The sequence below is a fragment of the Aeromonas sp. 1805 genome, assembly GCF_013085525.1.
GTDB lineage: Bacteria > Pseudomonadota > Gammaproteobacteria > Enterobacterales > Aeromonadaceae > Aeromonas > Aeromonas hydrophila.
Genome location: NZ_CP038515.1, coordinates 1,847,501 through 1,962,843, shown reverse-complemented (window position 1 = coordinate 1,962,843; position 115,343 = coordinate 1,847,501). Strand labels below are relative to the sequence as shown.

General features: G+C 63.0%; 101 protein-coding genes, 1 tRNA gene, 2 rRNA genes and 4 pseudogenes (2 of these 108 running past the window's edge). 39 read left to right on the top strand and 69 right to left on the bottom strand.

Translation table 11 applies throughout. From position 1 onward, the window contains the following. Positions 1-408: the final stretch of an aryl-sulfate sulfotransferase gene (locus tag E5E96_RS09355; RefSeq protein ID WP_171281999.1), read on the top strand. Its footprint begins 1,122 nt before the window's first position; 408 of the gene's 1,530 nt are visible here — the last part of the coding sequence; the start codon falls outside the window, past its left edge; it ends in the stop codon at positions 406-408. A 32-nt stretch (positions 409-440) separates the two neighbouring features. Here E5E96_RS09355 and E5E96_RS09350 read toward each other — a convergent pair whose 3' ends face one another. After that, on the bottom strand, positions 441-914 hold the full coding sequence (locus E5E96_RS09350) for a hypothetical protein (RefSeq protein ID WP_171281998.1): 474 nt from the start codon (positions 912-914) through the stop codon (positions 441-443). A gap of 85 nt (positions 915-999) precedes the next feature. Continuing rightward, positions 1,000-1,416 (bottom strand): hypothetical protein, encoded by a 417-nt coding sequence (locus E5E96_RS09345; protein ID WP_171281997.1) that lies wholly within the window; start codon positions 1,414-1,416, stop codon positions 1,000-1,002. A gap of 90 nt (positions 1,417-1,506) precedes the next feature. On the opposite strand from E5E96_RS09345, the gene E5E96_RS09340 reads away from it, so the two are divergent. Both E5E96_RS09340 and E5E96_RS09335 read left to right on the top strand, forming a co-directional pair. After that, positions 1,507-2,175 (top strand): response regulator transcription factor, encoded by a 669-nt coding sequence (locus tag E5E96_RS09340; protein WP_171281996.1) that lies wholly within the window; start codon positions 1,507-1,509, stop codon positions 2,173-2,175. 43 nt (positions 2,176-2,218) lie between these two features. Further along, positions 2,219-3,430: a HAMP domain-containing sensor histidine kinase gene (locus E5E96_RS09335; RefSeq protein ID WP_171281995.1), complete on the top strand. Its 1,212-nt coding sequence runs from the start codon at positions 2,219-2,221 to the stop codon at positions 3,428-3,430. Positions 3,431-3,504: 74 nt separating this feature from the next. On the opposite strand, the pseudogene brnQ reads toward E5E96_RS09335, so the two are convergent. The 3 genes and pseudogenes from brnQ to metH all read right to left on the bottom strand — a co-directional run bounded on the left by brnQ (position 3,505) and on the right by metH (position 10,046). Further along, positions 3,505-4,790 (bottom strand): annotated as a pseudogene (brnQ, locus tag E5E96_RS09330) (branched-chain amino acid transport system II carrier protein). Between the two features lie 436 nt (positions 4,791-5,226). Then, a complete protein-coding gene (gene rimK, locus E5E96_RS09325; RefSeq protein ID WP_016349212.1) occupies positions 5,227-6,123 on the bottom strand; it encodes a 30S ribosomal protein S6--L-glutamate ligase in 897 nt (298 codons plus the stop codon). Between the two features lie 239 nt (positions 6,124-6,362). After that, on the bottom strand, positions 6,363-10,046 hold the full coding sequence (gene metH, locus E5E96_RS09320; RefSeq protein WP_171281994.1) for a methionine synthase: 3,684 nt from the start codon (positions 10,044-10,046) through the stop codon (positions 6,363-6,365). Between the two features lie 203 nt (positions 10,047-10,249). Here metH and E5E96_RS09315 point away from each other — a divergent pair, with 203 nt between their 5' ends. Both E5E96_RS09315 and E5E96_RS09310 read left to right on the top strand, forming a co-directional pair. Further along, a complete protein-coding gene (locus tag E5E96_RS09315) occupies positions 10,250-11,527 on the top strand; it encodes a sodium:proton antiporter (RefSeq protein WP_024945658.1) in 1,278 nt (425 codons plus the stop codon). Positions 11,528-11,997: 470 nt separating this feature from the next. Further along, positions 11,998-12,174 (top strand): hypothetical protein, encoded by a 177-nt coding sequence (locus E5E96_RS09310; protein ID WP_017408838.1) that lies wholly within the window; start codon positions 11,998-12,000, stop codon positions 12,172-12,174. Between the two features lie 127 nt (positions 12,175-12,301). Here E5E96_RS09310 and E5E96_RS09305 read toward each other — a convergent pair whose 3' ends face one another. Together E5E96_RS09305 and E5E96_RS09300 are read right to left on the bottom strand one after the other, a co-directional pair. Further along, positions 12,302-12,823 (bottom strand): GNAT family N-acetyltransferase, encoded by a 522-nt coding sequence (locus E5E96_RS09305; RefSeq protein WP_171281993.1) that lies wholly within the window; start codon positions 12,821-12,823, stop codon positions 12,302-12,304. A 117-nt stretch (positions 12,824-12,940) separates the two neighbouring features. Continuing rightward, positions 12,941-13,762, bottom strand: coding sequence for an HDOD domain-containing protein (locus E5E96_RS09300; RefSeq protein ID WP_024945656.1), 822 nt, complete (start codon positions 13,760-13,762; stop codon positions 12,941-12,943). 173 nt (positions 13,763-13,935) lie between these two features. On the opposite strand from E5E96_RS09300, the gene E5E96_RS09295 reads away from it, so the two are divergent. Together E5E96_RS09295 and E5E96_RS09290 are read left to right on the top strand one after the other, a co-directional pair. Further along, positions 13,936-14,199: a hypothetical protein gene (locus E5E96_RS09295; RefSeq protein ID WP_005308154.1), complete on the top strand. Its 264-nt coding sequence runs from the start codon at positions 13,936-13,938 to the stop codon at positions 14,197-14,199. A 107-nt stretch (positions 14,200-14,306) separates the two neighbouring features. Further along, on the top strand, positions 14,307-15,152 hold the full coding sequence (locus E5E96_RS09290; RefSeq protein WP_029301797.1) for a neutral zinc metallopeptidase: 846 nt from the start codon (positions 14,307-14,309) through the stop codon (positions 15,150-15,152). Between the two features lie 72 nt (positions 15,153-15,224). Here the strand turns inward: E5E96_RS09290 and aphA are convergent, their stop codons facing one another. Beyond that, on the bottom strand, positions 15,225-15,935 hold the full coding sequence (aphA, locus tag E5E96_RS09285; protein ID WP_043168835.1) for an acid phosphatase AphA: 711 nt from the start codon (positions 15,933-15,935) through the stop codon (positions 15,225-15,227). Positions 15,936-16,150: 215 nt separating this feature from the next. Between aphA and E5E96_RS09280 the strand changes: the two genes are divergently transcribed. Continuing rightward, positions 16,151-16,570, top strand: a complete 420-nt coding sequence (locus E5E96_RS09280) for a nuclear transport factor 2 family protein (protein WP_171281992.1) — start codon at positions 16,151-16,153, stop codon at positions 16,568-16,570. On the opposite strand, the gene E5E96_RS09275 is transcribed toward E5E96_RS09280, so the two are convergent. Next, complete coding sequence (locus E5E96_RS09275) at positions 16,536-17,228, bottom strand: AraC family transcriptional regulator (RefSeq protein ID WP_029301794.1); 693 nt, start codon at positions 17,226-17,228, stop codon at positions 16,536-16,538. The two genes, E5E96_RS09280 and E5E96_RS09275, sit on opposite strands and share 35 nt — an antisense overlap. 141 nt (positions 17,229-17,369) lie before the next feature. On the opposite strand from E5E96_RS09275, the gene E5E96_RS09270 reads away from it, so the two are divergent. Genes E5E96_RS09270 through E5E96_RS09250 form a run of 5 tightly spaced genes read left to right on the top strand, consistent with a single transcriptional unit; the run spans position 17,370 to position 23,859 of the window. After that, a complete protein-coding gene (locus E5E96_RS09270; protein ID WP_171281991.1) occupies positions 17,370-18,590 on the top strand; it encodes a PAS domain-containing protein in 1,221 nt (406 codons plus the stop codon). 9 nt (positions 18,591-18,599) lie between these two features. Continuing rightward, positions 18,600-18,974, top strand: a complete 375-nt coding sequence (locus E5E96_RS09265) for an anti-anti-sigma factor (RefSeq protein ID WP_171281990.1) — start codon at positions 18,600-18,602, stop codon at positions 18,972-18,974. A gap of 6 nt (positions 18,975-18,980) precedes the next feature. Further along, entirely contained in the window at positions 18,981-20,051 is a 1,071-nt protein-coding gene (locus E5E96_RS09260; RefSeq protein ID WP_171281989.1) for an ATP-binding SpoIIE family protein phosphatase, read from the top strand. Beyond that, complete coding sequence (locus E5E96_RS09255; protein ID WP_171281988.1) at positions 20,052-22,718, top strand: response regulator; 2,667 nt, start codon at positions 20,052-20,054, stop codon at positions 22,716-22,718. It begins immediately after the preceding gene. Further along, positions 22,657-23,859 carry an HD-GYP domain-containing protein gene (locus tag E5E96_RS09250; protein WP_080602659.1) on the top strand — a complete coding sequence of 401 codons (1,203 nt, stop codon included), beginning with the start codon at positions 22,657-22,659 and terminating at the stop codon, positions 23,857-23,859. Before E5E96_RS09255 ends, E5E96_RS09250 begins: the two co-directional genes overlap by 62 nt. On the opposite strand, the gene E5E96_RS09245 is transcribed toward E5E96_RS09250, so the two are convergent. Beyond that, positions 23,856-24,527 (bottom strand): adenine nucleotide alpha hydrolase, encoded by a 672-nt coding sequence (locus E5E96_RS09245; protein WP_171281987.1) that lies wholly within the window; start codon positions 24,525-24,527, stop codon positions 23,856-23,858. The genes E5E96_RS09250 and E5E96_RS09245 overlap by 4 nt on opposite strands. A gap of 247 nt (positions 24,528-24,774) precedes the next feature. Here E5E96_RS09245 and E5E96_RS09240 point away from each other — a divergent pair, with 247 nt between their 5' ends. From E5E96_RS09240 to E5E96_RS09210, 7 genes are all read left to right on the top strand, one after another. Further along, positions 24,775-26,091 carry an MFS transporter gene (locus E5E96_RS09240; RefSeq protein WP_045790820.1) on the top strand — a complete coding sequence of 439 codons (1,317 nt, stop codon included), beginning with the start codon at positions 24,775-24,777 and terminating at the stop codon, positions 26,089-26,091. Positions 26,092-26,226: 135 nt separating this feature from the next. After that, positions 26,227-26,943: a MarC family NAAT transporter gene (locus E5E96_RS09235; RefSeq protein ID WP_016349179.1), complete on the top strand. Its 717-nt coding sequence runs from the start codon at positions 26,227-26,229 to the stop codon at positions 26,941-26,943. A gap of 160 nt (positions 26,944-27,103) precedes the next feature. After that, positions 27,104-27,307 carry a hypothetical protein gene (locus E5E96_RS09230; RefSeq protein ID WP_005308127.1) on the top strand — a complete coding sequence of 68 codons (204 nt, stop codon included), beginning with the start codon at positions 27,104-27,106 and terminating at the stop codon, positions 27,305-27,307. Between the two features lie 265 nt (positions 27,308-27,572). Beyond that, positions 27,573-28,469 (top strand): N-acetylmuramic acid 6-phosphate etherase, encoded by an 897-nt coding sequence (gene murQ, locus E5E96_RS09225; protein WP_011704387.1) that lies wholly within the window; start codon positions 27,573-27,575, stop codon positions 28,467-28,469. 99 nt (positions 28,470-28,568) lie between these two features. Beyond that, positions 28,569-30,023 (top strand): PTS N-acetylmuramic acid transporter subunit IIBC, encoded by a 1,455-nt coding sequence (gene murP / locus E5E96_RS09220; RefSeq protein WP_171281986.1) that lies wholly within the window; start codon positions 28,569-28,571, stop codon positions 30,021-30,023. A gap of 101 nt (positions 30,024-30,124) precedes the next feature. Next, complete coding sequence (locus tag E5E96_RS09215; RefSeq protein ID WP_171281985.1) at positions 30,125-31,198, top strand: porin; 1,074 nt, start codon at positions 30,125-30,127, stop codon at positions 31,196-31,198. 49 nt (positions 31,199-31,247) lie between these two features. Further along, the gene (locus E5E96_RS09210; RefSeq protein ID WP_171281984.1) at positions 31,248-31,853 is read left to right on the top strand and encodes a DUF2057 family protein; all 606 of its coding nucleotides are present in this window, start codon (positions 31,248-31,250) and stop codon (positions 31,851-31,853) included. 24 nt (positions 31,854-31,877) lie between these two features. Here E5E96_RS09210 and E5E96_RS09205 read toward each other — a convergent pair whose 3' ends face one another. The 28 genes and pseudogenes from E5E96_RS09205 to mshI all read right to left on the bottom strand — a co-directional run bounded on the left by E5E96_RS09205 (position 31,878) and on the right by mshI (position 62,696). Next, entirely contained in the window at positions 31,878-32,840 is a 963-nt protein-coding gene (locus tag E5E96_RS09205; RefSeq protein WP_118880797.1) for an IS1595 family transposase, read from the bottom strand. 140 nt (positions 32,841-32,980) lie between these two features. Then, positions 32,981-33,841, bottom strand: a complete 861-nt coding sequence (locus E5E96_RS09200; RefSeq protein ID WP_011704383.1) for an SIS domain-containing protein — start codon at positions 33,839-33,841, stop codon at positions 32,981-32,983. Between the two features lie 32 nt (positions 33,842-33,873). After that, complete coding sequence (tldD, locus tag E5E96_RS09195) at positions 33,874-35,322, bottom strand: metalloprotease TldD (RefSeq protein WP_171281983.1); 1,449 nt, start codon at positions 35,320-35,322, stop codon at positions 33,874-33,876. A gap of 150 nt (positions 35,323-35,472) precedes the next feature. Beyond that, positions 35,473-36,279 (bottom strand): carbon-nitrogen hydrolase family protein, encoded by an 807-nt coding sequence (locus E5E96_RS09190; RefSeq protein WP_049047580.1) that lies wholly within the window; start codon positions 36,277-36,279, stop codon positions 35,473-35,475. A gap of 28 nt (positions 36,280-36,307) precedes the next feature. Then, entirely contained in the window at positions 36,308-36,628 is a 321-nt protein-coding gene (locus E5E96_RS09185) for a Dabb family protein (protein WP_043125753.1), read from the bottom strand. A gap of 34 nt (positions 36,629-36,662) precedes the next feature. Beyond that, positions 36,663-40,562, bottom strand: coding sequence for a YhdP family protein (locus tag E5E96_RS09180; protein ID WP_171281982.1), 3,900 nt, complete (start codon positions 40,560-40,562; stop codon positions 36,663-36,665). Then, positions 40,563-42,031, bottom strand: a pseudogene (gene rng, locus E5E96_RS09175) (ribonuclease G). It lies immediately after the preceding gene. Between the two features lie 186 nt (positions 42,032-42,217). Beyond that, positions 42,218-42,805: a nucleoside triphosphate pyrophosphatase gene (locus tag E5E96_RS09170; RefSeq protein ID WP_011704377.1), complete on the bottom strand. Its 588-nt coding sequence runs from the start codon at positions 42,803-42,805 to the stop codon at positions 42,218-42,220. Positions 42,806-42,856: 51 nt separating this feature from the next. Beyond that, a complete protein-coding gene (gene mreD, locus E5E96_RS09165) occupies positions 42,857-43,342 on the bottom strand; it encodes a rod shape-determining protein MreD (protein ID WP_005308115.1) in 486 nt (161 codons plus the stop codon). Further along, on the bottom strand, positions 43,342-44,247 hold the full coding sequence (gene mreC / locus E5E96_RS09160) for a rod shape-determining protein MreC (protein WP_011704376.1): 906 nt from the start codon (positions 44,245-44,247) through the stop codon (positions 43,342-43,344). The genes mreD and mreC overlap by 1 nt, the downstream gene beginning before the upstream one ends. 42 nt (positions 44,248-44,289) lie before the next feature. Next, entirely contained in the window at positions 44,290-45,330 is a 1,041-nt protein-coding gene (locus tag E5E96_RS09155; RefSeq protein ID WP_005308111.1) for a rod shape-determining protein, read from the bottom strand. Between the two features lie 204 nt (positions 45,331-45,534). Further along, positions 45,535-49,245, bottom strand: a complete 3,711-nt coding sequence (locus E5E96_RS09150) for a DUF6701 domain-containing protein (RefSeq protein WP_171281981.1) — start codon at positions 49,243-49,245, stop codon at positions 45,535-45,537. A gap of 2 nt (positions 49,246-49,247) precedes the next feature. Then, entirely contained in the window at positions 49,248-49,670 is a 423-nt protein-coding gene (locus E5E96_RS09145; protein WP_171281980.1) for an MSHA biogenesis protein MshP, read from the bottom strand. Positions 49,671-49,706: 36 nt separating this feature from the next. Next, positions 49,707-50,528 (bottom strand): MSHA fimbrial biogenesis protein MshO, encoded by an 822-nt coding sequence (mshO, locus tag E5E96_RS09140; RefSeq protein WP_171281979.1) that lies wholly within the window; start codon positions 50,526-50,528, stop codon positions 49,707-49,709. Further along, positions 50,528-51,088, bottom strand: coding sequence for an MSHA fimbrial minor subunit MshD (gene mshD / locus E5E96_RS09135; protein ID WP_171281978.1), 561 nt, complete (start codon positions 51,086-51,088; stop codon positions 50,528-50,530). The genes mshO and mshD overlap by 1 nt, the downstream gene beginning before the upstream one ends. After that, the gene (mshC, locus tag E5E96_RS09130; RefSeq protein WP_171281977.1) at positions 51,075-51,566 is read right to left on the bottom strand and encodes an MSHA fimbrial minor subunit MshC; all 492 of its coding nucleotides are present in this window, start codon (positions 51,564-51,566) and stop codon (positions 51,075-51,077) included. Before mshC ends, mshD begins: the two co-directional genes overlap by 14 nt. Before the next feature lie 66 nt (positions 51,567-51,632). After that, positions 51,633-52,064, bottom strand: coding sequence for a prepilin-type N-terminal cleavage/methylation domain-containing protein (locus E5E96_RS22750; protein WP_017408813.1), 432 nt, complete (start codon positions 52,062-52,064; stop codon positions 51,633-51,635). A gap of 14 nt (positions 52,065-52,078) precedes the next feature. After that, positions 52,079-52,750, bottom strand: a complete 672-nt coding sequence (gene mshB, locus E5E96_RS09120; RefSeq protein ID WP_011704371.1) for an MSHA fimbrial major subunit MshB — start codon at positions 52,748-52,750, stop codon at positions 52,079-52,081. A gap of 77 nt (positions 52,751-52,827) precedes the next feature. Further along, complete coding sequence (locus E5E96_RS09115) at positions 52,828-53,289, bottom strand: hypothetical protein (RefSeq protein ID WP_171281976.1); 462 nt, start codon at positions 53,287-53,289, stop codon at positions 52,828-52,830. A gap of 168 nt (positions 53,290-53,457) precedes the next feature. Next, complete coding sequence (gene mshG / locus E5E96_RS09110) at positions 53,458-54,678, bottom strand: MSHA fimbrial biogenesis protein MshG (RefSeq protein ID WP_171281975.1); 1,221 nt, start codon at positions 54,676-54,678, stop codon at positions 53,458-53,460. Between the two features lie 53 nt (positions 54,679-54,731). After that, positions 54,732-56,441, bottom strand: coding sequence for an MSHA fimbrial ATPase MshE (mshE, locus tag E5E96_RS09105; RefSeq protein WP_171281974.1), 1,710 nt, complete (start codon positions 56,439-56,441; stop codon positions 54,732-54,734). A 32-nt stretch (positions 56,442-56,473) separates the two neighbouring features. Next, the gene (gene mshN / locus E5E96_RS09100) at positions 56,474-57,565 is read right to left on the bottom strand and encodes an MSHA fimbrial biogenesis protein MshN (RefSeq protein ID WP_171281973.1); all 1,092 of its coding nucleotides are present in this window, start codon (positions 57,563-57,565) and stop codon (positions 56,474-56,476) included. Beyond that, positions 57,562-58,452 carry an MSHA fimbrial biogenesis protein MshM gene (gene mshM / locus E5E96_RS09095; RefSeq protein WP_171281972.1) on the bottom strand — a complete coding sequence of 297 codons (891 nt, stop codon included), beginning with the start codon at positions 58,450-58,452 and terminating at the stop codon, positions 57,562-57,564. Before mshM ends, mshN begins: the two co-directional genes overlap by 4 nt. A gap of 77 nt (positions 58,453-58,529) precedes the next feature. Continuing rightward, positions 58,530-60,203 (bottom strand): pilus (MSHA type) biogenesis protein MshL, encoded by a 1,674-nt coding sequence (mshL, locus tag E5E96_RS09090; RefSeq protein ID WP_139391387.1) that lies wholly within the window; start codon positions 60,201-60,203, stop codon positions 58,530-58,532. A 70-nt stretch (positions 60,204-60,273) separates the two neighbouring features. Further along, positions 60,274-60,600 carry an MSHA fimbrial biogenesis protein MshK gene (gene mshK, locus E5E96_RS09085; RefSeq protein WP_016349155.1) on the bottom strand — a complete coding sequence of 109 codons (327 nt, stop codon included), beginning with the start codon at positions 60,598-60,600 and terminating at the stop codon, positions 60,274-60,276. Further along, positions 60,593-61,240, bottom strand: a complete 648-nt coding sequence (gene mshJ / locus E5E96_RS09080) for an MSHA fimbrial biogenesis protein MshJ (RefSeq protein ID WP_171281971.1) — start codon at positions 61,238-61,240, stop codon at positions 60,593-60,595. The genes mshK and mshJ overlap by 8 nt, the downstream gene beginning before the upstream one ends. Continuing rightward, a complete protein-coding gene (gene mshI1 / locus E5E96_RS09075; RefSeq protein ID WP_060390565.1) occupies positions 61,240-61,833 on the bottom strand; it encodes an MSHA fimbrial biogenesis protein MshI1 in 594 nt (197 codons plus the stop codon). Before mshI1 ends, mshJ begins: the two co-directional genes overlap by 1 nt. Continuing rightward, on the bottom strand, positions 61,833-62,696 hold the full coding sequence (gene mshI / locus E5E96_RS09070; RefSeq protein WP_171281970.1) for an MSHA fimbrial biogenesis protein MshI: 864 nt from the start codon (positions 62,694-62,696) through the stop codon (positions 61,833-61,835). Before mshI ends, mshI1 begins: the two co-directional genes overlap by 1 nt. A 105-nt stretch (positions 62,697-62,801) precedes the next feature. Between mshI and E5E96_RS09065 the strand changes: the two are divergent. After that, positions 62,802-63,712, top strand: a pseudogene (locus tag E5E96_RS09065) (1-aminocyclopropane-1-carboxylate deaminase/D-cysteine desulfhydrase). Between the two features lie 82 nt (positions 63,713-63,794). On the opposite strand, the gene E5E96_RS09060 reads toward E5E96_RS09065, so the two are convergent. Beyond that, entirely contained in the window at positions 63,795-65,723 is a 1,929-nt protein-coding gene (locus tag E5E96_RS09060; RefSeq protein ID WP_171281969.1) for an RNase E specificity factor CsrD, read from the bottom strand. Between the two features lie 536 nt (positions 65,724-66,259). On the opposite strand from E5E96_RS09060, the gene E5E96_RS09055 reads away from it, so the two are divergent. Then, positions 66,260-67,795 carry an EAL domain-containing protein gene (locus E5E96_RS09055; RefSeq protein WP_171281968.1) on the top strand — a complete coding sequence of 512 codons (1,536 nt, stop codon included), beginning with the start codon at positions 66,260-66,262 and terminating at the stop codon, positions 67,793-67,795. Positions 67,796-67,968: 173 nt separating this feature from the next. Further along, positions 67,969-69,066 (top strand): calcium:proton antiporter, encoded by a 1,098-nt coding sequence (locus tag E5E96_RS09050; protein WP_017408799.1) that lies wholly within the window; start codon positions 67,969-67,971, stop codon positions 69,064-69,066. 145 nt (positions 69,067-69,211) lie between these two features. On the opposite strand, the gene hutH is transcribed toward E5E96_RS09050, so the two are convergent. From hutH to ftsY, 10 genes are all read right to left on the bottom strand, one after another. After that, positions 69,212-70,744 carry a histidine ammonia-lyase gene (gene hutH, locus E5E96_RS09045; protein WP_011704356.1) on the bottom strand — a complete coding sequence of 511 codons (1,533 nt, stop codon included), beginning with the start codon at positions 70,742-70,744 and terminating at the stop codon, positions 69,212-69,214. A 4-nt stretch (positions 70,745-70,748) separates the two neighbouring features. Next, a complete protein-coding gene (gene hutU / locus E5E96_RS09040) occupies positions 70,749-72,458 on the bottom strand; it encodes a urocanate hydratase (protein WP_171281967.1) in 1,710 nt (569 codons plus the stop codon). A gap of 54 nt (positions 72,459-72,512) precedes the next feature. Further along, complete coding sequence (gene hutG, locus E5E96_RS09035; RefSeq protein WP_171281966.1) at positions 72,513-73,457, bottom strand: formimidoylglutamase; 945 nt, start codon at positions 73,455-73,457, stop codon at positions 72,513-72,515. Beyond that, complete coding sequence (hutI, locus tag E5E96_RS09030; RefSeq protein ID WP_171281965.1) at positions 73,450-74,685, bottom strand: imidazolonepropionase; 1,236 nt, start codon at positions 74,683-74,685, stop codon at positions 73,450-73,452. Before hutI ends, hutG begins: the two co-directional genes overlap by 8 nt. 155 nt (positions 74,686-74,840) lie before the next feature. Continuing rightward, complete coding sequence (hutC, locus tag E5E96_RS09025) at positions 74,841-75,545, bottom strand: histidine utilization repressor (protein ID WP_011704352.1); 705 nt, start codon at positions 75,543-75,545, stop codon at positions 74,841-74,843. A gap of 11 nt (positions 75,546-75,556) precedes the next feature. Further along, complete coding sequence (can, locus tag E5E96_RS09020) at positions 75,557-76,216, bottom strand: carbonate dehydratase (protein ID WP_005308055.1); 660 nt, start codon at positions 76,214-76,216, stop codon at positions 75,557-75,559. A gap of 126 nt (positions 76,217-76,342) precedes the next feature. Beyond that, a complete protein-coding gene (gene rpoH / locus E5E96_RS09015; RefSeq protein ID WP_016349143.1) occupies positions 76,343-77,197 on the bottom strand; it encodes an RNA polymerase sigma factor RpoH in 855 nt (284 codons plus the stop codon). A 452-nt stretch (positions 77,198-77,649) separates the two neighbouring features. Then, positions 77,650-78,603 carry a permease-like cell division protein FtsX gene (ftsX, locus tag E5E96_RS09010; protein WP_011704350.1) on the bottom strand — a complete coding sequence of 318 codons (954 nt, stop codon included), beginning with the start codon at positions 78,601-78,603 and terminating at the stop codon, positions 77,650-77,652. Next, positions 78,603-79,271: a cell division ATP-binding protein FtsE gene (ftsE, locus tag E5E96_RS09005; protein ID WP_011704349.1), complete on the bottom strand. Its 669-nt coding sequence runs from the start codon at positions 79,269-79,271 to the stop codon at positions 78,603-78,605. Before ftsE ends, ftsX begins: the two co-directional genes overlap by 1 nt. A gap of 90 nt (positions 79,272-79,361) precedes the next feature. Then, positions 79,362-81,299, bottom strand: a complete 1,938-nt coding sequence (gene ftsY / locus E5E96_RS09000) for a signal recognition particle-docking protein FtsY (protein WP_171281964.1) — start codon at positions 81,297-81,299, stop codon at positions 79,362-79,364. A gap of 110 nt (positions 81,300-81,409) precedes the next feature. Here ftsY and rsmD point away from each other — a divergent pair, with 110 nt between their 5' ends. Then, the gene (gene rsmD, locus E5E96_RS08995; protein WP_171281963.1) at positions 81,410-82,039 is read left to right on the top strand and encodes a 16S rRNA (guanine(966)-N(2))-methyltransferase RsmD; all 630 of its coding nucleotides are present in this window, start codon (positions 81,410-81,412) and stop codon (positions 82,037-82,039) included. Then, the gene (locus tag E5E96_RS08990) at positions 82,023-82,334 is read left to right on the top strand and encodes a DUF1145 domain-containing protein (RefSeq protein ID WP_171281962.1); all 312 of its coding nucleotides are present in this window, start codon (positions 82,023-82,025) and stop codon (positions 82,332-82,334) included. The genes rsmD and E5E96_RS08990 overlap by 17 nt, the downstream gene beginning before the upstream one ends. 38 nt (positions 82,335-82,372) lie before the next feature. On the opposite strand, the gene E5E96_RS08985 is transcribed toward E5E96_RS08990, so the two are convergent. Both E5E96_RS08985 and fabR read right to left on the bottom strand, forming a co-directional pair. Beyond that, a complete protein-coding gene (locus E5E96_RS08985) occupies positions 82,373-82,738 on the bottom strand; it encodes a YijD family membrane protein (RefSeq protein WP_171281961.1) in 366 nt (121 codons plus the stop codon). Between the two features lie 20 nt (positions 82,739-82,758). Further along, positions 82,759-83,379 (bottom strand): HTH-type transcriptional repressor FabR, encoded by a 621-nt coding sequence (fabR, locus tag E5E96_RS08980; protein WP_171281960.1) that lies wholly within the window; start codon positions 83,377-83,379, stop codon positions 82,759-82,761. 149 nt (positions 83,380-83,528) lie between these two features. On the opposite strand from fabR, the gene E5E96_RS08975 reads away from it, so the two are divergent. Further along, on the top strand, positions 83,529-84,647 hold the full coding sequence (locus tag E5E96_RS08975; protein WP_171281959.1) for a fatty acid desaturase: 1,119 nt from the start codon (positions 83,529-83,531) through the stop codon (positions 84,645-84,647). A 479-nt stretch (positions 84,648-85,126) separates the two neighbouring features. Here the strand turns inward: E5E96_RS08975 and E5E96_RS08970 are convergent, their stop codons facing one another. Beyond that, a complete protein-coding gene (locus E5E96_RS08970) occupies positions 85,127-86,380 on the bottom strand; it encodes a phospholipase D family protein (protein WP_171281958.1) in 1,254 nt (417 codons plus the stop codon). Positions 86,381-86,457: 77 nt separating this feature from the next. On the opposite strand from E5E96_RS08970, the gene E5E96_RS08965 reads away from it, so the two are divergent. Further along, entirely contained in the window at positions 86,458-86,604 is a 147-nt protein-coding gene (locus E5E96_RS08965) for a hypothetical protein (protein WP_168755950.1), read from the top strand. Between the two features lie 7 nt (positions 86,605-86,611). On the opposite strand, the gene E5E96_RS08960 is transcribed toward E5E96_RS08965, so the two are convergent. The 3 genes from E5E96_RS08960 to tatA form a co-directional block, all read right to left on the bottom strand. Further along, positions 86,612-88,036, bottom strand: coding sequence for a lytic transglycosylase F (locus tag E5E96_RS08960; protein WP_171281957.1), 1,425 nt, complete (start codon positions 88,034-88,036; stop codon positions 86,612-86,614). 225 nt (positions 88,037-88,261) lie between these two features. Further along, the gene (locus E5E96_RS08955) at positions 88,262-88,564 is read right to left on the bottom strand and encodes a YfcZ/YiiS family protein (protein WP_016349132.1); all 303 of its coding nucleotides are present in this window, start codon (positions 88,562-88,564) and stop codon (positions 88,262-88,264) included. Positions 88,565-88,578: 14 nt separating this feature from the next. After that, positions 88,579-88,740, bottom strand: a complete 162-nt coding sequence (gene tatA, locus E5E96_RS08950) for a twin-arginine translocase TatA/TatE family subunit (protein WP_073348682.1) — start codon at positions 88,738-88,740, stop codon at positions 88,579-88,581. A 273-nt stretch (positions 88,741-89,013) separates the two neighbouring features. On the opposite strand from tatA, the gene E5E96_RS08945 reads away from it, so the two are divergent. Further along, a complete protein-coding gene (locus E5E96_RS08945) occupies positions 89,014-89,982 on the top strand; it encodes a LysR substrate-binding domain-containing protein (protein ID WP_065480118.1) in 969 nt (322 codons plus the stop codon). A 105-nt stretch (positions 89,983-90,087) separates the two neighbouring features. Here the strand turns inward: E5E96_RS08945 and E5E96_RS08940 are convergent, their stop codons facing one another. Next, positions 90,088-90,687: a YhgN family NAAT transporter gene (locus E5E96_RS08940; protein WP_010635400.1), complete on the bottom strand. Its 600-nt coding sequence runs from the start codon at positions 90,685-90,687 to the stop codon at positions 90,088-90,090. A gap of 103 nt (positions 90,688-90,790) precedes the next feature. Beyond that, positions 90,791-91,036, bottom strand: coding sequence for a YecH family metal-binding protein (locus tag E5E96_RS08935; protein WP_171281956.1), 246 nt, complete (start codon positions 91,034-91,036; stop codon positions 90,791-90,793). A 208-nt stretch (positions 91,037-91,244) separates the two neighbouring features. Here E5E96_RS08935 and E5E96_RS08930 point away from each other — a divergent pair, with 208 nt between their 5' ends. After that, a complete protein-coding gene (locus tag E5E96_RS08930) occupies positions 91,245-92,528 on the top strand; it encodes a dicarboxylate/amino acid:cation symporter (RefSeq protein ID WP_026080178.1) in 1,284 nt (427 codons plus the stop codon). 14 nt (positions 92,529-92,542) lie between these two features. Here the strand turns inward: E5E96_RS08930 and E5E96_RS08925 are convergent, their stop codons facing one another. After that, positions 92,543-92,857: a DUF2007 domain-containing protein gene (locus E5E96_RS08925; RefSeq protein WP_011704337.1), complete on the bottom strand. Its 315-nt coding sequence runs from the start codon at positions 92,855-92,857 to the stop codon at positions 92,543-92,545. Positions 92,858-92,913: 56 nt separating this feature from the next. Beyond that, a complete protein-coding gene (locus E5E96_RS08920; RefSeq protein ID WP_171281955.1) occupies positions 92,914-93,816 on the bottom strand; it encodes a LysR family transcriptional regulator in 903 nt (300 codons plus the stop codon). Between the two features lie 96 nt (positions 93,817-93,912). Between E5E96_RS08920 and E5E96_RS08915 the strand changes: the two genes are divergently transcribed. After that, a complete protein-coding gene (locus E5E96_RS08915; protein ID WP_016349127.1) occupies positions 93,913-94,965 on the top strand; it encodes an HlyD family secretion protein in 1,053 nt (350 codons plus the stop codon). Beyond that, complete coding sequence (locus E5E96_RS08910) at positions 94,965-96,518, top strand: DHA2 family efflux MFS transporter permease subunit (protein WP_011704334.1); 1,554 nt, start codon at positions 94,965-94,967, stop codon at positions 96,516-96,518. Before E5E96_RS08915 ends, E5E96_RS08910 begins: the two co-directional genes overlap by 1 nt. Before the next feature lie 90 nt (positions 96,519-96,608). Here E5E96_RS08910 and E5E96_RS08905 read toward each other — a convergent pair whose 3' ends face one another. Beyond that, positions 96,609-97,235, bottom strand: a complete 627-nt coding sequence (locus tag E5E96_RS08905) for a lysoplasmalogenase (protein WP_011704333.1) — start codon at positions 97,233-97,235, stop codon at positions 96,609-96,611. Positions 97,236-97,423: 188 nt separating this feature from the next. Here E5E96_RS08905 and E5E96_RS08900 point away from each other — a divergent pair, with 188 nt between their 5' ends. Beyond that, positions 97,424-97,564 carry a hypothetical protein gene (locus tag E5E96_RS08900; RefSeq protein WP_016349126.1) on the top strand — a complete coding sequence of 47 codons (141 nt, stop codon included), beginning with the start codon at positions 97,424-97,426 and terminating at the stop codon, positions 97,562-97,564. A 9-nt stretch (positions 97,565-97,573) separates the two neighbouring features. Then, entirely contained in the window at positions 97,574-97,696 is a 123-nt protein-coding gene (locus tag E5E96_RS22745; RefSeq protein WP_257497662.1) for a hypothetical protein, read from the top strand. Positions 97,697-97,754: 58 nt separating this feature from the next. Here the strand turns inward: E5E96_RS22745 and E5E96_RS08895 are convergent, their stop codons facing one another. From E5E96_RS08895 to E5E96_RS08870, 6 genes are all read right to left on the bottom strand, one after another. Then, the gene (locus tag E5E96_RS08895; protein ID WP_171281954.1) at positions 97,755-100,307 is read right to left on the bottom strand and encodes a TRAP transporter permease; all 2,553 of its coding nucleotides are present in this window, start codon (positions 100,305-100,307) and stop codon (positions 97,755-97,757) included. A gap of 102 nt (positions 100,308-100,409) precedes the next feature. After that, a complete protein-coding gene (locus E5E96_RS08890) occupies positions 100,410-101,381 on the bottom strand; it encodes a TAXI family TRAP transporter solute-binding subunit (RefSeq protein WP_171281953.1) in 972 nt (323 codons plus the stop codon). A gap of 415 nt (positions 101,382-101,796) precedes the next feature. Next, positions 101,797-103,950 carry a S9 family peptidase gene (locus E5E96_RS08885; protein WP_171281952.1) on the bottom strand — a complete coding sequence of 718 codons (2,154 nt, stop codon included), beginning with the start codon at positions 103,948-103,950 and terminating at the stop codon, positions 101,797-101,799. Between the two features lie 224 nt (positions 103,951-104,174). Beyond that, positions 104,175-104,606 (bottom strand): DUF411 domain-containing protein, encoded by a 432-nt coding sequence (locus E5E96_RS08880; RefSeq protein ID WP_011704327.1) that lies wholly within the window; start codon positions 104,604-104,606, stop codon positions 104,175-104,177. Between the two features lie 49 nt (positions 104,607-104,655). After that, positions 104,656-104,979, bottom strand: coding sequence for a hypothetical protein (locus E5E96_RS08875; protein ID WP_011704326.1), 324 nt, complete (start codon positions 104,977-104,979; stop codon positions 104,656-104,658). A gap of 87 nt (positions 104,980-105,066) precedes the next feature. Beyond that, entirely contained in the window at positions 105,067-105,789 is a 723-nt protein-coding gene (locus tag E5E96_RS08870; protein WP_171281951.1) for an SDR family oxidoreductase, read from the bottom strand. Positions 105,790-105,932: 143 nt separating this feature from the next. On the opposite strand from E5E96_RS08870, the gene E5E96_RS08865 reads away from it, so the two are divergent. From E5E96_RS08865 to E5E96_RS22850, 6 genes and pseudogenes are all read left to right on the top strand, one after another. Next, positions 105,933-106,775, top strand: a complete 843-nt coding sequence (locus E5E96_RS08865; protein WP_171281950.1) for a LysR family transcriptional regulator — start codon at positions 105,933-105,935, stop codon at positions 106,773-106,775. 78 nt (positions 106,776-106,853) lie between these two features. Further along, positions 106,854-107,453 carry an NAD(P)H-dependent oxidoreductase gene (locus E5E96_RS08860; protein WP_016349118.1) on the top strand — a complete coding sequence of 200 codons (600 nt, stop codon included), beginning with the start codon at positions 106,854-106,856 and terminating at the stop codon, positions 107,451-107,453. A 70-nt stretch (positions 107,454-107,523) separates the two neighbouring features. After that, positions 107,524-109,380 carry a monovalent cation:proton antiporter-2 (CPA2) family protein gene (locus E5E96_RS08855; RefSeq protein ID WP_029304384.1) on the top strand — a complete coding sequence of 619 codons (1,857 nt, stop codon included), beginning with the start codon at positions 107,524-107,526 and terminating at the stop codon, positions 109,378-109,380. Further along, positions 109,377-109,763: a SirB2 family protein gene (locus tag E5E96_RS08850; RefSeq protein ID WP_171281949.1), complete on the top strand. Its 387-nt coding sequence runs from the start codon at positions 109,377-109,379 to the stop codon at positions 109,761-109,763. The genes E5E96_RS08855 and E5E96_RS08850 overlap by 4 nt, the downstream gene beginning before the upstream one ends. A gap of 303 nt (positions 109,764-110,066) precedes the next feature. Continuing rightward, complete coding sequence (locus E5E96_RS08845; RefSeq protein ID WP_005308002.1) at positions 110,067-111,053, top strand: YafY family protein; 987 nt, start codon at positions 110,067-110,069, stop codon at positions 111,051-111,053. A gap of 1,115 nt (positions 111,054-112,168) precedes the next feature. Further along, positions 112,169-112,252 (top strand): annotated as a pseudogene (locus E5E96_RS22850) (phosphoribosylaminoimidazole carboxylase); the annotation flags it as partial. A gap of 92 nt (positions 112,253-112,344) precedes the next feature. Here E5E96_RS22850 and E5E96_RS08840 read toward each other — a convergent pair. The 3 genes from E5E96_RS08840 to E5E96_RS08830 form a co-directional block, all read right to left on the bottom strand. Further along, positions 112,345-112,421, bottom strand: a tRNA-Asp gene (locus E5E96_RS08840). 96 nt (positions 112,422-112,517) lie between these two features. Further along, positions 112,518-112,632, bottom strand: a 5S ribosomal RNA gene (gene rrf / locus E5E96_RS08835). Between the two features lie 83 nt (positions 112,633-112,715). Next, positions 112,716-115,343 (bottom strand): 23S ribosomal RNA (locus E5E96_RS08830) (it continues 262 nt past the right edge of the window).

Sequence of the window (115,343 nt, the reverse complement as noted above, 5' to 3'; positions counted from 1 at the left end):
ATAGGGCAGCATGCCGTCTCCATGACCAAAGATGGTAAGCTGATGCTGTTCAACAATGGCCGCAGAAGTTTCAACAACCCTGCCGGGACACCGGCTGGCATAGACCTGGCCACCAGCCAGACGGCTATCTTTGCGATCGACAATCAGAATAAAACGGCTCAGGTAACCTGGAGTTTTGACGATGGCATCTATTCAGATATCTGCTCCAGCATCTACGAAGACAAGCTGGCTGCCGAAGGTGATTTTCTCATCAACTATGCGGCAGCCGACAACCGAACCAGGGTTGTCATTCAGGGGATAAACAAGAACAAACAGAAACTGTTCGAGTTTACCTATCCGAGCCCGACTCCGTGTGCCACCTCCTGGAACGCCATCCAGATCCCTCTCGAAAACATCCACTTTCAATAAACAGCAGAGCAGCGCCCCCGTGGCGCTGCTTTTTATTCATCTTCCGGATTGGCGATCAGGATCTCGGTCAGGCGGCCCTGCTCGTTACGACTGAGCACCAGCTTGCGGCCCGGTTGCAGATCGGCCGGGCTGCCGTTCAACCAGCGGGTGTCGTCATCGAAGGCCAGCACGCCGAGCCCCTGCAGCCGCAGGGCGCGGCCTGTAACCGCCAGCAGCGAGGCTTCGGCCCGGCGCCACTGGCTGGTCGGCAAGAATCCGGCGATGGCGTCGGCCATGCCGATCCGCTCGGCGACTCCGTCACGGCTGAGGATGGCCAGACGCATGCCGGGTCTGAGCTCATCGTTGCCTGCCACCCCGCTCAGCGCGGCGTTGCCGAGTTCGAGTTGGGCGCCCTGAAACTGCAGGCGCAGGCCATCGTTGTGTTCCAGCTCCACCAGCCAGAGCTCACCATCGGCGGCCAGAGCGCAGAGCGGCAGTGTCAGCAGCAGCAGGGAAGTGCGTGTCATAGCAAAAGGCCCATGGTCAAACCGTGCGAGGTTTAACTATGGACCCAGCTGTACCATTTTTCCGCCAGCACCCCGCCGGCCTGGCTCAGTCATCCTCGCGGCAGCGGCTCAGGCGCATGCCGTCAAACTTGCACTCCAGCTCCAGCCAGCGCCCTTCGAACGGGGCCAGGCTGTCGTCCGAGGTGACATAACCCCAGATCCGCCCCTGCTCCACCGGCCCTTCCAGCTCCATCTCGTCATCCTCCTCCAGCTTCTCGACCTCCCGGATCCGCCGCAGCTCGCCCTCGACCACCCCTTCCAGATCGACCCAGGTACCGCCGAGATCGTCCTCTCTCAGCCCGTCCTTGAAGCGGGTCTGCTCATCGAGCACAAAGGGAATGCCGTTGACCATCAGCTGGCCCAGCTGCCAGGTGGTGCGGCCGGTCAATTTGAACTCCGCCGACTGCGCAGCGCCGAATGGCAACAAAATCAGCAGCAGGAGAGTGCTGAGAGACTTCTTCATCGGGGATCCTCGGGGTTACACTGCCACACAGGATGCCTCATCCGGTGTGAGATGACCGTGAAATGCCGGTCAAGACCAGGAGATCAAAGCATGAAAATACTGGTGGTGGAAGACAATCCCCAGGTCGCGGAAACCATCATGGATTATCTGGAGCTGGCGGGCCACCGGCTGGACTGCGCCTACCACGGCCAGGCGGCCCTGCAGCTGCTGGCCGAGCAGCGCTTCGACGTCATCATCATGGATGTCATGATGCCGCGCCTCGACGGCCTCAGCACGGTGGCCCGCCTGCGGGACCAGGGGATCCCGACCCCAGTGCTGTTTCTCACCGCCCGCGACAGCCTGGACGACAAGCTGGCGGGCTTCAAGGCCGGTGGCGACGACTACCTGGTCAAGCCGTTCGCCATGGAGGAGCTGGAAGTGCGGCTGCAGGCGCTGGCCCTGCGCGGCCCGCGCAGCGACATGGGGGCGCTGTGCGTGGGCGAGCTGACCCTGGATCCCGCCAGTGGCCGCGCCACCCGGGCCGGGGTCGAACTCAAGCTAGGCAAGATCCCGTTCCAGATCCTCACCCTGCTGGCCCGCCGGGCCCCCGCCCTGGTCACTCGCCAGGAGGTGCTCGACACCGTCTGGGGCGACGAGGAGCCGGACTCCGACGCCCTGCGCAGCCACATCTATGCCCTGCGCAATGCCCTCGACAAACCCTTCCCTACCCCCATGCTGGAAACCCTGCACGGTCAGGGCTATCGGCTGGTGACCCCATGATGAGCCGCCAGCGCAGCCTGACTCCGCCAACAGGGAGGCCATCATGAGCCTGCCCAGCCTGCGCCGTCGCCTGATCCTCACCCTGAGCGGCGCCGGCCTGCTGCTGCTGGTCATCATCAGCCTGCTGATGGTGGTGGCCGAGGACAAGATGGAGGAGCTCAGCCTGCGCCACTGGCTGGAGGCCGAGGTGATCCGCTACAGCGACGACTGGCTGCGGCTCGGCATGGCGGCCCCCGCCCCCAGCCCGCGTCAGTTTTCCAGCTACTGGACCGAGGCCGGCCGCCTGCCGGTCTGGCTCAAGCCCTACCAGCGCCCGGGCTTCTACGAACACGTGCTGGGGGACGAGGACAAGCACTTCCTGGTGCGGCCCCATCCGTCCGGTGAGGGGCTGCTCTACCTGGTGTTCAACGACGACGCCGACGACTACCTGGATCCTTACGAGGATCAGCTGCACCTGGCGACCCGGCTGATCGGGCTGGCCCTGCTGCTCGGCTGCATCGGCTTTGGCATCTGGCTGGTACGCCACATCACCCGGCCGCTGCAGCGGCTGCAGCAGCGGGTCGCCCACCTCACCCCGGATCAGGCGGACTTCGTGCCCGACGCCCCCTGGCAGGAGCTCAGAGACATCGAGCTGGCGCTGCTGGCCGGCAAGCAGGAGGTGGCCGCCGTGTTTGCCCGCGAGCAGGAGTTCAGCCGCTTTGCCAGCCACGAGCTGCGCACCCCCAACATGGTGATCCAGGGCTCGGCCGCCCTGCTCGGCAAGGTGAGCGATCTGCCCGCGCCCGCCGCCCGCGCCACTACCCGCATTCGCGCCGCCGCCGACGAGATGGCGCTGCTCACCGAGACCTTTCTGCTGCTGGGCCGCAAGGAGCCGGTGGAGCGCCCACCCCAGCAGGTGGCGCCGCTCATTCGCCAGGAGCTGGCCCGCCTCGCCCCGCTGCTGCAGCGGGAGGAGCTGGATATCCGGTTGCAGCTGGACGATGAGAGCGAGGCGCTGGCCCCCCTCTCTCTGCTCGCCATTGCGCTCGGCAACCTGCTGAAGAATGCCCTCAGCTACGCCGAGGGGCACATCGACATCGAGCTGGCCGGCCCCGTGCTCACCATCAGCAACCCCACCGCCGCCGCACCGGATCAGATCCTCGGTTACGGCTGCGGCCTCACCATCATCCAGCGCATCTGCGAGAAGCTGGGCTGGCAGATAGAGACCCGGCTGGAGGGCGGCATCTTCAGCGCCAGACTGGCGATGCGGGAGTAAAAACGACAAGGCGCCCGAGGGCGCCTTGTTCATTGTTTCCGCCACCAAAACCGGCCAGGAGGCCGGTCTTGCATTCAGGCCGCGCTCTTACTGACAGACGCCACCTGTGGACGACCCTGCAGGCGATCCCAGAGGGCCGCCAGCAGCAGGGCACACAGCGAGGGTGGCAGCCAGGCCAGCCCCTGCTCGTTCAGGGGCAGGGCGAGGCTCCAGGCCGGCAGCAGGCCGGCCAGGGCCGAGGCCTTGAGCCCGTCGATCAGGCCGAACAGCAAGCTGATCAGCATGACAGGCCCCACCACCCGGGTGCCGTTGCCCCACCAGCGCAGGGTGAAGCTCAGCACCACCAGCACGATGCAGGGGGGTAGATGGCGGTCAGCACCGGCACCGAGAGCTGGATCAGGTGGCTCAGTCCCAGGTTAGAAACCAGCATGGAGAAGCCGCCCAGCAGCAACACCAGGGTGCGGTAGGAGAGCGGCAGGTACTGGGCGAAGAACTCGGCGCAGGCACAGGTCAGGCCGACGGCCGTCACCAGACAGGCGATGAAGATGAGCAGTGCCAGGAAGCCGCTGCCCATGTTGCCGAAGGTGTGCTGGACATAGGCGTGCAGGATCTCGGCGCCATTCTGGGCGTGGGGCACCAGTTCACCGCTCACCGAGCCCAAGCGGAACAGGCTGAGGTAGACCAGCGTCAAGCCCATCCCGGCGATGAGGCCGGCCAGTACGGTGTAACGGGTCAGCAACTTGGCGCTACTCACCCCGCGCGAGCGGGCCGCATTGACGATGACAATGCCAAACACCATGGCCCCCAGCGTGTCCATGGTGAGGTAGCCATTGACGAAACCGTTGGAGAAAGGCTGATGCTGGTAGCTTTCGACGGCAGGGATGGCAGAACCGGCGGGCCACAGCAGAACGGCGAGACCCAGCGCCGCCAGCGCCAGGATCTTGATCGGTGCCAGCACGTGGCCCACGGTGTCGAGCAGCCGGCCCGGATAGAGGGAGATGCCGATCACCAGGCTGAAGTAGACCAGGCTGTAGATCAGCAAGGCCGAGCCATCGTCACCAAACAGCGGCGCCAGCCCCACCTCGTAGGAGACGGTCGCCGTACGCGGGGTGGCAAACAGCGGTCCCACGGCCAGATAGCAGACGGTGGCCAGCAGCAGCCCGGCCTTGCGGCCGATGGGTGCACTCAGGGCATCCACACCGCCCCCGACCTTGGCCAGCGCCACCACGGTGAGCACCGGCAGGCCGACTGCCGTCAGCAGGAAGCCGGCGGCGGCGCCCCACACCTGCTCGCCGGCCTGCAACCCCACCATGGGCGGGAAGATGATGTTGCCGGCACCGACGAAGAGCGCGAAGGTCATGAAGCCCAACGCGACTATGTCTCTGGATGTTAATTTTTGGTTATTCATGCTGCGTAATCTGCCTATGACAATGTCAAATCATGACGGAAGTCGGCACGAATGGTTTATTCGTGCAAAAAATCCGCAGATAGTTTTATTAAATTTTTATGTTTCGCGACCTGCGAAGGGCGACAAGTAGAGCGTTTGTGCCAACTGGAGGCAAGTGCGGCACGGCAATCCAGTCACTTCATCCAGAAAATAATTAAGCAATGGTGTTTGATATTGGTGTGGTGCAATTTTGCAACAGATGATAACGCCGCAACCAGCGTCATTTGTTACCTGTCTTGTCGTTCGCGGCACCCGCAGGTTCAAGCCACCCGTCCAGCCGAGCGATCAGCCCAAAAACAACAGGGCGCCCGAAGGCGCCCTGTGTGATGGAGTGGCAGCAAGCCCGGCGTCACTCCGCCGGCTTGTGCTTGCGACTCGCCTTGAGCTCGAGAAACTCGATGATCTTGCCGGCCACGTCCTTGCCGGAGGCCGCTTCCACCCCTTGCAGGCCGGGGGAGGAGTTGACCTCCAGCACCAGCGGGCCGCGGGCACTGCGCAGGATATCCACCCCGGCCACGTCCAGCCCCATGATCTTGGCGGCCTGCACCGCGGTGGCCCGCTCTTCCGGGCTTATCTTGATCGCCTCGGCAGTGCCGCCCCGATGCAGGTTGGAGCGAAATTCCCCCGGCTGGGCCTGGCGGCGCATGGCGGCCACCACCTTGCCGTTGACCACCAGACAGCGGATGTCGGCGCCGTTGGCCTCGCGGATGTACTCCTGCACCAGGATGTTGTTGTTGGTCTGGATGAAGGCTTCGATCACGCTCTCGGCAGCCTTCTGGGTCTCGCACAGCACCACGCCGATCCCCTGGGTTCCCTCCAGCAGCTTCACCACCAGCGGCGCGCCGCCCACCATGGTGATGAGGTCAGGCACGTCGTGGGTGCTGTGGGCATAGCCGGTCACCGGCAGGCCGATGCCGTGGCGGGAGAGCAACTGCATGGCCCGCAGCTTGTCGCGGGAGCGGGAGATGGCCACCGAGCTGTTGAGCGCCATGGTGTTCATCATCTCGAACTGGCGCAGCACGGCGGTGCCGTAGAAGGTGATGCTGGCCCCGATGCGCGGGATCACCGCATCATAGCTCTCCAGTTCCCGCCCTTCGTAGTGGATGGAGGGGTTGTGGGAGGCGATGTTCATGTAACAGCGCAGGGTGTCGAGCACCTCGACCTGATGACCGCGCGCCTGCGCCACCTCGACCAGACGGCGGGTGGAGTAGTTGTTGGGCTCACGGGATAAAATGGCGATCTTCATGACAATTCCGCTAGAAGGCAGTGCCTGGGCAGGATGGGGCGGGAGAGTATAAGGTGCCACAGCGCCAAGACAACGCCAATTGTTTCTCCTGACAACAAGACAAACCACACAGAAACCTGCGCTGCCATCCTGCCGTCACCAGATTGTCAAACGGCGGCACCAGACTGGTCTGTCCCCCAGTACAGGATGCCGCCGTTGTTCATCCAGGATCAAGCGGGATTGACCCGGTTGCCACCCCTTTAATGCAGGTTCGGCCCCAGCCAGCGCTCGGCTTCGGCCAGGGTCATCCCCTTGCGCTGGGCATAATCTTCCACCTGATCGGGCTGGATCTGCGCCACCGCGAAGTACTTGCTGTCGGGGTGGGAGAAGTACCAGCCCGACACCGCCGCCCCCGGCCACATGGCGTAGGATTCGGTGAGCTTCATGCCGATGGCCTGCTCCACCCCCAGCAGTTCCCAGATGCAGCCCTTCTCGGTGTGCTCCGGGCAGGCCGGGTAGCCCGGCGCCGGGCGGATGCCGCGATAGTTCTCGCGGATCAGCTCCTCGTTGCTGAGCGCTTCGTTGGGGGCATAACCCCAGTGCACCTTGCGCACCTGTTCGTGCAGGTACTCGGCGAAGGCCTCGGCCAGGCGATCGCACACCGCCTGAATGAGGATGGCGTTGTAGTCGTCGTGCTCTGCCTTGTAGGCCTTGGCGATGGCCTCCTCGCCGATACCGCCGGTCACCGCGAAGGCACCTATCCAGTCGGGCTTGCCGCTCTCTTTCGGGGCCACATAGTCTGCCAGACAGTAGTTGGGGAAGCCCTGCTTCTCGCTCTGCTGACGCAGGTGGTGCAGCACCTTGCGTACCTCGCGGCGCGACTCATCGGTATAAACCTCGATGCTGTCGCCCACGGCGTTGGCGGGGAACAGGCCTATGATGCCGGCGCAGCGCACGCTCCGATCTTGCTCCAGCTGATCCAGCATGGCGTTGGCGTCGGCGTAGAGGCGCGTGGCCTCCTCCCCCACCACCTCATCTTCCAGGATGCGGGGGAACTTGCCCGCCAGCTCCCAGCTCAGGAAGAACGGCGTCCAGTCGATGTAGGGGCGCAGCACCGAGACCGGCACATCCTCGAAGGTCTGCACACCGGGCTCCCGGGGCTTGGGTGGCTCATAGCCGACCCAGTCCAGCTGATGGCGGTTGGCACGGGCGTGGGCCAGACTGACCGGCTTGGAACGCGGCTGCTTGCGGGCGTGCTGCTCGCGGGCAATCTCGTACTCCTTGTCGATGCGGGCCACGAAGGCGGGCTTGAGCTCCGGGCTCAGCAGACTCTGGGCCACCCCCACCGCGCGCGACGCATTGGAGACATAGACCACGGGTTCGGAGTAGTTCTGCTCGATCTTCACCGCGGTGTGGGCCTTGGAGGTGGTGGCGCCGCCGATGAGCAGCGGCAGCTTGAAGCCCTGGCGCTCCATCTCTTTGGCCACGTGCACCATCTCGTCCAGCGACGGGGTGATCAGGCCCGACAAGCCGATGATGTCGGCATTGACCTCCCGCGCCGTCTTGAGGATCGTCTCGCAAGAGACCATGACCCCGAGATCGACAATCTCGTAGTTGTTGCACTGCAGCACCACCCCGACGATGTTCTTGCCGATGTCGTGCACGTCCCCCTTCACGGTGGCCATCACGATTTTGCCGTTGCTGGAACCGCCGGACTTCTCCGCTTCGATATAGGGCTGCAGGTAGGCGACCGCCCGCTTCATCACCCGGGCCGATTTCACCACCTGCGGCAGGAACATTTTGCCGGCGCCGAACAGATCGCCCACCACGTTCATGCCGTCCATCAGCGGCCCCTCGATCACGTGCAGCGGCTTCTCGGCCTGGCTGCGCGCCTCCTCGGTATCCTCCTCGATGAAATCGGTGATCCCCTTGACCAGCGCGTGCTCGAGCCGCTTGCCCACTGGCCAGCTGCGCCACGCCTGATCCCGTGGGTCCTCGGCCTGGGCACCACCACCGCGATAACGCTCGGCGATGGCCAGCAGCGCCTCGGTGGCGTCCGGATTGAGGTTCAGCACCACCGCCTCGACCTTCTCTTTCAGATCGCTCGGGATGTCTTCATAGATGGCCAGCTGACCGGCGTTGACGATGCCCATGTCCATGCCGTTCTGGATGGCGTGATAGAGGAACACCGCGTGGATCGCCTCGCGCACCGGCTCGTTGCCACGAAACGAGAAGGAGACGTTGGAGACGCCGCCGGAGATCATGGCGTGGGGCAGGTTCTGCTTGATGTCCTTCACCGCGTCGATGAAGTCCACCGCGTAGTTGTTGTGCTCGTCGATGCCGGTCGCCACCGCGAAGATGTTGGGGTCGAAGATGATGTCTTCCGGCGGGAAGCCCACCCGGTCCACCAGAATGTGGTAAGCGCGCTGGCAGATCTCGAACTTGCGGGCGCGGGTATCGGCCTGGCCCACCTCGTCGAATGCCATCACAATGACGGCGGCGCCGTAGCGGCGCAGCAGCTTGGCCTGCTGGATGAATTTCTCTTCCCCCTCCTTCATGGAGATGGAGTTGACCACCGGCTTGCCCTGCACGCACTTGAGGCCGGCTTCCAGCACCTCCCACTTGGAGGAGTCGATCATCACCGGCACCCGGGCGATGTCCGGTTCCCCGGCGATGAGGTTCAGGAAGCGCACCATGGCCGCCTCGGCATCCAGCATCCCCTCGTCCATGTTGATATCGATGATCTGGGCGCCGCTCTCCACCTGCTGCTTGGCGACGTCGAGGGCCTCGTCGTAGAGCCCCTCCTTGATCAGCCGCTTGAATTTGGCCGAACCGGTGACATTGGTGCGCTCCCCCACGTTCACGAACATGGATTCGGGGGTGATGATGAGGGGCTCGAGGCCCGACAGGCGGCAGGCTACCGGCAGCTCGGGCAGGGCGCGCGGCTTGATGCCCGCCACGGCGTCGGCCATGGCGCGAATATGGGTCGGGGTGGTGCCACAGCAGCCGCCCACCAGGTTGAGAAAGCCGCTTTGGGCCCACTCGCGGATATGCTCGGCCATCTCAACGGCATCGAGGTCGTACTCGCCAAACGCGTTGGGCAGGCCCGCGTTGGGGTGGGCGCTGACATGGGTCTCGCTGATGCGCGACAGCTCCTCCACGTACTGGCGCAGCTCATCCGGCCCCAGCGCGCAGTTGAGACCGAACGAGACCGGTTTGACGTGGCGCAGCGAATGGTAGAAGGCTTCGGTGGTCTGGCCGGAGAGGGTACGGCCGGAGGCATCCGTGATGGTGCCGGAGATCATCACCGGCAGGCTGTAGCCCAGCGCCTCGAACACCCCTTCCACCGCGAAGGCGGCGGCCTTGGCGTTGAGGGTATCGAAGATGGTCTCGATCAGAATGATGTCGGCGCCGCCCTCGATCAGGGCGTGGGTCGATTCGGTGTAAGCAGCCACCAGCTGGTCATAGGTGACGTTGCGCTTGCCGGGATCGTTCACGTCCGGCGAGATGGAGGCAGTGCGGTTGGTCGGGCCCAGCACCCCGGCCACGAAGCGCGGCTTGGCGGGATCTTTTGCCGTCCATTCGTCGGCCACCGCGCGCGCCAGCCGGGCAGCCTCACGGTTGATCTCGGCCGAGAACTCTTCCATCTCGTAGTCGGCCATGGCGATGCGGGTCGCGTTGAAGGTGTTGGTCTCGAGGATGTCGGCGCCGGCGGCGCAGTACTGCTCGTGGATCTCGCGAATCACGGCGGGACGGGTCAGCACCAGCAGGTCATTGTTGCCCTTGATGTCGGTGTGCCAGTCGGCGAAGCGCGCGCCGCGATAATCGGCCTCACCGAGCTTGTACCCCTGGATCATGGTGCCCATGGCGCCATCGATGATCAGGATCCGCTCCTTGAGACAGGCTTCCAGTTTGTTTGTCACATCCGACTTTTTGTTTGGCACCGCTCGTTCCTCTTACATCCATGCAACTGCGTAAACAGCATCCTAACAGCAAACAAATCAAATGGAAATCTAGCCGTCTATCTGTCTATATCAGCGACCTATATACTCATAAATGGGTAATGAGTAACATGTGACCCAAGAGTACCCTATGCCCGTCCTCAATCCGGACACGTGCTTGCTGTTTACTAAAGAGAAAAATAACTATGAGCGTCTACTACACACTCTGCTTCCTGGCAGCGTTGGCGATCTTTATCGCCTTTGCCAATCAGTATGTTGTGAAGATCCAGACCACCATCGCCATCACCGCGGGCTCCATGCTGATCTCCGCGCTGCTGGTGCTGTTCGGTAAGCTGGGCTGGTTCAATCTGGAACCCCTGGCCGTCAAGACCATGGAGAGCATCGACTTCCAGAATTTCCTGCTGAAGGGGATCCTGGGCTTCCTGCTGTTCGCCGGCGGTCTCGGGATCAATCTGAAAGCCCTGCGCAGCCAGAAGTGGGAGATCACCATTCTCTCCATCGTGGCGACCCTGCTCTCCACCTTCATGGTCGGCTACGGCTTCTGGTTCATCGCCAAGCTGCTGGGCTGGGAGCTGCCGCTGGTCTATTGCATGCTGTTCGGTGCCCTGATCTCCCCCACCGACCCCATCGCCGTACTGGCCATCGTCAAGAAGATGAAGGCGCCGCCCCAGATCGCCATCCAGATAGAAGGGGAGTCGCTGTTCAACGACGGTGTCGGCCTGGTGATCTTCGCCACCGTGTTCGCCGTGGCGTTCGGCGGTGTCGAGCCCACCTTCGGCAGCGTGGCCGGCCTGTTCCTGCATGAGGCCCTCGGCGGCATCCTGTTCGGCGCCGTGCTGGGCCTCATTGCCCACGTGATGATCAGCGCCACCGACGACGGCTCGCTGGAGCTGCTGCTGACCCTCTGCATCCCCACCGCCGGCTTCGCCTTCGCCAACATGATCGGCGTCTCTGGCGCCCTGGCCATGGTGGTGACCGGCATCATGATCGGCAACTGGACCCGTCATTCCGGCTTCTCCGAGCAGAGCAGCCATCACCTGGATCACTTCTGGGAGTTGATGGACCAGTTCCTCAACGCCCTGCTGTTCCTGCTGATCGGTCTGGCGCTGGTGCTGCTGGATCTGGCCTGGCGTGACTGGATCCTGCTGGTCATCGCGGTACCGCTCTGCCTCGCCTCCCGCTTCATCAGCGTGTCGCTGCCCTACATGGCTTTCCGCCGCTATCGCAGCTACAACAAGTTCTCGGTGCGGATCCTCACCTGGGGCGGCCTGCGCGGCGGTCTGGCCATGGCCATGGCGCTGGCGCTCCCCTCCGGCGTCATGATGCTGCCGGAACACGGCGTCGACCTGCGGGAAGTGATCCTGGTGATGACCTACTCGGTGGTGATGTTCTCCATCGTGGTACAAGGCATGACCATCACTCCGATGATCACCGCCGCCAAGAAGGCCAGCGGCCACTATTGAGTCACCGGCTGACGTCACCTAGTGACGAAAAAGGCTCCCTCGGGAGCCCTTTTTGTGGCCGACAGACGACCCTCAAGGAAAAACTGCAAATAATTGTTTGCTTTTTACTCATGTCGAGGAGAGAATACGCGCCGGCTAGTTAATCAGCCCTGATTATGTTTACCCTGAAATGCTTCACCTCACGATGAATCCTGCCAGTACCCGCATAACCTTCTTCTGATTTACTCGCCTTGAGAACCGTTCAGGCTGTCTGCCTGCGTTGCCCGGCTCTCACGGTGCAGACCCGATCTGCCCACTCCCAAGTAGCATCATGCATCCGCGTGGTCCTTGGCGCATTCCTTGAAAGTGCAGACGCCCCTGAACCGGGCTGGGTATTCCTGCGCGCTCGTCCGCAATCGTGCTGACCGCGCCCATTGACCTGACATTTGCCAATACAAGGAGCAAACACCTAATTGATATAGAGAAATACCATGATGAAAGCAGTACAAACACACAAACCCCTGCGTCGCAGCAAACCCATCAACCTGCCCGTGCAAGAGCACGATGACGACGGGTTCCTGATCCAGTTCAGCACCCGCTTCAGCGGCGGTTTTGCCATCTCCTGTGACGGCATCGCTGGCGAGTTCTCCATCGAAGACCTCAACTGATCCTGCCTGCCCAACGGCAGCGCCCGATGCAGACAGGCCGCAACTCACGGCGGCCTCTTTGTCTCACTCCCGCAAATTTTTCCGGCATCGCCTAGTCCGCACTCTTGGCCGGCAACTCTCCATACTCTCAGACCCGGCAGGCCTGCGCACCTTGCTCCTCCAGCAGCAGACACTCATCCGCATCCTCGGCCAGTTTGACCAGCCTGCTCTGCACCAGCCCCAGCTTGGCCAGCAGCGCCACCGAGCGCTCGTTGCCCGGGGTAACGATCGCGACCACCCGCTCGATGCCGAGCCGCTCCCGACCATCCTGCAGCGCCGCCAGCGCCGCTTCGATGCCATAACCCTGGCCGCGATAGGCGGGCAGGAAGGCGTAGCCGATGTCTTCACAAGGCAGGGTATCGCGTTTGATCAACCCGCAGATGCCGAGCTTGGCGCCGTCGCTGCGCCGGGCCACCAGATAGAGGCCGTGACCGTGGCGGGCATAGCTGACCGCCGGCCCCTGCTGGATGTAGTTTTCGGCATCCTGCAGAGTGCGGATGCCCCGATCGCCGATGTAGCGGTGAAAGTCGGGGTCGTTGAGCAGTTCGACAATGAAAGGGGCATCGGCAACGGTCAGTTCGCGCAGTTCCAGGCGCTCGGAGAGGATCATGACAAGGGCTCACATAGAAGAATCAGGCCCCAAGACTGCCCCCGCCACCGGCTATTGGCAAGGCCGTCACCATGAAAAAGGGCCGCAACGCGGCCCCGGTCAATGAAATCAGCCGCGTCAGGCCGCCAACAGCCCGGCGTAGCCATTGCCCTGCTCGCGCAGCGCCACGAACACCGCCGCACAGTCGGACCAGGAGAGACCGAGCCGCTCGGCCACCTGGGCGGGCCACTCGGGCGGTGCCTCGTCCCCCACGTCAGACTGCGCCGCCAGGGCGATGGCTAGATGGATGAGGGCAGCCTCGACAGAGAACTCCTTGGCCAGCAAGGGGTTGTAGTGATACTCCACCGCATGGCAGATGCTCAGGGGGAATTGCCAGCGCCTGGCCATCTCGGCCCCGGTCTGGGCATAGTTGAAGCCGACCACCAGCTCCTCGGCCTTGGCGCGCCCCTTGCTGGGCTCCAGATCCTTGATGTGGTTCACCATGTTCTCCGGCAGCCCTACGTGCATGATAAGCCGCCCCATGTCGTAGAGCAGGGCGCAGGTGAACACCTCCTCCCCCTTCATGCCCTTGAGCTTGGCCAGCCGTCTGGCCAGTTCGGCCACATCGAATACCTTGCCCCAGAAATGTTTGAGATCGATGCCGGGCACCGCATTGATGGAGCCGGTCAGGCCGCAGGCGAGCACCATGTTGCGCACCACATCGACCCCGAGCCGCACCACGGCCTCGTTGACGGTGGCGACCTGGCGACTGCCGCCAAACTTGGCGGAGTTGGCCAGCCGCAGCAGCTTGGCGGAGATCACCGGATCCTTGTTGATCTTCTTGGCAATCAGCAGGATATCCGGCTCTTTCTCGTTGAAGGTCTGCACCAGTTCGCGCATGACTTCCGGCACGTTGGGCAGGTTCTGGGGCTTGGATAACAGCGAGTCTATGGTGGGCATATTGATATCCGTCCATGCGATTTTATGATGGTTGTTGTTTGCCGACAGCAAACCCACATTAATTATGGGTAACAAAAACCGCCCCTACCGAAATGTTTTTATCGAAATATTTCAATATGTTAATAGCTATCTCGCTATACTGGCATCCTTTATGACATGACGAGGCACAGCACATGAGCGAACCCACCGAGTTCTTCGACGAACAAACCCTGCTGGAGATGGTCGACAACCAGCTGAGCGACGGCCACCCGCTGCAGGTCAAGGCGACCCTGATGCGGCTGGTGATGAAGGGCACCCCCCGTGAAGAGGCGCTGCAATACATCGCCTGTGCCCTGGGGGCCGAGCTGATGGCGATGGAAGCGGATCAGGGCCCCTTCAACCTCGAGCGTTACGGCCAGTTTCTGGACTCCCTGCCCGAGATGCCCTGGGCCGAATAAACACCCACTCCCACCGCCGGCGACCCGGTCGCCGGCCTGCCCCCGTTAGGCAAGCCACCCCGCCAGCCATTATCATTACTGCCACCGGACAGCAGGGGAGCAAGCATATGCGCTGGCAAGATCGCCGTGAGAGCAACAATGTGGAAGACAGGCGCCAGCAGGGCGGCGGGGGCGGCATCCCCATCGGCGGCAAGGGGCGTCTGATCCTGCTGGTGGTGGTCATGGTGGCCGGCTACTACGGGGTGGACCTCTCCCCCTTGCTCAGCGAGCCGACCACCCAGAGCCAGCCCCAGCGTCAGGAGATGTCTCAGCCAGCCAAGGATCCCCTCGCCAGGTTCACCTCGGTGATGCTCGCCTCCACCGAGGATGCCTGGGGCGAAATCTTCCAGCAGAGCGGCAGCCGCTATCAGGCCCCCAAACTGGTGCTTTATCGCGGCGCAACCCGTACCGGCTGCGGCCAGGGCCAGTCGGTGATGGGCCCCTTCTACTGCCCGGCGGATCGCACCGTCTACATCGATCTCTCCTTCTATCAGGAGATGCGCGACAAGCTGGGGGCCGACGGCGACTTCGCCCAGGGCTACGTGGTGGCACACGAGGTGGGCCACCACGTGCAGAACCTGCTCGGCATCGAGCGCAAGATGCGTGAACAGCAGCAGGGGTTGAGCCGGGCAGAGCAGAACAAGCTGTCGGTCAAACTCGAGTTGCAGGCTGACTGCTTTGCCGGCGTCTGGGGTCACTACATGCAGCGGGAACAGGTGCTGGAGCATGGCGATCTGGAAGAGGCGCTCAACGCCGCCCAGGCCATCGGCGACGATCGTCTGCAGCAGCAGAGCCAGGGCCGGGTGATCCCGGACAGCTTCACCCACGGTAGCTCGGCCCAGCGCTACGCCTGGTTCAAGCGCGGCTTCGACAGCGGCAAGCCCGCCAGCTGCAATACCTTCGCCGCCCGCTAGACGCCCAAAAGAAGGGCCGGATCCTGACAGGATCCGGCCCTTCTTCCATTCATGGGTGAACGTCAGTACTGGTCAGTACTGGGAGTTGACGATCACCTCCTCCCCCAACGCCCCTGCCAGCGGCAGCGGCCGATAGGTGGAGTTGGCCGAGCGCAGCAACCGGATGCCGCGAATGCCGAGCTCCTGCGCCGCCTTGATGTCGCCATCGGCATCGCCGTAGAAGATCTTCATCTGCTTCTCCTTGAGCCACTGCACCTTGGTGTTCTGGCCCGGCTGATCGCCGGCAAAGATCACCGGGTTGAGCTGGTCGGCCGGAATATTCATGGTCTGCTGCAGGGTCTGGCTGACGGTCTCGGTCTTGGTGGCCGAACGGCCGGTGACGAAATAGATGTGATCGCCGCGCTCAAGGTGCATGGCGATGAGCGCCTTGCCCACCTCTTTCGGCACGCTGAACGCGTCCCAGCCGTTGTTCATCTTCTCCCAGAAGGCCGGGTTCTTCAGGTAGCTCTCGTCGTTGGGGGAGAACTCCTGCTTGCCGCGATAGAACCCCGGGCTGGAGAAGAGCAGGGTGTCGTCTATGTCGAAACCTACCGCCATCGGCGGCAACCCATCCAGGCTCTTGGCAATCTGCGTCACCGACACCCAGTGAATGGGGGCCTGCTGGGCCAGGGTCACCGCAGTGACACCGGCGGGGCTGGCCGGGGCTTCGACCGCCACGGCAGGCAGGGTCAGGCTGGCGGCGACCAGGGAGGCAAGCAGGGCAAAACGGGGGGATAAGGACATGATACGGCTCGTGACATGAAGGAAACAGGGGGCCGATCCTGCCCCATGCCGGCACAGGAAACCGTGAAACCCGCCACAAAACAGGGTCAAGTGGCACGCATCGCCACGGCAAGCCCCCATCTTGGCGCAATCGCCAAACAGCATGGCGTGAGCACCAAGGCCGGAGCCGACGCTGCGCCCCATACTGGCCACTCCCATCCACTCAGGAGCCCATCATGGATTACAAGCAACGGCTGCAAGCCTGCCTCAACCGGGTCATCTGCGACCCCGATTTCACCCCGGCCGAGCTCGATCACTGGTTCTGCCCGGACTATGTCCAGCTGGTGGATGACCAGCGGCTGGATCGCGCCGCCTTCGAGCAACACCTGCTGGTCCTGCGCCAGAGCCTGGCCCGCTGCGAGATCCGCTTTGTCTCGCTGCTGGCCGAGGGAAACCGGGTGCACTCCCTGCATCGGGTGCGGGCCTGGCGTCACGACGGCGCCCAGATCGAGTGCAAGGTGAGCGCCCTGTTCACCTTTCAGGGCGAACGCCTGAGTCACACCGATGAGCTGACCTGCCTGCTGGCGGGGGAGCCAACCGACCGGGATCTCGGCTCCCGCCTCACGGCCCCGCCGGCTCCCGCAAGAAGCGATTGAAGGCGTGAGAAAAGGCGCTGAAATCCCCGTAACCCAGTTCGAGGGCTATCCGCGACAGCGGTTGGCCCTGTTGCTGCAACTGGCGGGCCCGTCCCATCACCACCTGTTGTCGCCATTGCCGAAAGCTGCAGCCCAACTGCTGGCTGAACAGCCGGTTGAGGGTGCGCACCGAGGCACCTGAATCGGCCGCCAGCTCCGCCAACCCGTATTCGATGGAAGGGTGCCGGCAGACCCGCTCCAGCACCCGCAGCAACCGCACGTCCAGCGCGGCGCTCAGCATGAATCCGGCCGCCACCGGCGCCTGTCGCAGCTCGGCCGCCAATACCGTCAGATAGGCATCCCTGAGCCCCGGCTCCGCCATGTCCGCCAGCCGCTCGAACAGGCCGGCCAGCAGCGGGCTCACCTGGCGGGTCGTCAGTTCACGCCCCCCATCCAGGTCATCCAGATAGATCAGACTGAGCCGGGAGTGACGCAGTACCCTGAACTCATGGGCCAGCCCGGCCGGGATCAGGCAGAGCTGGCCCGCCACCAGCAGCACGCCTGCCGCCTCACTGCTGATCACGCCACCACCCCGATGCAGATAGCAAAACTGTGAACCGCCGTGACAGTGGAGGGCGGTGAGGGCGCCTTGCGGGTAGTCGCGATACAAGAGGTTCATGACGAACTCCCCAGGCCCAAGGCCCATCTACCAGCAGGCTCTTTCGACACTTCTTGCCCCCCGCTCTCGCCCCGGTGGGCTATAACTGCTGTACGCCTTCTAATGACATTCAAATCAATTGCACCATTTATTGGAGATGCCATGGACGTGCACACCGCAGCTGCCCATTCGAACACAGTCACTCCCGCTTCACCCCAGGCCAAACTGGAGGCCATCGACCAGCTGATGGCACGGCTCGAGCTCGCGCCAGACGGCTTGATCCTGGATGCCAACCCCCGTTTTCTCGCCATCATGGGATATCAGCTGGCCGAGCTCAAGGGCCAGCACTACAGCATGCTGCTCCCCGCACAGGCGGAAGAATCCGCCGACGAGGCCGCCCGTTGGCAGGCGCTGCGGACGGGGCTGGCACAGGAGGGAGAGTTTCACCGGCTGGATCGGCAGGGGCGGGACATATGGCTGCGAGGCAGCTGCAGCCCCCAGCTGGACGAACAGGGCGCGCTGGTCCAGGTCATCGAATACAGCATGGATCTGACCGAGCAGAAGCAGCTGAACGCCAACTTCGAGGGGCAGCTCAACGCCCTCAGTCGGGTCATGGGAAAGGTGGAGTTTTCACTGGATGGCATCATCCTCGATGCCAATGCCCGCTTCCTGGAGACGGTGGGCTATCAGCTGGAGGAGCTGAAGGGCCAGCACCACCGGCTGCTGGTCGATCCTGACTACGCCCAGTCGGCCGACTATCGCAGCTTCTGGGAAACCCTGCGCCGGGGTGAATTCCTGGCGGGAGAGTTCTGCCGGCTCGGCAAACAGGGGGAAGAGATCTGGATCCAGGGCTCCTACAACCCGGTGCTGGATCTCACCGGCAAGCCCAGCAAGATCGTCAAGTTTGCCACCGACATCACGGCCCAGGTGGCGCAGCATCGCCAGCTCAAGCGCGCCATGGAGGAGGCCGAAGAAGCCGCCAGAGTGCGCGAGGAGCTGCACAAGTCGCTGCAGGAGATGTCGACCCCGGTCACCCCCATCTGGGACGGGATCCTGCTGCTGCCACTGGTGGGGATCATCGATTCCATGCGCACCGCCGACGTGATGAACAAGTCGCTCACCAAGATTGCCGAGACCCGGGCCCGGGTCTTCGTGCTGGACATCGCCGGGGTCGCCACCGTGGATACCGGCGTCGCCAACCAGCTGATCAAGATCACCAAGGCGACCCAGTTCATGGGGTGCGAGGCCATCATCTCCGGCGTCTCGCCGGCCATCGCCCGCACCATGGTGGAGCTGGGGGTCTCTGTTGGCGACATCCGTACCACGGCGACCCTGCGGGATGCCTTCGAGATCGCCCTCAAGCGGGTCGGATCCACCCTCTAGGAGAGATGCATGCTGCTCAACAATGATCTGGGCATCGCCGATGTGGCCGACTGCATCGTGGTCAGCATGCGCCCCGACCTCGGTGACGAGGGCATGCAGCAACTGATGCAGGCCCTCTCCCAGCGGCTGATGATGGGCCGCCAGCACGCGGTATTGCTCGACTTCTCCGGGGTCATGCTGCTCGATCACCACGAATTCAGGCAGGTACGCAAACTGGCCGAGGTGTGCCGCCTGCTCGGTGCCGTCTGCCTGCTGGTGGGACTGAATGCGGGGATCGCCGCCTTTCTGGCGCTGGCCAATGCCGAGCCCGGGCCGCTGCGCTGCTTTCTCGACATGGACGATGCCTTCGCCCATGTTCGCACGACGCTCAAGGATGAGGAGTAGCGCAGCATGCAGTTGGAACAGAGCGTGCAAGAGGCCAGCTACCTGCTGCGCCACGACATCGACCTGCCCCTGACAGTGATGGCGGTACGCCGCCTCCCCTTCATCGCCAACCTGTCCGAGGTGGACCGTGCCATGCTCTCCACCGTGGTCTCCGAGCTTGGCAGCAACATCCTGAAATACGCGCAGCGGGGGGAGATCACCCTCACCCTCCACCATCCCAGAGGGCGCCCCTGCATCGACATCGTCGCCTGCGATCAGGGCCCCGGCATTGGGGACGTGCATCAGGCCATGCAGGATCACTACAGCACCTCGGGCACCCTGGGCCTGGGCCTGCCCGGCGTGCGCCGCATGATGTCCGAACTCACCATCAGCACCCCGCCGGAAGGGGGAACTCTGGTGCAGGCCCGCAAGTGGCTGGGCGCGGCGCCTCTGGTATCCAGGCCAATCGCCCCCCTCGCCTGTGCCGGCCAGCTGCACGCCGGCCTGCAACTGGCATGGGCCAGCGAGAACCGCCCCTGCTATCCGGAACGGGTCTCCGGCGATCTGGCCTTCATTCGGCCGGGGCCGGAGGGGATATCGCTGATCCTGATCGACGTAAGCGGCCACGGCGCCTCGGCCAACAAACTGGTACAGGTGCTGGAGGCGGCGCTGCAGCAGACCCGCGAGCAGGAGCCGGCCCGCCTGTTGCAACTGTTGCACCAGCACTGCATCGGTACCCGGGGCGCCGCCGCCGGCGTGGCCCTGGTCAACGGCGAACGGGGTGAGCTGAGCTATGCCGGCATCGGCAATACCCGCATCTGCCTGCGCGGCCGCGAGCCCTGGCGCGGCATCTCCCGCGATGGTGTGCTGGGAGAGCGCTTCCCCACCCCCTTGCTGCAACGCCAGCCACTCGTCGCGGGGGACGTGGTAATGCTCTATTCGGACGGTATCAGCGAATCCCTCAACCTGCGCGACGGTGCGCTGGATCTGGCCGCCGAGCCCGCCCAGCTGGCACGCCAGGTGATCGCCCACAGTGGCCGCTGCACCGACGATGCCAGCTGCATCGTGCTGCGGGTGCTGGCAGGAGAGGAGGACTAGATGCGGCAACTGATCGGCGAAACCCTGCTGTCAGGCCCGGCGGCGGCACTCACCGCCCGGCGCAAGGTGATCCAGGTACTCACCTGCCTCGACAGAAGTCCCACCTTCGTGGCACCGCTGGCAGGCGCCACCTCCGAGCTGGTACGCCAGCTGGTGGCGAACGCTGAGCCGCTGCAACTGCAGGTGTGGCTGGAGCCGCACGCGCAGGAGTTGTGGCTCTCGCTCTCGGCTGATGCCCCCTTCTCCCCCGAGCCGGATGGCCGCCATTCACGTGGTATCCGGCTGGTAGCGCACGCGGACAACGCCATCGCCCTGGTCTACCGCCTGCCCCGCTGGCCCGATGAACCGCTGCTGCAACAGATGCAGCGGCAGTTCGCCGAACCGACCCGGGACGAGCTGTTTGCGGTGATGCAGGCCAAGAACCAGGAGCTGGAAGTGGCCTATGAACTGGCGGAGAGCGCAACCCGGGCCAAGAGTGATTTTCTCGCCAACATGAGCCACGAGATCCGCACCCCCATGAACGCCATCCTCGGCATGTCCCATCTCGCCCTGCAGACCCGGCTCGATCCGCAGCAGTTCGACTACGTCAGCAAGATCCAGCGTTCGGCCCAGCATCTGCTCGGCATCATCAACGACATCCTCGACTTCTCCAAGATCGAAGCCGGCAAGCTGGATCTGGAGAGGATCGAATTCGATCTCGACCATGTGCTGGAGAATCTGGCCACCCTGGTGGGCGAAAAGGCAGAGGCCAAGGGCATAGAGCTGCTGTTCGAGGTCGACCACCAGCTCGACACCCTGCTCTATGGCGATCCCCTTCGCCTCGGCCAGATCCTGATCAATTACGCCAACAACGCGGTCAAGTTCACCGAGCAGGGGGAGATCCTGGTCAAGGTCAGCTGCCTGGAGAAACAACCCCAGGAAGTGTTGCTGCACTGCTCGGTACAGGACACCGGGATCGGCATGAGTCAGGAGCAGCAGCAGCGGCTGTTCCAGTCATTCCAGCAGGCGGACAGCTCCACCACCCGCAAGTACGGCGGCACCGGCCTCGGCCTCGCCATCTCCCGCAAACTGGCGGAGCTGATGGGCGGCGAGGTGGGGGTACAGAGCGAACCGGGCCAGGGCAGCACCTTCTGGTTTACCGCCCGACTCGGCCGGGGCAGGCGCAGATCCCGCTATCTGCCGAGCCTGGATCTGCGCGGGCGCCGCATGCTGGTGGCCGACGACAGTGCCAGCGCCCGCACCATCATGGCCGCCCTGCTGCGCAGCATGAGCTTTGTGGTGGACACCGCCGAATCGGGCCAGCAGGCACTGCAGATGATCGCCGGCGCCGAGCAGGAGGGGCAGCCCTACGAAGTGGTGTTGCTGGACTGGCACATGCCGGGGCTGGATGGCATCGAGACCGGCCGCCGCCTCATCGCCCGCGGCATGGGCCAGCGTCCCTACCGGGTCATGGTGACCGGCTACGGACGGGAGGAGGTCTTTCGCCAGGCCGACACTGCCGGCTTTGATCGGGTGCTGGTCAAGCCGGTATGCGCCTCCGTGCTGTTCGATACCGTCATCGGCCTGTTCGGCCAGCAAGCAAGCCCCCTCACCTTCAAGCCACCGCAGGCGACCCATCACTACCGCTTCGACGGGCTCAGGATCCTGCTGGCGGAAGACAACGAGCTCAATCAGCAGGTGGCGCTGGAGCTGCTGCGGGCGGTCGGCGCCGATGTCAGCATCGCCGGCAATGGCGCCATCGCGCTGGAGATGGTGGCCCAGACCCACTACGACCTGATCCTGATGGATATGCAGATGCCGGTGATGGATGGCCTGGCCGCCACTCGGCTGTTGCGCGAGCGGGAAGACGTCGGACAACACACCCCGATCCTGGCGATGACGGCCAACGTCATGGCCGGTGACCGCGAACGCTGCCTCGCCGCCGGGATGGACGATCACATCGCCAAGCCCATCGACCCCGACAGGCTGTATGCAGCCCTGCAGCGCTGGGCCACCTCCTTCAGCCGCGAGGTCAGCAGCAGACTCACTGCCTCCCGCGCATCCCCCGCCACCGCCTTGCTGCCACAACTGCGGGCACTCGGCCTCAACGCCGAAACCGCCCTGCAACGCTTGATGCACAACTGGGAGTGGTATCGGGATCTGCTGCAACGTTTCGCCCGCCAGGGGAGTCAGCCGATGGAAAGCCTGCTGGCTGCCCTGCAGGCGAATGACCGGGAAGAAGCGCATCGACAGGCCCATACCCTCAAGGGCATAGCCGCAACACTGGGGGCCGGGTCGTTGCAGGAGGTCTCGGCCCGGCTGGAGAGTGCCCTCGCCCGGGGAGATGACGCCGCCAGCCTGCTGCCGCTGGCCGAACTGGGTCTGCAACAGCAGCTGCAACTGGCCGCCGGTCTGCTGACACTGCTGCCGGCCCCTGCCGCCCCCGGCTTGCCGGAAGCCACCCCCGCCGAGCTGGCGCCCCTGCTGCACCAGCTGACCGGGCTGCTGCTGGAAGACGATGCGGAAGCCTTCATCCTGTTCCAGCGCAATCAGGCCAGGCTCGCCCCCCTGCTGGGCGAGGCGGCACCGGCCATGCACGATGCCATGACCCGTTTTCGCTTCGCCGATGCCCTGGCACATCTGCAACAAGTCCGGGCCCTCAGACCCGATCTGTTCAACCAAGAGTGAGGCCACCATCATGCTCAACTTGCTGGATCCCGATACCAAACCCACCCTGCTGGTGGTCGATGACACACCGGAGAACCTCTCCCTGCTCAGCGCTCTGCTCAGCCCCCACTACCGGGTCAAGGTCGCCATCAGCGGCCAGCGGGCGCTGGAGATCCTCTCGGCCGGCACCCGGGTGGACCTGATCCTGCTCGACGTGGTGATGCCCCAGATGGATGGCTATCAGGTAATGCAGGCGCTGCAGGAGATGCCGCAGGCGCGGGAGATCCCGGTGATCTTCCTGACCGCCAAAGTGGAGGAGAGTGCAGAGGCGCACGGCCTGGCACTGGGGGCCGTCGACTACATCCACAAACCGATCACCCCCGCCATCGTGCTGGCCCGGGTCAGAAACCACCTGGAGCTGAAAGCGGCGCGAGATCTGCTGCACGACCAGAACGCCTTTCTGGAGCAGGAGGTGGAGCGGCGCACCCGGGAGAATGAACTGATCCAGAACATCACCATCCACTCCCTCGCCTCGCTTGCCGAAACCCGCGACAACGAGACCGGCAACCATATCCTGCGCACCCAGCACTATGTGCGGCTGCTGGCGGAAACCCTCTGCGAGCACCCCCGCTTTCGTGCCGAACTGACCCCCAAGACCATCGATCTGCTGTTCAAATCGGCCCCGCTGCACGACATCGGCAAGGTCGGTGTGCCGGACCGGATCCTGCTCAAGCCCGGCAAGCTGGATGCGGACGAGTTTGCCCAGATGAAGCACCACTCCATTCTCGGCAAGGAGGCCATCGTCCATGCCGAGGAGGCGCTGGGGGTGGAGGTGGAGTTTCTGCGGCTGGCCAAGGAGATCGCCTGCTACCACCACGAGAAGTGGGACGGCACCGGCTATCCCTATGGCCTGATCGGTGACGAGATCCCCCTCTCGGCCCGGTTGATGGCGCTGGCCGACGTGTACGACGCCCTCATCAGCAAACGCTGCTACAAGGCCGCCATGTCCCACCAGGAGGTGGTGCCCATCATACTGGCGGGGCGGGGCAATCACTTCGATCCCGACATCACGGACGCCTTTGCCCGCATCCACCAGCAGTTCCACGAGATCGCCCTGCGCTACAACGACGACAAGGGTGAGCGGGAGTCCAACCGCGACTAGGCGGTGGCGGGCAGCAGGTCGGTGAAGACGAAGCCGTCCCGCTCCACCGTCTCCCCCACCCGGATGGCCAGCGGCCGCTGGAACATGGGGCCGTCCCAGGCCAGGGTATGAAACTCGCCGTTTTCGCCGCAGGGGTCCACCCCGGCAGGCAGGGCCGCCAGCAAGGCCGCGTCAAACTCATGCCCGCCGAGGGCGGCGGGCAGTTTGCGCGGATCCAGGGTGCTGATCCTGGCCCTGAGCCCTACCGCCATCATCTCGCCAGCCAGCTCGTCGGTCTTGCTGCCCCACAGCGGAAACAGCGGCGTGATCCCGGTCCCCGCCAGTTGCCGCTCCCGATAGGCACGCACATCCTCGAGGAAGAGATCGCCAAACGCCATGTGGCGGATCCCCTGCGCCACCACGTCCGCGATGAAGTCGGTCATGATGCGGGCGTAATCTTCATTGCTGCAGGGCCAGGGCAGGTCGATGGTGGTCAGCGGCAAGCCCACGCACTCGGCCTGTGCCAGCAGCAACTGCTTGCGCACCCCGTGCATGGCCACCCGTTCGAACGCCTGGTTGAGGGTGGTGAACAGTCCCACCACCTCGATGGCCGGATCCTGCCGCAGTGCGTGCAGCGCCCAGGCGCTGTCCTTGCCGCTGCTCCAGGAGAGCAGCACCTTGGTCTTCATATGATTTCTCCCGCTATCTTGAGGTCGGAGCCGGCAAGGCGCCGGCCATCGTCCCGATTATTCGTCCGGGCGAGGAGCCCGGCGCTTGAGCGTGTCGCTCCGTCTCACTGCACCAAAAAGCTGCAAGACAGTGTTGCGAATTGTGCGATTTACATCACGGGATGCAAAAGCATACCCTCGGTAATGAGCGTGTCCCCTGCAAGGATGGGGGAACAATAACTAAAAAAACGATGGGAAACATAAGGATATGACGACAGTCACACCAGCTTACGACCACAGCCGTCCCCTCAACCGACAGGATTACAAGACCCTGAGCCTGGCCGCCCTCGGCGGAGCCCTCGAGTTTTACGACTTTATCATCTTCGTCTTCTTCGCCGTGGTGATCGGCGAGCTATTCTTCCCGGCCGACATTCCCGAGTGGCTGCGCCAGTTCCAGACCTTCGGCATCTTCGCCGCCGGCTATCTGGCCCGCCCGCTGGGCGGCATCATCATGGCTCACTTCGGCGATCTCATCGGCCGCAAGCGGATGTTCACCCTCAGCATATTGCTGATGGCGCTGCCGACCCTGCTGATCGGCCTGCTGCCCACCTACGCCACCCTCGGCATCGCCGCGCCCCTGCTGTTGCTGCTGTTGCGGATCCTGCAGGGGGCCGCCATCGGCGGTGAAGTACCCGGTGCCTGGGTGTTCGTGGCAGAGCACGTACCCGCCCGCCGGGTCGGTGTCGCCTGCGGCACCCTCACCGCCGGGTTGACCGCCGGCATCCTGCTCGGCTCCCTGGTGGCCACCGCCATCAACCGCGGCATGAGCCCGGGCGAGGTGAGCGACTGGGGTTGGCGACTGGCCTTCGTGCTCGGCGGGGCATTTGGCATCGTCGCCATGTACCTGCGCCGCTGGCTGCACGAGACCCCGGTCTTTGCCGAGATGCAGGCCAACAAGGCGCTGGCGGAAGAGCTGCCGCTCAAGACGGTGCTGCGCAGCCACAAGGGCAGCGTCGTGGTCTCCATGCTGCTCACCTGGCTGCTCTCCGCCGGCATAGTGGTGGTGATCCTGATGACCCCCACCTACCTGCAGAAGGTGCACGGCATCAGCCCGGCCGATGCGCTGACAGCCAACTCGCTGGCCATTCTGGCGCTGACCTTCGGCTGCATCGTCTATGGCCGGCTGATCGACGCCCTCGGCAGCGGCCCTACCTTCATGCTGGGCTCATTGCTGCTGGCCGGCGCCAGCTACGCCTTCTATCACGGGCTGGCGACCGACACCAGCCAGCTGGTGCCGCTCTATGCGCTGGCCGGTTTCTCGGTGGGGATCGTCGGTGCCGTACCCTACGTCATGGTCAATGCCTTCCCGGCGGTAGTGCGCTTCTCCGGACTGTCGTTCTCCTACAACGTGGCCTACGCCATCTTCGGCGGCCTGACGCCCATGCTGGTCACGCTCTGGATGAAGGAGGACGTGCTGGCCCCCTCCCACTACGTGGTCAGCCTGGCTGTGCTCGGCTTCGTACTCGGCCTGCTGCTCTGGCTGCAGCAGCGCAGCCAGCGCCAGAGTGCGCCACAGGCCGCCTGAACCATCCCGAGCCCCGCCCAGTGCGGGGCTTTTTTCATATGGCTGGTGTTCAGCCCGGCCGACATAAGATAGCCTCCCTCTCGGGCCCCTCGACGGCCCGGGACACTCCTCCACCCTAGTCATCCGAGGTTCATGATGTTCTTTCAGGTCGTATTTCTCGCCTTGCTGGCGCTGCTGCCCATGGTCAACCCGCCCACCACGGCCACCCTGTTGCTGGGGCTGAGCAAGGGCATGTCGCGCGAGCACGTGCGCCGCCAGATCAACCTGGCCGCCATCTATCTGTTCTGCACCCTCTGCGTCAGCTTCTTCATCGGCTCCTCCATCCTGGATCTGTTCGGGATCTCCATTCCCGGCCTGCGTCTGGCCGGCGGTCTTATCATCGCCTTCATCGGCTTTCGCATGCTGTTCCCGGCACCGAGCCAAGCGGCCGGGGTCGACATCAACCAGAGCATCGCCTTCGTGCCGCTCACCATGCCCAGCATGTGCGGACCGGGCACCATGGCGCTGGTGATCAGCGGCGCCGCCCAGATCGCCGAGCTGCCGGACGAATACAACCGCTTCACCATCTATGCCGCCATGGTCACCGCCTTCGCCCTGATGAGCCTGCTCAGCTGGGGGGTACTCAAGCTGGCGGATCCGGTCTGCAAGATCCTCGGCGCCACCGGCATCGACGCCATGACCCGGATCATGGGCTTCTTGCTGGTTTGCATGGGTATGCAGTTCTGCATCAATGGCATCAAGGAAGTGGCGCAGGATCCGGTGTTCCACGGTGCGCCGGCGGCACAAACGGCACCCGCGTTGCCACACGTATCCGGCGCCCTTGATCAATTGCCAGACCCGCGCCAGCCCTGACTGAAAACGGTGTCATAAAAGCGCAGGAATCGTCGCTGATCTTGCGCCTGATCATGTTGTTGACACATAAATAAGTTAGTGTGTTTTTCATACAGATTCGATTCAGAGAGTGCTTGGTAGGTTTATGGATGGACACCCACTCACTTCAGGAGATGTGCAAATGGAAAAGATGCTGACCGAGATTGGAAGCTACAGCCTGTTTCATGAATATCTGAACGTGGTCGGTGCCGCCAGCCCCGCTCTGACCCGGATCAAGAGCCGGTGGGAGTACAAGCAGAGCGATCGTCTGGTTGCCCAGATCAGGGTCGATCAACAAGGCAACGCGCGCTTCTTCATCGACGCCCGCGCCATTTCGGTCAACTGACCGAGCCACGTATCTGCAGCCCCGGCCCTTGCCGGGGCTTTTTATTGGCTGACGCTCACCCCCCTCCTCGGCGTAATCAGCACCACCCAGCTCCCCCCATGGATATCACCGTGCAGGAATTTTCATAACTTAAAAACAAAAATAAATGGAATAATTAATTATGCGACATTGATCTCATCATAGAAATCAAAAATCGATAATCATGCCTGTCATCAAGAGGGATGTTTTACGCCGGGAGTGGCGATGACCTTAAGCAGAGGAAACGATGACCATTGACCTATCAAGCATGATTACCGAGACCCGCAACCCGGCCAGCGTCGAGATCGACCAGTTGCCGACCCTGGAGATGCTGCGTGTCATCAATCAGGAGGATCAGCAGGTCGCGCTGGCGGTCAGCCAGTTGCTGCCCGAGATCACCCGGGCGGTCGATGCCATCGCGGCAGCGTTCGGCAAGGGAGGCCGGCTGGTCTACATCGGCGCAGGCACCTCGGGCCGGCTCGGCATTCTGGATGCCAGCGAATGCCCGCCGACCTACGGCGTCTCTGCCGAGCAGGTGGTCGGCCTGATTGCCGGCGGCCACAAGGCCATCTTGCAGGCGGTCGAGAACGCCGAAGATGACGCCGAACTCGGCGCCCAGGATCTGAAAAACATCCAGTTCTGTGCCAACGACGTGCTGGTGGGCATCGCCGCCAGCGGCAGAACCCCCTACGTACTGGGTGCCATGGCCCACGCCAGAGCGGTGGGCGCCACGGTCTGCAGCATCAGCTGCAACCCGGGCAGCCCGCTGGCCCAGGCGGCCGACATCAGCATGGTGGCGGTGGTCGGCCCCGAGATCGTCACCGGATCTTCCCGCATGAAGGCGGGCACCGCGCAGAAGCTGATCCTCAACATGCTGTCCACCGGTGCCATGATCCGCACCGGCAAGGTCTACGGCAACCTGATGGTGGACGTGGAAGCCACCAACGCCAAGCTGGTGGAGCGGCAAAAGCGCATCGTGATGGAGGCCACCGACTGCGAGCGCGCCGTGGCGGAGCGGGCGCTGGCGCAGGCGGACAACCACTGCAAGACCGCCATCGTGATGATCCTGGCCGGACTCACGGCCGACGAAGCCCGCACCCGTCTGCAAAGCAGCAACGGCTTCATCAGCCAGTGCACCCACTGATCGGCCACCCGCACATTGGCCGGGCCAGGGACGGCAATACCACAACAAGAACGGGGTGCCCAGGCACCCTCATGACACAACAGACTGACTGGGTTCTTTATGGCAAAAATAACTGACACCATGGTTGGCCAGCTCATCCAGGCCATCGGTGGCCGCGACAACATCACCCACTGCGGCCACTGCATGACCCGGCTGCGGCTAAGCCTGGCCGACAGCCTGCATGCCGACCGGGATACCATTAAGCGCATCGCCGGCGTGATGGGGGTCATCGAGAGCGACGACCAGTTCCAGATCGTGCTGGGGCCGGGCAAGGCCCAGACCGCCTGCGAGCTGATGAACGGCATGCTGAGCGCGGGGCTCGGCGCACTGGAGACGCCTGCTGCACAATCCGCCGATCTGGGCGAGATCGCCGCCGCCAAGAAACAGGCGCTGAAGCAGAAACAGACCAGTGCGGCCCACCGCTTCCTGGCCAAGTTTGCCACCATCTTCACTCCGCTGATCCCCGGCTTCATCGCCGCCGGCCTGCTGCTCGGCTTCGCCACCCTGATCGAGCAGACCCTGCTGCTGGAAGGCCAGCAGGCGGGCAGCATGCTGGCCGAATTCGTCGGCTACATGAAACTGTTCAGCAAGGGCTTGTTCAGCTTCCTCAGCATCCTCATCGGCTACAACGCCCAGAAGGCGTTCGGCGGCTCCGGGGTCAATGGTGCCATCCTCGCCTCGCTGTTCGTGATGGGCTATGACCCGCAGGCCACCAGCGGCATCTATGCCGGGGTCAGCGACTTCTTCGGCCACCAGATAGATCCGCGCGGCAACATCATCGGGGTGCTGATCGCCTGCATCATCGGCGCCTCGGTGGAGCGTCAGGTACGCCGCTTCATACCCGACAGCCTCGACATGATCCTCACCTCCGGCATCACCTTGCTGATCATGGGGGCCGTCACCTTTGTCCTGATCATGCCCCTCGGCGTGCAGCTCTACAACGGCATGTCCTGGCTCTTCATCCACCTCAACGGCAATCCGTTCGGCACCGCCATTCTGGCCGGCCTGTTCCTCATCTCGGTGATGTTCGGCATCCACCAGGGGTTCGTGCCCGTCTACTTCGCGCTGATGGATGCCCAGGGCTTCAACTCCCTGTTCCCCATCCTAGCGCTGGCAGGGGCCGGCCAGGTCGGCGCCGCCCTGGCACTCTACAGCCGCGCCGGCAAGGACTCCCTGCTGCGCACCCAGGTCAAGGGCACCATCATTCCCGGCATCCTGGGGGTGGGTGAGCCGCTCATCTACGGCGTCACCCTGCCGCGGGTCAAACCCTTCATCACCGCCTGCTGCGGCGGCGCCCTCGGCGGCTTCCTGGTCGGCCTCATCTCCTGGCTGGGCCTGCCGGTCGGTCTCAATACCGTGTTCGGCCCCTCCGGCATCGTCGCGCTGCCGCTGATGACCTCGGCCCAGGGGATCTTCCCCGGCATGCTGGTCTACGCCGCCGGCCTCGCCGTCGCCTACCTAGGCGGCTACCTCATCACCCTGATGTTCGGCTGCAAGAACGTCGATCTGAGTTAATCCCCCCTCCGGATTTATCGCCAAGGTCTGGCCCCGAGCAATCGGGGCCACGGCCAAACTCACCCCGGCTCTGGCACAGAGCCCACACAGGAAAGACAACAATGAAACAGTCCATGCTTGCCCTGGCCATTCCTGCCCTGCTTGCCGTCGGTACGGCGCAGGCCGCCGCCATCTATCAGGCCGATGACGGCTCCAACGTCGATCTCTACGGTCGCCTCGGCTTCAACATCTCGGACAAGAAGAGCGGCAACGATCAGGGCGACTTCGACGGCCGTATCGGCTTCACCGCCCGCCAGACCGTCAACGAGCAGGTGGCCGTGATCGGCATGGCCCAGTACCAAGTCAATGCCGCCGAATACGCCAACAACGTGCAGAAGAACAGCAGCGATCTCACCGCCCGTTACGTCTGGGCCGGGCTCGATGGCGGCCAGTGGGGCAAGCTGACCGGTGGCCGGGTCTCCTCCGGACTCATCATGTTCACCGATATCGGCGACGTGTTTGCCGCCTCCGATGTCTCCATGGCGCGCCAGGCCAGCAAGGTGGACTCCACCGCGGTACAGGTGTTCCGTCAGGACGGCACCCTGCAATACCAGAACACCCTCGGCAATCTGGACTTGTCGCTGGCCTACATCCTCGGCAACGGCACCTCGGATCTCGACTACGGCTACAACGGCGCCCTGCGCTACACCTTCGATCTCGGGGCGGCGGGCAAGCTGGCGCCAGTCATCGCCTACCAGCAGAGCAAGGCGGCCCAGACCGGGGCCAGCAAGGTCGACCCCAATGCCGACGAGTACCGCTTCAGCGGCATCGGCACCCGCTACACCCTGGGCCCGCTGATGCTGGGCGCCCTCTATGCCAGGGATCAGGTGAGCTATCGCAACGGTCAGGCGGACAGCGAAGACAAGGTGTGGGAGCTGACCGCCGTCTACGACATCAACCAGAAGTGGGCCGCCCGCGCCGGCTACCGCCACCTCGACAACGACGGGGGGGACGGCATGAGCCTGCGCGACACCACCCTGGAGCTGCAGTACAAGCTCACTCCGCGCTCCTCCCTCTACAGCGCCTACGTGTTCCGGGGCGGTGAAGACGGGCTGGCCGGCAGCACGGTCACCAGTTTTGGCGGCAGCAGCAACAGCGAGGATTTCTACCACCTCGGCCTGCGCTACGAGTTCTGATCTCCTGCCGGCCAGTCGGCCGGCTTTTTGCCTTCTGCTGGAGCACCCCATGATCCGCCTCCCACTGCTCACCACCCTGCTGCTGTTGCTGGCCCTGCCGACCCAGGCCGCCCGGCTGGAGCTGGCAGACAACCTCACCCTGCTCGCCTCATCCCGGGGCAAGGCCTCTCCCTTCGAGCGCGCCCTCACGCTGCCCGCCGGTGAAACCCGGCTGCTGGTACGCTTCGACAGCCCGCTCGATCCCGGCTCTACCAACGAGAGCCTGGGACGCGTCCGCTCCGCCCCGCTGCTGCTGACCCTGACCCTGCCGGCCAGCGGCACCCTGCGGCTGGTCACCCCGCCACTGCCCACTCCGCAGGCCATTCGCCGCTTTGCGGCCAGCCCGGCACTGCAGCTGGCGATCGCTGATGGTTCCCGCCCCTTGCTGGCCACCGCGCTGCCGCGCAGCCAGGACAGCCTGCTGACCGACTATCAGGCGCTGCTGGCCCGTTACGACGGGTCGGCCAGCGCAGCCACCGCCCTGCCAGCCGTCATGCCCGTGCTGCCCGCAACCACCCCGGGCGCCGTATTCGTCGACCCTGAACTGCAGCGGCGCTACCTCGCTGCCGACGAGGCCCAGCGCAAGGCCTTCCTGCGCTGGGCCCTCGCCCTCTGAGCCGGCACTGGCCCATAAAAAAGGCTATGTCCCAATTACGTGTTGCATGGGGCGCCCCAGCGCCTCATGCAAGCAACGTGAGATATTCACTTCCTGCCCATAGCGTTCCAACATCCTTCGCCAACCCAGATAATTCCTCAGATAGTGGGTCGCGACCCCATGGAACCGTTCCATCCACTCCTTCAATCGCCTGTGGTACCCGTTCACATGTTGGATGTGATATGCACCCACCACCCGCTCTCCCGCTCGATTGCGCACCACTTGGTGTGTTATCCCTTGCCTCTCGCTGAAACTGGCATACACCCCGGCACCATCGCTGCACAGGACGGCATCCGGGGCGATAAGTGGCCGAAGCACTGCCTTCACCGCCCTGACATTCAACTGTTCCAACTGGAAGTCAGCCAGGTGGCCTGCTCTGTCTTGCACCACCATCACCGGGATGTAATCCGGTCCTGTGCCTCGGGTACGGCCTTTACCTCCACGATGGCGGGCCGGGCGGGACAATCCGCGCTGTCCTTTGAACGACTCTAGGAAGAAGGTCTCATCGACCTCGACGATACCCTCTTCCCGTACCGCCTGGTGGCTAGCCATGGCCTTCAGGAAGCGGTGACGCCACAAAAAGGCGGTGTTTTTACCGACCCCACAGCGGAGCGCCGCCTGCCGGACGGTCAGACCGTCGATGAGGGCCTGTGCATAGTCTTCCCAGCATTGTGGCTTGCGAAGTCGAGCGAGAGGCGTGTTGGTGAGAACGGAACTGGTGCGCAAACACTGCTTGCAGCGATAACGGCGCAGCCCTCGAGACCAGCCCCAGGGAGCCAGCAGTGTGGCCGCGGCCTGGCAGTGAGGGCAGCATTGGCATGCAGGCAGTTGAGTGGCCAACGAGGTGATGGGGTGAGGGGTGGTGAGTTCCTGTTGCGCGAGACGACGCTGACGCAAAGTGAGCAATGGGAAGAGGGACAGTAGATGTTGAAAGGCTTGGGTATCCATGATGGTGGCCCTCAAGGTGATGACCTACTTCAAGGTTAGCCTTTCAACACATAACTGGGACTGAGCCATAAAAAAACCACCCGCAAGCGGGTGGTTTTTTCTCTCGGCAGGTCTCGGCCTCTGTTGCAACTGGGCCCGCGTCACTCCTTGTTGAGCCGGTCGATGGCACCGCGAGTGCCGTCGATCAGCGCCCAGGCCTCGTCACGGCGCTGCACCAGGCCGAGGAACAGGATGTCGGTGATGGTGTTCTGGGCGGTACGTGACGAAATGGAGGAGATGCGCAACTCGTTCTCGTCGGCCACCGTGTCCAGCACCATGTCGGCCATCTGCCGCAGAGGGGTGTTGCGAAACGAGGTGACGGCGATCAGGGTGGCGCCGTTGCGCTTGGCCAGCTCGGCCGCCGCCAGCACGTCCCGACTGGCGCCGGAATAGGAGACCACCAGCTGGACATCCCCTGGTCCCAAAGTCTGGGCGATGGAGATCTGCACGTGGCTGTCCTGGGCGAACAGGGTGGTGACCCCGATCTTGAGCAGCTTGTACCAGAGATCCTTGGCGGTCAGCGCCGAGCCGCCGATCCCCACCAGCTGGACCCGGCCAGCCTGGTTGATGACGTCAAGCACCCGCGCCAAAGTGGCGTTGTCGAGGGCCTGGGTGGTCTCCACGATGGAGTTGATCTTCTCCTGGGCCAGCTTCTTGGCCATGGTCTCCAGATCGTCGTCACGGCCGATGCCGTTGTAGAGATCCCCTACGTTGTCGGTCTTGATGGCGTGCTTGCGCCCCAGATCCTCGCTGACCGCCAGCTTGAAGGCGGTGAAGCCCTTGAACCCGATCTTCTGGGTGAACTTCACTATGCTCGACTGGCTGACATCAGCCTGCTGGGCCAGCTCCTGGGAGGAGAAGTGGGTCACCTGCTCCGGGCACGCCAGGATGTAATCGGCGATCTTGAGCTCGCTGGGGGAGAGCTGACTGCGGATATTGGAAATTTTCGACAGGGTAAGCATGGGTTCTCTCTGCTGCTTGTTCTGCGGCGCCCTTACTGGGTGCCGCCCACGGTGAGCTGATCCAGCTTGAGGGTGGGCTGACCGACACCGACCGGCACGCTCTGCCCCTCCTTGCCGCAGACCCCGACCCCGCGATCCAGCGCGAGATCCTTGCCCACCATGGAAACCTGGCTCATCGCCTCGGGGCCGTTGCCGATCAGGGTCGCCCCCTTGATGGGCGCGGTGATCTTGCCATCCTCGATGAGGTAGGCCTCGGAGGCGGAGAAGACGAACTTGCCGGAGGTGATGTCCACCTGACCGCCGCCGAAGTTGGGGGCGTAGATCCCCTTCTTCACCGAGGCGATGATCTCAGCCGGATCATACTGACCCGCCAGCATGTAGGTGTTGGTCATGCGCGGCATCGGCAGGGCGGCGTAGGATTCGCGGCGGCCGTTGCCGGTGAGCGGCACGCCCATCAGACGGGCATTCTGCTTGTCCTGCAGGTAACCCTTGAGGATACCGTTCTCGATCAGCACGTTGTAGCCGCCCGGCGTCCCCTCGTCGTCGATGGAGACGGAGCCGCGCCGACCCAACAGGGTGCCGTCATCGACTATGGTGCAGTGTTTGGAGGCCACCTGCTCGCCGATGCGGCCGGCAAAGGCAGAGGAGCCCTTGCGGTTGAAATCCCCCTCCAGACCGTGGCCCACCGCCTCGTGCAGCAGCACGCCGGGCCAGCCGGCACCAAGCACCACCGGCATGGTGCCGGCCGGCGCATCGATGGCATCGAGGTTGACCAGCGCCTGACGCACCGCCTCGCGCACATAGCCAAACGCCCGGCTCTCCAGTCCGTCCAGCTCCAGAAAATAGTCGTAGCCGAAGCGACCACCGCCACCGGCACTGCCGCGTTCGCGACGATCGCCCTTTTCGGCGATGACGGTCACCGAGAGGCGCACCAGCGGACGCACGTCGGCGGCCAGGGTGCCATCGGTGGCGGCCACCAGCACCTCTTCATAGACGCCGCTGATGGAGGCCATCACCTGATTGATGGCGGGATCCAGGCTTCTGGCGAACTTGTCCATCTGCTCCAGCAGGGCGATCTTCTGCTGCTTGTCGAGGGTCTGCAGCGGATCCAGCGCCGGGTAGAGCAGGTTTGCTTCGGTGCGAGCCCACGCCTTCACCTTGCCCTGCGCACCCGCAGCCGCAATGCCACGGGCGGCGGTCACCGACTGTTGCAGCGCCAGCAGGCTCAGCTCGTCAGAGTAGGCGAAGCCGGTCTTCTCGCCGCTGACGGCGCGCACCCCCACCCCCTGATCGATGTTGTAGCTGCCATCCTTGACGATGCCGTCCTCCAGCATCCAGGACTCGTGCCAGCTGCGCTGGAAATAGAGGTCGCCGAACTCCACCTGATGGCTCATCAGGCTGCCGAGCAGCTGCTGCAGTCGCCCTTCGTCGAGGTCGTGGGGGGCCAACAGGGAGGCACTAACCTGGCTCAATAGACTCAATCTTTCTCTCCACTCTCGATGCGAGATGTCGTAACGGTTAAATCCCAGACCGTGGGTTCGCTTGGCGAAACGTCAGCGGACGTCCAACCCACCATCGGGTTTGCAAGTGTCCGACTCCCCCGCCACAGGGCGAATCGAACCTGCACATGTTCATAGCAGACGGGCATGGCCCAGCACCGGCATGGTGCGTTGCAGTTCGTCGACAAGACCGGGGTCCAGCGGCGCCAGCACGGTACCGCGCCCGCTGTCCAGGCTGGCCAGCACCCGACCCCAGGGGTCGATCACCATGCTGTGGCCCCAGGTCTGGCGCCCCGTTTCGTGGGTGCCGCCCTGGTTGGCGGCTACCAGGTAACACTGGTTCTCGATGGCACGGGCCCGCAGCAGCGGCTCCCAGTGCGCCTCGCCGGTCACGGCGGTGAAAGCGGCAGGCACCAGCAGCACGCGGGCGCCAGCGCGGGCCAGCCGGCGGTACAGCTCGGGAAAGCGCAGATCATAACAGATCGAGAGGCCGAGGGGACCAAACGGGGAGTCCACCAGCACAGGCTCCTCGCCGGGGCTGAAGGTTTCCGACTCCCGGTAGCGGCCGTGATTGTCCGCCACGTCCACGTCGAACAGGTGGATCTTGTGGTAGTGGCCCTTGCGCTCGCCGCTGGGGTCGAACACCAGGGTACTGGTGTGGATATGGTCGGAACCGGCGATGGTGGTCGGCATGGCCCCCGCCACCAGCCAGATGCCGTAATCACGGGCCCATTCGGCCAGTTGCTGCTGGATCGGGCCCTCACCTATGGTCTCGGCACCGTCCAGATACCCCTGCCGCTCGCCAAACAGGGCGAAATTCTCCGGCAGCAGCACCAGCAGTGGCCGCTCACTCGGCAACAGGGCCAGCTCGGCGGCGATCTGCTCCCGGTTATCCTGCCAGCGACGGCCCGATACCAGCTGTATTGCGGCTAACCACATGAGGCGCTCCTTGTCGTTGTTGCCACCGTCAGATGCTGACCGCATCGCCGGCCTGCAGGGTGTAATCCAGCACTATGATACGTTCCAGCACCGGGCGGAAGATGGCCTTGAGGGCATCATGATCCGGGTGGGGCAGATAGCGCTGGCGGGCCGCCTCGTCGGCAAAGGTCATCAGCACGCTGTGGGTGAAGCCCTCGGCCCGCCCCTCCGGGCTGTCATCCCGCCCCCACTCCACCGCCAGCACGCCGCTGACCTGATGGGGGATGGCGAGAAAGGCCGCGCGCACCGCGTCTATCTGTGCGGGCAGAGTGCCCGGCTTGAAGGCGATCAGCAGGATATGTCGGATCATGGCTCACTCCTTGTGATGGTGCCGGGCCGCTCGTTCAGCGCTGGGCGGGCCCCGCGTGTTTGGGGGTCAGCAGGAAGGGGGTCACCTCCTGCGTCGGCAGGTTGGGGGCCACCGCGTCGACCGCCTCCTTCTGCTGCTGATTGAGCTTGATGCGGGCCCGATCCCGTCCCGCCTCGATCAGCTTGGGATCGTCGATCGGGCCGGAGACCCGGAAATCGATGCGGGTGACCACGTCCACCACCGGCTCCAGCAGTTTGGAGAGCGCCAGCACATAGAGTCCGGTGATCGGGGTCAGCGAGAAGGCCGCCACCACCGGCAGGGTGCCACCCAGGTTGGGGGAGAAGCTCAGCTCGTAGTCGAGCCGCCAGCGCACCAGATCGGCGATACCCTCACCGCGCAGGTTGCCGGCCGCCCCCTTCATGTAGAAGTCGCGGTTGTCCACCACCCCCTGCTTGATCTTGGCGGAGGCCGACATGGACTCGAAGTAGAAGCCCTTGTCGAACACGTCGCGAAAATCGAGGCGCAGCTTGCGCAGCAATGAATCCAGGCTGAGCAGGGAGAGCAGTCGCGCCCCCTTGTCGTTCACCTCGCGCAGGGTGCCACCTTCCAGCTGATAGTCGGCGGTGCCGCTCAGGGTCGGCACGTTGGGCCGGTAGGGCACATCGCGCCAGCTCAGATCCAGCGCCATCTTGCCGGGCGCATCGCCGATGGGCGAGGTGTAGCCGAGCCGCTTGAGCAGCAGCTCGCTGTTGTTGCTGCTGATGTGGGCGCGGGCGCGGGTCTGCATGCCGTCCGCTCCGGCCAGCCACTCGGCGCTGCCGTTCAGCTGGCTGCCCGCCAGCCGCATCTCCAGCCCCTTGAGGCTCAGCTTGTCGGCTCCCGGGAGCAGTTCTCCCTTCACCTCGCCCAGCGGCAACTCGCCGAAGCGGCAGTCCACGCAGCTGAAGGTAAGCCAGGGAATGGCATCCATGATGGCTCTGTCCTGTCTGGCATCGGGATCCGGGCTCAGATCCGAACTCTTGCCGGACCAGTGGATGCGGGCAAATTTGGCGTCGATAGGCTGACGCTCGGACACCGGCAGGCGCACCACCCCCATCACGTCCGGGCTGTCGATCATCACCTCGGTGGCCTGATTGACCGGCCCCACGGTGAAGTGCACCGCCTTGAGGTTGGCGCTGCCGATGTCGGCGCGGGCCAGGCGGCCATCCACCCACCACTCCTGCGGCAAGAAAGAGGGGCCCACCACCGCATTGCCGCTGGGCGCCGTGCTGGCCGGCAGCCACTGCTTGAGACGGGCCAGCCAGCCGGCCACGTCGGCCTGCTGCTGGTTGATGGCGAGCAGCATGGGCCGGTCGCGCAGCACCCGGGCGCCGGGCTGCCCCACGTCAACCCGCACCCGGCTGAGGTAGGGTACGCCGTCGCCGTACACCAGCCGGCTCTGCATGTCCACGTCAGCCCCGAGCACGGCGCGGATGTCGGCACTGCCATCGCGGCCACGGGCGGTCACCTTGAGCGGCAGCCGGCTGCCGGCCGCCTTGGCGAGCGGGGCGGGCAGATCCAGCCCCATGCCCTGCAGGTTGGAGTCGAGCGCCAGCTGGAAGCTGAACGGCTGATCGCCCGGCAGGGTCAGCCCCAGGCTGCCGGCCCAGTTGCCGCGCCCCTTGAGGATGTCCAGCGCCGGGATGTCCTGACGCTGGCGGCGGCTGTCCCACTGTCCCTTGAACTTGAGATCGACCTGATAGCGATTGGGCTGCTGGCGGCCCTGATAGTCGAGGGTGAGCGGCTGGTTCCACAGGCTCGCCTTGAGGTTGCTGAAGCGGGTCTGCTCGTTGTCATACTCGAGCCGCCCCTGCACCTGCTCCAGCGGCAGATCCAGGCTGGTGACCCGCACCTTGTTGTTGCTGAACAGGGCGTCGCCGCTGGCCTTGACCTCGCTCTCGCCATCCAGCGGAATATCCAGCTTCACCGAGCCCTTCATGGGGCCGCGGATCTCCACCTCCCGCAGCGCCTGGCCGACCGAGCCGCCGAGCGGCGAGTCCTGCAGGTAGTCGCTGATGGCCTTGCCCTCGCCCTCAACCTTGGCGTCCACATAGAGGTGGGCCCCGGGATAGAGGTCCGGGATCCAGGCGTGCACCGAGTCGGAGCTGGCCTTGCCGAGCTGGGTGGCGCGGCTGTTCATATCGAGGCTGGCGTTCTGGAACAACAGATCGATCTGCAGGTCGGTAAGCGGTTGCCAACCGGGGAAGAATTCGTAGGAGGCCTGCTGCAGCGGCACCGCCACCTGGAAGATGCCCTCGCCCTTGCGGTAGGGGAAGTCGCGGAATTCGCCGTACCAGAGCAGGTCAGCCCCCTTGGCCTTGCCCCCCTTGATGGCACCGCTCAGGTAATCCACCAGGCTCTTGTCCATCACCTGCAGCGGATAGTAACGATCGGCGTTGGCCGCGTTCTTGACGTCGATGCGGCCGGTCAGGGCGAGGAAGGGGTGCTCGAACAGATCGAGCCGAAAGCGGCTGGCTAGGCTCAAGTCCGGGTTGTCCAGTACCAGATCCTGGCCATAGAGCACCCAGCCCTGCGCCACCAGCCACCAGTCGAGCCGCGCCGAGAAGCGATCGATGGGGATCGGCTCCTTGAAGTGGCGGGCCGGGTCTATCGCATCGTTTGCCAGTTGCAGCCGGGCGCTGCCGCCGGTCGGGGTGAGCCAGAACTCGCCGTTGAGGTCGCGTACGCCGGGCACGTCGTGCCAGGCGTTGACCCGGATGTGGGACAGCTGGCCGCTGACGGAGAGCCCCTGCCAGCCGGCATCCGCCTGCAGGATCAGATCCTGGATCTTGCCGGTCGGGCGGGTGCGCTTGAGGGTCTCGGTCAGTTCGGGATAGATCCCCGACACCAGCTGGCTCAGGTTGGCGATCTGGTCCAGATCGATGGCCGGCACATAACCCTGGATGCGATCGCCGACCCGCTCGAGCTGCAACCGGCTGTGCAGCCAGGGCTTGCCGTCGAGCTTGAAGGTGACGTCATGGCTGGCAAACTGCCACTCCTTGCCGTCCCGGCGCAGCTGGATCTTGCCCCCCTGCAGCCCGAGCCGGTGCAGGTCACCCTGTTTTTCATCCTGCCAGATCAGATAGTTGTCGCCGAACGCCAGCAGCGAATCCCCCAGCTGTCCGGCCTTGAACTCGCTCCAGAGCTGGAAGTCGAGCTGGCCGCTCACCTTGGGCTCCCCTGAGTGGGTACGGGCCAGCATGGGGCTGATGTCGAGCTGGCGGGCCCCCAGATAGAGCTGGCCCTTGAGCCGATCGAGCCGCACCTGGGGGGCATCCACGTCGACAATGAGGTCGAGGGTGCTCTCGCCCACCCCGTTGATGAGATAGGCCTTGCCGACCCCCTGATGGCGCTTGCCGCGGTTCTGCCAGCGCAGCTGGGCGATGTCGAGGGCGCGCACCTCCCCCAGCGCCGTGGTGAGGCTGAGGCGGGTGTCATGGATGTCGAAGGTGGAGAGCTGGGTCAGCAGAAAGCGCAGCAGGGCCTGCTGCTGGTCGCTGCCGTTGCCGGTTTCCGGCTCCGCAGGCTGGCCCAGATCCAGCGCGATGTCGCCATCGCTCAAGATCAGCTGGCCAAATACCGGCTTGAGTTCGTTGAGGGAGCGCCAGAAGTCGAGGTGGGCCCACACCTTGCCAAGACGCAGGGCGAAGCGGCCGGAATTTGGCGCGATCACCAGTTGCTGCAGTTCGAGGGCCGGGCCACGCTGGGTCCAGTCCAGCCCGATGCGATCGACGCTGGCCTCCAGCTTGCTATCGGCCAGCAGGGTATTGAGCAGCGCCTGTCGATGCTGATTGAGCAAGGGGCCGCCAAAGCGCACCAGGCTGACCAGGATGGCCAGCAGCACGAAGAAGACCCCGAGGGCCAACCAGCCCCGACTCAGCCAGCGATAGACCAATTACATCATCACCACGTCAAACTGCTCCTGCCCGCAGAGGGGCTCGCTCACCACCCTGACCTGCTTGCCGATGAACACTTCCAGTTCGGCCAGACTGTGAGACTCCTCGCCCCGCAGGTAGTCGGCCACCGCCGGGGCGGCATAGACGGTGAACTGATCCGCGTCGTAGGCCCGGTTGACCCGGATGATCTCCCGCAGGATCTCGAAGCAGACCGACTCCACCGTCTTGACCCGACCGCGCCCCTTGCACTCGGGGCACTCGGAGCAGAGCACGTGCTCCAGGCTCTCGCGGGTTCGCTTGCGGGTCATCTCCACCAGGCCGAGCTGGGAGAAGCCGTTGACGTTGGTCTTGGCACGGTCCTTCGACAGCGCCTGCTCCAGGCTGTGCAGCACCCGCCGGCGGTGATCCTCGGACTGCATGTCGATGAAGTCGATGATGATGATGCCGCCGAGGTTGCGCAGGCGCAGGTGGCGGGCGATGGCCGCCGTCGCCTCGACGTTGGTGTTGAAGATGGTCTCTTCCAGGTTGCGATGGCCGACGAAGGCCCCGGTGTTGATGTCCACCGTGGTCATGGCTTCGGTCTGGTCGATGATGAGGTAGCCGCCGGATTTCAGCTCCACCTTGCGCTCCAACGCCCGCTGGATCTCGTTCTCCACGTCGTAGAGATCGAAGATGGGCGACTCGCCGGAGTAGTACTCCAGCTTGTTGGCCAGCTCGGGCACGTACTCCTCGGTGAAGCGCTTGAGCTGATCGAAGCTCTGGCGCGAATCGACCCGGATCTTGTCGAGCTCAGCCCCGACGAAGTCGCGTACCACCCGAAAGGCCAGGCTGGGATCCTCGTAGAGGATCTTGCAGGGGGGTACTTCTGCTTGCGCTCCAGGATCTTGCGCCACAGGCGCTTCAAGAAAGCGGCATCCTGCTCCAGCTCCTGCTCACCCACCCCTTCGGCGGCGGTACGGATGATGTAGCCACCCAGCTCGTCCACATAGCCGGCCACGGTGCGCTTGAGGCGCTCGCGCTCCGCCTCGGACTCGATGCGCTGGGAGACGCCGACGTGGGCACTACCCGGCATGAACACCAGATAGCGGGAAGGCAGGGTGATATCGGTGGTAAGGCGGGCGCCCTTGGTGCCCAGCGGATCTTTCACCACCTGCACCATGATGTCCTGCCCCTGGCGCACCAGCTCGGCGATGTTGCCAGCCTGGAACTGCTCTTTCTCCTTCACCGCCACGCACTCGGTGTGCGGCACTATGTCGGAGGCGTGCAGGAAGGCCGCCTTGTCCATGCCGATATCGACGAAAGCCGCCTGCATGCCGGGCAGCACCCGGCTGATCTTGCCTTTGTAGATGTTGCCCACGATGCCGCGCTTGGCCTGACGCTCCACGTGCACTTCCTGCAGCAGACCGTTCTCGACCAGGGCAACCCGGGTTTCGGAGGGGGTGACGTTTACCAGCAGTTCTACCGACATAAGTTACCTTGCCTTTCTAGTTTTAAATTCTGGCAGCCAAACCGGCACGTGCCCGGTGAGTAACGCAGTAAGAAACAGCCGGTGCATGTCACCGACCTATGCCTTGCCTGTGATGGCTTCAAATTCTGATCGCCTTGCTGCGAGCGGTTCGCGGAACCGGCACAGCGCAACAAGGCAGCGGTTGGATTACCGGGACTGTTCCAGATGATGCTTGATCAGCAGGTCTGTTTCCAGCAGGGGCAGGCCGACCACGGCGCTGTAGCTACCCTCAATACGGCTGACGAACTTGCCGGCAATGCCTTGAATCGCATAGGCACCTGCCTTGTCACAGGGCTCACCGGTACGCCAGTAAGCCTCGATTTCGGCCTCGTCCAGCTTGCGAAACGCCACATTGGTGGTGACCAGCCGCACGTCGCAACGCTCCGGGGTGGCCAGCGCCACCGCCGTCATCACCTGATGCACCTTGCCGGAGAGCGCCTCCAGCATGTCCTTGGCGTCGAGCAGGTCGGACGGCTTTTCCAGCACCCGGTCACCCAGCACCACTATGGTGTCGGCGCCCAGCACCGGCAGCGCCGTGGGCGCGGCGGCCACGCCGGCCGTTGCCTTGTCGCGGGCCAGCCGGCAGACATAGTCCTGGGGCTTCTCGCCCTCTTCCCGCTGTTCCGGCACATCCAGCTTGAGTACCTCGAAGCGGTAGCCCAGCTGAGTCAGCAGTTCGTGACGGCGGGGCGAGCCCGAGGCGAGATAGAGTTGCAGTTCGTTGTGCTTGTTCATAATCACTTCGCGAGCCAGGGTACGGTTACAATGAGTTGTTTTTACTCATATTCACTTGATATTGAAGCGCCGGCGCACCTTGCGCAAGACCAGGAAAACCCAGGGCCATATTAGCATCGTGCTCAGGGTCGACCAAAAGTAGGCAAAATTGAGGCTGGCGCGGCTGAACAGGTGCTCGGCCCAGAAGATGGTCACCTTGCCCACCAACGAGAGGCAGCCGATGATCAGCGCCTGTTGCCAGAGGGAGAAGTTGCGGATCTTCTGGAACTGGAACGCCGCCAGATAGGTGGTGATGGCCATCGCCATGGCCCGCACGCCGAGGGTGCTGCCGAGCAGCACGTCCAGCAGCAGGCCCGCCACCCAGGCGGTGCCGACGTTGGTCCGGTGTGGCAGCGCCAGCGCCCAGTAGATGAGCACCATGGCGAGCCAGTCCGGCCGGAAGGGTTCGAGTTGGAAAGGAAGCGGCAGGATCGACAGACTAAGGGCCAGCAGGATCGAGATCCAGATCCAGATCCTGCCGCTGGCGGGTTGCAACATCAGCGCGTCGCTCCCGCAGCCGAAGGCGCCGCAGCCGGGGCTGCCGCAGGGGTCGGCGCCTCTTCATCGTCATGCACTTCCGGTTTCTTGTCGGTCCACAGCAGCAGCAGATAGCGCAAGCGGTCCAGCGCCACCAGCGGCTTGGCCTCGACCTGGGCGAAGGGCTTGCCCTCCACGTAGTCGGAGCGGGTCACGGTCGCCACCGGATAACCTTCCGGGAAGCGGCCGCCAAGGCCCGAGGTGACCAGCAGATCGCCGACCTGGACGTCGGTGTTGCGCGGCAAGTTGCGCAGCTCCAGCTTGTCGAGCTCGCCGCTGCCGGAGGCAATGGCGCGCAAGTCGTTGCGCAGCACCCGCACCGGGATGCCGTGGCTGGAGTCGGTGATCAGCAGGACGCGGCTGGTGGTGGAACCCACGTGCAGCACCTGACCTATCACCCCCTGATCGTTGATCACCGGCTGGCCGTTGTAGACACCGTCCAGTGCCCCCTTGTTGATCAGCACCTGATGGCTGAAGGGGTCGGAATCCACCGACAGCAGCTCGGCCACCATCTTGCGGGACTCCTTGTGCACCGGCGAACCCAGCAGCTCGCGCAGGCGCTGGTTCTCGTGCTCCAGATGATCCATCTTGAGCAGGCGTGAGCGCAGGGTGAACAGCTGTTGTTCCTGCTGCTTGGTCTGCTCGATGAGGCCGGCCCGGGTCTGCACCTGGGTCGACATGGTGTCGAGCATGATACCCGGCGCATTGGCCATGTATTGCAGCGGGCTGACGAGCGAACTGAGGTAGACGCGGACGTGGCTGAACACACCGAAGCGGGAGTCCGCTACGATGGCAGCAATGGAGATGATGACGGCGAGAAACAACCGTAACTGAAGCGAAGGGCCTCTACCAAAAATGGGTTTCATGGGTCGTCAAAAAAGAGCCGGCACGCTGGCCGGCTTTGGGTCTTATTCGTAGTGGAACAGATCGCCACCGTGCATATCGATCAGCTCCAGTGCCTTGCCGCCACCACGGGCCACGCAAGTCAGCGGATCTTCGGCAACCACCACCGGGATACCGGTCTCTTCCATCAGCAGACGGTCGATATCTTTCAGCAGGGCACCACCACCGGTCAGCACCATGCCGCGCTCGGAGATGTCGGAGGCCAGCTCGGGCGGAGACTGCTCCAGCGCCACCATGACGGCAGAGACGATACCGGACAGCGGCTCTTGCAGCGCTTCCAGGATCTCGTTGGAGTTGAGGGTGAAGCTGCGCGGCACACCTTCGGCCAGGTTGCGACCACGCACTTCGATCTCGCGCACCTCTTCGCCCGGATAGGCGGAGCCGATCTCGTGCTTGATGCGCTCGGCGGTGGCTTCCCCGATCAGGCTGCCGTAGTTGCGACGCACGTAACTGATGATGGCTTCGTCGAACTTGTCGCCGCCGATACGGACGGACTGGGAGTAAACCACACCGTTCAGGGAGATGATGGCCACTTCGGTGGTACCACCACCGATATCGACCACCATGGAACCGGTCGCTTCGGAGACCGGCAGGCCGGCACCGATGGCGGCAGCCATGGGTTCATCGATCAGGTAGACCTCGCGGGCACCGGCACCCAGAGCGGATTCCTTGATGGCGCGACGTTCCACCTGGGTGGAGCCGCACGGCACGCACACCAGCACGCGCGGGCTGGGGCGGAAATAGTTGTTGTCGTGAACCTGCTTGATGAAGTGCTGCAGCATCTTCTCGGTCACGTAGAAATCGGCGATCACGCCGTCTTTCATCGGGCGAATGGCGGAGATGTTACCAGGGGTACGACCCAGCATCTGCTTGGCGGCATGACCGACGGCAGCGACCGATTTGGCGTTCCCGCGCTCTTGGCGAATGGCGACAACTGAGGGTTCGTTAAGGACGATCCCTTGATCTTTTACATAGATCAGGGTGTTGGCAGTTCCCAAGTCGATCGACAGATCGTTGGAAAAGACGCCTCTGAGCTTTTTGAACATGGCTACGGGAAATCCTAAGAATTTGGAGGTGCAGAAAACCGGCTAACTTTACCAATGCCCACCCCAATCGGCAAGCGCTCAAACTGTCGCCAACCCATCAGGCGCGACAAAAATGCGAGTCATCACTCACCCGCACAAGCCGACAAACGCTAATAAACAAGGGGATAGGGGGGCGAAGGTGACAGATCCGCCCCGACTCCCCGCTCAGTGCATCACTTCGCGCCGATAAATAATTCTGTCATTACCCCGGCTGGAGCCGAAAATGGCCTCACCCAGCAGGCTGTTCGGGTTCCCCGGATCGGCCAGCCAGCGCGGCTGTTGCGGTTGTTTTTCCAGCACGATGTGATATGGCACGCGGACAGCGAACTGAGGAGCGCCAAAGTTGAACAGCAACTCTCCCTTGTCGGCCTTCCCTACGACGGCCCCTGGCGAAGGGGCTCCCAGACCCACCGTGATCCTGGTCGCCGTTCCCAACACCAGATCGCCACTGGCCACATCATAGTGCTGGGTATCATCGGTAAAGAGCACACCGTCATTGGCCAGCGAGAGCGTGCTGCACACATCTGCCTTATTGCTGCTCCAGGCGCCGTTCTGGTAGTGCTGCATCAGCAAGGAGAGCGACAGCGGCTCGCTGGCGGCGCCACGATCCGTACCGGCCAGCACCCTGCCGTAGTAGGCAACCATGGTGTCATCAACCACTGCCGGGATGCTCAGCTGCTTCGCATTGCAGGTCACTCCGACTTGGCAGTCACCCGACACGCCTGTGTTCATGTTCATTCCGGTCAGGGTCGTGATCGACGGGTTTTCACCATCGATGACGCGCAACCCGAACCGGAGCTTGAAAAAGGGCTCTTCCGGCGTGGTGAGCGACGGCGTCCGCTCTGCCAGACGGGCAAACCGGCTGCTGCCATCGAAAATGACCTCGCCAGCCTGCCAGTTGGTCGCCAGGCTGCCGATCCGATCGGTTCGATCGATGCCGTCCTTGTTGTCGGCACCGACCAGATAGATCAGTCCTCTGGCAAAGGCGTCGCGGTAATTGAGGGTCACCCCGCCCTGCTTGTTGCGAGCCTGCAGACGCATCTTCACGCCAAACGGCTGACTCATGTAGCTGAAACCGCCACAGGCGGGGGTCACGGTCCCGCTGAACAGATTAAAGTCCCAAGGTACGAAGCGGCCCACCGGCACGCTGCTGGCGGGAGGGATGGTGTAGCCGAAATAACCCGTAGATACAGTGCTTCCCTCTGGCGGCGTTGCCACCGGTGGCGTCGCCGTCATCCGGAATACCCCGACCTCGCTCACCGTCTGGGTAACGCTGTTGAGGCTGTTGCTCGCGGGAACATGGTTATAGGTAGCCGTTCCCACCGCTGCATTGGTGCCGGGGTTTGGCGCCATCAAGGTGCTGCCCAGGGCAATCTTGGGCAGGACAAAGTTGGGCGTGGTCTGGTTCCCGGCACAAATATCCCCATCGTTGGCCGATTCCCAGGCCATCGCCTTGATGTCTACCTGGAAGCTATCTCCCGCCTTCTTGAACACCGGGCAACTGCTGTCCCCTGCCGCGCAGACGCCTTGCGGGGGCGTAATGCACAAGCCGACCGGACGCGCCACAAACTGGTCGGCGCCGGTCATCACCAGCCCCGCTTCATTGCCCGTGCCGTCGTAGCGGGCATCCAACTGCATCTGGCCGGCATCCGGATACTTGACCGTAATGGTCGACTGGCCTTGCGCGTCGAAAGCGAGCGGCACCAGGGTAGCGCTGCCCAGATCGGTACCGATCACACTGCTGTTGACGCTTATCTTGCTGTTGTAGTTATTGCTGGTCGGCAAAACGTAGCTGCTCCAGAACTTGACGCTCTTGCTCTGATTGGCAAAACCCGGCACGCACTGCTTGGTCACGTCGCTCTTCTTGACCGCCTTGATGGCCACTGTCTGCGGCTGGTTCGAGTAGGTGTCGGGCACGTCAAAGACGAAGCCACTGTCGGCAAAGGTGAGAGTACAGGCGGCGCTGCTGAGCGCCCCGCCGCCCGACCGGCAGAGGGTGGTGCTGAGCGGTTTGGTCGAGGGCGTCGAGCCGCTGACCCCCACGGTAACCGATCCGGCCGTGTTGTTTCTGAGCTGCAGCGTAGTGGTGCCGCCACTGAAGCTGACCACATTGCCCCCGATCCAGCCACCACTGGTACTGCTGGCAGGAAGCAGGCTGGCGCTGACCTGATCGGTGATCAACTGGCTGCAGTCCGGATTGGCGCAGGCCCGGATGGTAAGGGTTTCCGGGTTGCAGGTCAGCGCATTGCCACTGTGGTCAAATTCGAAGTGATCGATCTGGGTACCCACCGGGTTGGAGCGCAGGGCACAGATCCGCACGTTGTCTATCTCGTGGAAGTTGGTCACCGAACCGGTGGAGCCGGTCAGAGAGAGCAGGAAATTGGCCGGCACTGCCGCCTGACCGCTCTGGCTCGTCATGTTGATGGGGCCAACCAGGGTGCTGTACCCCGAGCCGGTATCCCGCTCGACGGTGGCCAGCGAGTTGCCTGCGGAGCGGGAGTCGACCGTGATGCGATAGCGATGGGGGCGATTGCTATTGGTTCCGCTGTCGACGGGCGGATTCAGGTTGCTGACCGTCCCCGTCAGATAGCGATAGCCCGAGGTGCCCGACCCCGAACCACGGATGGAGACCGCCTGCGGCCGCGACCCCAGGTTGGTACTTCCCCCTTCGTTGGCATAGTTGCCGTACTCGTCGAGCCCCACCCCGAGCCAGCCGCCGGCAAAGCCGCTGATCCCTGTCTTGTAGCCATAGCCCAGCGGGCCGCCAAACGCCCCCGGCTGCGGCGTCAGGGTGGCATCTGAGAGCACCACCGCCATGCCGTCCGCCCCGCTCGTGCCGGAAGTCTTGTAGGCGTATTGATCGAATTCGACCGTCACCAGGTTGCCAGCCCCCGGGAAGAGGCGCTGGAAAGTGGCCGAAGTGGCCTGATCGGTAATGTTCTGGGTGAGGCGCAGACGGCCGTTCTGTACCGATGGCAGGGTGCTGTTGTTGCGCTGGGCCACCACCCAGCTGTCCGGGTTGATCTGGGCGCTGTCGAAGCCATCGGCAAAACAGGTCAGCATAGGCGGCAACACCGCCGTATTGATGCTGGATTGAGCATCCATCTTCAGGTAGCCGGCCGTCACCTTGCCATAGACGGTGGCATTGTTGTTCATGTTGAGCAGCCCGTCGGTATAGAGGTAACCATAAAACGTGGTGCTGTTGTCGATCACCATGTTGTTGTAGTTCACCCAGATGAGGCTGCCCTGGTTGTTGGCGTTGATACTGACCGTGTTGACCAGCTTCACGTCCTGGTTGACGAAGATCCGGGTGGTCCCGCTGCCGGAGAGACGGATGGTGCCGTTGTCCAGGTTCAGGCGGTCGATGAAATAATCCCCCTCGCCCAGCACCAGGGTCGCGTTGTTGCGCACCGTCAGCGTTTTGAACTGATAGGTGCTGCGACTGGGGAAAGTCATGGTGCAGCTTTCCACCGTCATGGTGTCATAAGCCGCGCTGGAAGCACTCTGCGAGCCGGACGAGCAGGTCTGGGTCGTATTGGCATTGTTGGAGGGGAAGGCATTGTTGCCGTTCAGCGCAAGCCCGCGAATGTCACTGCCGGTGACGGTACAGACCTTGTAGCCGCCAGCACCATCGTCGCAGCGCCGCGTGTTGTTCTGATCCGGCTGGATGGAGCAGAAGTTGAGTGGCAGCCCGCCGCTACCATTGATCTTGGCGTTGTTGAGCTGGATCAGCTGGTATCCGTTGATCTGGTGGCAGGCATCGTTGTTGTTGCCATGATGGCCCTGCACCACGGCCGGGAAGAGCGAGCCGGTATCGATGGGATCGAACGCCCAGACCTGGCTAGTGAAGAGGGCCAGCGCCCACAACCATTTCATCTTCAGCCTCCGTCATACGCTTCGACCATCAGGGTGCGGCTCACCCTGAAGTCTGGACTGGCACTGGTCAGATCATTGCGCAAACCGCAGGTACCGACACTCTGGAGGCGATAACCGGTGCTCGTCATGCCGTTATAGGTCGCCGAGACACTGCGGCACTGTACTACCGCCTGACAGTCGATCAGCCCCGGATTGCCGGTGAAGCTGATCGTTCTGCTGGACTCACACACCGCAGGTGGCTGAGGTTGGGCCGCCGTCCGGTTGGGGAACAGCCGATAGAGCGCCACTTCCAACCCGCTCTGGGCCGCCAGCAAGGCACGCACGCTGCGCACTTCCACCGTATTTTTCTCGCTGCTGTCGAGCAGAAAGCGCCCCATGGCCGCCGCCAGCATGGCCATCACCACGATCACGAACAGGGCGATCATCAGGGCACTGCCCCCATCTTCTTGCTCTGGCGCCGCTCAGGGAACATTGAATACCCCCAGCTTGTGGTTGAAGGTGACAACTTCTCCTTTGCGCTCGAACACCAGCCGCAGACCAAATTCCCCTTCGGCGTTGAAGGCCGAGACCTCCCGATAGAAGTTGCCGGCACGGAGCGACTCGGCCATCAGCACACCCGCTGCAACAGGGGCACCGATCGCGGCGCTGGATCGCGTCATCGTGCTGCCTTCCACGCAGTAGCGTACCTGCTGATTGGCAAAATAGACCCGGCTGCCGGGCGAGATCCCGGCCAGGGTCTCGCCACTGGTATAGCGAACGGTCTGCGCCCCCGATACCGGCGCCAGCACCTCGGTGACCCTGGCGACACAGCGGCCATATTCACAGCCATTGACCAGTGAGCCGGCCGCTGACGTCGGCATCGGGAAGACCACCATCAGGTCCCCCGCCTTGACCGCATTGGCATCCGGACTGATGGGAGCGACGGCCGAGGCAGGGGTCGCCATCACCAGTTCCAGAGTGGATGTGCTGCCGGACTGGGCCCGGTTGAGCGCAAGATAGCGGCTGGAGGTGCTGATGGGCCAGAAACGCAGGCAGGGACCGCTGTCGTCCCAGCTGCCATCCAGGGTTTCAATCCGCTCGGAGCCCGGCAACGCATCGCGCACCTCGCGGTTGAGCCGCTCCATGGCGAAGCGGGCATCGCTCATCAGCTGTTCGCGGCTGCTGGCATCGCCGTAGATCTGGGTGCCGATGCCGATGAACTGGCTGGCGAAGGTGGCCATGATCCCCAGCAACAGGATCACCATCACCAGTTCGATCAGGGTAAAACCGCTCGCCGTCCGCATCAGTAGTTTCCCCGATAGAAGGAGAAGTCGAGCACGCTCTCGTCAGGCAGGCGCACCTGCAGATCAATGCGCTTGCCCACCGAACAGGGGGCAGTACAGGTCTTGAAGTTGCCATCGCTGAAGTCGACCGGGCTCACCGCAATCTTGACTTGATAGTTGCGATACTCGTCGCTGGCGATGATGCCGCCGCTCTGGGTGTAGAAGCTGGCATCTTTCCAGCTGCCAGCAGTATCGAAATCGTCCACGTCGTTGAACATGTAGGGGGCAGGCTCACCGTCCGGGCCATAGTGGGTCGAGCAGACCTGAATGGTGACGCCGGCCACCACCTCACCACAACGATAACGGCCACCGTTGTGATCCGACTGTTCATCGAATGATGTTTGCTGGATCTCGCCCGCCAGGCGCTGGGCCAGCTGGGCGGCCCGCACCTGCTGCATCGGATCCACCGCCTGGGGAGCCTGGTTGATCAACAGGCCGAGGATGCCGGTCAGTGCCACCGCCAGCAGCACTATGCCCACGATCAACTCGATCAGGGTAAAACCGCGCTCAGGGGCTCTCATGGATATAGCCCTCGGACTCTATCTTGAGGCGGCCGGTTTCGCGGCCATCGCTCACCAGCAGGGTACAACCCGTGGCACAGCTGCCGAGCGGCCTGCCCATCTGATCAAAGCGGATCACGAAACTGCTGGCATTATTGAGGGAGACCGCCATACCGGCGGAAGGGGTCACAAGGCGGCCACGGGTGCGCTGATTGTCGCTCCAGCCGGTCATGAGGCCGGGAGCCGGGCATGCCGCACCGGCAACCGCCAGCGTGATATGGGCAAAACGGGAAGCCTCCACTACCAGCTGGGTACAGCGGTCGGCGGGTTCATGCATGTTGATGGTCTGCACCAGCCGCAGCCGGGTCAGCAGCTCATCACGAAGGGTTTGGGTTTCAAAGCCGCCTTTGCCCAGCAATTTGGGCACGGCAAAGGCGGCCAGAATCCCTAGCAACAGGATCACGATAACCAGTTCAATCAGGGTAAAGCCTCGTTGCATTCTCGTTCCCTGTTCATAAACAATGAGGCGAGGCATAAGCCTCGCCTCATTGACACTAACACTGAATCAGCATCCACCCAGAGTGGTGGTGGCGCCAGCTGTGCTGGTAGCGGGAGCATAGGTCACAGTGCACTTGGAACCGCTGGTTGCGAATACGAAAGTACCGCTAGACACGGCACCAGTCCAAGAGCCATCGATGGTAACGGCGCGCTGGATGCCAGCGCTGGTCGCTGCCGGATAACCATACACAACATCAATGCTGGCTCCATCACTGGTGCTTACCGAACCGCTTACATCACGCTCGACACCCACCAGTGCTGACTTGCTGTAAACCAGCTGAGCTGAGCTGCTGACTGCGGCCTGTACGCCCTGAGCGGCGGACTTCTTGGCATCATCCTGCAGATTCAGGAACTTGGGAGCCGCGGTCACTGCCAGGATACCCAGAATGATGATCACGATGACCAGTTCGATCAGGGTAAAACCCGCCTGTTTTTTCATATTGCTTTCCTCTGTCAATTGATATTGGTGGTCACCTGACCGGAGGCCGGACGGTAACTGAAACTCATGAATGCATCAGTACTGCCTTGCGGATCCTGATACTTGCCATCACTACCCTTACTCAAACTATTGACCAGATAGTAGCGGCAGACCGAGTCCAGGCCGTTATTGGTCACACTGACATAGTATTTCAGGTCATTGCCGCTACCACGCACCTCGCTGAAGCTGGCGGTAGCCTTGGGCGGGTTCTGCAGCAGACCCTCCCAAATCTTGAGACAGCGCGGGGCCGTCAGGTTGGCCGGATCCACGTCGATGCCGCCACCGGCCGAGGTATCCATGGGATAGCCCGGCGACAGTTCGCCGTTGCTGACCTGAGTGTCGGTCGGCGTGGTCAGATAAAAGCGTGAACCGTCATAGAGCACGGTGTTGAGGCTGTCCTGCTTCGCGCGCCCTTCGGCCTCCCATTGAGCCCGCACCAGCGACACGCCGGTGGCAAACCCGCCGGAGACCCCCTCCACACTGGCTTTCTTGGCTTCGTCCGTGACATCGAGAAAGCGGGGCAAGGCGGTGACCGCCAGGATCCCCAGGATGACGATGACGATCACCAGCTCGATCAACGAGAAACCCGCTGCCCGATGGGGACTCACCACACCGGAATATCTTGGTACCAGTCGCGTTGTTGTCATGGACCCTCCGTAATAACCCGCATTATTTCATGCAGATATAAAAAAATCATTTAGCTGAATCGCAAAACAAGCCTCATTCAGGGCTTTTGGCGCACTCTGCCGTCAGAAAATTGATAAATCAGCCAATTATTCTCCCAGCCGAACTCGCACCCTTCGCCATCCAGACTCGCCAAGGCCTGCACAGGCGGCTGGGTCGACGCTGCTTTACCGATGAGTTGCTCCCACAGCCAGCGGCAGTTTTCCGACGGCGTCATCACTGTACCGGCACCCAGTGGCCAGCCACGCTCATCAAACTGCCAGGCCATCCCATCGACATGCAGCACGGCGGGACGCCGCTGATCGAGCCAGAGCCCATGCAACCTTTGTGCGCGCTCGGCAAATTGCTCCCCCAGCAGGGTCAGGCTGACGGCCAGCGCCTCCTCCCGGTGGACAAGATAGCTCCGGGCCAGGGTCGCCACCATGATCAGCAACAGGATCCCCACGGCCAGCCGCCGATAGCTTCCCAGCCAGTGCTCATCCTGTTGTGACTGTCGACTCACCCATCTCGCTCCACACTCTGCCGCTTACCCATACCGCCCGCCTCATTGCCCGGTTACTTGCCACGCACGGCACACATCATGCCCCGCCTCAGTGATGGTAAAGATACCGGCTTACTTGCCACTCACAGCCCCCATCATGTCCCGCCTCAGTGACCGTAGAGATACCGGTTACTTGCCGCGTACGGCCCGCATCATGTCCCACATCGGCGTGAAGATGCCCAGCGCCAGGATCAATACCATGACCGCCACGATCCCGATCAGGATCGGCTCGATCCGGGCGGTGAGACTCTTGAGGTCATAGTCCACCTCCCGCTCGTAATACTCGGCTGCCTCGTGCAGCAGATCATCGACCTGGCCGGTCTCTTCCCCCACCGCGATCATCTGCATCACCAGCGGGGTGAACAGGCCGCTGCTGCCGGCGGTGCGCAGCAGACTCTCACCCCGCTCGATACCGACCCGCATGTCGCGGATCCGGCCCGCCATCCAGGCGTTGTCCACCGCATCGGCCACCAGGCTCAGCGCCGTGTTGAGCGGCACCCCGGCCTTGAGCATCATGGAGAAGCTGCGGGCAAAGCGGGCCAGCAGGGAGCGCTCTATGATGGTGCCGACGATCGGCAACTTGAGCTGCCATCTGTGCCAGGTCAGCTTGCCCTTGACCGTGCTCACCCAGCGCCGCCAGCCAAACACCATGGCCAGCAACACGCCGAGCATCACCCACCAGTAGTGCACGAAGAAGTGGGAGGTGGCGAGCAGGATCCGGGTCGCCAGCGGCAGCTCGACGCCAAATTTGGCGAACATGCCGGCAAAAACCGGGATCACCATGATGTTGAGGATCACCATGGCGATACCGATGGCAATCAGCACGAAGCTGGGGTAGCGCATGGCGGTCTTGATCCGCTTGCGGGTTTCCAGCTCCAGCTCGAAATAGTTGGCAAGCTGCAAGAACGCCTCTTCCAGCTGACCTGTGTTCTCCCCCACGTGGATGATGGCCACGAACAGGCTGCTGAACACCCTGGGGTGGGCCTGCATCGAGCTCGACAGCGGCCGGCCGTTGCCCAGATCCTCTCCCAGCGCGTGCAGCGCCCGCTTGAGCGGCTTGCTGTGGGCGCTCTCCTCCAGCCCGGCGATGGCGCGCAGGATGGGGATGCCGGCCCGGGTCAGGGCATACATCTGGCGGCTGAACACCACCAGCTCGTCCAGCCGCACGCCCCGCTCCAGCAAGAGCGACCAGTCGAGGGCGGCCGCCTTCGCCTTGCCGGGTTTCAGCTCTGTCGGCATCACGCCGCGGCGCATCAGCTGCTCGGCCGCAGCCATCTCATTGGCCGCGTCCACCACCCCGCTGACGGCATTGCCCTGGCTGTCGCGCCCCTTGTAGGTGAAGCTGCTCATGGGGTGCCTCGCGCCAGCCGGCCGCGTTCATTGCCGATGAAGTTGGTCATCACTTACCCCAGGTCCTCCGCCAGCCGCAGCACCTCGTCCACCGAGGTGATCCCCTGGCGAGCGTAATCGAGCGCCGTCAGCGCCAGCGGCCGGTAGTGCGGGTGCTGGCGGGCCGCCTTGGCAAACCCTTCAGCGTCGTTGCGGCGCAGGGAGTCCATCATGGGCTGATCCAGCTCCAGCAGCTCGTACACCCCGATCCGGCCGGCATAGCCGGTGAAGTTGCAGCTCTGGCAGCCGCGTCCCTTGTGATAGACGTGCTGGCCCGGCGCTTCGCCGGAGAGCACGGTCAGCCAGGTGGCCTGGCCTTCATCCGGCGCCTTCTCCTCGACGCAGTGCTCGCACACCCGCCGCACCAGCCGCTGGGCCACCACCGCCCGCAGCGCGCTCGCCACCAGATAACCTGGGGCCCCCATGTCGATGAGGCGCAGGGCGCTGGTGACCGCATCGTTGGTGTGCAGCGTGGTCAGCACCAGGTGACCGGTGATGGCGCCGCGCAGGCCGATCTCCACCGTTTCGTTGTCCCGCATCTCGCCCACCAGCAGGATGTCCGGATCCTGACGCAGGGTGGAGCGCAGCACGTGGGAGAAGGTCAGCCCGATCTTGGGATTGACCTGAACCTGATTGACCCTGGGCAGCCGGTATTCCACCGGATCTTCCACCGTGATGATCTTCTGGCTGGCCTGGTTGAGCTCGGAGAGGGCGCCGTAGAGGGTGGTGGTCTTGCCGCTGCCGGTCGGCCCCGTCACCAGGATCATGCCGTGGGGCCGCTTGAGCTGGCGCCGGAAGCGGGTCAGGATCTCCGGCGGCATGCCGATCTCGGTCAGCGACAGGATGCCGGAGGATTGGTCCAGCAGCCGCATCACCACGGATTCGCCGTACTGCACCGGCATGGTCGACATCCGCACATCCACGTCGCGGCCGCGCACCTTCATGTTGAAGCGGCCATCCTGTGGCAGCCGCTTCTCAGAGATGTCGAGGCCGGCCACCAGCTTGAGGCGCAACACCAGAGCCTGGGCGATACGTACCTCGCTCAGGATGTTCTCGTGCAGGATGCCGTCGATGCGCTGGCGAATGCGCAGCACCTTCTCGTCCGGCTCGATGTGAATATCGGAAGCCCCCACCTGCACCGCATCCTCGAACAGGGAGCGCAGCAGCTTGGCCACCGTCGCCTCCCCCTCGTCACCGGCCCCGAGATTGCTGGAGCCCAGCTCGAAGCCGGCGTCCTGATACTCCTCATGCAGCTGTTCGGCAAAGCTCTCGATCTCACGGGTGCGGCGATAGAGGCGGTCGAAATACTCCAGCAGCTGGCCTTCCCGCGCCACCGCCAACCCCATCTCCCGCGGGCGCAGCAGCGCCGCGATGGCGTCGAGGGCGCTCAAATCGGCCGGATCCGACATGGCCACCGTCACCTTGTTGTCGGTGAGGTTGACCGCCAGCGCGCGATAGCGGCGCGCCTGCACTTCCGGCAGCAGCGGCACCGCCGACGCATCTATGGTGAGGTTGTTGAGATCGAAGAAGGGCACATCCAGCTGGCGAGCGAGGAACTGCAGCAGTTGCACCTCGCTGATGAAGCCGAGATCGATCAGGGTGGTGCCCAGCTTGCGGCCGGTCTGACGCTGCTGCTGCAGGGCGAGCTGCAGCTGATCATCCGAGATGATCTGCTCTTGTACCAGCAGGTCGCCGAGGCGCATTTTCAGTCTGGGTTGTGCCATGCAAACTCCAAAAAAGTGATCCCGGCCGCCCGTCAGGGGGCAAGCTGCGCAATCCGTTGTTCGAGCCAGCTGGTCGACGCCTCGCCCAGGTTGCCGTGCAACTGGGCATTGCGATAGGCATCCAGAGCCCGCTGGCTGTGGCCCTGGCCATCTTCGGCCACGCCGAGCCCGAGCCACCAGCGGCCCTGATCCGGCTGCTGGCGCAACAATTTCACGTAAAGATCCGCCGCCTCGGCATGCTGACCCAGCTCCTGGCTGAGCCCGGCCCAGGTGGCGTAATAATCCAGATTGCTGGCCAGATCCGGTCGATGGCCGGTCAACCAGCCGAGCGCCTTAAGCTGATCGCCACCGCTGATGGCGAGCCGCGCCAGCAGCAGCCGGAAATCGGCCTGTTCGGGATCGAATCTGAGCCCCTCTTCCAGCAACTGGCTCGCCTCGCTCAGCCGACCCTCGCCGTAGAGCAGGCCCGCCAGCTGTTCGCGAGCCCCCTGATTGCGCGGGTCGTGGGCCAGCACCTGATAGTAGTTGTCCTGGGCATCGCGCAGTTGCCCCTTGGCCATGGCGGTGGTGGCCTTGCGCTCGGCCAGGGTGGCCAGTTCGGCCTCAGAGAGGTTGACCGTCTCTATCTTGAGCACGCCGGGCTTGCGCGGCGCGGCCGCGGGGGCCTCCTGCTCCGCCGCGAGCTCGGCATAGAGGTCGGGTTGCAGCTCCTCGTCGCTCGGCCCCTCCTCATCGATGGCGGCCACGTCGGCGTCATCGGCAGCGCGCTCCTGCGCCTGCTGCGGCTCGGCGGCAGGCGGGGCGGCAAGGTGGCGCGGAGTTGGCAGCGCCACCACCTGATCCACCGGCTCTTGTTCTGCACTGGCCGGCACCGCTGCGGGAACCGCACGGGCGATGGCGTCCGGTGTGGGCTCCGCCTGCAGCTGGCGGGCCTCGACGACCCGCTGGCTCTGCTGCCAGTAGATCCAGGTACGCCAGCCCAGAATGCCGAGGGCCAGCCCGCAGATCAGGGTCAACAGCAGCATCCACCAGCCCTGCTGGCGCACGGGTGGCACATAGACGGCCCCCTCGCCCCCCTGCTGGCGCTGTTCCAGATCCTTGAGCATCTGATTGATCACGCTCATTGCCAGACTCCATAGGCGAGGGCGCAGCCCAGCAGCAGCACGAGAGGCCACCAGCGCCGCGCCGCGAAGCGGCGGGCATCGTCGGTGTCGCGCACGGCCAGCCGCACCAGCCGGCTATCGATCTGGCGCGCCCCCTGGCCATAGGCCAGCATCAGGCACTTCTGCGCCAGTATGTTGATGAGTCGCGGAATGCCGCGCGAGGCGCGCCACAGCTGGCGCAGCGCCCGGCCGCCAAACAGCGGGGCCCCGCGATAACCGGAAATCTGCAATCTGTGCTCCAGGTAGGCCCGGGTTTCATCGAAACGCAGCGGCCGCAGGCAGTAGGAGAAGCCGATCCGCTGGCGCAGCTGGCGCAGATGGGGCTTGGCCAGCCTGGCGTCCAGCTCGGGCTGGCCGAACAGCACGATCTGCAGCAGCTTGCTCGATTCGGTCTCCAGGTTGCCGAACAGCCGGATTGCCTCCAGCGTCTCGTCTGGCAGCGCCTGCGCCTCGTCGATCAGCACCACCACCCGGCTCCCCTGCTGGTGCAAGGCGATGAGATGGCGATGGATGCGATCGGTCAGATCCAGCTCGCTCTGATCCCGCACCGCCAGTCCCAGCTCCAGCGCCAGGGCGATGCGCAGCTCGGCCGGGTTGAGGTGGGGGTTGGGCAGCCAGGCCAGACGTACCGGCCGCTCCTCGGAGCCCAGTTCACTCAGCAGCTTGCGGCAGAGCAGGGTCTTGCCGGTGCCGACCTCGCCGGTCACCTTGATGAAGCCCTCCCCCTGCGCCAGCGCCCAGTTGAGCACCTGCAGCGCCTCCTCGTGCGGGGGCAGCCCGTAATAGAAACCGGTGTTGGGGGTGAGGCCGAAGGGAGCCTCCTGCAAACCGAAGTGGTTCAGGTACATGGGCAATCCCCTGCCATCTCTGCCAGGGAGCCCGTGATGGCCCCCGGCACGTGATCAAACCGGTCCAGGATCATGACTCAGCCCTTGGGCGGATACCATTTGTCGAGCAGCTCGGAGGAGCGCTGCAGTTCGTTCTGCCAGGTGTCCTTCTCCACCACGGTCGGCTTGAGCAGGATCACCAGCTCCACCTTCTTGGTGCTTTCCCGGCGGTTGGTGAAAGCCTCGCCGACCCAGGGAATGTCCCCCAGCAGCGGCACCTTGCTGACGATCTCCTGCTTGTCGGTCTTCATCAGGCCGCCGATGACGATGATGTCGCCATTGTTGGCCTGCACCACGGTATCGGACTCGCGGATCGAGCTCTTGGCCAGCGGCAGGATCAAGGGGTCCGCCGTGCCGACATCGATGGTTTTCTTCTGCTCTTCGGTGTCGATGACGGAGGGGTGGATATGCAGCAGCACCTTGCCCTCTTCGTCGATCTGCGGCGTCACGTCCAGCGCGATGCCGGAGAAAAAGGGAGTCAGCTCTACATTGGGCGTGACTATCGGTGCCGATGTGCCTGAGGTTGTGGTCGTGGTAGAGGCGTTGGTGACGAAATACTCGTCGGTCCCTACCTTGATCACCGCCTTTTGGTTGTTGGTCGCCGTCACCCGCGGGCTGGAGAGGGTATTCACGTCCCCCTGGGTCTTGAGCAGATTGACCGCCACGTTGAAGTTGCCGTCGGAAATCTTGAAGCCGGCCCCGCCACCCAGGGCGCTGAAGATCTGGTTCGGGGTGTTGGCAATCGTGCTCGGTGTCAGCGAACCACCACCGGTGATGCCCTTGTTGCCATCCCAGCTGGCGGAAAGACCGCTCCAGTCCACCCCCTGCTCGTAACCCTCGTTGAGGGACACTTCCAGGATCCGCGCCTCCAGCACCACCTGACGCTTCAAGTGGCTCTCTGACTGATTGAGGAACTCGCGCACCGCCTTGAGCTCCTTCGGATAGGCCCGGATGGTCACCAGGCCCGCCTGCGGGCTGGTGATGACGGCGCGGCCGTCGCCGCTGCCGATCAAGGTCTGCAGGGTGTCGCGCAGATCGGTCCAGTAGTCGCTGTTGGTGTCGGTCTCGATGCGGGTGCCGTTGCTGTCGCTGTTCGAGCTGCCGTTGGAGGAGCGGTTGCTGGTACTGTTGTTGGTGCTGTTGTTGGCGTTATCGAAGTTGTTGTTATTGCTGCTGTTGTTGTCGTTAGAGGCCACCCCGCCGGTGCTGACCGAGGTGCGGGAGAGACCGCGCCGGGACATCATCAGGTAGTTGACCGGGATGGTCTCGGTGCGCAGCCCGGCCGGGTAGACGTGGAACACATTGCCCTTGCGCTGCACGTCGAAGCCGTACATGTCACCCACCACTGCCAGCACTTCGGTCAGGGTCACGTCCTTGAGCTCGACCGAGATCTGGCCGGCCACCCCGGGGTGCACCGCCACGCTGTAGCGGGAGCCCTTGAACAGAGAGCCGAAAAACTCCACCGCATCCACGTCGTGGGCGGCAATGCGCAGCCGCGCTTCCGGCATGCTGATGGCCTGGGGTGGACGATTGAGCTGCAGCAGTTCGCTCTGTACCGACTTGGGTACGCTGGTCAGCGCCCCGCCCTTGTTCTGCTCGGTCATGGCATGCCTGAGTGCGTCCTTGGCCTGCACGGGTTCGGGGTGCCGGTAGCTGGTACAGCCTGCCGTCAGCACGGCGGCGGAGATCAGGCAGAGATGATGTTTTTTCATGTAATAAGTGCACCCTGACTTGCAATTAAACTCGACAAACTTGGCTCCGCCCATCCCGGGTGGAGCGCGTTCAGATCCGGACCTTGCTGGCAAACAGGGTCAGCGACTGGCGCTTGCCCCCCTTCTCCAGCACCACGGCATCTGCACCTATGGCCACCACGCGATAACCGTCGACCTGCTGGCCGACCCGATAACTGCTGCCGTTGAGCACCGCCAGTGCCGGGCCGTTGCCCAGCATGATGCTCTGCAGCCTGGGCAGACCGGCCTCGCGCTGGCCGGTTGCACTGGCGCCGCTGGTCGCGCCGCTCAAAGGCGCGGTGGGGTCCTGCAACAGCTCGGGCTGCGCCTGGGCCAGCAGACTGAACAGACACGCCCACAGGGGAAACCATCTAGCCACGAATAAACTCCTTGCTGGTGCTGAGGGTGTAGATCTCCATCTCCACCACCGCCTTGGGATACTCCTGCACCTGGTAGTCAAACTGCTTCCAGTAGAAGTGGCGCGACAGCCCCTCCAGCGCCTTGAGATACTGATACACATCGAAATAGCCGCCCTCCAGCTTGAGCCGGATGCCGTGCTTGAACAGGTTGATGCGCTGCTCGCCCGCCATCAGCGGCTCCGGCGTCAGCGAAGTGAGTGCCACCATGTGCAGATTGGCGGAGCGCGACAGCAGGGCCTCCAGCACGGCCGGCATCTCGTGGGCCTGGATCAGATCCACCGTCTGGGCCTTGAGTTCGGCGTCCAGCTTGCCCAGCTCGCCATCCAGCTGCGCCAGCTGGGTACGCACATGCAGATCCGGATCCCGCGCCAGTTTGGCCTGCTTGCCCTGGTTTTCGAGATCCATGATCTCCAGATCCCGCTGGGCAGTGCTCAGCGCCAGCCGCTCCTGCTCCAGCCGCACCGCGGCCCCATCCAGCCAGCCATAAATGGCAACGGCGCCGACCACGACCACCCCGGTCAGCAGGATCAGGACTCGCTCGCGCTGGCTGAGGGCGGCGATCTTGTCGGCCCAGGCCTGCCACTGCTCTTTCAGGCTCATCAGGGCTTCTCCCGCTCGATGCCGCTGAGCTGGAAGGCCAGCCGGCCCTCCTTGTCACGGCTTAACGTCAGCTCACCAAACTGCTTGCCCGCCAGCGACGGGGTCTGCTTGAAACGGTTGACCCAGGCCGGCACATCCTGGCTGCGCCCGGCGAAGCCGGACAGGTTGACGTAGCCGTCGGCGATCTCGATCCGCTGCAAGGAGAGCTGCGGATCGCGGATGCGGGACAGATCGGCCATCAGCCCGGCATAGCCCTGGGATTTTTGCAGCGCCAGGCTGCCCAGCTGCCGCATCAGGCCCTGCTTGGCGGTCAGCTCCTCCTGCTTGGTGACAAGCTGTTGTTGCAGCAGGCCATCGGCCTGGTGACGGGCCAGCTCGGCATCCAGCCGCTGCGCCTCGCCGCGCTTGATCTCCAGCGCCGCCCGCACCTGCACCAGCTCGCGCCCGACAACGTGCTGCTGCCAGGCGATGACGCCGGCGGCACACAGCAGCAACAGCACGCTGCCGCCCCATACCAGCGCCATCTGGTTGAGGCTGGCCCACTGTCGTCTGGGCCGAAACTCGGCGCCGTAGAGGTTGATCTGGCGTTTCATCAGGCATCCTCCCCCAGAGCAGCTGCATAAGCCGAGAGATATTCCACGCCGGACAGGATCGCCTTGTTGGCCATGGCGGAGACGGCAAAGCCGAAGGTCTGCTCCATATGGCGCACCAGGGTACCGATGAAGGGCGAGGCGATAGCGAGCTGCATCTGGCCGAGTTCCGGCAGTTTGAGCTGGCCCACCAAGTAATCGAGGGAGCGCTGGATCTCCAGCGCCAGCGAATCGAGCTGCATGGCGTCAGGCTCATGCTCGCCGGTGAGGGCGCCGAAACCGCGCAGCTGGCGGGAGAAGCAGAGCCCCCCCTGATGGAACACCAGCAGTTGCAGATCCTGCCCCTTCGGCTGCCACAGCAGCATGCGCACCGTCTGATCCGGCTCGTACAGCGCGGTCATCGCCAGCTCGTCGCTGACGATGGCGTCCAGGCTGGCGATGCCGTTGACCGCATCCGCCAGCTGCTGTACCCGCGCCTTGGGCACGCAGATCACGTTGATACGCGGCCGGCCCGCCGGCGGGGTGGGCAGATCCACATAATCCATGGCGAGCTGCAGCACGGATTCACTGACGTAATCCTTGACCGCCCAGGGCAGGGCACCGGCCATTTCAGCATCGGGGACGGCAGGCTTGTCGATCTGGACCTGTTGATAAAGGCTGGCCGCGAGGGCGACTCGCACCTTAGACTTGGCGAGGCCGTGGCGGCTGAACAGCTCGGCCATGGCCTGGGGCCACTCTTGCGGGCCATTGATGGCGCGGGTGGCGAAGGTGGGCGGGTTGCCGAGCGAAGCCAGCATGATCCGATCGCTGGCCAGCAGGAGTCCTACCTGACGGCTGGGGGTCGAACGTCTGAAAAGTTGTTTCATTGAAACCCGCACCTGGCTGCCAAAAACGGATTAAACCTTAGCATAAACAGAGCATTAGCCTCCAGATAAATGACCGATTACTCATTGTCACCCCAATCGCCCCCGATGGCGCTGCCGCCCCTGCAGCCCGCCCTGTTGCCCTCGCCGCTGCAAGCTGTCTCGCACCCGCTGCTGAGCGCCTATGGAGTCCAGCTCTGGTGCAAACGGGACGATCTGATCCACCCCGCCATCTCGGGCAACAAGTGGCGCAAGCTCAAGTACCACCTGTTGCATGCCCGAGATCAGGGCAAACGCCATCTGCTCTCGTTTGGCGGCGCCTACTCCAATCACATCCATGCCCTGGCGGCAGCGGGGCGCCAATCTGGCCTGCGCACTACCGGCATCATACGCGGGGAGCCGGAAGCCGTCAGCAACTGCACTCTGAGCGCTGCAAAAGGCTGGGGCATGGATCTCGTTTTTGTCGACCGCCAAAGCTACCGGCGGCGGCAGGATCCCGCCTGGCTGGCCCAATTCGAGGATGAAGAGACCCTGATAGTGCCGGAAGGGGGTAGCAGCCCGCTGGCCATTCCCGGGGTGGCCGAGCTGGTCGATGAAGTGCCCTTCTCGCCGGATCTCTGGGTGCTGCCCTGCGCCAGCGGCGGCACCCTGGCCGGGCTCATCGCCGGCAAGCGGGCACCACAGCAGATCCTCGCCATCGCGGTGCTCAAGGGGGGAGCTTCATTGCCGACGAGGTGCACCGACTCCATCCCGCTGCCGCCCACACGCCCGGCTGGCGGATCGCGCTGGATCACCACGACGGCGGTTATGCCAAATTCAGTCCGGCGCTCTGGCAGTGGGTGCAGGCCTTTAGCGCCGAGACGGGCCTGCCGCTGGAGCCCATCTACAGCGGCAAGGCAATGCGGGGGCTGTTTCGCGAGCTGGCGGCAGGCCGCATCCCGCGCGGCAGCAAGATCGTCTTCATCCACACCGGTGGCATGCAGGGGCTGGCGGGGCTGAGAGAGCAGGGGCGCCTGTGACGGCGTGCCGGGCGCAATACCGGCGCTGAACCACAAAAAGAGAGGGTCGCCCAGGCGACCCTCTCTTGTGTTCATCTGTCCATCAGGCGCCGGCCGGCTCCAGCACCAGCCGTTCCGGCTCGGCAAACCAGGGGCCCTGCCCGGCGTGCACCCCGAGGTGGCGCAGCATCTTCCACTCGTCGCCGCTCTCCACCCCCACGGCGATGACCCGGGTGCGGGTGTTGGCGCAGCCCCCCACCAGGCTGCGCACCGCCATCTGGTTGACCTGGCGGGTATGGATCTCGCGCACCAGGCTGGGGTGCAGCTTGAGGAAGTTGATCTCGAACTCCTTGATGTACTGGGTGCTCACCACATCCTGGCCGGCGTGATCGATGGCCAGCTGGCAGCCCAGCATGCGCAGTGCCCGCAGCGGCCGCTTGAGCGCCTCGTAGTGGCGGGTGACCTGAGCCTCGGAGAGTTGCAGGATCAAGCGCTCGTTGGTGCTGCGCGGCAGCTGGAACAGATCGAAGAACAGCCAGCGCTGAAACTCCCGGTGCAGCAGGCTCTGGGCGCAGAGGGTCAGGCTGATGGGGCAGCTCTGTTCGGAGCGCTGGCGCAGCAGGCCGAGGGTCTGCTCCGCCACCAGCCGATCCAGCGGCAGCAGCAGCCCTGCCTTCTCCGCCATCGGCATGAAGACGCCGGCCTGCAGCTCTCGCCCCTGCTCGTCGTGGATCCGGATCAGCAGATCCTGCTGCAACACCACCTGATCCCGCTCCTGCTGCACCGGCTGCACATAAAAATCGATGCCATGCTCCTCGATGCGCCGGCCGATCAGGGTACGCCAGCGTACCGTGCCCTTGCTGCTCTGCTCCTCGTCCAACTGCTTTTCGTAGAGGAACCAGCCGGTGTGGCCTTGCAGCCGCGCGCTCTTGAGCGCCAGCTCCGCCTCCTCCTGCACCTTGAGCAGGGAATCCTCGGCCTGATAACAGACCGCGCCGAGATAGACGGCGGTGTCTGGATTGACCGCCTCGGGCCAGTGCAGTCGCTGCAGGCTCTTGTGCAGCTGGCCGGCGCCATCCACCATCTCGCTTTCCGACATGTTGGGCAACAGCACCGCAAACACCTGGCCGGCATAGCGGGCCTGCAGGGCACCGTTGTGCTTGCGCACGAAGGCGGCGATGGAGGCGCTCACCTCCATCAGCAGATCCTGGCTCTGGCGGCCGTTCAGCTCGGGATCCAGCTCCTCCAGGCCGGCCAGCTCGATCAGCAGCACGCCGCCGCTCATCACGCTCGCCTCCATGATGGCGCTCTCCAGCCGGTTGTCGAAGAACAGCCGGTTGCCGATGCCGGTCATCTTGTCGACGAAGGCGTTGCTGCGGATGAAGTTGTCGAAGCGGCTGCGCTCCTTGCGGGCATCCGCCAGCTCGGCCAGCAGATAGTCGAGGGCCTGACTGGCCGGCTGTGGCCACTCGTCGGCCGGATCATGGGCTAGCTTGGTGAGCTTGTTGTCGAGGATCAGCTGGGCGCGCTCGGCCAGCAGCTCGGCTCCCCGCAACTGCAACCGCAGCCAGCGGATGGAGTACCAGAGGCCGAACACCACGATGAAAACGCCGAGGGAGATGCCGGACATCGCCTTGATGGAGTACTCGAACTCCTTGAACGGCCGCTCCAGCTTGAAGTCGGCCTGCATGCCCGGCTGATGGGGCATGGGCTGGTGATAGGGGATCAGCAGGCTCTCGTCGGTCGGCTGCTGCACGTCGCGAAACCAGTAGATCCGCTGCTTGTCCTGGCGGATCTCCAGTTCCACCACGTGGGCAGAGCGCAGCAGGGTCGGCAGCCAGCGGGTGAGATCCTGATGATCATCGGCCACCTCCAGCTGCTTGTCGATGATCTCGACCAGCGAGTTGACCTTCTTCTGTTGCATCTCCATGCCCAGCTCACGAAAGCTGAACACCCCGCCAAGCAGCACCATGGCCATGGCCGCAATGACACACAGGGTAATAAACGAGACAAGCTGAGTGGTCAGTTTCATGTGCCTTTCCGTATGCCCGACAACATCCATGTGGCTTCATCGTATCAGCCAACCTCGAAGCGCGCCTATGGACGAAGATCCCGCTTCTGGAATTAAGCGGGCGAGCATACCCAAACCGGTACGAGAACACCAAGCCCCGGGCGGGGTGACGGCCAAAAAATGACGGATGACGGGAGGAAACTCAGCGCACTGGCTGAACGGCGGGCAGAAAAATGGTCCCACAAAGGGGACCAAAAGAAACACTCATATCAAAACTAACACTCTGTGCTACTGACAAAAAAACAGATACAGGAGTATTGAACACACGGTGAGTCAAACCGCACGGCTACTCTAGCCACTTCAGATAAGCTGGACAATTGTCATTTATGACAGGTCAGCGATTGAATCTTCAGCAGTCGATTTTATAAAACCATTATTTATCAGCAGATTATAAATCTGCTGCACAAGTGTGATCGCCTCCGCTCAAATCGATGCAGCTAATGCACTATGATGATGCCTCTCATATGCATCCCATTCGTTCATCAGGCAGGTATCCCTTGCGACCCATCTCCCCCCTCTGGCTCACCCTGTTGCTGTTCTGCCTGCCCCTGCTGGCCAGCCTGCCCCTCAGCCAGTTGCTCGGCAGCCCGCTGGCCCACCAGCTGCTGCAGGAGAAGAAGACGGAGATCGAAGCCGCCCTGGCGGAACGCCATCGGGCGCTGGATGAGAGCATCCGCAGCCAGCTGACCCAGTTTCGCTTCGACTGCGGCGAGCAGGACATGGCGCTGCTGCGGGATCCCCGCTTCTACAACAGCCACATCCGCATCCAGGGGATCATGCTCACCGCCGGTGGCGGCTGCTCCAGCCTGGGGGTGGACCTGCCCTTCACCCCGGCCGAACTGCCGCCCTACCCCAATCAGGAGCAGTTCGGGATCGCCGCCACCATGGCCCGCTTTCACACCGAGCAGGAGCTGGTCGCCTACTACCGCACCGGCGGCAACATCGTCTACTGGGTGCTGAGCAACAGCTGGAGCCACGCCCTGCTGCAGTACCCCTGCCGCAACTGCTTCTATCTGGAGTTCAGCCAGCAGCAGCCGGGAGTCGCCAGCCCGACCTTCCCTCGCGGCGACAGCGCCATCAAGCAGGAAACCGGCAGCCAGAGCCTCAGCCTCAGTTTTCTCGATCCCAATGAGCAGATCCGGCAAACCCTGTGGGCGGGCGAGGCGCTCGAGCGCTACGCCCAGCAGCAGGCCCGCCACTACGGGCTCTGGGGTGGTGCGGCGGTCGGGGCCCTGCTGGTCGCCGCCTACTGGGGGCTGCGCAACTACCGGCGCTCGCTCAAGGGGTTGCTGCAGGCCGGGCTGGCACGGCGCGAGTTCGTGCCCTTCTATCAACCCGTGGTCGACAGCCGCAGCCAGCAGGTGGTGGGCTTCGAGGCGCTGCTGCGCTGGCAGCGGGGCGGCGGCCTGATCCCGCCCGGCGCCTTCATCGACTATGCAGAGGAGCAACAGCTGATCCTGCCGATGACCAGCCAGCTGCTGGAAAAGGTGATCGCGGACCTGCCCAGACTCGCCCCCGGCCAGTGGGTCAGCGTCAACATAGTGGCCGCCCACCTCGAGTACCCGCACCTGCGCAACCTGCTGCTGCTGCACGGCTGGCCCTCCCCCGCCCAGCTCACCTTCGAGCTGACCGAGCGCAAGCCCATCACCGACATCGAGACCGCGATCGCCGAGATCGGCGCCCTGCAGCAGCAGGGCTACCACTTCAAGCTGGATGATTTCGGCACCGGTTACGGCGGCTTCGCCTACCTGCAGCGGCTCGGCATCCGCCAGATCAAGATCGACAAGATGTTCGTCGACACCATAGGCACCGACGACCTCAAGCGCAGCGTGCTGGATGCCACCATCGCCTTCGGCCGCGAATCGGGCATGGAGATGATTGCCGAAGGGGTCGAGCGTCAGTCTCAAGTGGATTACCTGGGCCAACGTGGCGTGCACCTGATCCAGGGCTATGTCTATGCACAACCCATGGCGCTGACCAAGCTGAAGATCTGGCTGCTGGCCTGGTATCAGAACCACATGGGCGAGCGGTGAGTCACGCTGCCGAGGCCGGTCGCTCATATCTTGCAACAAAATGAGCAACAAAATGATTTTCCCTTGAGCGGACAACTCCCTTTATCATGAACAGGCGCGCCACCTCGTGTGGCGCCGCCACCCTGTTCCTTACCCGTCGGCTCACGCCGCCCTGATGATGAGAACCATTGCCTATGAAGTCATTTATCCGGCAAGAGATTGCCCTGCCCGTTGGCCTGCTGACCCTGCTCTTTTTCAAGACGCTCGGCAGCGACCTGCTGACAGAGGCCACTCCGCTCGGGATTTATCTTCCTGTCTCGGCGGTGCTGCTTGCCATCGTCACCTGGGCCATCTTCTCGGTGGTGCGCCACTCGGATGCCCTTGCCATCAAGCTTGGCGAGCCTTTTGGCACCCTGATCCTCACCCTGTCGGTCATTTCGCTGGAAGTGGTGATGATCTCCTCGGTCATGCTGACCGGCGAACCCAATCCGGTGATGGCCCGCGACACCATGTTTGCCGTGGTGATGCTGGTGACCAACGGCCTGGTGGGCTTCACCCTGCTGTTCGGCGGCTGGCGCTACCACACCCAGAGCTTCAATCTGGACGGGGTCAAATCCTATCTGGTGGCCATCATTCCGCTGGCGCTGCTCTGCCTGGTGCTGCCCAACTTCACCGAAGGGGGCAACATCGGCAGCATGTCGAGCGCCATGTCCTGGATGCTCATCATCATCTCGGTGCTGCTCTACGGCGTCTTCCTCCTGATCCAGACCCGCAGCCACAGCCACTTCTTCATCGACAGCGATCACGAAGATTACGAAGAGCACCACGGCCCGCTGCAGAGCAACGTCTACCACACCCTGTTGCTGCTCGCCTATCTGGTGGTGGTGATCCTGCTGGCCAAGACCCTCGCCATTCCCATCAACCACGGGGTCAAGGTACTGGCGGCGCCGCCGGCTCTGGGTGGCTTCATCGTCGCCTGTATCGTGCTGGCACCCGAGGCGGTCGGCGCCATCAAGGCGGCCTTCAACAATCAGCTGCAGCGGGCCATGAACCTCTACTTCGGCTCGGTACTGGCCACCATCGCCCTCACCGTGCCTGCGGTGCTGTTCATCGGCGCCATGCTGGGACAAGAAGTTCGCCTGGGCCTCTCCGCCGCCGACATGGTGCTGCTGTTTACCACCCTCATGGTGTGCAAGGTGACCTTCAGCAGCGGCCGCACCAATGTGCTGCACGGGGCCACTCACCTGGTGCTGTTCGTGGTGTACCTGTTCCTGATGTTCGAGCACGAATAACCGCGTTCAAGCAACGTCAGAAACGCAAAGACCGCCCTATTGGGCGGTCTTTTGTTATCTGCTCCGGGATCTCACGGACGCCAGAGAAGCGGCTTCCCCCTCATCCCCTACCCTTCTCCCACCAGGGAAGAAGGGGGAGCAAGGCTTACAGGCTCGGCAGCACGCCGGCCGGGAGCAGGTCGTTGTAGCTGGCGCGGCCCAGCAGGGCGGCGGCCGCCTCGATGTCCGGCGCGAAGTACCTGTCCTTGTCGTAGAAGCTGACCTCTTCCCGCAGCCGGCCCTTGGCCAGCTCGATGAGCTCGGTGCTGCGCAGGGGAGCACGGAAATCCAGCCCTTGCGCCGCCGCCAGCAGTTCCACTGCCAGAATGCCGCGGGTGTTCTCGGCCATGTCTGCCAAACGGCGACCGGCGAAGGTGGCCATGGAGACGTGATCCTCCTGGTTGGCGGAGGTGGGCAGGCTGTCCACCGAGGCCGGATGGGCCAGCGTCTTGTTCTCGGAGGCGAGCGCCGCCGAGGTGACCTGGGCGATCATGAAACCGGAGTTGACGCCGCCGTTGTTGACCAGGAAGGCCGGCAGACCGGACATGCGCGAGTCGATCAGCAGCGCCATGCGCCGCTCGGACAGGGAACCTATCTCGGCGATGGCCAGCGCCAGGTTGTCGGCGGCGAAGGCCACGGGTTCTGCGTGGAAGTTGCCGCCGGAGAGGATGTCTTCATCCTCGGCAAACACCAGCGGGTTGTCGGAGACCGCGTTGGCCTCGCACACCAGCACCTCGGCCGCCTGGCGGATCTGGGTCAGGCAGGCCCCCATCACCTGCGGCTGGCAGCGCAGGGAGTAGGGATCCTGCACCTTCTCGCAGTTGTGATGAGACATGCCGATCTCGCTGCCATCCACCAGCAGGTGGCGGTAGCAGGCGGCCGCGTCAATCTGGCCACGCTGACCGCGCACCGCATGGATGCGGGCATCGAACGGCCGGCGGCTGCCAAGGGCGGCCTCCACACTCATGGCGCCGATGGTGATGGCACCGGCGTAGAGATCCTCGGCGTGGAACAAGCCTTCCAGCGCAAAGGCGGTACTCGCCTGGGTGCCGTTGAGCAGAGCCAGCCCCTCTTTCGGTGCCAGCGCGATGGGCTCCAGCCCGGCAATCTTCAGGGCCGTGGCGGCGTCGATCAGCTCGCCAGCGTGGCGGGCCTTGCCCTCCCCGATCAGCAGGCAACTCATGTGGGCCAGCGGCGCCAGATCGCCAGAGGCACCGACGGAGCCCTTCTTCGGCACCACCGGGTAGACTTCAGCGTTGATCAGCCGCATCAGGGCCTCCAGCACCACCAGCCGGATGCCGGAGAAGCCGCGCGCCAGCGAGTTGAGCTTGAGCACCATCATCAGCCGCACGGTGGCGTCATCCATGTACTCGCCAATCCCTGCTGCGTGGGACAGCACGATGGAGCGCTGCAACTCGTCCAGCTGCTCCACCGGAATGCGGGTGTTGGCCAACAGGCCAAAGCCGGTATTGATGCCGTACACCACCCGGTTTTGCTCGATCACCTTGGTGACCACGGCGGCGGAGGCGTGGATCCCCGCCAGGGCAGCGGGATCCAGTGAAACGTGTACCGGCTCGCGGCTGACGCGGCGCAGGGTGGCAAGATCCAGCTCGCCCGGGGTAATAGTCAATTCAAACATGGTGTTACACCTTTCCTTTGACACCGTTGGCGCCGTCAATCATCGGCAGATCCAGTTTCGCCTCGTGGGCACAGTTGATGGCAATCTCGTAGCCCGCATCCGCATGGCGCATCACCCCGGTAGACGGGTCGTTGCGCAGCACCCGACCGACGCGCTTGGCGGCGTCATCGGAGCCATCACAGACGATCACCACGCCGGAGTGCTGGGAGAAGCCCATGCCGACCCCGCCACCGTGGTGCAGGGAGACCCAGGTCGCGCCGCCGGCCGTGTTGAGCAGGGCGTTGAGCAGCGGCCAGTCGGAGACGGCATCGGAGCCATCCATCATCGACTCGGTCTCGCGGTTCGGGCTCGCCACCGAGCCGGAATCCAGGTGATCGCGGCCGATGACGATGGGGGCTTTCAGCTCGCCATTCTTGACCATCTCGTTGAAGGCCAGGCCGAGACGCACCCGATCCTTGACCCCGACCCAGCAGATCCGCGCCGGCAGGCCCTGGAAGGCGATGCGCTCGCGAGCCATGTCGAGCCAGTTGTGCAGGTGAGGATCATCGGGGATCAGCTCCTTCACCTTCTGGTCGGTCTTGTAGATATCTTCCGGATCGCCGGAGAGCGCCACCCAGCGGAACGGGCCAATGCCCTCGCAGAACAGCGGGCGAATGTAGGCCGGGACGAAGCCGGGGAAGTCGAAGGCGTTTTCCACCCCCTCCTCCAGCGCCATCTGGCGGATGTTGTTGCCGTAATCCAGGGTGGCGGCACCGCGGCTTTGCAGGGTCAGCATGGCTTCTACCTGACGAGCCATGGAGTGGCGAGCGGCGACGTTCACCTCCTGGGGCGCGGATTTTTGCAGCGCGCGCCACTGGGCCACGCTCCAGCCCTGGGGCAGGTAGCCGTGCACCGGGTCGTGGGCAGAGGTCTGGTCCGTCACCACGTCCGGGGTGATGCCACGAGCCACCAGCTCGGCGAACACGTCGGCGGCGTTGCCGAGCAGGCCGACCGAGACGGCGCTGCCGCTCTGCCTGGCCTCTTCGATCATGGCCAGCGCCTCATCCAGGCTGTGGGCCTTCTTGTCGACGTAGCGAGTACGCAGACGAAAATCGATGCGGGTCTCGTCGCACTCAACGGCGATCATCGAGAAGCCGGCCATAGTAGCGGCCAGCGGCTGGGCGCCGCCCATGCCACCCAGACCACCAGTGAGGATCCAGCGCCCCTTGGGCTCGCCGTTGAAGTGCTGGTTGGCCACCGCGAAGAAGGTCTCGTAGGTGCCCTGCACGATCCCCTGGGTACCTATGTAGATCCAGGAGCCGGCGGTCATCTGGCCGTACATCATCAGGCCCTTCTTATCGAGCTCGTTGAAGTGCTCCCAGTTGGCCCAGTGCGGCACCAGGTTGGAGTTGGCGATGAGCACCCGGGGTGCGTCCTTGTGGGTCTGGAACACCCCGACCGGCTTGCCGGATTGCACCAGCAGAGTCTGATCCTCCTCCAGCCGGGTCAGTACCTCGACGATCTTGTCGAAGCAGGCCCAGTTGCGGGCGGCGCGGCCGATGCCGCCATACACCACCAGCGACTGGGGATGCTCGGCCACCTCGGGATCCAGGTTGTTCATCAGCATCCGCAGCGGCGCTTCGGTGAGCCAGCTCTTGGCGGTCAGCTTGGTGCCGCGCGGGGCGCGGATCACGCGATTGGGATCGTGGCGGGGATCCTGGTGTTGCTGGGACATATACACTCCTTGTTTATCGATGCAGCAGGGTGGCGGCCGGCCGGTGGCAGACCGCTACTTGGTTAACTGATGGACCAGCCGCGCAGCCACGCGAGCACTGCGGTTGTCCTGATCCAGACTCGGGTTGTACTCGGCCAGATCGGCGAGCCGCAGCTTGCCGCTGGCCCGGATATGGGCAATCAGGGGTTCGATGACCGCCAGCTCGACGCCGCGGGCGGCGGGGGCGCTCACTCCCGGCATCACGGCCGCCGGCAGCACGTCGAGATCGATGGTCAAATAGAGGTGATCGCAGCGGGCGATGAAGGCATCCAGCCCGCTGAGCAAGGCCGGCTGTTCGGCCGGCGTCATCGCCTCGTCCAGCACGTGCCACACTCCCAGCGCCTCGGCGCGCGCGAACAGCGCCTGGGTATTGGCGGTCTCGGCCACCCCGAGGCAGGCGTAGGTAAAGGGCGTGCCCTGGGCGGCGCACTGCTCGGCAATCTGGAAGAAGGGGGTGCCGGAGCTCGCCTGCTCCAGCTTCATGCGCAGGTCGAAATGGGCGTCGAAGTTGATGATGCCGACCCGGCCACGACCAGCCAAATGACGATTGAGGCCGCTCCAGCTGCCGAAGGCCACCTCGTGGCCACCGCCCAATACCAGCGGGAAGTGCCCCTCGTCCAGCAAGCGGGCCACCCGTTCGGCCAGGCGGCCGTGGGCGGCATCGAGATCGCCATCCTCGCAGTTCACGTCACCGCTGTCATAGACGGGCTGGCCCAGATGCCAGGCAGTGTTGGCCAGCAGCTTGCGCACCGCCAGCGGTGCACCGGCGGCCCCTACCCGCCCCTTGTTGCGGCGCACCCCCTCGTCACAGGCAAAACCCACCAGGGCTACACCCGGGGCGGCGTGGCCTGCTTGTGGCCAGGGTTGTACCTTGTCGTGCCAGCGCAGGGCCAGCTCGCCATCTTCCGGATCCTGACGCCCCTGCCAGACCGACATGTCGACCGGGTTGAACTTATCCATGGAGCGTCTCCTCGCCGTTGACCACCCGGCTCACCAGCTGATCGACGCCGATGAGGTAGCTGAGCTCGGCCGGATGACCGCAGTTCCAGACCAGAAAGTCCGCCAGCATGCCGACCCTGAGCTGCCCCAGCTGCTCCTGCTCGCCAAGTGCCCGGGCGGCGTGGCGGGTCACCCCGGCCATGGCCTCCACTGGGGTGAGGCCGAACAGGGTGCAGGCCATGTTCATGGCCATCCGCAGCGAGACGATGGGGGCCGTGCCGGGGTTGATGTCGGAGGAGACCGCCATCGGCACCCCCGCCTTGCGCAGCGCGGCGACCGGCGGCAGCTTGGTCTCCTTGAGGAAGTAGAAGGCGGTGGGCAGCAGGGTGGCCACCACGCCGCGATGGGCCAGCGCCTGGATCCCCTCCGGATCCAAGTACTCCAGATGATCCACCGAGAGGGCGCCGAAGTTGGCGGCCAGCGTGCTGCCGCCCAGGTTGGAAAGCTGATCCATGTGCCCTTTCACCGCCAGACCATATTGATCTGCCGCCAGATAGACCTGTTCGGTCTGGGCCAGCGAGAAGCCGATGTGTTCACAGAAGACGTCCACCGCATCGGCCAGGCCCGCCTCGGCGGCGGCCGGGATGATCTCCTGACAGATGGTCTCGACCCAGGAGTCGGGATCGTCGCGATACTCCGGCGGCACCGCATGGGCCGCCAGCAGGGTGGTCTTGACCCGGATCGGCAGCGCCTCCCCCAGTCGGCGGGCGACCCGCAGCATCTTGAGCTCATCCGTCAGGGTGAGGCCGTAGCCGGACTTGATCTCCACCGTGGTGACCCCTTCCCGGATCAGGGATTTCACCCTCGGCAGCGCCAGCTCGAACAGCTGCTCCTCGCAGGCCGCGCGGGTGGCGCGCACCGTGCTGATGATGCCGCCGCCCTTGCGGGCGATCTCCGCATAGGGCACCCCTTTCTGGCGCAGTTCGAACTCTTCGGCGCGGCTGCCGGCGAAGATGAGGTGGGTGTGGCAATCGATGAGGCCGGGGGTGACCAGCTTGCCCTTCATATCCTGCCAATGGGCGGGATAGGGGCCCTTGAGATCCTGCATCGGCACCAGGGCGTGGATCCGCCCCTCGTGAACGCCGAGGGCATGGGGTTCCAGCAGACCGTAGTCGGCCAGATCGGAGCGCAGGGTGGCGGGTGTCACGTTGAGCCAGACCCGCTCGCAGTTCAACAGTTCCTTGTTCATACCGACCTCTAAATGTATATACATTAACTTATATCCGATCTCTGACAGGAAAGAAAGGATCAAGTTCACATCTTGATAACAGCGTGTTCATTAGAGTTTAAACACAAAAAAGCCCGCCAGAGGCGGGCTTGGTCAAAAAGAATATGTATATACAATCAACTGAGGCTGGTCTTGGAGCTCAACTTGTAGCGGGAGCCAGGCGACAGCAAACGGGCATAGGAGACCAGATAACCGTCGGACCAGGTACGCCGATGCAACAGCAGGCAGGGGGTGTCGACCCGCACCTGCAACAAGCCCGCCTCGCCGGCGCTCGGCAGCACCGCCTCCACCACGTGCTCCATCTCGGAGAGGGGGCAGACCTCCATCAGATAGCGGTTGGGGGTCTGGCTGGCAAAATCCTGCTCACCGTACTGTGGCAACCGCTCGGCATCGACGAAGCGCTCTTCCAGTTGCAGCGGCTCGCCATCGGCCTGATGGACGATGAGACTGTGGAAGATGGGAGCGCCAACCCGCAGGCCCAGCTGCACCGCCACCTTCTCGTCGGCGGCCTGACGCTGCAGCCGGATCACCCGGCCGCTGTACTCGCTGCCCCGCTCGGCGATCTCGTCGGCGATGTTGCGAATGGCCAGCAGCGGCGATTCAGTGCGCCTGTCCGCCACGAAGCTGCCGGAGCCGGCGGTGCGCACCAGCCAGCCCTCGGCCACCAGCTCGCGCAGTGCCTTGTTGACCGTCATCCGGCTCACGGCGAACTGCTCGCACAGGGCGGCCTCTGTCGGGATCCGATCGCCCGCCTGATAGTGGCGTTCGCGGATCCCGTCCAGGATATGCTGCTTGATCTGCAGATAGAGGGCCGGTGCCAACGAGATGCTCCTCAGCGACGGCGGTGGGGCGGACGCATGTCCGGCCAGGCGCGATAGACGTCCGGGATCTGCTCGGGCCCGCTGATGCAGAGATCGAGATCGTGCAGCAGACCGTCCTTGATGCCGTAGATCCAGCCGTGTACCGCCAGCTCCTGCCCCTTGCGCCAGGCGTTCTGGATGATGGTGGTGTGGCAGACGTTGGCCACCTGCTCGGCCACGTTCAGCTCGCACAGGTAGTCGAAGCGCTCGTGCTCATCCTCGATGGCATCCAGCTGCTCGCGATACTTGAAGTAGACATCCTTGATGTTGCGCAGCCAGTTGTCGATGAGCCCCAGCTCCTGGTTCTGCATCGCCGCCTTGACGCCGCCGCAGCCGTAGTGGCCGCAGACGATGATGTGCTTCACCTTGAGTACCTCGACCGCGTATTGCAGCACCGAGAGGCAGTTGAAGTCGGTGTGTACCACCAGGTTGGCGACGTTGCGGTGGACGAACACGTCTCCCGGCAGCAGCCCCATCAGCTGGTTGGCGGGTACCCGGCTGTCGGAGCAGCCGATCCAGAGATATTCGGGGGCCTGCTGGGCGGAGAGGGTAGCAAAGAATTCGGGATCCTCGGCCTTGATCCGTTCCGCCCACTCGCGGTTGTTGGTAAACAAGTCGTTCAAGAGTTTCACTATCTGCTCTCCCTACTGTGGCAGTGGCGGCAACATACCATACACAAGGGTAACCAAGGCAAGGCCGACCAGATCCCCATCAAACAAAAACAGGGCCATCAGGCCCTGTTTTTATGGGAGGAAGCATCAGGCTTCCATGGCATCTTTCAGCTTCTTGAGGGCGTTTTTCTCAAGCTGACGCACCCGCTCAGCGGAGACGCCGTAGGTATCGGCCAGCTCCTGCAGGGTGGTCTTGCTGTCATCGTCGAGCCAGCGGGCACGGATGATATGCTGGCTGCGCTCGTCCAGCGTAGCCAGAGCCGAGCTCAGGCGACGGGTCGCGTGATCGTCCCAGTTGTCGTTTTCGATGGTAGCGGCCAGATCGGAGGATTTGTCCTCCAGATAGTGAACCGGCGCAAAACCGCCCTCTTCTTCATCATCGCCGACCAGATCGAACGCCTGATCGTAGTTGCTCATGCGCGCTTCCATCTCGGTGACGTCGGCGGCGGAGACGCCGAGGTCGGCGGCCACGGCCTGCACCTCTTCGTGGTTCAGCCAGCCCAGACGTTTCTTGGATTTGCGCAGATTGAAGAACAGCTTGCGCTGGGCCTTGGTGGTTGCCACCTTGACCATGCGCCAGTTGCGCAGAACGTATTCGTGAATTTCGGCCTTGATCCAGTGCACGGCAAAGGAGACCAGGCGCACGCCGACACTCGGGTCGAAGCGCTTGACCGCCTTCATCAGGCCGATGTTGCCTTCCTGCACCAGGTCGGCCTGGGGCAGACCGTAGCCGGCATAACTCTTGGCGACATGAACGACAAAGCGCAGGTGCGACATAACGAGCTGACGGGCAGCCTCGAGATCGCCACCCTGCTGCAAACGCTCAGCCAGTTCACGCTCTTCCTCTGCGCTCAGCACCGGAATCGAGTTTACTGCCTGGATATAGCCTTCCAGACTACCTTGCGGAATCAGAGCCATAGTGCGCTGCAATGAAGTTCCCATGTTCTACCTCTTACTTTTCAATCGAATCAGTCTAACACCCTGAGAGGGCCTGTCTACTGACCGGACGCCATTCTGCGGCCTGCATCAAACATGCTGAACATGTTTGAACCGGGGTTATCTTAGGCCGGCAGGATGAATCATGAATGAACAGTCAAAAAAAGGGGGTCACAATAAAGGACCCCCGAAAAGTAGCATGCTAAGTCCATTGTTGCGGAGCTCGCAACCTTCACATGCTTGCCAAGTCAGACGAGCAAGGCATAGGGGCCACACCCGTATAAATTCTTCAGCATTTGTAGACTGCTTATAAATCAGAAGGTTCACAGGATCCAGAGAAGATCCCGAAGATCGGCAATGTTCAGATTACTCCCAGAACGGCGGCCGTGCCAGAAACGGCCACTCTTTTACTTGATCCAGGTCGCAAAATCCAGCGCTTTAAAACGCTGATAAATTAATCAGGACGGTTCGATGTCGCGAATGTGACGATGGACCGAAAACCAGGAGGCGATCAGCCCCAGCAAGGCGCCCAGCAGGATCAGGTTGATCCCGTCCACCGCCCCCATCCCCACCAGCCGGAAGTTGCTGTTGTAGAGGCCAGCCAGCTCCTTCACCACCCCTTCGCTCCAGATCACCATCACCTCGGTCAACCACCAGGCCAGCATGCCGCCGATGACCCCGAACCAGATGCCGGTATAAAGGAAGGGACGATGAATGAAGGCATCGGTCGCCCCCACCAGCTTCAGCACCTCGATCTCGGAACGCTGGTTGAGAATATTCAACCTGAGCGTGTTGCCGACGATCAGCAGCACGGCAGAGAGCAGCAGCACCGCGATGCCGGTGATGGTGTGGCGCAGCAGGTTCATGATCCCCTGCAGCCGGGTCAGCCACTGCAGATCTAGCTTGCCCTGTTCCACCCCGTCTTCGTTGTTGAGCTTGTTGAGCAGCTCGGCCGCCCCTTCCGGGTTCTGCCAGCGCGGATCCGGGATCACGCTCAGCACCGGTGGCAGCGGATTGCTGTCGAGGTAGTCGAGCGCATCGCCAAACCCGGAGATCTCGCGAAACTCCTTGAGCGCCTCATCCCGGCTCATGTAGGTGACCGACTCCACCTCCGGGTAGAGCAGGATCCGCTGTTTCATGTCGAGGATGTTCTGCTCGGGCAGATCCTTGCGCAGATAGAGGGAGATCTGGGAGCTGGTCTGCCAGCTGCCCTCCACCACCTCGGCGTTTTTCAGCAGTACGTGGAAGCAGGAGGGCAACGCCAGGCTGACCCCCAGCACCGCCAGCGTCATCAGCGAGGCGAGCGGGTTGCGCCACAGCTCCCCCAGGCTGGAAAAAGCCTGCCGGGCGTGGTCGACCCAGTACATCATGAAGCGCCGTAGCGGTGGCTGTTTATGGCGAACGATAGCCATCAGAGCTCCTCCCCTGCCGAATACATGCGACCCGCCTTGAGGGTCAGGGTGCGATAGCGCATGCGGGCGATCAGCCCCAGATCGTGGGTAGCAATCAGCACCGAGACGCCGAAGCGGTTGAACTCCTCGAACAGTCGCATGATGTCCATGGAGAGCTGGGGATCCAGGTTGCCGGTCGGCTCATCCGCCAGCAGCAGCGGCGGCTTGTTGACGATGGCACGGGCGATGCCGACCCGCTGCTGTTCCCCGCCGGAGAGCATGCGCGGCTGGTAGCGTTCCTTGCCGAGCAGCCCCACCTTGTCGAGCGCCGCCGCCACCCGTTTGTTGATGTCCGCATGGCTGTAGCCGTCGATCACCAGCGGCAACGCCACGTTGTCGAACACGGTGCGGTCCATCAGCAGTCGGTGATCCTGGAAGATCATGCCGATCTGGCGGCGCACGTAGGGGATCTCCCCCCGCTTGATATGGCTGACGTCGTCGCCATGAAAGAAAACACGGCCATCAGTCGGCCGTTCCATCACGCTGATGAGCTTGAGGAGGGTACTCTTGCCTGCACCCGAGTGCCCGGTCAGAAAGGCCATCTCCCCCTTGCGCAGGTGAAAACTGACCTTCTGCAGCGCCTGATGGCCGCCGCTGTAGACCTTGCTGACCTTGTCAAAACGGATCATAACGGTTCCCTGACAGTGACCAACCCCGACCGGGGTCGGGGTTGGGGGCGCACGACTCGCGGCGCCCGAGCTTGCTCATCGCGAAGGAGATCACTCCTCGCGACTGAAAAGCGCCTCGATGAAGTCGTTGGCGACGAACGGACGCAGATCGTCGATCCCCTCGCCCACCCCGATGTAGCGGATCGGGATCTGGAACTTGTCGGCCACCGCGAAGATGACGCCGCCCTTGGCCGTGCCGTCCAGCTTGGTGAGGGTGATGCCGGTCAGGCCCACCGCCTCGCTGAACAGCTTGGCCTGGCTCAGGGCGTTCTGGCCGGTGCCTGCATCCAGAGTCAGCATGATCTCGTGGGGCGCCGCATCGTCCAGCTTCTTCATCACCCGCACCACCTTCTTGAGCTCTTCCATCAGGTTGCTCTTGTTCTGCAGGCGGCCGGCGGTGTCGGCGATCAATACGTCGGCGCCGCGGGAGCGGGCAGCCTCGATGGCGTCATAGATGACGGAGGCGGAGTCGGCGCCGGTATGCTGGGCAATCACCGGAATGTTGTTGCGCTGGCCCCACACCTGCAGCTGCTCGACGGCGGCGGCACGGAAGGTATCGCCGGCGGCCAGCATCACGCTCTTGCCCTCGGCCTGGAACTGCTTGGCCAGCTTGCCGATGGTGGTGGTCTTGCCGACGCCGTTCACGCCCACCATCAGGATCACATAAGGCTTCTTGCTGGTGTCGATCACCAGCGGTTGCTCGACCTTGGCCAGCATTTCGCCCATGTCCTGCTTGAGCAGGCCGTAGAGCGCCTCGGCATCCTTGAGCTGCTTGCGATCCGCGTGCTGCACCAACCCTTCGATAATGCGGCTGGTGGTATCGACACCGAGATCGGCGGTCAGCAGCTGGGTCTCCAGCTCCTCGAACAGCTCGTCGTCGATTTTCTTGCCACGGAACAGGCCGAAGAAACCGGAACCGATATTCTCCCGGGTGCGCACCAGACTGCGCTTGAGGCGGGCGAAGAAGCCCTCCCGCTGCGGCTTCTCCTGGGTGTCGTCGTCCACCTTGGCGGCCAGCGGCAGAGCGGCCAGGGCAGCGGCCTCAGCCTCCATCGCGGCGACCAGGCGCAGATCTTCCGCTCGCTGGGCCTCTTTGGCGAGACGGGCTTCCTCGGCAGCCTGCGCTTCGGCGGCAATACGGGCCTCTTCTACGGCACGAACTTCGGCAGCAATACGGGCCTCTTCTGCGGCGCGGACTTCGGCAGCAATACGAGCTTCTTCTGCGGCACGGGCTTCGGCAGCAATACGAGCCTCTTCCACGGCGCGGGCTTCGGCAGCAATGCGAGCCTCTTCCACGGCGCGGGCTTCGGCAGCAATGCGGGCTTCTTCTGCGGCGCGGGCTTCGGCGGCAAGACGAGCCTCTTCCGTGGCACGGGCTTCGGCAGCAATGCGAGCCTCTTCTGCAGCGCGGGCTTCGGCAGCAATGCGGGCTTCTTCTGCGGCGCGGGCCTCAGCGGCAATACGTGCCTCTTCTGCGGCACGGGCCTCAGCGGCAATGCGGGCTTCTTCTGCGGCGCGGGCCTCAGCGGCAATACGTGCCTCTTCTGCGGCGCGGGCCTCAGCGGCAATGCGAGTCTCTTCTGCAGAGCGAGCCTCGGCGGCAATACGAACTTCTTGCGCAGCCTTGAGCTCGGCAGCAACACGGGCAGCCTCTTGCGCCTGCGCTTCGGCAGCGGCACGTTCCTCTTCAGCCAGCAGGGCTTCATTGACGATCACCGGCTCCAGATCGGAGGCACACTCCTCCACCACCAGCGGACCATGGTCGTCCAGCTCGGCAGGCGGGCAGCAATCATCGTGCAAAACGGAATTCTGTGCGCTGGCGGGCACTTCAGCCGCCACGGCTGGCGTAGGATCGGAAACGGGAGCGGGGGCAGCAGCGACCTCGGGCTCAGCGGTAATCGGGGTGGCTTGCGGTGTCTGTGGTTGGACAGCCTCAGCCTCTTCTTTCTTGCGGCCGAAACCCAGCCAGGAAAACAAACCTTTTGCCATCTAAAAATACTCACATCAAAGGCTGACTGCTAAGATAGCCGTCCCTCGGCGGGTCGGCATAAAAATGAACCGCCTTATACTACCACTTTATTTTCTGACGACGAAACGCGATGCCCAGAGTGAAATCCAGCCGTAACGGCCCGAGCAAGAGCCTAGCCCAGCAGGGGAAATCGGGCTTTGTAAGAATCATCAGCGGTCAGTGGCGAGGCCGCAAACTGCCGGTCAGGGATGTGGAAGGACTCAGACCCACCACGGATCGCGTCAAGGAGACCATCTTCAACTGGCTGGCTCCGCATGTCCGTGGCACCCGCTGTCTGGATCTGTTCGCCGGCAGCGGCGGCCTGGGGCTGGAGGCGCTGTCGCGCTATGCCGAGCAGGTCACCCTGATCGAGATGGACAAGGGCGCCGCCGACCAGATCAAGAAGAACCTGACCACCCTCGGCAGCAGCCAGGGTCAGGTGATCCAGTCCGATGCCGTCAGCTGGCTGCAGGGGCCGGCCACGCCGTTCGATCTGGTGTTTCTGGATCCCCCTTTTCGCCGCGAGCTGCTGCCTCAGGTGTGCGAGCTGCTGGAGCAACGCGGCTGGCTGGCGCCGGACGCCCTCATCTATCTGGAGCGGGAGAAGGAGATGGCCGATCTGCCGCTGCCGGCCAGCTGGCAACTACTCAAAGACAAACAGGCAGGCCAAGTCTGCTATCAACTCTATCTGCGGGAGGTAAACGATGAAGCGGGTGTTTAATCTGTTGGCGATGGGCCTCATCCTGTTCTTCTGGTTCGGCGTGCTGGTCAGCCTGATCGCCCCGTTGCCGGGCAAGCTCAACGGCTTTCTGCCGGTGTGCGGCGTGATCGTGGCCCTGATGCACTGGGTGCAGGCCAGCATGGTCAAGGCAGCCTGCAAGCCCTACTTCGCGATGAGCCGGCTCGAGTTCACCCAGGTGCTGGTATTCGGGGTGTTCGGCATGGTGGAGATCCGCGCCAGGCTGCAGGCCATCGTCGATGCCAAACAGCACGGCACAGACAACAAAGCCGGGTGATCCCGGCTCTGTCATGGTGGTTCAGGAAGGAGTGCTGGTCACTCCTTCTCTTTTTTCCCCACGCTGATGCCGAGCTTGATGGAGAGCACGGCCAGCAGCAGCAACATCATGATCAGCGAGAAGAAGTTGCTGCCAAGCTCGGGGTACTGCACCTTGACCAGCGCCGAGTGGCCGAACACGCCGATGAAGAAGCAGAGCAGCATGCAAACGGGTGTGTTGCCATCCAGCGAGACATGACGATAGTGCTGGTAGAGCTGATAGGCAGCCAGCATCAGGGCGATCATCGGGAAGAAGGAGAAGGGCACGGCCGACTCCGACAAGACCGTCAGAGAGGCATCACCACAGATGCCGATGAGCAGGGCCAGCAGCAGGGGTTTCTTCGGGATCGGGTTCTGATCATGCATGGAGCTGTCCATCCTTTGACTTAAGAGAGAGGTGCACGGCGCTTCTGGTTCTGGACCTCGGCGCCCATGGCGATCATGCGCAGCTGACGGATGGTGCGATCGGACAGGGCCCGGCACTCCTCGCTGGTCATGTCGAGGGCATCGGCACCGGCGCTGAAGACGATGGTCACCATGGCTTCGGCCTGGATGTAGGCCTCTTCCCGCGGTGCCCCCATAGTGGCCTCGAGGTAATCGGTCAGCTCGGCGATGAAGTGCTGGATCTCCCGCGCCACCGCCTGCCGAAATGCCGCCGAGGTGCCGGAGCGCTCGCGCAGCAGCAGCCGGAAGATGTTCGGATTGTTCTCGACGAACTCCATGAAGGTCTGCACCGAGGTGCTGATGACGCTGCCGCCCCCGGCGATGCGCTGGCGCGCCTGGCGCATCAGCTGGCGCAAGGTCAGGCCGCCTTCATCCACCAGGGTCAGTCCCAGCTCCTCCATGTCGCGAAAGTGACGATAGAAGGAGGTGGGCGCGATGCCGGCCTCCCGTGCCACTTCCCGCAGGCTGAGGTTGGAAAAACTGCGGTTGGCGCACAGTTGGCTGAACGCCGCCTCGATCAGAGTACGCCGGGTTTTTTCTTTTTGTTGCGCGCGAATACCCACGAAAACAGTCACCTTCAGGTTATCGAGGCCAAATGATAACCCGAAGGCTGCGCCAGGATCAGGTTTGTCTCCTACTTTTTTACCATTGACCCGAATTCTGGCTGCATGGAGAATGGCGCACAGCTGTTCGCTGAAAGGAACCGAGTGAGATGGAACGCCCCCCGATCATCATGACCAACACCCTGCTGTTTGCCCTCTCCGGGCTGACCGCACTGATCGCCGTGCCCTGGTACGGCATGACCCATGGCTATGACCTCTGGCAGTGGGGCAGCTTCCTGCTGCTGTTCTGCTATTGCGGCATCTCCATTACCGCAGGCTACCACCGGCTCTGGTCCCACAAGGCCTACAAGGCCCACCCTATCCTGCAGTGGATCTTCGCCATCGGCGGTGCCCTCGCCCTGCAAAACTCGGCCCTGCATTGGTCTTCCGACCATCGCCGCCACCATCGCCACGTGGATGACAACCAGCAGGATCCCTACAGTGCAGGACGCGGTTTCTGGTACTCCCACATCGGCTGGATGTTGCGCGAATACCAGGGCGACACCTATCACGACTACAGCAATGTGCGGGATCTGCAGAGCAACCCCATCGTCGTTTTCCAGCACAAGCACTATCTGGCGCTGACCCTGGCCACCAACATCGGCATCCCGCTGCTGCTGGGGCTCGTCCACGGCGATCTGCTCGGTATGTTGCTGCTGGCCGGGGTGCTGCGCATGGTGATGACTCATCACACCACCTTCTTCATCAACTCGCTGGCCCACATCTGGGGCAGCCAGCCCTTCACCGACCGCAACAGCGCACGGGACAACGGCATCCTGGCCTTCTTCACCTTCGGCGAGGGTTACCACAACTTTCACCACCTGTTCGAGAACGATTATCGCAACGGCATCCACTGGTGGCAGTTCGATCCCACCAAGTGGCTGATCCGCAGTGCCTCCTGGTGCGGGCTGACCCGGGATCTGCGCGCCTGTCCGGAAGAGCGGATCGAGCAGGCCAGGCTGGAGATGCAGCTGAAACGGGCCCAGGCCAAGCTGCGCAAGCAGGATGACAGGGAGCTGTGGCAGGCCCTGCTGCAGGAGGAGTACGACAAGCTGAACCAGCAGTTGCAGCACTACTACGCCAGCCGCAAACGCCTGCTGGAGCAGCGCAAGCGCAAGGCGCTGGCCCGCTACGACCAACTGAAGCTGCAGCTGGAGTATCGCAACCTGCACGATGCCTTCATCGCCGCCAAACGCAACTGGAGCCGACTGCTGGCAGGCATCGCCTGACCCTGGAACGTTGGACTGAACAAAGAAAAAGACCGCCGATTGGCGGTCTTTTTCTGGGCACGACTCAGCCAGCGAGCCATAAAAAATGGGGTGACACTCGCATGTCACCCCCTCGCAAATAGCATGTTCCATATTGGAATCCGGTCCTGTCGGGTACTGCCCCTGTTTCCTGAGTTTCCGCTACCCATCTGAAGCAGGTGCCTGCTGGAGCAATCCAGTCGGCCAGTTCCCTTCACGACCCTCTTCCGCACGGCGGTAAGCCACCGTGTTGTCCTTGCAGTTGAAATATTACGCAGATAAATAAAATAAAAAACCGTTTTATGCGCCCATGTATGCAAGCCGCAACCCTTCATGGAACTTCAGTCAGAAAACAATTCGATTAAAAACAATACGATAAACCAGTTCATCGCCATAGGATGGCAAACGTTATCCTCGAAGGCGCACAAGGCTTTGCGAGATCTCGCACACGCTCGGCCCGCTCACAACCAGCGCTGCAGCGGCAACCAGTCACTGACCCTGGCCAGCAGGCGGCGCAGGGTGGAGGGCGGGGCCGCCACCGAGTGGGAAGAGCGTTGCTGCCAGGTCGCCAGCCACTGCTGCAACTCGGCGCACAGCGCGGGACAAGCCAGATGCAGCACCAGCTCGGTGTTGAGCAGCAGAGAGCGCGGATCCAGATTGAAGCTGCCGAGCAGCGCCTCCTCCTCCCCCACCAGGATCAGCTTGGCGTGCAGACTGAGCGACTCCCCCTCCAGCTCCGACAGTGCAATGCCCTGCCGTATCAGCCAGGGGCGGTGACGGCGGTAGGCGCCGTACACCAGCGGCACATCCGTGCTGGCCAGGGAGTTGGTCAGGATGTCAATGTTCACCCCCGCCTGCCGCTGCTGTCTGAGCCGGCGGCGCAGCCCCCGGGTCAGGATGAGATAAGGGGTGACCAGACTCAGCGTGCCTTGGTTGTCGGCCAGCTTGCGCCAGAGCAGGCGTGCGGTGGTGGGCCGAGACACCAGCCCCTTGCCGGGTCGATCAAACCATACTTCTGCCTCTCCGGCATGCCAGCGCAGGGGAACAGGTTCGGGATCAAACAGGCGGGCGGGCAGATCATAGACGGCCGCCACCTGCGGCTCGTTCATCGTCAGCAGAAAGTCGTTCACCACCTGCACCTCGGCCCGTTGCAACGGGCGCCGCAGCAGACGGCGGATCGGGTGGCTCCAGCGGCTGCGCCAGAATTGATCGAAACCCTGCTCTGCCTGCTGGCAGAGCGGGCCGCGGCAGGCGAGATCCAGATCGACGAACTGGGGCGCCCCACCGAGCCCGAAGTAACGGTCCCCGATGTTGCGACCGCCGATCACCGCCTGGCGGCCATCCACCAGCAACAGCTTGTTGTGCATGCGGTGATTGATGCGGCGAAAGCTGAGCAGCCCTTCCAGCAGCAGGGTCAGCGGTCGCCAGCCGCGCAGCCAGAAGGGATTGAACAGGCGCACCTCGATACCCGGCTGATGGGCCACCATCTCCAGGAAACGGTTGTCGCCGGCATAGAGGTCATCGATGAGCAACTGCACCCGCACCCCGCGCCGGGCGGCATGCAGCAGCTCCGCCAGCAACAGCTTGCCGCTGCTGTCCTCCTCCCAGCTGTAGTATTGGGCCTGGATCCGGCTTCTGGCGCCGCGGATCAGCTGGCAGCGCAGTTTGAGTGCCAGCTCGGGCTGGTCTATCAGGGCGAATTCAGCGGGGATCATGGCGTCATCCGCCTGTCATGAGGAAATGGCATAACGCTGGCTAAGGGCCTCGTAGCAACAGGATGAAGGAATTTACCATGGAACTCACGGATCGCCCCGCCATCAGTCACAGACCGCAGGCCAGTGAGCCGGATCCCTCGCCGAGTGGCCAGCTGGCCCCTTGGTATCTGCAGCATAAGGATCAGGCCTGGCAGCCCTTCGCCCCGCCCGCCCAACCGCACTAGCAGGACGTCAGGGCTGGGCCACCGCCTCGATGGCGGCCGCCTTGCCCTCCAGCTGGGGCAGGCTGAAGCGGTAGGCCACATAGTACTTGTAGATGGTGCTCACATAGTTGATGGGCCCCTGGCCCACCTCGTTGGCCACCAGCTGCTCCACGTTGCCGAACCAGACATTCGGATCCAGCCCGGCGGCCTCGGCCTTGGCCCTGAGCGCCTGCACCCGGTTCGGGCCGGCATTGTAGGCCGCCAGCGCAAACAGGTGGCGGTTGAGCACATCCAGTTTGGGATCATTGAAATAGGTGTCGAGGATCAACCGCATATAGCGGCAAGCCGCCTCCACATTGCCCTCCAGGCTGGCAAGCCGGGCACCGCGAATGCCCACCTCGCCGCCGGTGCTCGGCAACAGCTGCATGATCCCCACCGCTCCCCGTTCGGAACGGATATTGGCATTGAGGCCAGACTCCTTGTAAGCCAGCGCCGCCAGCATCAGCCAGTCCAGCCGGTACTTGTCGGCCTGCTGCTCCAGCACCTTGCGGATGGTCGACAGCCTGCCCAGCGGATCCGGCGCCAATATGTTGCTCATCTGGTCGTTGCGCGCCAGCAGACGGCGCAGAGCCATGTCGCTGTAAAGGGTGCGCTTGCCGGCATCGGCCAGATAGTCGTTGACCGCCTTGAGCAGTTCGGGAGTGTTGTTGCGCAGGGCCCAGGCGCTGCGGCCGTTGTCCCGCAGCGGGATCAGCTTGTGGGCTCGCAGCCCGCTGATCATGCCGAGCCAGATCCGCCCCTTGAAGCTGTCGGTCACGGTGAGCGGTATGATGCCGGCCGCCACCATCTCCAGCAGATCCCCGTCCTGCAGATATTCAGGCACCGTCTCGATATAGATGGGCGGCAGCCCCAGCTCGCGAAACAGCCAGTTGAGCTGGCGCAGGCTCTCGTAATAACTGGAGCTGGCCCGCACCCAGACCCGCCGGCCGGAGAGCTGGGTGATGCGGTTGAAGGTCGGCAGGCTGTGCTGGCTCACCACCCACTCTTCGATGGGAGCGATCACCGGGTTGGAGAAGGTCACCTGTTCGCGCCGGGTCGGCGTCACCGTCATGTTGGCGGCCACCAGATCCCCCCGTCCTTCGGTGAGGTAGTCCAGCAGCTTGTCCTGGCGTACCGGGATATAGATGATCTTGAGTTTGATCTTCTCTTTGACCAGGTAGGTCTGATTCAGCCAGCGCTCGAACCCCTGCAGCTGGTTGACCAGGATGCCGTGCTGGGCCCCCTTGTCGAAGAAGAAGAAACCCCGCTCATAGACCACCAGAGCCCTGAGTTCTTTCTTTTGCAATATGCTGGCGAGATCCCCGGGCTGGGGTAGCCGTTGCGGCTTGAGATCCGCCGCCTGCAGCGGCAGCGCACACAGAGCGAGCAGACCCCACAACCAGCGCAGCCTCATGATGCAAGCGCCTGCGGTTGCTTCGCTGCGAGCGAGATCCCGTCAAACGGGTGGCAAATAAAGGTGGGGAAAATGGCGAAGAGCCAGCGCTGAACCATGATGAGATCGCCTTCTGTTGGCCGACTCGCGTCGGGCAAAACCGTCTGTGGGATAACTAACTATAGAACGCGGACCCACAGCAGAAGGGTCAACACGGCAGGCAAGCCTGCCGTGTCATCAGCAGGCTCAGATAGAGCGGGCACGCATCTCGAAAATGAGTTTTTCGGCGGTGCAGGTGAATTGCAGGCGGGCTTTCAGGATCACGCCGTTGGCGCCCTGACTGAGTTCGCTGCTGCTTTTGGCTTCGGCAGTGACCTGCTTGGCCAGCGCCTCGTAGGCGGCCAGCTTGGCGCGAGCGTCGGCTTCTGCAGCGGCCTCGATCACCAGCTCCATCACATCGTCACCCTCGCCGATGATGGTACCAATTTCGGCGAAGCAGCCGCAGCTGTCACAGGTCTCGTTCAATTCCACTTTATCTTCTACGGACATCATTCAACTCCCACTTATTTCGGCTGTGATTCATCGTCACGCAAGGCTTTGCGAAAATCCTTGATGGCGGTGCCCAGATCTTCCCCGGCGCCAGCCAGGCGTTTGCTGCCAAACACCACGACCACGACGACGAGCAGGATCAACAAATGCCAGATATGAATTCCACCGAGTCCCATAGGGATACTCCTGACTGATAGATACCGATTGTTTGTATCAAAAGAAGGCGCAAAGATTGTTGGGCAAAATCAAGACAGGTGCAAGTTTGCAAATAAATCACTAAAAAAATACGGCGACCCAGGGTCGCCGTATTGCTTGATGCTACTTGTCCCCTCAACCACTACATCCTGTACCAGCCGCCATCGAAGGCGAGAGACGTTTCGAGCATAAATTCGCCTAGATATGAAAACAAATGGTATAAATTCATCCAAGAATTGAAGAGGATTCATATCATGCTGCTGGAACAGTTGGGGCGCATCGACCTCAATCTATTGATTATCCTGCAAGTATTGCTGGAAGAACGGAACGGCAGCCGGGCGGCCCGTCGGCTGCACCTGAGCCAGTCTGCCGTCAGCAAAGCGCTCGGCCGGCTGCGGGAAACCTTCGACGACCCCCTGTTCGTGCGCTCGGCCTACGGACTGGAACCCACTGCCCGCGCCCTCAGCCTGCAGCAGCAACTGCAACCCATCCTGCTGTCGCTCGACAACCTGATCCAGCCACCGGATTTTGACCCGTCCACCACCGAGCGGGAGTTCGTCATCGCCAGCATGGACAGCGCCTTCACCCTGTTCGCCCCGCTCTACTTGAGCGAGCTGAAACGACAGGCCCCCGGCATCCGGCTGCGCTACGAGGAGTGGACCGAGAACAGCCTGACCGAGATGAGCCAGGGCCAGGTGGACATCGCCTTCACGGTGCGGGAGAACTGCATCAACTCGGACTTTCGGCTCGACACCCTGCCCAACGCCATCTGCCAGCGGCTGCTCGCCATCGACGATCTGACCTGCCTGGTGCAGCACGACCACCCCGCCCTGCACGAACCCGAGTGGGATCTCACCCGCTACCTGGCCTATCCCCACGTGCAGACCTATTGCGAGGGGCGCGATCGCTGGATGCTGGATCACAAGCTGGCGGAGCAGGATCTCTATCGCCGCATCGAGGCGACCGTGCCCTCCTTCGAGGCGGCGCTGCGGATGGGCATGCACTCGGACATGATTGTGACCCTCTCCCGGCTCTACGCCCGCCACGCCACCCAGGTCTATCCGCTGGTGCCGCTGCCGCTGCCCATCGCCCTCGACAGCATCTCCCACCTGCTGATCTGGCATCAGCGCCACGAGGAGGATCCTGGCCACCGCTGGCTGCGGGAAACCCTGCTGACCCTCATCATGGGCAAGCTGGAGCCCACTGCTGCCGAACCGGCCTGATTGTCGGCACAGGGCCGCAAGACCCTGACGGGCACAACGCCGGATCACAGGCAAAAAAACGGGGCTCGTCGAGCCCCGTGTCTTTTCTGTTGGCATGCCAACCGGTCAGTTCTGACCGGTCACCGCCAGGTAGTGGTGCACCCCGTCGAGCAGCATCTGCACCGAGATCATCACCAGCAGCATGCCCATCAGACGCTCCACCGCGGTGAGTCCTCGCTCACCCAGCAGCTTGTTGAATACCTCGTAGAACATCAGGATCACCGCGCTGGCGCCCCAGGCCATCAACAGTGCCAGCGACCAGTCCGCCATCCGGGTCGGCTCCTGGTTGGCCAGCAGCAGCAAGGACGCCAGGATCGAGGGACCGGCAATCATGGGGATGGCCATGGGCACCAGGAAGGGCTCTTCACCCGCAGCCAGTCCGGTTACCCCGCCTTCACTCGGGAAGATCATCTTGATGGCGATGAGGAACAGGATGATGCCGCCGGCGATGCTGACCGCCTCCTGCCGCAGGTTGAGGAAATTGAGGATCTGCTGGCCGACGAACAGGAAGGCCATCATGATCACCAGTGAAAACAGCAGCTCCCGCATCATCACCTTGCGCCGCCGCTTGGGATCGATATGACGCAGGATCGACAGGAAGACCGGCAGGTTGCCCAGCGGATCCATGATCAGAAACAACATGACGGCAGCGGAGAAAGTGTCCATACAACGCCCAGGCTAAGCCTTCAACAAAAGGAGGGGGAAAGAGGGCGAAATATAACAAAGGCGGCGGGATTCGGCGAGCGCGGCGGGCGCTCGCCGGCAGGGATCAACCGTGGTTGCAGATCTTGTCGGCGTGAGTCTGGAAACCCTGCTCCGATTCGATGAATTTGCCGCGCTTGGCCAGGAAGTCGATCAGGACCTCGGCATCCATCTCGCTGGCACTGCAGGTGTGGAAACGGGCCTCGGCACCGAAGCGCTCGTCGATGGCCTGCTTGAGGCTGGCCCGGGTAAACTGGCCGCCTTGCGCCAGCATCATCTCCATCACTTCGTGACCGTGTACCGATTGAGTCATTGCAAACCTCTTGAATAGACATATTTGATACCTATTAAATCCTGCCCCACTGCCGACGACCTTGATATAGGCCAACAAATTGCCGATTTCCCTGCATCCGTACTGGTGATGGCCGCGGCTTTGTCGATAATGTGGCAACCTGAGCAGGGGATGGCTACACTAACGCCCCTTTTTGCCACCGCAGACCGAATATAAGGACATTGGCGTCATGCTGTTCCATGGACTGGCTTTCAAGCCCTGGCGGATCTGGACCCGCCGCCCGCTCTGGTTGAAGACCCTGCTCGGCATGCTGACGGGGATCGGGCTCGGCGCCGGTTTCAGCGAGCAGGCGTTGCTGCTCAAGCCCATCGGCGTGCTGTTCGTCAACACCATCCAGATGCTGATGGTGCCCCTCATCTTCTGTTCGGTCATCGCCGGCCTCACCTCGCTGCTCAAGGGCAAGACCCTCGATCGGATCGCCGGCAAGGCCATCGGCCTCTACCTCTGCTCCACCGCGGTCGCCATCTGCATCGGCCTGATGATGGGCTGGTTGCTGGAGCCCGGCATGGGCGCCAACATGGGGCCCTATGAGCGGGTCGGCATGGCGGAATCCCCCACCCTGGCCAGCGTGCTGAGCCATCTGGTGCCGCGCAACCCGGTGCAGGCCATGGTGGATGGCAAGATCCTGCAGGTGATCGTGTTCGCGGTGGCCCTCGCCCTCGCCCTCAACGCCACCGGTCGGCGCGGCCGCCCCGCCATCCTGTTCTTCACCTCGCTGGCAGAGGGGATGTTCAAGTTGACCCAGATGGTGATGGCGCTGGCCCCTTACGGTGTCTGCGCCCTGATGGCCTGGATGACCGGCAAGTACGGCATGAGCCTGCTGTTGCCGCTGCTCAAGGTGATCGGCGCCGTCTACCTAGGCTGTCTGCTGCACGTACTCGGCGTCTACAGCAGCCTGCTGATCCTGCTGGCTCGCCTCAATCCGCTGCACTACTTCAAGAGCATCGTCGATGCCCAGGCGGTGGCCTTCACCAGCAGCTCCAGCAACAGCACCCTGCCCATCAGCCTGGCCTGCGCCGAGCGCCGGCTCGGGGTCTCTCCCGCCATCACCGCCAAGGTGCTGCCCATCGGCGCCACCATCAACATGGACGGCACCGCGCTCTATCAGGGGGTAACGGCCCTGTTCGTGGCCCAGGCCTTCGGGGTGGATCTGCACATGGTGGATTACCTGACCATCATCAGCATCGCGACCCTGGCCAGCATCGGCACGGCGGGCACGCCGGGTACCGGCCTGATGCTGCTGACGCTGACGCTGACCGCGGTGGGACTGCCGCTGGAAGGGGTGGCGCTGATCGCCGGGATCGACCGGATCCTCGACATGGCGCGCACCACGGTCAACGTCTCCGGCGATATTCTGGTATCCGTGTTGATTGCCCGCAGCGAGCGGGAGCTGGATCTGGCGACCTATCACGACGCCAGCGCGGGCGAGGACATCGACTTCACCCTGCGCTGAGACAGGGCGAGCGATTAATTTTCGTGGGGATCGTGGTGGCAGCGCCAGCAGACATCAAAGTTGGCGCCGTTCTCCTCCCCGCATTGGCCACACAGCCAGCCGTTGCCCTGGCGCTGCTGATAGCGCTCGATGACCCGCCCCGCCTTGCTGCGATCCTGTTCGCGCACCATCAGGGTCACCTGCAGCAGATCCACCGGCAGTTCGCCCAGGGCGCCCGACAGCGCCTCGCCATTGAGCCGCACCGGCACCCCTTCCACTTCCAGCGCCCCTTTCAGGGCATGGGCCTCCAGCGAATGGGAAGCCCGATACAGATTGATCCAGTGATCCATGTCTTCCCCCTCAGATCCACTCACGATGCCGTGACCACGGCACCGCCTCTGACCGGCTACAGCAGGGTATCTATGCCGTAGTCGGCCCCCTTGGCCACGATGAAGTCAATGAACACCCGCAATTTTCGCGGCATCAGCCGCCGCTCCGGAAACAGCAGGTAAATCGGTACCCTGGGCTGCTGCCACTCGGGCAGCACGGACACCAGGCTCCCGCTCGCCAGCTCCTCGTGGCAGAGCATGGCGGGCAGGGAGGCGAGCCCCAGCCCGGCCTTCGCCGCCTCTCTGGCACAGGTTATATTATTAACCCTAAAGCGGGAGGGAGGGTCAACCAGCACCTCCTTGTCATCCCGCTCGAAGCACCAGTGCGACGCCAGAAAGCCGCTGGTCACCGCCACCCGCTCATGATGCACCAGATCCTCGGGATGAGTGATGGCGGGGCTGCGCGACAGGTACGCCGGGCTGGCACAGATCAGGCGGGCGTTGCTCCACAGCCGCCGCGCCGCCAGGTTCGAATCGCTCATGTCACCGATCCGCACGATTGCATCCAGCCCCTCATTGATGGGATCCACGATGCGATTGGTCAGCTCCAGCTCCACCTGCAGGCCGGGATAGGCCTGCAGAAACTCCGCCACCAGCCTGCCCACCACCAGCTGCCCCGCTTCGATGGGCACCGCCAGCTTGAGGGTGCCGGTCACCTCCTGTTGGCTGGCGCTCACCATCAGCTCGGCCTGAGCCAGCTCGTCCACCGCCTTGCTGCAGCGCAGATAGTACTGCTCGCCGGCCTCGGTCAGGGTGAGCTGGCGGGTCGAACGATAGAGCAACCGCACGCCGAGGCGCTGCTCCAGCTCGGCGATGCGCCGGCTCACCGTCGCCTTGGTCATGCCCAGCTCCTGGGCGGCCGCCGTGAAGGAACCCTTGTCGACGATCCGCACTAGAATCAATGCAGCGTTCAGATCCATTGTTGCACCAGTGAAACTGTATATCTCATAAATGGATACTAATCGAAACAGTCGGCCAGTGTTAGCCTGCCTCTCTTAAGTTCAGGAATCCCCCACATGAGTCAACACAAGAAGATCCCCCTGCTGGCAGCCATGATCCTGGCCCTGCTCGGCCTGCTGTTTGCCGGTTACTGGTATCTGCATGGCCGCTATTTCGAGAGCACCGACAACGCCTACCTGCAGAGCGAGGTCACCGGCATCGGTTCCAAACTGTCCGGCTACATCAGCGAAGTGCTGGTGACCGACAACCAGCCGGTGAAGGCCGGCCAGCTCATCGCCCGCCTCGACGATCGGGAGTACAAGACCAAGGTGGCCGAGGCTGAAGCCGACCTGCGCCTCAATCAGGCGACGGCGGAAAATCTCGCCGCCACCCGCACCCAGCAGCTGAGCCTCATTCGCCAGGCCGAAGCCAAGGTCAGCTCGGCCAATGCCGAACAGGTGCGGGCCCAGCAACAGGTACGCCGCGTCAGCCAGCTCAACCAGCGCCACTACAGCTCCCAGGACAGCCTGGACGAGGTACGGGCCGGCCTGCAGGTCAATCAGGCCCAGGAGCTGGAGGCCAAAGCGGCCCTGCAGGCCGCCCGCGAGCGGCTGCTGGTGCTGGATGCCGAGGCCAAGCAGAACCAGGCCAAGCTGGCATTGAGCGCCGCCCAGCTGGAGCAGGCCAAGCTGGAGCTGGCCTATACCGAGCTGCGGGCTCCGGCCGACGGCATCATCGGCAAGCGCAGTCTGCGGGCGGGGCTCTACGTCCAGTCCGGCATGCAGGTGGCCAGCCTGGTGCCGCTGCAGCAGGTGTGGGTAGAAGCCAACTTCAAGGAGACCCAGCTGCTCCACATGCAGCCCGGCCAGAAAGTGGAGGTGATCCTGGATGCCTATCCGGATCAGCCGGTCGAGGGGATCATCGACAGCCTGGCCCCCGCCACCGGCGCCAAGTTCGCCCTGCTGCCGCCGGAGAACGCCACCGGCAACTTCACCAAGATCGTGCAACGGGTGCCGGTCAAGATCCGTATTCCGGAGCCGGGGCCGCTGGCGGGCAAGCTGCTGCCGGGCCTCTCCACCGAGGTGATCGTCGACACCCGCAGCCCTGATCCCGTGGTTGCGGCCCACTGATGGAACCCATACCGCGTCGCAACTGGATCGCGGTCATGGGGGGCCTCATCGGCGCCTTCATGGCCATCCTCGACATCCAGATCACCAACGCCTCCCTGAAGGACATTCAGGGAGCCCTGTCGGCCACCTTGAGCGAAAGCTCCTGGATCTCCACCTCCTATCTGGTGGCGGAGATGATCGCCATCCCGCTGAGCGGCTGGCTGAGCCGGGGGTTGAGCGTGCGGCGCTACCTGCTGTGGACCACCGGCGCCTTCATCGTCGCCTCCGTGCTCTGCTCATTCAGCTGGAACCTCACCAGCATGATCGTCTTTCGGGCGCTGCAGGGCTTCACCGGCGGGGCGCTGATCCCGATGGCCTTCTCCCTCATCGTCAGTCTGCTGCCGCTGCACAAGCGGGCCACTGGCATGGCGTTGTTCGGCCTGTGCGCCACCTTCGCCCCCGCCATCGGGCCGACCCTGGGCGGCTGGCTGACCGAGCAGATGTCCTGGCACTACATCTTCTACATGAACGTGCCGCCGGGACTGCTGGTGATGGCCATGCTGGCCCACGGGCTGGACAAGAAGCCGGTGGACTGGGAGGTGATCAAGCGGGTGGACCTCATCGGCATCGTCACCATGGCGGTGGGACTGGGTCTGTTGGAAGTGGTGCTGGAAGAGGGCAACCGGGAGGACTGGTTCGGTTCCAGCTTCATCGTGCGGCTCACCGTCATCTCGGTGGTGGCGCTGGTCTTCTTCGTCATCAGCCAGCTGCTGCGGCGCCACCCGCTGGTCAACCTGCGGCTGCTGCACAACCCGCGCTTTGCGCTGGCCTGCTTCGCCTATCTGGTACTCGGCATGGCGCTGATGGGGTCCATCTATGTACTGCCGCTCTACATGACCCAGATCCACAACTACAACGCGCTGGAAATCGGTGAGGTGCTGATGTGGATGGGGCTGCCGCAGTTGCTGGTGCTGCCGCTGGTGCCCAGACTGACCCACAAGATAGATCCGCGCTATCTGGTGAGCTTCGGCTTTCTGGTGTTCGCCGTCAGCTGCTTCATGAACATGAACATGAGTGCCGACTACGCCGGGCCCCAGCTGATCCAGTCGCTCATCGTACGGGCGCTGGGCCAGCCCTTCATCATGGTACCGCTCTCCCTGGTGGCGACCGCCAGCCTGACCCACGACGAGATCCCCTCCTCCTCGACCCTGCTCAACGTGCTGCGCAATCTGGGCGGCGCCTTCGGCATCGCCATCATCGCCACCCTGATCGACAACGACACCCGCATCCATGTCAGCCAGATCAGCAGCACCCTGGCCGCCAGCAGCATAGAGGGACAGAGCTACCTGCTGCAGCTGGCCCAGACCATGATGGCGCAGGGCTCCGGCCCCGAGCTGGCCCGCCAGCAGGCCCAGGCCATGCTGTCGAACACCATCAGCCGGGAGGCGGCCATCATGGCCTACAACCAGGTGTTCTTCGTGATGGGCATCTTCCTGCTGCTCGCCAGCGGCCTGATGCTGCTGCTCAAGCAGCCCGCCCCCAGGGCAGCCGATGCCGAACCGCTCGAGGCGTGAAAAACGATGAAAATGGAATAGCAAAACGGGCCTGAGGGCCCGTTTTTTTGTCTGCACACGCCCCTTGGTGAGGGGACAACTCAGCCACAGTCACCCTGCCAACGAGGCGGCAATCAGAAACTGGGCGGCGAAGTAGCTGGTCATCACCCAGGCGGTGGCATGGGGGAAGGGGCGGCGGAAGCGGTCCAGCGCCAGCATGCTGTCGGAGAAGAGGAACATCAGCGCCCCCACCAGGGCGGCGGCACTGCCGGCGGTGAGGGAGGCATGCCAGGCGCCGGCGGCAACCCAGGCCATGCCGATGATCACCAGCATGTAGCAGAACACGGGCACCTTCATCTCCCCGAGCTTGCCCCACAGCAGGCCGAACACCATGCCGGCCACCAGCAGCAACAGCAGGCCATCCACCAGATTCAGCACCAGCGGCCCCTGGGCGAAGCCGACGATGTAGCAGAGGTGCGCGACAAAAAACGCCGCCAGCCCCTGGATGAAGCGGTCGCTCGGCAACATCAGCAGCACGTCGCCGGCCAGCGACAGGCAGAGACCGAGCAGGATCCAGGCGTGGGAACCGTCGTGGTCATAGCTCTGATAGCCGAAGGCCAGCGCTATGATGAGCAGCATGGTCAACGGCTTGCTGATGTAGAACTGACGGGAGTCTGAGCCATAGGCCGCACGAATGTGCCACCAGCCCGATGCGATGATCAAGAAACTCAATAACATGCCCTGCTCCTCACGTGTTGCTCGCAGTCATACGGCAACATCTTCTTGCTGACAAGCAGAGTAACAAATTCCCCCGCCCAGTGGCAGAGGCGCTCAGCAAACGAGCAGTCTACGCCTAAAGTCTAATTGTCCCGCCCACCCTGTTCGGGCATAAGGGACGGGTCCGGAGGATCACCATGGAAGACGCAATGAAAAACTATCTGCCCGCTATCGATATCATGATGTGCCACCTTGGCATCAGCTTCGAGCAAGCCTGTGAACAGCTGGGCCTGAGCCAGGTGGAACAACAGACCCTGAGCCTGCTGCAGGAGCAGGATCCGCAGGAATAATCCCTCCCGGTGATGGATATCATGGTGTGCCGCCTTGGCATCAGCTCCGAGCAAGCCTGCGAGCTGCTTGGCCTGAGCCAGGTGGGACAACAGACCCTGAGCCTGCTGCAGGAGCAGGATCCGCAAGAATAAGCCCCCAGCGGGGAGCATGAAAACGGCGCCATGATGGCGCCGTTTTTATTGACCCTGTTTATGCTCGCACCACCCGGCGCCGTTGCAGCCAGACGATCAACGCAAACAGCAGGAAACCGGGCAGCCACATCAGCTCCTTGCGCCAGCGCTCGGTGGGGGCCTTGACCACCAGGATCTCCTGGTCAAACTCCATGCCGGCTGCCGCCGCCGGACTGCCGAAGGTGACGCTGTCGATCAGGGTCTTGCCATCCTGCTCATAGAGCGCGAGCCCCAGGCTGGCGAGGCGGGCTTCCCCATCCTCCCCTGCCGGCACCGCCAGCAGCACGGTCGACTGACGCAGCTTGCCCACCGCATCCTCACCCTGGATCCGCAGCCGCAGGGTGCTCTCCGCCTCCACCTCGCCCAGGGTCTGGGCCAGTTGGGCCGGCGGCGTCTCGCGATAGGGATCGTGCAGCATGTCCATCCAGAAACCGGGGCGGAACAGGGTGAAGGCCACCAGCAACAGCAGCACGCTTTCGTACCAGCGACTCTTCACCAGGAAATGACCTTGGGTGGCGGCGGCGAAGATCAGCATGGCAACGGTGGCCACCATGAAGATCAGCACCCCGTGGGCAAAGTCCACGTCGATCAGCAGCAGGTCGGTGTTGAAGATGAACAGGAACGGCAGCGCCGCGGTGCGCAGGCTGTAGTAGAAGGCAGTGATGCCGGTCTTGATGGGATCGCCCTTGGAGACGGCCGCCGCCGCGAACGAGGCGAGCCCCACCGGCGGCGTCACGTCGGCCATGATGCCGAAGTAGAACACAAACAGGTGCACCGCGATGAGCGGCACGATCAGCCCGTTCTGCTGCCCGAGCGTCACCACCACCGGCGCCAGCAGGCTGGAGACCACGATGTAGTTGGCGGTGGTGGGCAGCCCCATGCCGAGGATCAGACTCAGCAGGGCGGTCAGCAGCAGCATCAGCAGCAGGTTGCCCATGGAGAGCATCTCCACCAGATCCGCCAGCACCAGACCAACCCCGGTCTGGGAGACGGCACCGACGATGATCCCCGCCGTGGCGGTGGCGATGCCGATGCCGATCATGTTACGGGCACCGGCCACCAGCCCCTCTCGCAGATCGATCAAGCCGTCCTGCAGGGAGCCGTAATCGTGCCGGCCATCGCTGCGCAGCCAGTTGAGCAGCGGGCGCTGGGTCAGCAGTATGATCACCAGCATGACGGTACCCCAGAAGGCCGACAACCCGGGCGAGAGGCGCTCCACCATCAGGCACCACACCAGTACCACCACCGGCAGCAGGAAGTGCAGGCCGGAGAGCAGTACGGTACGGGTGTTGGGCAGCTCGGTCAGCGGCTTGTCCGGATCTTCCGCCGCCAGCGGCTCATTGCTGGCGGCAATTTTCAACAGCCCCAGATAGGTGGCGGCCAGCAGCAAGGCGATGCCAGGCAGCGCATAGTCGCCCAGCGCCGGCTTGAGCCAGCCCAGGCCGTAGTAGACCGCCATCGACAGCCCGCTGATCAGGGCGGCGCCAAAGGCAAAGCCGGTCAGCCGGCGCAGCCAGGGCTTGGGCTGATGGTCGCCGATGGGCTGCATGCCGAGCTTGAGCGCCTCCAGATGGACGATGTAGAGCAGCGCTATGTAGGAGATGGTCGCCGGCAGAAAGGCGTGCTTGATGATCTCGACGTAGGGGATGCCCACGTACTCCACCATCAGAAAGGCCGCAGCCCCCATCACCGGCGGCATGATCTGGCCGTTGACCGAGGAGGCCACTTCCACCGCCCCCGCCTTCTCCGAGCTGAACCCCACCTTCTTCATCATGGGAATGGTAAAGGTGCCGGTGGTCACCACGTTGGCGATGGAGGAGCCGGAGATGAGGCCGGTCAGGCCGGAGGCGACCACCGCCGCCTTGGCCGGGCCACCGCGCAGGTGGCCGAGCAGGCTGAAGGCGAGCTGGATGAAGTAGTGGCCGGCACCGGCCCGCTCCAGCAGGGCACCGAACAGCACGAACAGGAACACGAAGCTGGTGGAGACGCCGAGGGCGATGCCGAACACCCCCTCAGTAGTGATCCACTGGTGGTTGGCCAGCGCGGTGAAGCTCACCCCGCGGTGAGCCAGCAGGCCCGGCATCCAGGGCCCCGCCAGGCTGTAGGCGAGAAACACCAGGGCGATCACCGCCAGGGCTGGCCCCAAGGCGCGGCGGGCGGCTTCCAGCAACAGCGGGATGCCGATGCAGGCGGTCACCAGATCGGCGGTAGTGAGGTTACCCGGCCGCTGGGCCAGCGCCTCGTACATCACGAACAGATAGGAGGCGGCGCCGGCGGCCACCAGCCCGAGCGCCAGATCGCCGAGCGGTACCCGGTCGCGCGGCGAGCGGCGAAAGGCCGGGAACACCAGGTAGGCCAGCAGCAGGGCGAAGGTGAGGTGAATGGCACGGGTCTCGGTGTCATTGAGCACGCCGAAGCCCAGCATGAAGGGCAGCGGCGAAGCGATCCAGAGCTGGAACAGCGACCAGGCGAGCGCCAGGGTGGTGATGCACCCACCCATGATGCCGAGCGGCAGACGCGCCCCCACATCCTGGGCGATCAGTTCCTCGGTAGAGAGTTGTTTATCTTGCATAGGGGTTAACTTGTGCCAACGAGTACAACGACACGACACCCGCTGCCACGGGCTGCGGCAGGCGGGTGTCGAAGAGAGTGACAGCGGCCCTTGGGCCCGCTATCAGAGCCAGCCGCGCTCTTTGTAGTAGCGGGCAGCCCCTTCATGCAGCGGGGCGGAGAGACCCACCTTGATCATGTCGGCCTCTTTCAGGTCGGCGAAGGCCGGGTGCAGGCGCTTGAAACGATCCAAGTTGTCGAACACCGACTTCACCAGTTGATAGACCACTTCCGGATCCGCCTTGGCACTGGTGGAGAGTACCGCCTTGCCGCCGATGGACGGGGTCGGCTGGTCGCTGCCCTTGTAGATGCCGCCCGGGATCTCGGCCTTGCTGTAGTAGCTCTTCTCGGCCAGCAGCTTGTTGATGTCGGCGCCGGTGACCGGGACCAGCACGGCATCGGTGGTGGTGGAGGCTTCCTGGATGGCGCCGTTGGGGTGGCCGACGAAGTAGCTCATGGCATCGATGTTGTTGTCACCCAATGCCGAGGCCTGCTCGGCCGGCTTGAGCTCGGAGACCAGGCCGAAGTCGCCCTTCTTCCAGCCCTTCACCGCCATGATCTCTTCGAAGGTGTCGCGCTGGCCGGAGCCCGGGTTGCCGATGTTGACCCGCTTGCCCTTGAGATCGTCGAAGCCGGCGATCTTGGCGTCCTTGCGGGCCAGGATGGTGAACACCTCGCTCTGCAGGGAGAAGACGGCGCGCATGTCGTCCATGGCACCCTCGGCCTGGAACGGCGGCAGCCCCTTCATCGCTTTGTACTGATGGTCGGACTGCATGATGCCGAAGTTGAATTCACCGCTGCGGATGCCGTTGACGTTGGCCACCCCGCCACCGCTGGCCGGGGCATTGCACTTGATCTGGTGATCGGCGGCGCCGCGATTGAGGAAGCGGCAGATGGACTGGCCCGCCACGTAGTAGACACCGGTCTGACCGCCGGTGCCTATGGTCACGAAGCGCTCCTGCGCCTGCACCGGGCCACCGAACGAGACGCCGGCCAGGACAGCCGACAGGGCACACGCCAGGGATAATCCTTTCATGTTGTTCATCCTTTTTGATTGATTCAGCTCGCCCGTTCCACGGGCGAATGCCGGACAAACCACCGTTCTGCGTCGGCGGTTGCCCATGACCTCGATATGAGGAATCGGGTGAACGGCGAACGTTCCCCAAAAAGCCACCAGCATCCTGTGGTGAGACAGTCGGCTTCATGCCAACCGAAGATAATTGGCCCCGAGGGGGCCAACTAAAGAGTCATAACGGCTTCGATTAAGCACACGGCGCCAACATAAATCAAACAAAAACACAAAATGATGGATATGGATGACGAGAAATTTGAAGCCGATCATTAATTTGCTGATCAGAGATTAATTGGATGTGCTACCGGTCGGCAGACTGCGCGGGAGGAGGGAGATTCTTTTGCAGCCCTTGACTGGCAAGGGCTGCAACTGTGGTGACTTATGCTTGTGGCTTGGCCAGATCCAGAATAAACGCGAACTCCAGCGCGATATCCTCGTAGGCTTTGAAGCGACCCGACTTGCCGCCGTGGCCGGCGTCCATGTCGGTGCTCAGCAACAACTTGTTATCATCGGTCTTCAGCTCGCGCAGCTTGGCGACCCACTTGGCCGGCTCCCAGTACTGCACCTGGGAGTCGTGCAGCCCGGTGGTCACCAGCAGGTTGGGATAGGCCTGCGCCTTGACCTGATCGTAGGGGCTGTAGGCCTTCATGTAGTCGTAGTAGCGCTTCTGGTTCGGGTTGCCCCACTCGTCGTACTCCCCGGTGGTGAGGGGAATGGACTCGTCCAGCATGGTGGTGACCACGTCGACGAACGGCACCTGGGCCACCACCCCGCGATAGAGCTGGGGCGCCTGATTGATGACGGCCCCCATCAGCAGGCCGCCGGCGCTGCCGCCCATGGCGTAGACCTGCTCCTTGGCGCCGTAGCCCTGCGCCACCAGCGCCTCGGTCACGTCGATAAAGTCGTTGAAGGTGTTCTGCTTTTTCAGCAGCTTGCCATCTTCATACCAGTGACGCCCCAGCTCCTCGCCACCACGGATGTGGGCGATGGCGTAGACGAAACCGCGGTCCAGCAGGCTCAGCCGGGCGCTGCTGAAGTCCGGGTCCATGCTGGCACCGTAGGAGCCGTAGCCGTAGACCAGCAGCGGATTGGTGTGCGCCCCCGCCCCCTCTTGCTTGAACTTGTCCTTGCGATAGACCAGCGACACCGGCACGGCCACACCGTCACGGGCGGTGATCCAGAGCCGCTCGCTGGCATACTGGTCGGCCTTGAAGCCTGCCACCGGCTGCTGCTTGAGCAGGGTGCGCTTGCCGCTGTTCAGATCGAGCTCGTAGGTGGACGAGGGGGTGGTCATGGAGGAGTAGCCATAGCGCAGCGCGCTGGTATCCGGCTCCGGGTTGTAGGCGAGCCAGGTGACATAGGCCGGGTCGTCGAAGGCGATCTCCTTCTGCTCGCCACTCTGCCAGTTGACCTGCCGTAGCCGGGTCAGCCCCTGACTGCGCTCCTCCAGTACCAGCCACTCCTTGAACAGGGCATAGCTCTCCAGCAGCACGTCCGGATTGGGAGCGATCACCGCCTTCCAGCGATCTACCGGGCTCTCCTTGGTCTCGTAGAGGCCGAAGTTCTTGCCGTCCTTGTTGGAGCGCACATAGAAGCGGCCGCGGTAGTGATCCAGGCTGTATTCGTGATCCACCTGGCGCGGCAGGAACAGCCGCGGCGCCTGGGTCGGCACGTTGGCATCGATGAGGCGCGCCTCGCCTGAGGTGGTGCTGGAGAGGGCAATGACGATGAAATCTTCCGAGGTGGTGGCGTAGAGGCTCACATAGAAGGAGTCGTCCTTCTCCTCATAGACCAGCTGATCCTTGGCCGGATCCGTGCCCAGCTCGTGGCGATAGACCTGATAGGGCAGCAGTGTCTTGGGGTGCTTGCGCACGTAGAACACCGTCTTGCTGTCGTTGGCCCACACCAGATTGCCGGAGGTGTTCTCCAGCGTGTCAGTGGCCCATTTGCCGCTCTCCAGGTCGAGGAACTGGATCTGGTACTGACGGCGGGAGAGGAAATCTTCCGCCACCGCCAGCCAGCGGTTGTTGCGGCTCACCTCGAGCGCCCCCAGGGCGTAGAACTCGTGGCCTTCGGCACGCTGGTTGCCGTCCAGCAGCAGGCTCGCAGCCTCTTCACCCAGCTTGCTGCGCGAATAGATGGCGTACTCCTTGCCCGGCTCGTAGCGGGTCTGGTAGCGATAGCCGTTCTTCACGTAGGGCACCGACTCGTCCTGCTGCGGAATGCGGGCCACCATCTCCTGATAGAGCTGGTCGCGCAGCGGCTTGATCGGTTTGAGCATGGCGTCGGTGTAGGCGTTTTCGGCCTCGAGGTAGGCCAGCACCTCGGGTTTCTGGCGCTCGTCATCGCGCAGCCAGTAGTAGTTGTCGACTCGGGTATCCCCGTGTTTCTTGATGGCGTGAGGGTGTTTGGCGGCCACGGGAGGCTGGATCAGGGTGTCGCTTGTGGGCATGGCGGACTCATCATTGGCATATGAACAGGGAACGGCGGCCAGACAAGCCAGCAGCAGAAGCCCTCGGGAAAAGGTGAACATGTCGCATCCTTTGCGCTGTAAAAGGGTTGGCGGACCTGAGCCTTGGCTCCTTGGACAGGGGATCAATCTGCCCCTTGTCGCCTTCAGTTGCAAGTTCTCCCGCGCCCTGATGTAAAAGGGCCGCCATCTCGCGATGGCGGCCCCCATACCTGACCGTGAGCGACACGGGCTCGCTCAGGTGTGCCTCACATGATGGAAGTGTGTCTGCTCACGGCCAGTTTTCATCAGCCGGGGTAGCTCGACCAGACCTTGGTCGCGCCCTCGTTGCTGATGCTCAGCACCTGATAGGGCTGACCCGGAATATCCATGCCTGGCGCACTCTGGGGCATGCCCGGAATGGTCAGGCCGCGGATCGCCGGTTTTTCCTTGAGCAGCTTCTGCACGTCGGCGGCGGGTACATGCCCCTCCACCACATAGCCGTTCACCACCCCGGTGTGGCAGGAAGCCAGCTGCGGAGTGATGCCGTACTGCTGCTTGACCGGTTCAAGCTGCTCGGTTTCGACGACCTTGACCTCAAAGCCGTTCTCCTCCATGTGCTTGATCCAGGTCTTGCAGCAGCCGCAATACTGGGACTTGTAGACGGTCATCTGCTCGGTTGCCAGAGCAGAAAAACTGACGGTACCGGCCAGCACGGCCAATAACAGGGACTTGTACATAACTCACCTCGGATAAGAAGAAATGCCCAAAAAAACAGGGGTACTCGACTCAACCGAGATGACGGGGCGGACGCTCCAGCCGGTCGGTCGGAACATCCGGCATGAACTGGGAGGGGGAGATGAAATCCGGGGTATCGGGTTCCAGCATGGCAACCGTCAGGCTGTCGCCGGTGAGCACCGTCATGGCGAGCGCCGAGGTGAAGCTGCCGCAGGGCATGGCCTTCTCCAGGGTGCGTTCGCTCTGGCTGCAATGGGGAGTCAGGGTACAGAGATCGGTCGCTGCCCGGCTGCCAAACGACATCAGCACCATCAGCAGACTCCACAGGGGGAGCCAGCGGCGGGCGCGAGCGAGTTGGCGACGGGTCAGAACCATGGGACGACTCATTGACGAAAGGTGGCCTATGGTAACCCTTGGCCCAGGGGGAGGGTCAAGCCCTCCCCCGCTTCCAGTCAGCCGCCATCAAGGTTGCTGACGGGTCGCCGCCAGCACGATCTCGCGCACGCAGACATTGGCCGGCTGGCTCCATGCATAGAGCACGGCGTCGGCGATCACCTCAGGCGCAATGACGCCCCCCATCTGATCCTTCCAGTCGTGGTAGCCGGCCTTGATGCTATCGTCCGTGGTGTGGCTGAGCAGCTCGGTCTCCACCGCGCCCGGGGCTATGGTCACCATCCGCACGCCGACGTCGGCCACCTCTTCCCGGATGTTCTCGGTCAGGGCGTGCACGGCGAACTTGGTGGCGCAGTAGGCAGCATGGTTCGGGAAAGTCTTGCGACCGGCGATGGAGCTGATGTTGATGATGGTGCCGCTGCGGCGGGCCTTCATGCCGGCCAGCACGGCGTGAACACCGTTCAACACCCCCATCACGTTGATGTTGAGCATCTGCTGCCACTCGGCCGGGTCCTGCACGTCGGCCTGTCCCAGCAGCATGACGCCGGCGTTGTTGACCAAGCAGCCGACCGGGCCGAATTGTGCCTCGGCCTGCTTGATGGCGGCCTTCATGGCGGCGGTGTCGGTCACATCGACCCCGATGCAAAGAGTATCGGGCAGCGCCAGCGCCTGCATGGGCTCGACCCGGCGGGCCAGCAGCAGCAGCGGATGGCCGGCGGCGGAGAAGGCGCGGGCGATGGCGGCACCGATCCCGGCGGAGGCACCGGTGATCACGACGAGAGGCTTGGACATGATGTTTTCCTTCTGATTCAAGAGTCGGTTTGAGCAAACAAGCGGCTGGCCAGCACGGAACGGGATCACTATAGTCACTGCATCCATCAGTGATAAATATTGTTTTCCGCTGGTTATCATCTGAAAAAACTATGGTTGGGCTTATGCTGGACTTGAGACTGCTGCGCTTCTTCATCGCCATCTATGAAGAGAAGAACATCACGGCGGCGGCCGAACGCTGCCACGTCAGCCAGCCTTCCCTCTCGGCGGGGCTGCGCCAGCTGGAAGAGACCCTGGGTGACAGCCTGTTCATCCGGGGCAAGAAGGGGGTGGCGGCCAGGGATCAGGCCCATTACCTCTATCCCCACGCGGTCAAGCTGGTGGAAGAGGCGCGCCGGCTGCCGGCGCTGTTTCGCCAGAAGGCGACGCGTGCGCGGCTCAACATGGCCATCATGCCGGACCTGAGCCGGCGGCGGGTGGCGGGATTGCTGCAGCAGGTGCAGGCTGTGCTGCCCGAGCTGGATCTCACCCTCTCCGATTACGGGACGCCTGCCGACTGTCGGCTGACCCTGGATGCCCTGCGCCGCGAAGACGAGATCTTCCTGCCGCTGTGGGAGGAGGATTATGTCTTGTGCGTGCGAAGTGACCATCCCCTCGCCGGCCGCCAGCAACTCGAGTTGGCCGAGCTGCAACATTATGATTTTATTGAGTGCCCTCCCTGCGAAGCCCATCAGCAGACCATAGGCCTGCTGGCCTGTGACCGTCTGACCCTCAATCTGGTGGCCAAGGCCGAGAGCAAGGGGCTGGTGATAGCGCTGGTGCTGGCCGGGGTCGGCATCAGCTTTCTGCCGGACGGCCTGGTGGAGGACGAAGCGGGTCTGTGCACCGTGCCGGTGCGCGGGCCACGGATGTTCCGGCGCATCGGCCTCTGCTATCCCGCCCACCAGACCCTCAATCCGGCGCTGCGCGAGCTGATCCCGGAACTGGCGAGCCATGGCGCTTCTTGATAACGTCGCTGCTCAATGCATCTTTTTTTTCGCCGGTCGCTGGCACCGGTATTTGGCCCCTCTTCAGATCAGGAACCCATGAAACGCATTCTGGTTATCTTTTCACACCCGGCGCTGCAGAGCTCCCGGGCCAACAAACAGCTGCTGCAGGCCATCGACGGCCTGGAAGGCGTCACCCTGCACGACCTCTACCAGCACTACCCCAACATGTTCATCAACGTGAAGCGGGAGCAGGCCCTGCTGTCTGAACACGACATCATCGTGTTCCAGCACCCCTTCTACTGGTACTCCTGCCCCGCCATCATGAAGGAGTGGATGGATCTGGTGCTGGAGTATGGCTACGCCTACGGCCCGGAAGCCCACGCCCTCAACGGCAAGCAGTGGCTGTCGGCCATCACCACCGGCGGCGCCCCCGAGTCTTATTGCAGTGAAGGCTACAACCAGCGCCCGCTGCTGGACTTTCTGCTGCCGTTCCGGCAGACGGCCCAGCTGTGCGGCATGAGCTGGCTGCCGCCATTCGTGCTGCACTCCTTTCACAAGATCCGGGATCAGGAGGCGCTGCGCCGCTGCGGCCAGGATTATCGCCAGTTGCTGTGTGCCCTGCGCGACGAACAGCTGACCCCGGCCCAGCTTGCCGGCAGCCCCTATCTGCGCGATCTGCTGGAGGTACTCTCATGACCCGCTCTCGATCCGGGCGCCGGCCCGGCCTGCCGACATCGGCCTCCACCACAGTGCGGAGGATCCGCTGATGGGACATGGTTTGCTGTTCGATGCCTTCATCTACCTCTCCGCCGCGGTGATCGCGGTGCCACTTGCCAAGCGCTGGGGGCTGGGCTCCGTGCTCGGTTACCTGCTGGCGGGCATCATCATAGGTCCCTTCCTGCTGGGGCTGGTGGGTGAACAGAAGGATGTGATGCACTTCGCCGAGTTCGGGGTAGTGCTGATGCTGTTTCTGGTCGGGCTGGAGCTCAGGCCGGCGCTGCTGTGGCAGCTGAAGGGGCCCATTCTCGGCACCGGCGGGCTGCAGGTGCTGCTGACCACGGCGGCCCTGACCGGTGTGGCCCACCTCATCGGCCTGCCCTGGCAACAGGGGCTGGCCATCGGCCTCATCCTGGCGCTCTCCTCCACCGCCATCGTGCTGCAGAGTCTGCAGGAGCGCAAACTGATGCAGAGCGAGAGCGGCCGCTCCGCCTTTGCCGTGCTGCTGTTTCAGGACATCGCCGTCATCCCCATCCTGGCGATCCTGCCGCTGCTGGCCATCGCGCCGGTGGCCAGCAGCGGCAGCTCGGAGCTGGCCGGCTGGCAACACGGCCTGCTGGTGGTGGCTGCCATCTCCGGCATAGTGCTGGGTGGTCACTACCTGATGCGACCGGTGTTTCGCGCCATCGCCCAGTCCCACATGCGGGAGATCTTCGTCGCCGCCGCCCTGCTGCTGGTGATCGCCATCGCCGTGCTGATGGAATCGGTCGGCCTCTCCCCCGCCCTCGGCTCCTTCCTCGCTGGCGTGGTGCTGGCGGACAGCGAATATCGCCACGAGCTGGAGGCAGACATAGAGCCGTTCAAGGGGCTGCTGCTCGGCCTCTTCTTCATGTCGGTGGGCGCTGGCATCAACTTCGGGCTGTTTGCCGAACACCCGCTGCTGATCCCGGCTCTGGTGGTCGGCCTGATGGTGCTCAAGTGGCTGGTGTTGATGGCGCTCGGCTTCGCCATTCGCATTTCGCCGAGTCAGCGCTGGACCTTCGGGCTGGCACTGGCCCAGGGCGGGGAGTTCGCCTTCGTGCTGTTCTCGTTCGCCGCCCAGAACAAGGTGCTGCCGGGGGATACCATCGCCCTGCTGACGCTGGTGGTGGCGCTCTCCATGGCGCTGACGCCGCTGCTGCTGATCCTCAACGATCGGGTGATCCAGCCCTGGTTCGATTATCGCAACCAGAGTGAATTGCCGCAGCACGAGCAGCCGGAGCTGGTGGAGCACCCGGTCATCATCGCCGGCTTCGGCCGTTTCGGTCAGATTGTGGGCCGTCTGCTGCACGGCCACGGCATCGGCACCACCATCCTCGAGCAGGATGCAAGCCAGATCGAGATGCTGCGCAAGTATGGCTATCAGGTGTTCTATGGCGATGCCAGCCGGCTTGACCTGCTGCACGCCGCTGGCGCCCACAAGGCCAAGCTGCTGGTGCTCTCCATCAACGATCCGGCCACGTCACTCGAAGTGATTGAAATGGTGAAGAAACACTTCCCGCACCTTAAGATACTGGCGCGAGCCCAGGATCGTCCCCACGCTCACGAGATCCTGCGCCAGGGCGTGGGCAGCGTGTACCGGGAAACTCTGGGTTCTGCCGTGGATCTGGGGGTGGAAGCCCTGACCCAGCTCGGCTTTCGGGCCAACCAGGCCTGGCGGGCCGGCCAGACCTTCAAGCAGCACGACAACTGGCTGCTGCGGGAACAGGTCAACTACCTGGACGACGAACACACCTATATCAACAAGAGCCTGCAATACCGGGACATCCTCTCCGATCTGCTGCAAGACGATCAGGAAGGACAGGAGCGCATTCACGCTCACAACTGGAACAGCGGTCTGCCCGACAACGACAAGGAAGCAATATGATTGCCTATTACCCCATGTTCAAACATCTGCACATGACGCTGGCGCTGGTCAGCGTGCTGCTGTTCCTCTATCGCTGGCTGCTGGCCCTGGGGGGCAGTGCCCGCCTGCAGCAGAAGTGGCTGAAGATCCTGCCCCATGTCAACGACACCTTCCTGTTGCTGTTCGGGGTGCTGCTGGCGGTAACCCTGCAGATGAGCCCGGGCCAACAACCTTGGCTGATGGCCAAGCTGATCGCTCTGATGGTTTACATCGGCCTCGGCGTCATGGCGCTCAAGCGCCCTGCGCGCAGCCAGAAGCTGGTGGCCGGCCTCGCTGCCCTGGCGGTATTTGGCTACATGGTGGGTGCCGCCATCACCAAATCCGCCTTGTCCTGGCTGGCCTGATCCAGCCAAAAAATACCTGCCTGACGGAGGGGAGCCATCCCCTCCACATCATATTCTGCGTTTCCCCGTCATTTCTGTTTTTTCCTCTCCCCCAAATCCGTAAGACAGCACTTTCATTTGGTGAATTTTCATCATTTTTAAGCCTCGATTGCTGCCCAAAATGATGGCAATTATGTTTAGGATCATGTGGTTAGCTTGGTTTGTATGAAAATGGCGACAGTTGTCGCAGCAAAACTTGCGACATAGACTGTCGCAAGGCATGGCTAGGATACACTCAACGCTAAACCAGTGAAGGCATGCACCATGAGTAAGAAGCTGTTACGACAACTGACCTTGGCGCGTTGCATCCCGCACCGCCCTTACAAGCTGACCGCCAGCCAACTCCAGGTAAAACTGGAAGAAGAAGGCATCCACGTCAGTCTGCGTACCGTGCAACGGGACCTGGAAGAGATGTCCGGCATGGGGTTGTTCGATCTCACCTCGGATGAACGCAGCAAACCACACGGCTGGTGCTTCGAGCGCCATGGCCTCAACGATTTTGCCAACATAATGCCGCTCTCCTTGGCAGTGGCGCTGAAAACCTGGAGCGATCAGGCCAGCCAGCTGTTGCCGGCCAGCGTCCTGACCGAACTGAACCCCTTGGTCGACAAGGCCAGCCAGGTGATCCGCGACAGCCAGAGTGAACTGGCTGAACGCTGGCTCGAGAGCGTGCACCAGTCACCGCGTCCGTTTGCCGGCAACCCGGAGATCCGCCGCAGTACGCTGATCCGCGATGCATTGTGGCGTGGCCGCAAGTTCAGTGCCGAGATCCAGCGGGTCATCAAGGAGCGCACAGTATGGCTCTGCTACGACCGCATCAATCCGCTCGGCATCCTGAACCAGGCGGAAGGGCCGACCCTGCTCTGCACCCTGTCCGAGCTGGATCCCAAGGTCTATGGCATCCCGTTCGATCACATCAAGAACGTGGAGCTGACCAACTTCAGCGCGACCCAGCCGAAGGATTTCAATATTCAGAAACTGATCCGCGATCAGGGGTATCAGGATGTCAGCGGGCCGATCCGCTTCGTCGGTCGCATCGATGCCAACTGTCCGACCTTAGTCGACGGGCAGATCCCCGGCCACAACCCGCGCATGACCCGCTACGACAAGCGCAGCGTGGTGGTGGAAACCGAGGTACAGGACACCCCCGAGTTCCGTACCTGGCTCAACAACATGAGCGGGAACCTGGAAGTGCTGGCACCTGAATCCTTGCGCAAGGCATATCCGACACCGGGTAGCCGCGTCAGCTGACCACCTCAGAAAAAAGCCGGGCCAAGCCCGGCTTTTTGTATTCTTTTTGAGCATATTTATTCAACTAATTTTTAAGTCTTACCCACCGAATTGAGCCTGTTTGTACCATCGTTTTCGCCCCGTTTCTGCGTGTAAGAGATCCGCCATGGCAGCTGTAAGAGGCCACTGTGTCGAACCGTACGCGAAGCCATCTTTGAATCCACATGCTTTCCCATGAAACAAACTAATGGCATGATTTATATAACTTTATCTCGATAGCATTGGTCATTAATCCGCTATCGTCACGCCAATAACGCCTGGACCTCCCTTGTTCCGTCCCCTGGTTCCCTTAATATGGGTCTCACAAGGATGGAGCTGGTTCGGCAGGATGCGGAAACAGCGCATAAGCAGGGAATAAACCACAGGACGTGGGTAGGGAACACCTCAGGATGAGGCCGGTAACCAGGACGGTTATCAAATGGAATGCAGGACACCACGGGACGTGGTTGTGGACACCTCGGGATGAGGCAGAGCAAACAGGATAATTGCTCTTCAGGAAGAATATGGACCTCGCAGGAAGCGAGCAGGACAGCTTCAGGATGAAGCGAGACAACCCGGATGGTTGTCTGTCAGGATGACGCAAGGAACACCACGGGATGTGATAACGGACACCTCCAGGATGGAGAGAGTGCAGCAATCAGGAGCGATTGCCAGGCTAGGATGGCCACAGGACACCTCAACGGATTGGGAAGGGGATATTCCGAAGGATCAGGATAAAGTCAGGGATTGCAGGGAGCGTTGCAGTTCATGGACTGGACTAGATGACTTGAGGGGATGGCAGCTGCCGTCCCCTTTTCTTTATGTACTTTTTGTACCAGAACGGGTCAATGACATGGGATTCTATTCGCTGCCACAGCACATTGTGTGTGCGATAGAGTACACCCACTCAATCTCAGTACCTATATTCATCTCGGCTAGAATACCCACCTCGCTCACCCCTATACACTTCGTGAACACGGCTTTCAGTTAGTGCTGCAGCGGGCAAGTAACCACCCGCAAAGCTCCCCTGCATTCGCTCAGACCTTCTTAAAAGTGCTTCACTCCCAGCCGCAAAGTTGGCTCTCATTGCCAGCGACATCAACATTCCCGCTCGCCAAAAACACAGGGTGGAATGGACCCACCCCGACATGACCACCGTCTGGCTCTGCGTGTTTTACTGAGTCCCGTGAGGAAAAAAGAGGCAATCCGGGGCAATGAGTGCGGTGTCGGAAACGAAAAAAAGCCCAGTCGTTAGACTGGGCTTCTTAAGTAGTGGCGGAGCGGACGGGACTCGAACCCGCGACCCCCGGCGTGACAGGCCGGTATTCTAACCGACTGAACTACCGCTCCGCTGTCTGGTTAGCTTTTTGCTAAATTGTCTGCCGCTTCATTGAGGTGTCATCCTCGCAGCCGGCTACGTGTTTTCACATCACCGTTTAATTGGGTGCCTGGCAGTGTCCTACTCTCGCATGGCGAATGCCACACTACCATCGGCGCTACCGCGTTTCACTTCTGAGTTCGGCATGGGTTCAGGTGGTTCCACGGCGCTATGGCCGCCAGGCAAATTCTTCAATCTAAGAAAGCTGATTTTGTTGTTCGTTCTCGGTATCTGCTACAAGCCTTAGAACACTTCTTGGGTGTTGTATGGTTAAGCCTCACGGGTAATTAGTATGGGTTAGCTCAACACGTCGCCGCGCTTACACACCCCACCTATCAACGTTGTGGTCTCCAACGGCCCTTTAGGACCCTCAAGGGGTCAGGGATGACTCATCTCAGGGCTCGCTTCCCGCTTAGATGCTTTCAGCGGTTATCGATTCCGAACTTAGCTACCGGGCAGTGCCACTGGCGTGACAACCCGAACACCAGAGGTTCGTTCACTCCGGTCCTCTCGTACTAGGAGCAACTCCCTTCAATCATCCAACGCCCACGGCAGATAGGGACCGAACTGTCTCACGACGTTCTGAACCCAGCTCGCGTACCACTTTAAATGGCGAACAGCCATACCCTTGGGACCGACTTCAGCCCCAGGATGTGATGAGCCGACATCGAGGTGCCAAACACCGCCGTCGATATGAACTCTTGGGCGGTATCAGCCTGTTATCCCCGGAGTACCTTTTATCCGTTGAGCGATGGCCCTTCCATTCAGAACCACCGGATCACTATGACCTACTTTCGTACCTGCTCGACCTGTCCGTCTCGCAGTTAAGCTGGCTTATGCCATTGCACTAACCTCCTGATGTCCGACCAGGATTAGCCAACCTTCGTGCTCCTCCGTTACTCTTTGGGAGGAGACCGCCCCAGTCAAACTACCCACCAGGCACTGTCCGCGACCCGGATTCACGGGCCTGCGTTAGAACATCAAACATACAAGGGTGGTATTTCAAGGACGGCTCCAGCGCAACTGGCGTCACGCCTTCAAAGCCTCCCACCTATCCTACACATGTAGGTTCAATGTTCAGTGCCAAGCTGTAGTAAAGGTTCACGGGGTCTTTCCGTCTAGCCGCGGGTACACCGCATCTTCACGGCGAATTCGATTTCACTGAGTCTCGGGTGGAGACAGCATGGCCATGGTTACACCATTCGTGCAGGTCGGAACTTACCCGACAAGGAATTTCGCTACCTTAGGACCGTTATAGTTACGGCCGCCGTTTACCGGGGCTTCGATCAAGAGCTTCGCTTGCGCTAACCCCATCAATTAACCTTCCGGCACCGGGCAGGTGTCACACCCTATACGTCCACTTTCGTGTTTGCAGAGTGCTGTGTTTTTGATAAACAGTCCCAGCCATCTGGTCACTGCGACTCCCAACTGCTCCATCCGCAAGGGACTTCACTGTCAAGAGCGAACCTTCTCCCGAAGTTACGGTTCTATTTTGCCTAGTTCCTTCACCCGAGTTCTCTCAAGCGCCTTGGTATTCTCTACCCGACCACCTGTGTCGGTTTGGGGTACGATGACTTGTAATCTGAAGCTTAGAGGCTTTTCCTGGAAGCAGGGCATCAATGGCTTCCGCACCGTAGTGCGTTCGTCTCGTGTCTCAGTGTTGTGTCTCCGGATTTGCCTAGAAACACCACCTACGCACTTTCACCAGGACAACCGTCGCCTGGCCCACCTAGCCTTCTCCGTCCCCCCATCGCAATTACAAGTCGTGCAGGAATATTAACCTGCTTCCCATCGACTACGCCTTTCGGCCTCGCCTTAGGGGTCGACTCACCCTGCCCCGATTAACGTTGGACAGGAACCCTTGGTCTTCCGGCGAGGAGGCTTTTCACCCCCTTTATCGTTACTTACGTCAGCATTCGCACTTCTGATATCTCCAGCATACCTCTCGATACACCTTCGCAGACTTACAGAACGCTCCCCTACCACTCACACATAAGTGTGAATCCGCGGCTTCGGTGCCTGGTTTGAGCCCCGTTACATCTTCCGCGCAGGCCGACTCGACTAGTGAGCTATTACGCTTTCTTTAAATGATGGCTGCTTCTAAGCCAACATCCTAGCTGTCTGAGCCTTCCCACATCGTTTCCCACTTAACCAGAACTTTGGGACCTTAGCCGGCGGTCTGGGTTGTTTCCCTCTTCACGACGGACGTTAGCACCCGCCGTGTGTCTCCCGGATATTACTTACTGGTATTCGGAGTTTGCATGGGGTTGGTAAGTCGGGATGACCCCCTAGCCCAAACAGTGCTCTACCCCCAGTAGTATTCGTCCGAGGCGCTACCTAAATAGCTTTCGGGGAGAACCAGCTATCTCCGAGTTTGATTGGCCTTTCACCCCCAGCCACAGGTCATCCCCTAACTTTGCAACGTTAGTGGGTTCGGTCCTCCAGTTGATGTTACTCAACCTTCAACCTGCCCATGGCTAGATCACCCGGTTTCGGGTCTACACCTTGCAACTAGACGCCCAGTTAAGACTCGGTTTCCCTACGGCTCCCCTATACGGTTAACCTCGCTACAAAATGTAAGTCGCTGACCCATTATACAAAAGGTACGCAGTCACCCCGAAGGGCTCCCACTGCTTGTACGTACACGGTTTCAGGTTCTATTTCACTCCCCTCACAGGGGTTCTTTTCGCCTTTCCCTCACGGTACTGGTTCACTATCGGTCAGTCAGGAGTATTTAGCCTTGGAGGATGGTCCCCCCATATTCAGACAGGATGTCACGTGTCCCGCCCTACTCGATTTCACATCAAGGTTGTTTTCGTGTACGGGGCTATCACCCTGTATCGCCGGCCTTTCCAGGACCGTTCCACTAACTTCCAAGATGCTTAAGGGCTAAT

Bases quoted from the DNA above. Each gene is read 5' to 3' on its own strand.
- mshI (WP_171281970.1), bottom strand. From the start codon at position 62,696: ATGAAACAACTTTTCAGACGTTCGACCCCCAGCCGTCAGGTAGGACTC.
- ftsY (WP_171281964.1), bottom strand. From the start codon at position 81,299: ATGGCAAAAGGTTTGTTTTCCTGGCTGGGTTTCGGCCGCAAGAAAGAA.
- hutU (WP_171281967.1), bottom strand. From the start codon at position 72,458: ATGTCCCAGCAACACCAGGATCCCCGCCACGATCCCAATCGCGTGATC.
- E5E96_RS09150 (WP_171281981.1), bottom strand. From the start codon at position 49,245: ATGAAATGGTTGTGGGCGCTGGCCCTCTTCACTAGCCAGGTCTGGGCG.
- E5E96_RS09205 (WP_118880797.1), bottom strand. From the start codon at position 32,840: ATGGATACCCAAGCCTTTCAACATCTACTGTCCCTCTTCCCATTGCTC.
- E5E96_RS08850 (WP_171281949.1), top strand. From the start codon at position 109,377: ATGATTGCCTATTACCCCATGTTCAAACATCTGCACATGACGCTGGCG.
- E5E96_RS09260 (WP_171281989.1), top strand. From the start codon at position 18,981: ATGCAGTTGGAACAGAGCGTGCAAGAGGCCAGCTACCTGCTGCGCCAC.
- mshE (WP_171281974.1), bottom strand. From the start codon at position 56,441: ATGGCACAACCCAGACTGAAAATGCGCCTCGGCGACCTGCTGGTACAA.
- E5E96_RS09155 (WP_005308111.1), bottom strand. From the start codon at position 45,330: ATGTTCAAAAAGCTCAGAGGCGTCTTTTCCAACGATCTGTCGATCGAC.
- E5E96_RS09265 (WP_171281990.1), top strand. From the start codon at position 18,600: ATGCTGCTCAACAATGATCTGGGCATCGCCGATGTGGCCGACTGCATC.
- E5E96_RS09280 (WP_171281992.1), top strand. From the start codon at position 16,151: ATGGATTACAAGCAACGGCTGCAAGCCTGCCTCAACCGGGTCATCTGC.
- E5E96_RS09295 (WP_005308154.1), top strand. From the start codon at position 13,936: ATGAGCGAACCCACCGAGTTCTTCGACGAACAAACCCTGCTGGAGATG.
- E5E96_RS08875 (WP_011704326.1), bottom strand. From the start codon at position 104,979: ATGGTTCTGACCCGTCGCCAACTCGCTCGCGCCCGCCGCTGGCTCCCC.
- E5E96_RS09290 (WP_029301797.1), top strand. From the start codon at position 14,307: ATGCGCTGGCAAGATCGCCGTGAGAGCAACAATGTGGAAGACAGGCGC.
- E5E96_RS08970 (WP_171281958.1), bottom strand. From the start codon at position 86,380: ATGATCCCCGCTGAATTCGCCCTGATAGACCAGCCCGAGCTGGCACTC.
- E5E96_RS08935 (WP_171281956.1), bottom strand. From the start codon at position 91,036: ATGACTCAATCGGTACACGGTCACGAAGTGATGGAGATGATGCTGGCG.
- mshI1 (WP_060390565.1), bottom strand. From the start codon at position 61,833: ATGAAACGCCAGATCAACCTCTACGGCGCCGAGTTTCGGCCCAGACGA.
- E5E96_RS09305 (WP_171281993.1), bottom strand. From the start codon at position 12,823: ATGATCCTCTCCGAGCGCCTGGAACTGCGCGAACTGACCGTTGCCGAT.
- E5E96_RS09235 (WP_016349179.1), top strand. From the start codon at position 26,227: ATGTTCTTTCAGGTCGTATTTCTCGCCTTGCTGGCGCTGCTGCCCATG.
- mreD (WP_005308115.1), bottom strand. From the start codon at position 43,342: ATGTTGCAACCCGCCAGCGGCAGGATCTGGATCTGGATCTCGATCCTG.
- E5E96_RS09215 (WP_171281985.1), top strand. From the start codon at position 30,125: ATGAAACAGTCCATGCTTGCCCTGGCCATTCCTGCCCTGCTTGCCGTC.
- E5E96_RS08975 (WP_171281959.1), top strand. From the start codon at position 83,529: ATGGAACGCCCCCCGATCATCATGACCAACACCCTGCTGTTTGCCCTC.
- murQ (WP_011704387.1), top strand. From the start codon at position 27,573: ATGACCATTGACCTATCAAGCATGATTACCGAGACCCGCAACCCGGCC.
- E5E96_RS09250 (WP_080602659.1), top strand. From the start codon at position 22,657: ATGCCCTGGCACATCTGCAACAAGTCCGGGCCCTCAGACCCGATCTGT.
- E5E96_RS09145 (WP_171281980.1), bottom strand. From the start codon at position 49,670: ATGATCGCCCTGTTCGTGATCGTGGTGATGGCCATGCTGGCGGCGGCC.
- E5E96_RS09300 (WP_024945656.1), bottom strand. From the start codon at position 13,762: ATGCCCACCATAGACTCGCTGTTATCCAAGCCCCAGAACCTGCCCAAC.
- E5E96_RS22750 (WP_017408813.1), bottom strand. From the start codon at position 52,064: ATGAAAAAACAGGCGGGTTTTACCCTGATCGAACTGGTCATCGTGATC.
- E5E96_RS08895 (WP_171281954.1), bottom strand. From the start codon at position 100,307: ATGCAAGATAAACAACTCTCTACCGAGGAACTGATCGCCCAGGATGTG.
- hutH (WP_011704356.1), bottom strand. From the start codon at position 70,744: ATGTTTGAATTGACTATTACCCCGGGCGAGCTGGATCTTGCCACCCTG.
- E5E96_RS09310 (WP_017408838.1), top strand. From the start codon at position 11,998: ATGATGAAAGCAGTACAAACACACAAACCCCTGCGTCGCAGCAAACCC.
- tatA (WP_073348682.1), bottom strand. From the start codon at position 88,740: ATGGGACTCGGTGGAATTCATATCTGGCATTTGTTGATCCTGCTCGTC.
- E5E96_RS08855 (WP_029304384.1), top strand. From the start codon at position 107,524: ATGGGACATGGTTTGCTGTTCGATGCCTTCATCTACCTCTCCGCCGCG.
- mshG (WP_171281975.1), bottom strand. From the start codon at position 54,678: ATGAGCAGCTTCACCTACAAGGGGCGCGACAGCCAGGGCAATGCCGTC.
- E5E96_RS09190 (WP_049047580.1), bottom strand. From the start codon at position 36,279: ATGTGGTTAGCCGCAATACAGCTGGTATCGGGCCGTCGCTGGCAGGAT.
- E5E96_RS08940 (WP_010635400.1), bottom strand. From the start codon at position 90,687: ATGGACACTTTCTCCGCTGCCGTCATGTTGTTTCTGATCATGGATCCG.
- E5E96_RS08965 (WP_168755950.1), top strand. From the start codon at position 86,458: ATGGAACTCACGGATCGCCCCGCCATCAGTCACAGACCGCAGGCCAGT.
- rpoH (WP_016349143.1), bottom strand. From the start codon at position 77,197: ATGGGAACTTCATTGCAGCGCACTATGGCTCTGATTCCGCAAGGTAGT.
- E5E96_RS09050 (WP_017408799.1), top strand. From the start codon at position 67,969: ATGAAGTCATTTATCCGGCAAGAGATTGCCCTGCCCGTTGGCCTGCTG.
- mshO (WP_171281979.1), bottom strand. From the start codon at position 50,528: ATGCGGACGGCGAGCGGTTTTACCCTGATCGAACTGGTGATGGTGATC.
- mshC (WP_171281977.1), bottom strand. From the start codon at position 51,566: ATGCAACGAGGCTTTACCCTGATTGAACTGGTTATCGTGATCCTGTTG.
- E5E96_RS09335 (WP_171281995.1), top strand. From the start codon at position 2,219: ATGAGCCTGCCCAGCCTGCGCCGTCGCCTGATCCTCACCCTGAGCGGC.
- E5E96_RS08910 (WP_011704334.1), top strand. From the start codon at position 94,965: ATGGAACCCATACCGCGTCGCAACTGGATCGCGGTCATGGGGGGCCTC.
- mshN (WP_171281973.1), bottom strand. From the start codon at position 57,565: ATGAGCGTGATCAATCAGATGCTCAAGGATCTGGAACAGCGCCAGCAG.
- E5E96_RS08900 (WP_016349126.1), top strand. From the start codon at position 97,424: ATGAAAAACTATCTGCCCGCTATCGATATCATGATGTGCCACCTTGGC.
- mreC (WP_011704376.1), bottom strand. From the start codon at position 44,247: ATGAAACCCATTTTTGGTAGAGGCCCTTCGCTTCAGTTACGGTTGTTT.
- hutI (WP_171281965.1), bottom strand. From the start codon at position 74,685: ATGAACAAGGAACTGTTGAACTGCGAGCGGGTCTGGCTCAACGTGACA.
- E5E96_RS08920 (WP_171281955.1), bottom strand. From the start codon at position 93,816: ATGGATCTGAACGCTGCATTGATTCTAGTGCGGATCGTCGACAAGGGT.
- mshM (WP_171281972.1), bottom strand. From the start codon at position 58,452: ATGTACCTGAACCACTTCGGTTTGCAGGAGGCTCCCTTCGGCCTCACC.
- E5E96_RS08880 (WP_011704327.1), bottom strand. From the start codon at position 104,606: ATGTACAAGTCCCTGTTATTGGCCGTGCTGGCCGGTACCGTCAGTTTT.
- E5E96_RS08945 (WP_065480118.1), top strand. From the start codon at position 89,014: ATGCTGCTGGAACAGTTGGGGCGCATCGACCTCAATCTATTGATTATC.
- E5E96_RS09185 (WP_043125753.1), bottom strand. From the start codon at position 36,628: ATGATCCGACATATCCTGCTGATCGCCTTCAAGCCGGGCACTCTGCCC.
- E5E96_RS09170 (WP_011704377.1), bottom strand. From the start codon at position 42,805: ATGAACAAGCACAACGAACTGCAACTCTATCTCGCCTCGGGCTCGCCC.
- E5E96_RS08930 (WP_026080178.1), top strand. From the start codon at position 91,245: ATGCTGTTCCATGGACTGGCTTTCAAGCCCTGGCGGATCTGGACCCGC.
- E5E96_RS08885 (WP_171281952.1), bottom strand. From the start codon at position 103,950: ATGTTCACCTTTTCCCGAGGGCTTCTGCTGCTGGCTTGTCTGGCCGCC.
- mshD (WP_171281978.1), bottom strand. From the start codon at position 51,088: ATGAGAGCCCCTGAGCGCGGTTTTACCCTGATCGAGTTGATCGTGGGC.
- mshJ (WP_171281971.1), bottom strand. From the start codon at position 61,240: ATGAGCCTGAAAGAGCAGTGGCAGGCCTGGGCCGACAAGATCGCCGCC.
- E5E96_RS08960 (WP_171281957.1), bottom strand. From the start codon at position 88,036: ATGAGGCTGCGCTGGTTGTGGGGTCTGCTCGCTCTGTGTGCGCTGCCG.
- rsmD (WP_171281963.1), top strand. From the start codon at position 81,410: ATGCCCAGAGTGAAATCCAGCCGTAACGGCCCGAGCAAGAGCCTAGCC.
- mshL (WP_139391387.1), bottom strand. From the start codon at position 60,203: ATGAAAAAACATCATCTCTGCCTGATCTCCGCCGCCGTGCTGACGGCA.
- aphA (WP_043168835.1), bottom strand. From the start codon at position 15,935: ATGTCCTTATCCCCCCGTTTTGCCCTGCTTGCCTCCCTGGTCGCCGCC.
- E5E96_RS09230 (WP_005308127.1), top strand. From the start codon at position 27,104: ATGGAAAAGATGCTGACCGAGATTGGAAGCTACAGCCTGTTTCATGAA.
- E5E96_RS09255 (WP_171281988.1), top strand. From the start codon at position 20,052: ATGCGGCAACTGATCGGCGAAACCCTGCTGTCAGGCCCGGCGGCGGCA.
- E5E96_RS09060 (WP_171281969.1), bottom strand. From the start codon at position 65,723: ATGAAACTGACCACTCAGCTTGTCTCGTTTATTACCCTGTGTGTCATT.
- ftsX (WP_011704350.1), bottom strand. From the start codon at position 78,603: ATGGCTATCGTTCGCCATAAACAGCCACCGCTACGGCGCTTCATGATG.
- E5E96_RS08865 (WP_171281950.1), top strand. From the start codon at position 105,933: ATGCTGGACTTGAGACTGCTGCGCTTCTTCATCGCCATCTATGAAGAG.
- rimK (WP_016349212.1), bottom strand. From the start codon at position 6,123: ATGAAGATCGCCATTTTATCCCGTGAGCCCAACAACTACTCCACCCGC.
- E5E96_RS08860 (WP_016349118.1), top strand. From the start codon at position 106,854: ATGAAACGCATTCTGGTTATCTTTTCACACCCGGCGCTGCAGAGCTCC.
- E5E96_RS09350 (WP_171281998.1), bottom strand. From the start codon at position 914: ATGACACGCACTTCCCTGCTGCTGCTGACACTGCCGCTCTGCGCTCTG.
- E5E96_RS09315 (WP_024945658.1), top strand. From the start codon at position 10,250: ATGAGCGTCTACTACACACTCTGCTTCCTGGCAGCGTTGGCGATCTTT.
- E5E96_RS09340 (WP_171281996.1), top strand. From the start codon at position 1,507: ATGAAAATACTGGTGGTGGAAGACAATCCCCAGGTCGCGGAAACCATC.
- ftsE (WP_011704349.1), bottom strand. From the start codon at position 79,271: ATGATCCGTTTTGACAAGGTCAGCAAGGTCTACAGCGGCGGCCATCAG.
- E5E96_RS09275 (WP_029301794.1), bottom strand. From the start codon at position 17,228: ATGAACCTCTTGTATCGCGACTACCCGCAAGGCGCCCTCACCGCCCTC.
- E5E96_RS09240 (WP_045790820.1), top strand. From the start codon at position 24,775: ATGACGACAGTCACACCAGCTTACGACCACAGCCGTCCCCTCAACCGA.
- E5E96_RS09210 (WP_171281984.1), top strand. From the start codon at position 31,248: ATGATCCGCCTCCCACTGCTCACCACCCTGCTGCTGTTGCTGGCCCTG.
- E5E96_RS08905 (WP_011704333.1), bottom strand. From the start codon at position 97,235: ATGTTATTGAGTTTCTTGATCATCGCATCGGGCTGGTGGCACATTCGT.
- mshB (WP_011704371.1), bottom strand. From the start codon at position 52,750: ATGACAACAACGCGACTGGTACCAAGATATTCCGGTGTGGTGAGTCCC.
- hutG (WP_171281966.1), bottom strand. From the start codon at position 73,457: ATGGATAAGTTCAACCCGGTCGACATGTCGGTCTGGCAGGGGCGTCAG.
- E5E96_RS09345 (WP_171281997.1), bottom strand. From the start codon at position 1,416: ATGAAGAAGTCTCTCAGCACTCTCCTGCTGCTGATTTTGTTGCCATTC.
- E5E96_RS08870 (WP_171281951.1), bottom strand. From the start codon at position 105,789: ATGTCCAAGCCTCTCGTCGTGATCACCGGTGCCTCCGCCGGGATCGGT.
- E5E96_RS08985 (WP_171281961.1), bottom strand. From the start codon at position 82,738: ATGCATGATCAGAACCCGATCCCGAAGAAACCCCTGCTGCTGGCCCTG.
- E5E96_RS08955 (WP_016349132.1), bottom strand. From the start codon at position 88,564: ATGTCCGTAGAAGATAAAGTGGAATTGAACGAGACCTGTGACAGCTGC.
- E5E96_RS08990 (WP_171281962.1), top strand. From the start codon at position 82,023: ATGAAGCGGGTGTTTAATCTGTTGGCGATGGGCCTCATCCTGTTCTTC.
- E5E96_RS08925 (WP_011704337.1), bottom strand. From the start codon at position 92,857: ATGGATCACTGGATCAATCTGTATCGGGCTTCCCATTCGCTGGAGGCC.
- E5E96_RS08845 (WP_005308002.1), top strand. From the start codon at position 110,067: ATGAGTAAGAAGCTGTTACGACAACTGACCTTGGCGCGTTGCATCCCG.
- murP (WP_171281986.1), top strand. From the start codon at position 28,569: ATGGCAAAAATAACTGACACCATGGTTGGCCAGCTCATCCAGGCCATC.
- E5E96_RS08890 (WP_171281953.1), bottom strand. From the start codon at position 101,381: ATGAAAGGATTATCCCTGGCGTGTGCCCTGTCGGCTGTCCTGGCCGGC.
- E5E96_RS09200 (WP_011704383.1), bottom strand. From the start codon at position 33,841: ATGCTTACCCTGTCGAAAATTTCCAATATCCGCAGTCAGCTCTCCCCC.
- E5E96_RS09270 (WP_171281991.1), top strand. From the start codon at position 17,370: ATGGACGTGCACACCGCAGCTGCCCATTCGAACACAGTCACTCCCGCT.
- E5E96_RS09245 (WP_171281987.1), bottom strand. From the start codon at position 24,527: ATGAAGACCAAGGTGCTGCTCTCCTGGAGCAGCGGCAAGGACAGCGCC.
- E5E96_RS08915 (WP_016349127.1), top strand. From the start codon at position 93,913: ATGAGTCAACACAAGAAGATCCCCCTGCTGGCAGCCATGATCCTGGCC.